Below are 112,853 nucleotides of genomic sequence, written 5' to 3'. Positions count from 1 at the left end.
CTGGCGTCGGGGGCGGCGGGTTCGTCGTAGTCGCGCCGCAGCGCGTCCTTGGAGGCGGGGAGCGGGGCCCGGTCCTTGAGGGCCAGGGGCTCCTTGCGTACGTGGTCGTCGATCGTGGCCGCGGCAGTGGTCGCGGCGGGCGGCGGCTCGGCCGCGGCGGGTGGCGGCTCGGCCACGGCCGGAGCCGCGACCGCGAAGGGCACGAGCAGGGCGGTTAACAGGAGCAACTTGCGCACACGAACCTCCGGGGGGTATCCGCATGGATGCGAGGTCGGTCCGAGTGTGAAAGTCATCGGTCAAAGTGGGTCATACACCCGGGCATAAGTGTTGCGTATGCCCTAATTTCTGGTCATGGACCTCGACCTCAGGCACCTCCGGATGGTCTGTGCGATCGCCGAGACGGGCAGCGTGACCCGAGCCGCCGCCCGCCTCGGCCTGTCGCAGCCCGCCATGACCAATCAGCTCAGGAAGGTCGAGGAGAGCGTCGGAGGAGAGCTCTTCGTCCGCAGCCACGCCGGTGTCGAGCCGACGCCGCTGGGCCGCCAGGTCATCGCGCGGGCCAGAATCGTCCTGTCCGAAATCGACGCGCTCTTCGGCGACCTGCGCGACACCGGCGCCGCCACCGCCGGGCTCCAGCTCGGCTGCGTCCACCTGGCCTGCGTGGGCAGCGTCGTGGACCGGGTCACCGAGGCCCTGCCCGGCCGGCCCATCTCGCTGCGGATCGAGCCGTCCGCCGTCCTGCTCGCCGACGCCCTGGCCCACGGCAAGCTCGACGCCGCGCTCATGGGCATGATCGAGGGCTTCGACGTGCCGCTGACCGCGCCCGTCGTCACCCGGACGCTCGTCCCACGCTACCCGATCTTCGTCGCGCTGTCGGCGGAGCACCCGCTGGCCTCGCAGCCCGAGATCGACCTCGCCGACCTCAGGAACGAGCGCTGGATCAGCCCGCCCGGCGCCGACGACGGCTCGCTGGCCGCGCTGCGCGCCTCCTGCCGCGCCGCCGGGTTCGAGCCCGACGTCCGCTACGACGCCCCCAGCGGCGCGGGCCGCCCCCTGGTCGCGGCCGGGCACGGCATCCGTCTGGTCGACCCCACCTGGCCCGAGCCCGAAGGTACGGTCGTCCGCCCGCTGGCCGGTGAGCCCCAGGTCGCCCGCCTCATCCTGGCCTGGCGCCGCGACCGGCTCAGCGCCACCGCCGCGGCCGCCGTCTACCGGGGCCTGGCCCGCGCCTTCGAGGATCACGTGGAGGACAATCCGGCCTTCACCCGCTGGTGGCGGTCCCACCCGGAAGTTCATCCTCTTCTTTGACCGATCTAGTCAAGACGAGACGTTTCGTCTCACCTAGGTGGTAGCCTGACCCCATGCCCGAGTCCAAGAAGCCGAACCCCGCCCGCCGCAGCGAGCGCTCCCGGCAGGCGATCCTCCAGGCCGCCCGCGAGCTGATCTCCGAGCTGGGCTACGCCAAGGTCTCGATCGAGGCCATCGCGGCGCGGGCGGGCGTCGGCAAGCAGACCATCTACCGCTGGTGGCCGTCGAAGGGCGCCGTGGTCTTCGACTCCTTCCTGGCCCTCAGCCAGGACCCGGCAGGCGAGAGCATGGCGCTGCCCGACACCGGGGACCTGGCGGCCGACCTCAAACTCGTCATGCGGGCCACGGTCGCCGAGCTGGCCGATCCCGCCTTCGACGCGCCGATCCGGGCGCTCAACCAGGAGATCATCGGCGACCCCGGCCTCGCCGCCCAGTATCGGGAGAAACTCGCCCACCCCGTGGACGAGATCAAGAAGGAACGGCTCCGCAGTGCCCAGCGGGCCGGCCAGCTCGATGCCGACGCCGACCTCGACCTGGTGCTGGAGATCCTCTACGCCCCCCTGTATCACCGCTGGCTGCACCGCTCCGGCCCGCTGACGGACGACTACGCCGACGCCCTCGTCGAGGCCACGCTGCGCGCCTTCGCCCCGGGTCAGGACGGGTAGCTGGCGCCCGGCTCCGGCTTCTTGCCGCGCAGCAGCGCCGGCACCGTGACCAGGTGGTAGCCGCGCTTCTTCAGCTCCTTGACGATCCCCGGCATGGCCTTGACCGTCGCCGGGACCGTGTCGTGCATGAGGATCACGCCGTCGCGCTTGGCCAGCCGGAGCACCGCGGCCTTGATCTTCCTGGCGTCTCGCAGGTCCCAGTCGAGGGTGGTGCCGGTCCACATCACCTGCGCCAGGTCGTGCTGGGAGGCCAGGTGGAGCACCCGGTCGTCGGTGTGCCCGTAGGGCGGCCGGAACATCGACGGGGCCCGGCCGGTGGCCTTCTCGATGGCCTCCTGGGTGGCGCCGAGCTCGTCGAGGACGTCGTCGTCGAACAGCGTCGGCAGCGACGGGTGCGAGTAGGTGTGGTTGCCGATCGCGTGACCCTCGCGGGCGGCGCGCCTGGCGATGGCCGGACGCTCCTCCACCTTGTTGCCGACCAGGAAGAACGTGGCCTTGACCCGTTCCCTCTTGAGCAGGTCGAGCAGGGCCGGCGTGGTCTTGCCCGGCCCGTCGTCGAACGTGAGCGCCAGGCACTTGACCCTGGCACAGTCGATCTTCGCCTGTGAGGCGCCGGCGGGGGCGCCGGAGACCAGCAAGGAGACGGAGAGCAAGCCCTGGATCAGCACATGCTCCACTGTATCGCCGGGATCATCCGCCCAGCCGGGCCCGTAGGAACAGTGTTACGCCTTTGCATGATTTGACCGGAAGGTACCGTTCTGCGATCACGACCGCCGACAGCCCCGCGTTCACCAGGAACGGCAGCTTGCGCAGGTCGCTGCCCGTCGAGCCGCGCCGGTGCCGGGCGACCAGCGGGCGCAGCAGCACGTTCCAGCTCCACACCCGCTCCACCCGCAGCCCCGCCTTCTCCACGACGGTGGTCAGCGAGGCGCGGTCGTAGCGGCGCAGGTGCCCGACGGCGTCGTCGTGCTCCGACCACAGCGACATGTCGCACGGCACCGCGATCAGCGCGTGCCCGCCCGGCCGCAGCACCCGCGCCATCTGCTCGGTGACCAGGTAGTCCTCCTCGACGTGTTCGAGCACGTCGAACGCCGTCACCAGGTCGACGCTGGCCGACTCCACCGGAGGCCACCGGGCGTCGGCGACCATCGCCCGCAGCCCGCGCTGCCTGGCGACCTCCACGGCCTCCTCCGAGCAGTCGGTCGCGGTCGCGTCCCAGCCCTCCTCCACGAGCACGCGCGTGTTGCCGCCGCCCGCCGCGCCCAGGTCGAGCGCCCGCCCGGGACGGCCGTGGCGGGCCAGCCGCCGCAGCTCGGCGCGCAGGATCGCCCGCCGCTCCCGATACCACCAGTGGGTCTGCTCCAGCGCGACGAGCTGCCGGATCTCGGTGACGTCCACAATGCATCAACTCCGTGTGCGGGCGAAAACCCAGCGGTCGAGGGCGATGAAACGCAACAGGGTGAGCACGCCGTAGGTGGCGACGACCGCGGCGACCTCGAACAGCCGCCCCGCCGCCGGGGCCAGCCCCACCACCACCGCGGTGGTGACGGCGTAGTTCGACAGGAACACCGCCGCCGCCCGCAGATGCATCCCGGTACGCTTGCCGCCCCGCCTGCCGAACGTCCAGCGGCGATTGGCCTCGGTGTTGACCACCCCGGTGAGCACGAGCGCCGCCAGGTTGCACAGCGCGGGCTCCAGCACCTCCCTGAGCGGCAGGTAGAGCAGCGCGTACAGGACCGAGGTGAACGCCCCGACGGCGGCGAACTTGACCAGCTTGGCCACCTTCGGCTCGGCCACCACGGCGTCCGGATGGACGGGTGCCAGCTCGGCGGGCCCGGCCACGTCGACGGTGGCCCGCCCGGTGGACATCGACCAGGTCAGCCGGGCCAGCCCCTTCAGGTCGGCCACGGCCGTGCGGACCACCCGGACCCGCGAGTCCAGGTCCTCCACCCAGTCGACCGGCACCTCGTGCACGCGCAGCCCGTTGTGCTCGGCGAGCAGGAGCAGCTCGGTGTCGAAGAACCAGGCGTCGTCCTCGACCCGGTCCATCAGCGGCCTGATCACGTCGGCCCGCGCCGCCTTGAACCCGCACTGCGCGTCGCTGAACCGGGCCCCGAAGCCGACCCGCAGCAGCGTGTTGTAGCCGCGCGAGATCACCTCCCGCTTGACCGAGCGGCGGGTGCGGGCGGTGTGCGCGAGCCGGGTGCCGATGGCGATCTCGGAGTGGCCGCTGGCCAGCGACGCCACCATCGGGAACAGCGCGCCGAGCCCGGTGGACAGGTCCACGTCCATGTACGCGACGATGTCGGCCGGGCTGTCACGCCAGGCCGCCTTCAGCGCCGCGCCCCGCCCGGCGATCTCCAGCCGCCTGGCGTGCACCCGGCTGTGCCCCGAGGCGAGCGCCTGGGCGATCTGCCAGGTGGCGTCGGTGCTGCCGTTGTCCACGATCGTGATGCGCCACGGCATCGGGAAGGAGTCGTCCAGGAACGCGGTGAGCGTGCGCACGCAGCCGGGCAGCGCGCGTTCCTCGTTGTAGACGGGAATGACGATGTCGACGGTCGCGAGCCGGGCGGGCGCGTCGACGACGGTGCCTGCGCGCAAGCGCGTGTCCATGGGTTCCCCTCGTCGCTGGTCCTGGGGAAAATGGTGGGCGGGCGGAACGGGCCGGGCCGGTTGATTTCCGCGCACCGGGCACGGACCAGGCCAGGTCTTTACCCGCCGATCACCTCATAGACCGCGCAGTCCCCCTTGTGGAAGCGCAACCGGGCGAACCTCCCGACATCCGGCGACTCCCGGACCCCCTCCACGAACAGCCACCTGACCCCGTATTTCTGGGCCAGCCGCCCGATGGTGCGTTCCGACGGCGTCTGGAAGGCCGCGTCGTTCACCGCCAGCCGCAACGGATCGGCGAACCCGATCCGCAGATAGGACTCCCTCGTCTCGGGCGCCCGCCGGAGCGTGCTCATCGCGTACGCCCACCCCTCGACCAGCACCCGCCGCTCGCTGTAGCCCGACACCCAGTAGTGCCGGGCGTCGCAGTGCCGCCGCACGGTCGGCCGGCAGTGCAGGTTGGTGGCCACCACGTCGCCCGGCCCGGAGTGGTCGCGCAGCCACCGCGCCGCCTCCATGCCCCCTTCGGGCATCATCTGCCGGAACTGCCCGCCCGGCCCGACCTGCCGCACCGCTTTGACCGCCGCCGCCGGCACCGTGTAGCCGCACGCCAGCGCCGCCACCACCACCGCCGCGACCGGCCTGCGCCACACCGCCACCGCCGCCCCGGCGACGACCAGCACACCCCCCAGCACCACGTACGGCAGCGCGACGTCGGCGAGCCGCAGCTCCCGCGCCGGAATCTCGACGCCGAGCGTCTCCGCCACCAGCACCGCCAGCCCCGCCCCGGCGGCCAGCGCGCCCGCCGCGACCCGCCACGCGCCGGGGAAGGCCCGCAGCAGCGCCCCGGCCCCCGCCACCGCCAGGATCGCCAGGTAGGGCTTCGCGCTGGTCAGGAAGTAGAGCTGGGAGGCGGCCGGATGCCCGAACACCAGCACGGCCCCCACCCCGGCGGCCCCGATGCCGCCGAGCAGCAACACCCCCGGGTCCCATCCCCGCCACAGCGCGAGCCCCGCGATGCCCGACCACACGCACGCCAGCGCGCCCACGTGGAGTCCCGCGAGCGCCAGCGCCAGCCCTACGGGGAGCTGCGCCATCTCCGGGTCGCTCAGCTCGGCCGCCGCCCGCCACAGCCGCAGCATCGTGTCGAACGGCGTCACCGTCATGCCCTGGGTCCCGTGCGCGAACAGCACGAACTGCGCCACCAGCAGCCCGCCCACGGCCAGCCCCGCGGCGGCCAGCGCGGGCCGGTGCACCCGCCGGTCCACCAGCAGCCGCACCCCCAGCACCACCACCAGCCCGGCCACCAGCAGCGGCAGGTAGGTCGCCTTGGCCCCGGTGAGCGCGAGCAGCAGCACCCCCACGACCAGCCACCGCCCGCGCCCGTCGCGCAGGTAGGCGATCAGCGCGAGCACCACCGGCGCGAACAGCAACGCCCCGAACGTCTGCGTGGGGCTCAGCCAGGCGCTGAACGGCGACATCGCCGGGAACAGCTCCACGCTCCCGGCCGGCAGCGCCGGCGAGCAGGCCAGGCAGGCGGCCACCACGGACGCCACCCCCGCCCAGGCCCGCCCGGCCAGCCGCCACCCGGTCACCCCGAGCAGCACCATCGTCGCCGCCAGCATCGGCAGCACGCTCAGCCGGTAGAGCAGCGTCTGCGGCTCGATCCCGGTCAGCCAGCTCGTCGCGGCCATCTCCGCGTAGACGAACCAGTGGTAGGACAGCGGCTCACCCAGCACCGACGGGAACTGCGGCGGCACGTGATGCCGGACCTCGCCGAGAAGCGCCAGATGGTAGTGCATGTCGACGTAGGGGCCGGCGTTGCCCGGCCAGGTCAGCCCGTGCACCGCGTAGAACTGCCGGGCACTCCAGGCGAGCAGGTAGCCGACGACGCCCGACATGGCCCACGCCCACCACAGCGGCACCCGTACGCCCGAGCCGCGCCAGTGGCGCCGCAGCTTCGGCACGGCCAGGAACGCCACGACGGTCAGCACCGGCCAGGCCACCACCGCGAGCGGCGCCCCGAGCGCCCGCGCCGGCAGGTAGACCAGCACCTCGATCGCGTAGCCGATAGCCAGCCCGGCGGCCAGGTCGGCGGGCAGCGACCCGCCCCCGGGACCCAGCGCCCGCCAGAGCAGCATCCCGGGCAGCATCACCCCGAGCCCGACGTAGCCGCCGAACGCGCCGAGGTCCTGCAGTGGCACGCCGTGGCGCCACAGCACCACCACGGCGGCCACGGCCACCAGCACCGCCGGCACCCACCCGTAGCCACGCCGCGCCCGCGCGGCAGGCAGCACCGGCACCCTGGACAGCGCGACCGTCATGGCGCCCTCAGTCCCCTCAGCCTCCTCAGCCCCTGAACCCGCTGGTCAGGCCGACACCATGACCAGCCGGGTGAACTCGGCGGCCAGATCGACGCCGTCCCACACCCGGTGGAAGCTCAGCGCGTCACCGAACGGCACCATCCGGTCGACCCCGCGCCCGGCGAGCACCTGGGCCAGGTCCATCAGCTCGTCCCTGGCGAACCCGAAGTGCGTCATCGTCTGGTCGCGCCGCCCCACCAGCGGCACCAGCTCGGTCAGCGTGCCGAGCCTGGCGTGGGCGAACGTGCCGGTGCCGAGCCAGCGGCGGGGGGCGGCCACGGCGGTCGACAGCGTGACGTTGGCCAGCGCGTTGCCGTGGAAGTCGATCGTCCCGGCCGACCCGTCGGCGGCCATGCCGTAGGTGGCGACCCGCTTCTCCACGGCCATCGCCGCGTCGACCGCCCAGCCCCGCTGGGAGACGGCCTGCGACAGGTGGGCGGTGAAGTCGGCGCGGGCTGCGTCGGACTCGTCGCGCGGCCCCACCCAGAAGACGGTCCGCGGCGAGGAGCAGGCGGCCTGGTCGAACCAGTAGGAGTCGTTGACGAACCCCTCGGCCATCGCCACCCGGGTGGCGGGCGGCGCGGCCAGCCAGGCCGACGAGCGCACGGCCGCGAACGACGAGCGGTCGGGGAAGGTCAGGTCGCGCGCGTGCGGGGCCAGCGGATGCTTGCGGATCTCGTCGACGGTCCGGTCGCCGCCCCAGATGACGCGCAGGTCGCAGCCCGAGGAGAGCGCGGCGGTGATGGAGTCGGAGCGGTCGTAGCAGACGATCCGCTGGGTCGCGGCCACCACCGGGTCGGCCCCGTCGAGCGACTCCAGCAGCGTTTCGACGATGGTCGAGGCGACCGTGCCGGCCCGGGGCGACAGGCGCACCACGTTGCGGTTGCCCATCAGCGCCGACAGCGCCCACGAGTAGACGAACACGGTGTCGACGTTGGCGGGCGGGATGTGGAACACCAGGCCGCGCGGCACTCGTACGTGATCGCCGCGCAGGCCCTCGACCGTGCGCAGCAGCTCGCTGCGGCGCAGGAAGAACCCGAGCGAGCCCAGCTCGGGATGGCGGCGCGACAGCGTGGGCCGCAGCAGGCGGCGGCCGAACCCGGTGAGGAAGTCGCGCACCCGCTCGTCGCCCACGGCCAGGCCGCCGCCCGCGGTGATCTGGTCGAGCAGGGTGCCGACCGGGACCGGCGGGCCGTCGGGGAACCTCACGTCGAGCATTACGCGGCCGCCTGCCCGTAGGTGTCGCTGCACCCGCGCGCCTCGGCCCGGGGCAGCCGGCCCAGCACCGAGAAGCGCTTGCCGGGCCACACGCCGTCGTCGACGCCGTGGACCACGCCCAGGTCCTCGGTCAGCAGCACGTGGCCGGGATAGGAGGTCGGCAGCGTGCTCACCACCTCGATCAGCCCCGGCACCCCCGGCGGCGCCTCCTGCCAGGTGTCGGGGTCGCGGATCACCACGTCGGCGAAGTCGGGGCAGTAGAGGCCGCCGCCGTCGGGGCCTTCGAGGAAGACCGTGCCGATCTGCTCGACCATGCCGTAGAAGTTGTGGACACGGCGCAGCCCGCACTCCTCGGCCAGGCGCCTGCGGAACTCCTGGTTGTCGACCGACTGCTCGGCCAGCTTCTTCCAGCCGCCGGAGTGGACGAGCACGCCCTGCGACAGGTCCATGCCGAGCTCGCGCAGGTGGAGCCAGGCCAGGTAGGTGAAGCCGAAGATCAGGTAGGGCTCGGCGCCGTGCCTGGCCAGGAAGCCCTTGACCGCCTCGGCGTCGAGCTCGCCCCGCTCGTCGAGGGCGAAGGTGTGGTCCCGGCCGAAGTTCATCATGCCGAGGACGCCCGCGCCCCGGGCGCTCAACGCCGGGTCGCGCACCACCGCGCGGCTGTCGACGATCAGCATGGGCAGCCGCCGCTCGCCCAGCACCGCCCGCAGCGTCGCCGCGAGCATGCGCGGCTGGGCCGCGGCGGCCTCCCGGTCGAGGTAGACGCGGCTGGGCCGCTGCCCGGTCGTGCCGCTGGAGGTGAGCACCCGGAACACCTGGTCCTCGGGAACGCTGCGCAGCTCATGGGTCTTGAACAGCCGCACCGGCAGCCACGGCAGCGCCGCCACCCGGTCGTAGGGCGGCCTGGCGCCGATCGCGTCGAGGATGCGCCGGTAAGGAGGGCAGGCCAGGCGGTGCCGCTCGGTGAGCGCGGTCAGCTCGGGCAGCAGCGCGGCCTCACGCTCGGCTGCCGACAGGGTGAAGACGGTCACGTCCGGGCCTCCAGGGCGCGGTAGTCGATCTTGCCGGTGGTGAGCAGCGGCAGCCGGTCGACGCCGCGCACGTCGAAGCCGCTCCAGTGCAGCCGCAGCTCGGTGCCGAGCCGCCGGGCCAGCGTCGAGCAGCCCTTGGCGTCGACGCCCTCGGCCCACACCGTGACCCGGTCGTCGCCGCCGGTGGCCGCGATCGGGCCGCAGTCGCGCAGCAGCCGCTCCACGTCGTCGAGGTTGACCCGCACGCCGAAGATCTTGGCGATGCGCTTGACCCGGCCGGTGAGGTGCAGGAACCCCTCCTCGTCGAGGTGGCCCAGGTCGCCGGTGCGCAGCACGCCGCCCAGCTCGTCGCCCTTGGCCAGGTCGGCGGCCTCGTCGGCGTAGCCCATCATCACGTTGGGGCCGTGGTAGACGACCTCGCCGTCGACGATCTCCAGCCGGCCGCCGGGCACCGCGACCCCCGCCGAGCCCGGCTTGCCGGCCAGCCGGTCGGGGGGCAGCACCGCGATCCGGGCCGTCGCCTCGGTCTGGCCGTACATGACGTAGAGGGTCGTGGGCAGGGCGGCGAACTCGGTGACCAGGTCGGGCCTGAGCCGGCCGCCCGCCTGGGTGAGCGTGGTGAGCGACGGGTGGTCGGCGGGGTCGAAGCGGAGTCTGCGCAGCATCTCGTACTGGTAGGGCACCGCGGCGAGCGAGGTGCAGCGGTGCTCGTCGAGCGAGGCCCAGAAGGAGCGTTCGAGCAGCCCGGCGTCGGTCAGCAGGACGCTCGCGCCGGCCACCAGGTGGCTGTTGAGCACCGACAGGCCGTAGCTGTAGTGCAGCGGCAGGCTGGTGGGCGCGATCTCGGCGGGCCCGATGGCCAGCGCCTCGGCGATGGCCCGCGCGTTGGCGAGCACGGCGGCGCGCGAGAGCCGCACCAGCTTGGGGCTGCCGGTCGAGCCGGAGGTCGCCAGCAGCACAGCCAGGTCGGGATGGGTCGGGCTGCCCGCGCTGCGTGCCGTCGCGCCGTGCGGCGCGTGGGCGAAGCCGAGCAGGGCGGCGGGCTTGAACCGGCCCGCGAGCTCGGCCAGCGCGGCGGCGGGCAGGTCGGGGTCGAGCAGCGCCACCGCCCGCCGGGCCCGCCAGGCGGCCAGGTAGCGCACCACCGAGGGCAGGTCGTTGCGCATGCCGCAGAAGATCGGACCGGCCGGCAGCCCGTCCAGGGTGGCGGCGGCGCGCTCGACGCGGGTGGCGAGGGCGTCGCCGCCGAGACCGCCCGGCTCCTCGTCGGAGACGAGCCGCGCGCCCGGGTGCGGGAGATCAACCATGACTCACGGCACCAGCCCGCCGTCGACGCCGATGACCTGCCCGGTGATGAAGCAGGCGTCACTGGAGAGCAGGAAGGCGGCCAGCGCGGCCACGTCGTCGGCGGTGCCCAGGCGGCCGAGCGGCGTGGCGGCCACGGTGGCGGCGCTCGCCTCGGCGTCGAGCGTGGACAGCATCGCGGTCTGGATGTAGCCGGGAGTGACGGCGTTGACCCGGATGCCCGCCGGGCCGAGCTCCTTGGCCGCGGCCTTGGCCAGGCCCAGCAGGGACGCCTTGGTGGCGGAGTAGACCGCCTGGCCGGGGCCGCCGTCTCGGCCCATGACCGAGGAGACCAGCACGACCGACGGGCTGATGCCCCGGCGCAGCAGCCGGACCGCGCCCTGCAGGGTGTGGACCGCGCCCACCGCGTTGACCGCGAACAGGTCGCGGACCCCGGCGCTGGGCAGCATGCCGAGCAGGGCCGCGGCGTGGACGCCCGCGTTGATCACCAGGCCGTCGAGGCGGCCGTGACGCTGGTGGATCTCGCGCATCATCGCGGAGATCGCGGTGGGGTCGGACACGTCGCCGTGGACGCCGCCGACCCGGCCGCCGGTGAGCGCGGCCAGCTCGCCCGCCGCCTTGGCGGTGCGGGCCTGGTCGCGGCCGTGGACGACGACCTCGCGGTGGGTGGTGGCCAGCCGCGTGGCGATGGCCCGGCCGATGCCCGAGGTGGAGCCGGTGACCAGGACGACGCGGGGGTCAGCGGGCCGCTGCGCCGATGCCATGCTTCTCCAGGAGCGCCGCCGCCTTGGCGAACGAGCTCATGTCGATCATCTCGTCGGTGTCGATCGTGATGGCGAACTCGTCCTCCATCGCCGCGATCAGCGACATGTGGGCCAGGGAGTCCCACTGGGGGATGGCGCGGTATTCGAGGCCGTCGACGTCGGCGGCGGCCGGGAGGTTAAGCGAGCTGCGGAAGACTTCACGCAGCCGGTCGAGATGACTCATGCTTCACTCACTCTCTGTCTTCAAGCCAGAACTGAGTGTAGCGGTGATCCCCGTTCTACAGAAACCAAGCACCCGTCGCGAGTAATGGAAGCGTATAACTCCGAGTGGCCCGCGCCTGGGGCTGGGAATGTCGGATGGGGCCTGCCAACCGCGCGAGGGGAAACAATGGACGAATCCAACCACTGGTACGGTCATTCCCGCATACTCGGACGATATTGCGGAATGGCGGACGAAGCGCCCAGGCGTATCCAGGGGTTCCTCCAGCACGGATGGAATTATCTGCACGGATTTCCACCTAATGATCACTGGTGCAGCCCCGGTTACCCCCGTTTCGTATGGTCTGACGTGCTGCGTCGCCGGGGCTGGTCGATGGGGCGGCGCGGCCACTACCTCATCGGCGCGCCTTGGATCTACCTGCTCGACCTCGAACCGGACCTCGGCGTCAAGCCCAAACGCACGGGCACGATCTGGTACCCCTTTCACGGCTGGGAGAAAGCCTCCGTAACGGGCGACCACGCCCGGCTGGCCGACGAGATCCGGGATACGGAAACCGAATCGGTCACCATATGCCTTTATTGGCTGGAATTTGCGAATCCCGGCATCCGGCAGGCGTACGAATCACGCGGTTTCCGGGTGATATGCCACGGCGAGCGCGGATCGCGCTGGGACCCGAGCGGGCGTGACTTCCTGCGCAAGCAGCTCGTCGAGCTCCGGCGGCACCGCCGCGTGGCCTCCAACCGGCTCGGCAGCGCCCTGTTCTACGGCGCGTCCGTCGGCTGCGAGATCGGCGTGTACGGCGACCCGATGCAGTTCGACGACGAGCGGCCCGAGTACGGCGGCACCGCGCGCCGGATGCGGCTGTGGCCGGAGCTGCACGGCGTCCGCGTCGACCCGGAGGTGGCCGGCGAGGCCGCGCGGAGCGAGCTGGGATTCGAGTATCAGGCGACACCTGAGGAGCTACGGCGAATGTTCGGCTGGAAGCGGGTGCGATGCGCATGACCGAGGCGCCCGAGAACGTCCGGTTGATCGGCGGCGAGATGCTGCTGTGGTCAGACATGTCCGACGGGTCGAGCATCACGGACTGGCGCGGCGTGGCACGGGAGCTGATCGGCCGGCTGCTCCCGGCCGCCGGCTCCGTCCTGCTGGTCGGGCCGCACCCCAGAGAGCTGATCGACGAGGTGGCCGGGCGCGCCTCCTCGGTGGCGGTGCTGGTGCGGTCCTACCCCGACGCGTGCGCGCTCGGCGACCGCCACCCCGGCCTCGACGTGCACTGCGGGCGGCTGGCCGCGTTCTGCTGCGACAGGCCGTACGACCTGGTCCTGGCGCTGGACGGGCTCCAGCGCACCCACTCGGCCGAGGCCCCGGCGGCGGCCTGGCGCGAGTCGATGGCCGCGCTGGCCGCGCTCGTCGCGCCCGGCGGCCGGCTCGTCCTCGGCGTGCGCAACGACCTCGGCGTGGACCGGTTCCTCGAAGCGCGCCCGGCCGACCGCGACGGGGGCGACGGGCAGTGGGAGCCGCACGGCTTCGACCCCACCTACCCCAACGGCCCGGCCGCGCTCGACTTCGACCTGGAGGCCACCGGCCTGGCCGTGGAGCGCTGCTACGCCGCCTACCCCGACAGCCGGGCGCCGCGCGCGATCCTGTCGCGCGAGGCGCTGGCGCGCGAGCTGCCGGAGGCGCTCACGTTCCCGCTGAGCGCGCGCGCCGACGACCGCATGCTGGTCGCCGACCCGCTGCGGCTGACCCGGCTGGCCCTCCGCCACGGCCTCGGCGAGCACCTGGCGCCGATCTGGCTCGCGGTCGCCTCCCGCGACAGGCCCGAACCCGTCGGGCTGCCGCTCGGGCTGGTCGAGGACGGCCCGGCCGTCGACGAGCTGCGCGAGGAGGGCGGCGAGGTCACGCTGCGGCGGCTGCCCGACGGCGAGTCGCGCGAGGTCCCGCCGGGCCGCGTGGTCGAGGAGATCCTCGTCGAGGCGTGCGCCCGCGAGGACGTGCGCGCCGTGCGCGAGCTGCTGGCCGCACTCGCCCGATGGGTGGAGACCAGCGGCGACGCCACGGCGGCCACCGACAGCCTGGTGTGGGACGGGGAGCGCTTCTCCGCCATCAGCCCCGGCCCGTCGCCGGAGCCCGAGCCCGCCCCCGTGATCGTGCTGTGCCGGATGCTGTGGCGGTTCGCGGTGCGGCTGCTGGCCGCCGGGCACCACCACCCGTGGCCGTGGCCGCTGGAGGCCGACCAGCTCACGCTGACGCTCTGCGGCATGGCCGGCCGGCCCTGCGACCAGCAGGAGCTGGACCTGGCCCGCAAGCTCGACGCCGAGCTGGGCCAGCCCGCCGAACGCGCCGGCTCCGCCCCCGCCTACCGCGACCTGCTGCGCTCGCGCGACCGGCTGGCCGGCCAGCTCACGGCGGCGATGGCCAGGATCGCCAGGCTGGAGACCAAGCTCAGCTACCGCGAGCGCGAGCTGGTCCGGGCCCGCTCCAAACTGCGCAGGACGCAGCGCAAGGCGACGGCCTACCGCAGGACGCTCGGCTACCGGCTGTCGCGCCGCCTGTCCCGCCCCCGCCGGATGGCCCGCCGGGTCATGCGGCTGCTGTCCGGCTGAGGAAGGGAGCATCCGTGCCGGTCCTATCCGTGATCGTGCCGTTCTACGACGTCGAGAAATACCTCACGCCGTGCCTCGACTCGCTGGAGGCGCAGACCCTGCGGGACATCGAGGTGATCTGCGTGGACGACGGCAGCCGCGACGGCGGCCCGGACCTCGTGGCCGCCCGCGCCGAGCGGGACGGCCGCTTCCGCCTGATCCGGCAGGACAACCTGGGCGTCGGCCGGGCCCGCAACATCGGGGTGAGCCAGGCGAGCGGCCGCTACCTGGCGTTCGTCGACGGCGACGACACCGTGCCGCGCGCGGCCTTCCAGCGCCTGGTCTCGTCGCTGGAGTCCACCGGCTCCGACCTGGCGTGCGGCAACGTCATGCGGCTGCACCGCAACCTGCTCGTGCCGTCGTGGGCGCACAAGGAGCCGTTCGCCGAACCGGCCGAACGCACCCACATCACCCGCCGCCCGCTGCTGGTGCGCGACCGCATGCTGTGGAACAAGGTCTACCGCCGCGCCGCCTGGGACCGCCTGGACCTGCGCTTCCCCGAGCGGATGTACGAGGACCAGCCGGTCGCCATGGCCGCCCACGTGGGCGCGCGCTCGGTCGACGTGCTGCACAAGGTCGTCTACCACTGGCGGCAGCGCGACGAGCCCGGCTCCTCCATCACCCAGCGCCGCCTGGAGCCGGACAACCTGCGCGACCGCCTGCTGTCGGTGCTGGAGACCGCCGCGCTGCTCGACGCGGAGGCGCCCCGGCTGCGGCCCGAGTTCGACCGCGACACGCTGGCCATCGACATGACCGTCGCGGTCGAGGCCATCGCCCGGCTGGGCCCCGCCGCCGACCCGGCCCTCGTGGACCTGGCCGTACGGTATCTCGACGGGGTGTCGCGGGCCGCGCTGCGCGAGCTGCCGTTCGCCCACCGCCTCCAGGTGCACCTGCTGCACCGGCGCCGCCTGGACGAGCTGGCGGGCGTGGCCGCGCAGGCGCGCGACGGCCGCCTGCAGCCGCGCGTCAGCTCCGCCGGGCTGTTGCGCAAGCGCTGGTACGGTCGGCATCCGGCGCTGCCCGGGCACCTGTCGGAGGTCTCCGGCGAGCTGGAGGCGACCGCCAGGCTGGTGGAGCTGGAGTGGCGCGACGGCGTGCTGCACGGCTCCGGCCGGGCCGGCATCGGCAGGTTCGACGCGGGCGAGCTGGGCCGGATGCGCGTGACGGTGTGGCTGGAGGAGCGCCGCACCGGCGACCGGGTGCCGCTGGCCGAGCAGAGCGCCGCGCCCGTCTGGGAGAGCGCGCCCCAGCCGGACGGCGGGTCGGTGCCGGAGCACGTCTTCCCGTTCCGGTTCGCCTTCGACCCGGCGGCGCTCAGCGCCGCGCAACTGCGCAGGCACGGGCACTGGGACCTGTACGTGCGGCTCAAGGGCGCGGGGTTGCGCCTGGAGGGCAAGGTGCGCGGCGACCGCAGGCTCGCCCCGTCGGCCCCGCCGCCCCGGCGCAGGTCAGGCGTGTGGCTGGTGCCGGTGCTCAGCTTCCGCGGCGCGTGGGGGCTGCGGTTGCGCGAGGCCGAGGCGGTGATCGGGGAGTGCCGCGTCGACGGCGGCGACCTGGTGTTCGCCGGGGAGCTGGCCGACGTCGGCGACGGCGAGCCGGTGATCAGGCTGGTGCGCAGGAGCGACGGCGAGGAGATGTACTTCCCGGTGACGCTGGCCGGACGTGACTTCCGCGCCCGGGTGCCGCTCGCGGGCATCGACGAGGTCGTCGGTGACGTGACGTGGTGGGAGGTCGTCGTCGACCAGGGCCGGGCGATCCGCACGCTGGTGCGGACCCGGAGCCGCCCGCCGGCGGACGTGCCCGGCAGGCGCTTCCTGGTGGACCGGGGCGACGACGGCTGCCTGCTCCTGCTGGAGCACTAGGACAGGATGCCCGCCAGGCACTCCGCGACCCGGTCCTGGTCGGCGTCGCCCAGGCCCGGGAAGAGCGGCAGCGACAGCTCCTCGGCGTAGTAGGTCTCGGCGTTCGGGCACAGCCCGCGCCGGTAGCCGAGGTCGGCGAACACCGGGTGCCAGTAGGCCGGCAGGTAGTTGACCTGCACCCCGATCCCGGCCGCGCGCATCCGCTCGTACACCTCGCGCCTGCGCCCGTCTCCGACGCGCACCGGGTAGAGGTGCCAGCTCGGCGACACGTACGGGCGCTCGGCGGGCAGGGTGAGCCCCGGCACGCCGGCCAGCAGCCGGTTGTAGCGGGCGACCAGCTCGGCCCGCCGGGCGCGGAAGGTGCCCAGCCGGCCGAGCTGGCTGGTGCCGAGCGCGCACAGCACGTCGGGCAGCCGGTAGTTGAGCCCGAACGCGTGCACCTCCTGGTGCCAGCCGCCCTCGCCCGGGTCGCGCTGCTCGGCCGGGTCGCGGACGAGGCCGTGGTTGCGGAAGCGGGCGGCGGCGGCGAACAGCTCGGGGTCTGCCGCCGCGACGGCCCCGCCCTCGGCCGTCGTCACGGTCTTCGTCGGGAAGAACGAGAACGTCGTCAGGTCGGCGAGCGAGCCCACCGGCCGGTCCTTGTAGGTGGAGCCGATGGAGTGGGCCGCGTCGCCGATGAGCACCGCCCCGGCCGCCGACGCCACCCCGCGCAGCTCGTCGTAGTCGGCCGGATGGCCCGCGTAGTCGACCGCGGTGATCGCCCGGGTGCGGCCCGTCACCAGGCTCGCGGCGGCGTCGGGGTCGAGGTTGCCGGTGTCGGGCTGCACGTCGGCGAAGCGCACCCGGGCGCCGCGCAGCGCGGCGGTGGCGGCCGTGGCCACGAACGTCAGCGGCGAGGTGACGACCTCGTCGCCCGGCCCGACGCCGGCGGCCGCGTAGGCCACGTGCAGGGCGGCGGTGCCCGACGTGACCGCCAGGCACGGCACCCCGCCCGTCCACCGGGCCAGCGCCGACTCGAAGCGCGCCACGGCCGGGCCGGTGGTCAGCCAGTCGCCGCGCAGCACCTCGGTCACCGCCAGGATGTCGGACTCGTCGACCGACTGCCGTCCGTAGGGGAGCATCAGGCCGACACCATCGCCCGCAGGTCGTCGACCGACAGCCAGCGGTCGTTGGCGTCGGAGCGGTAGGCGAACCCCTCCGGCAGCACCTCGCCGCCGACCGGCGGGACGTAGCCCCAGGTCGCGATCGTCGGCTGCACCACGTAGCGGTCGGCCAGGCGCAGCGCGCGGCGGCCGTCGTCGGGGCCGATCATCTCCTCGTGCAGCTTCTCGCCGGGCCTGATGCCGATCTCGTAGATCGGGCTGCCGGGCGCGAGCGCGTCGGCCAGGTCGACGATCCGCATGCTGGGGATGCGCGGCACGTAGAGCTCGCCGCCCTGCATCAGGTCGAAGGAGTCGACGACGAACTCCACGGCCTGGTCGAGCGTGATCCAGAACCGGGTCATGCGCTTGTCGGTGATCGGCAGGCTGGCGCCCTGGCGGGCCAGCTTCAGGAAGAACGGCACCACGGACCCGCGGCTGCCGACGACGTTGCCGTAGCGGACCACGGCGAAGCGGGTCTCGTGCCCGGCGGCGTAGTGGTTGGCCGACACGAACAGCTTGTCGGCGACCAGCTTCGTGGCGCCGTAGAGGTTGATGGGGCTGGACGCCTTGTCGGTGGACAGCGCCACGACCTTGCGCACGCCGCAGTCGATGGCCGCCTCCACGACGTTCTGCGAGCCGGCGACGTTGGTGCGGACGTATTCGAACGGGTTGTACTCGGCGGTGTCGACCTGTTTGAGCGCGGCCGCGTGGACCACGTACTCCACGCCGTGCATGGCGCGGGCCAGGCGCTCGCGGTCGCGCACGTCGCCGATGAAGTAGCGCAGCCGCTCGTCCTCGCCGAGCGCCTGGCGGAGCTCGTACTGCTTGAGCTCGTCGCGCGAGAACACCACCAGTCTGCGCACGCCGACGTGGCCGAGCGCGTGGCGGATGAAGGCCTTCCCGAACGAGCCCGTGCCTCCGGTGATCAACATTGACGATCCACTGAGAATGCTCAAGCGGTCCCCCTTACGTCGGCCGGTAGCATAGCGCGACCAGTAAGTCACCGACGGTAACAGGGGGAATCGTTGAGGATTGTCGGAATCATTCAGGCGCGGATGGGGTCGACCCGGTTGCCGGGGAAGGTGCTGCGGGATCTCGGCGGGCGCACGGTGCTGGGCTGGGTGGTCCGGGCGGCGCGCGAGTCAGGCGCGGTCGACGACCTCGTGGTGGCGACCACGACGCTGGCCGAGGACGACGCCGTGGCGGCCGAGTGCGCGGCCCTCGGCGTGGCGTGCCACCGGGGGCCGGTGGACGACGTGCTCACCCGGTTCGCGCAGGCGCTGGAGGGGCGGCGGGGGGAGGCGGTCATGCGGTTCACCGCCGACTGCCCGCTGCTCGACCCGGCGGTGATCAGGGAGGCGGCGCTGGTCTACCGGGCGCTCGGCGGCGCGCTCGACTATCTCAGCACCGGGCTGTCCGGCACGCTGCCGCGCGGCCTCGACGTGGAGATCGCCGGGCTGGCGGCGCTGCGCCGCGCCGACCGGGAGGCGACCGCCTACCACCGCACGCACGTGACGTCCTACATCTACGCGGAGCCGGGCGACTTCCGGCTGCTCGGCCTGGCCTACCCGCCGGGGGCGGGCGACCTGCGGGTCACGCTCGACACCGAGGACGACTGGCGGCTCATCGCGCGCGTCGTGGCCGCGCTGGGCGACCGGTGCGTGCCGTTCCGCGAGCTGGTCGGCTGGCTGCGCGAGCGGCCCGAGGTGTGCCGGCTCAACGCGCACGTGGAGCAGAAGGAGCTGCAGGACGCATGACGGCCGTCGGCGTTCGCTGTGATGCCGGCGCCGCGATCGGCGTCGGCCACCTGGTGCGGTGCGTGGCGCTGGCCGAGGAGCTGCGCTCGCGCGGCGTGCCGGTGACGTTCCTGGGCGAGGTGACCGGGTCGGAGTGGGCCGCGGCGCAACTGCGCGAGCGCGGGCTGCCGTCGGTGCCCGCGCTCCGCGAGCCGCACCGGCTGGCGGCCCAGGCGCGGGAGCTGGGGATCGACGTGATGGTCCTCGACTCGTACACGCTGCCGCCCGGCACCGGGGCGGCGCTGCGCGAGGCGGGGACGGCGGTGCTGGCGATCGTCGACGGCGACCCGCGCGGGCAGGAGGCGGACCTCTACCTGGACCAGAACCTGGGGGCTGAGCGCCACCCGTTCGACGGGGAGCGGCTGGCCGGGAGCGCGTACGTGCTGCTGCGCGACAGCGTGCGCCGCTGCCGCCGGACGCCCCGCGAGGGCGGGCCGCCCCGGGTGCTGTGCTTCTTCGGCGGGACCGACAGCGCGGGCGTCGCGCCGAGGTGGACGAAGGCGCTGCTGTCGACCGGGGCGCCGTTCGAGGCGACCGTGATCAGCCCGGAGCCGTTCGAGGCCGGCGAGTCGGTGGCCGTCGTGCCGCCCACCGACCGGCTGCCCGAGCTGATGGCCCGGGCCGACCTCGTGGTGACCGCCGCCGGGTCGGCCGCCTGGGAGCTGCTGCACCTGGGCGTGCCCACGGCGCTGACCTGGGTGGCGGCCAACCAGCTCACCGGCTACGAGGAGCTGGTGGCGGGCGGGCTGGCCGCCGGGCTGGGGCCAGAGCCCGGCGCCGCCGCCGTCGACACGCTGGCCCGCCTGCTCACCGACCCCGAGCTGCGCGAGGAGTACGGGAGCCGGGGGCGCGACCTGGTCGACGGGCGGGGCCGCGAGAGGGTCGCCGACGCGCTGCTGCGGCTCAGACCAGATCCCACGTGAGCGGCGTGCCGAGCGGCGCGTCGCGGGTGAAGCGGCGGCCCATCACCTGCGGCGCGAGCTCCGGGGGCAGCCCGCCGGCGGGCCGAATCGAGCGCACGTTCTGCTCGGTCACCGGCTCGCCCGCCCGCACGTCCCGCACCACGTACAGCGACCTGCGGAAGCGCAGCCCCTCGCGCTCGGAGGGGCGCGGGCCGATGACGGCGGCGCCGAGCGACTGCCAGGCCCGCTCGCTCTCCACCACCAGGGCCGCCAGCTCGTGCGGCTCCAGCGAGAACGCGGCGTCGACGCCGCCGCCCACCCGGCTCAGCGTGACGTGCTTCTCGATCAGGCACGCGCCGAGCGCGACCCCGGCCAGCGCGGCACCCAGCCCCGGCGTGTGGTCGGAGACGCCGACGACCGCCCCGGTGATCGCGGCCAGCAGCGGCAGCGCCCGCAGGTTGCTGTCGGCGGGCGAGGCCGGGTAGGAGGCCGTGCACGACAGCACCGCGAGCTGGTCGCATCCGGCGTCGCGGGCCGCCTCGACGGCGTCGTGGATCTCGCCGATCGACGCCATCCCGGTCGAGATGATCAGCGGCTTGCCCGTCGAGGCGGCCAGCCTGATCAGCGGCAGGTCCACGATCTCGGACGAGGCGATCTTGTACGCGGGCGCGTCGAGCTTCTCCAGCAGCTCGATCGCCGTGCGGTCGAACGGCGAGGAGAACGGGATCAGCCCCCGCTCGCGCGCCCTGGTGAAGATCGGCTCGTGCCACTCCCAGGGTGTGTGGGCGCGCTCGTAGAGCCGGTAGAGCCGCTCGCCGCCCCACAGCTCGTGGCCGGAGCCGATGCGGAAGGCCGGGCCGTCGGCGTCGACGGTGATCGTGTCGGGCCGGTAGGTCTGCAGCTTGAGCGCGTGGGCGCCGGCCCGCGCCACCGCGTCGACGATCGACAGCGCGCGCTCCAGGCTGCCGTCGTGGTTGCCGGACATCTCGGCGATGACGAACGGCGGCCGGCCCGGCCCGACGGCCCGCTCGGCGATCTTGATCATGCGTGGTCCTCCCTGGTCAGCTCGATGGCGATGACGTCGCGGCGCAGCCCCTCGACCTCCAGCCCGAAGACGCCCACCTCGGCGAAGCCGAACCGCCGGTGCAGCCGCCTGACCGGCTCGTTGGAGGCCAGCACCTCGCCGCGCAGCCGGGTCAGGCCGAGCGGCCCGAAGGCGTGCGCGATGGCGGCCCGCTCCAGCCCGATCCAGGCGGCCAGCAGCGTGCCCGACCGCTCCAGCCCGTCGAGGTCGAGGTAGAAGGCCCAGCTCGCGGTGCGCGACCCGTCGCCGAGCCCCGAATAGGTCACCACTCCGGCGGGCTCGCCGTCGTGGTCGTAGACGAGCACCCGCCGCGCCGGGTCGTCCTTGACCCGGGCCCACCAGCGGGCGTGCTCGGCCGGGCTGATCTCGTGGGTGGTGAAGCTGGACGCCCGGACCTTCGGATGGTTGCGCCAGCGGCGCAGCACGGGCAGCTCGTGCTCGTGGACGCTCCTCAGCATCCTTCCCCCTACACAACGTGCCGGATCACTTGCACAACGTAGCGTAAAGACCCGATCAGGGCAGCGACAGTCCGGGCATGCTGCCCTCAGCCACCGAAAGGAGTGCTCGACAATGATCCCCCTGCTCAGCGTCGTCGTCCCGATCCACAACGTGGAGCCGTACCTGGCGGAGTGCCTGGAGTCGCTGGCCGCCCAGACGCTGACGGACTTCGAGGTCCTCTGCGTCGACGACGGCTCGCTCGACGGCAGCCGCCGGGTCGCCGAGGAGTTCGCCGCCCGCGATCCCCGGTTCGTGCTGCTGCGCCAGCCCAACCAGGGGCCGGGACCGGCTCGCAACCTCGGCGTGCGGCACGCCCGCGGCCCCTATCTGGCCTTCGCCGACGGTGACGACGTCGTGCCGCCGCGCGCGTACGAGCTGCTGGTCTCCTCGCTGCGGGAGACCGGCTCCGACCTGGCGTGCGGGGCGGTGCTGCGGCTGGCCGACGGCGAGCTGGCGCCGTCGACGATGCACGAGAAGGTGTTCAGGCGGCGGGTGCTGTGCACGCACGTCATGGACCGGCGCTCGCTGGCCCGCGACCGCACGGTCTGGAACAAGGTCTACCGGACGGCGTTCTGGCGCGAGCGCGGGCTGGAGTTCCCCGCCGGGATCTACGAGGACGTGCCCGTGGCCATCCGCGCGCACGTGCTGGCCACCAGCGTCGACGTGCTCGACGACGTCGTCTACCACTGGCGCAGGCGTGACGGCGGCGAGGACTCGATCACCCAGCGGCGCACCGAGCTGCCCAACCTGACCGAGCGGCTGGGCGCCATCCGCTCGGTGCGGGCCTTCCTGGACGAGACCGCGCCGGAGCTGAAGGCCACCTTCGACGACCTGGTGCTGGAGAAGGACATCGTCTTCCTGTTCCAGGCGCTGGAGGACGCCGCCGACGGCGACAGCGGGCCGGCGCTGGAGGTGGCCAGGCAGTGGCTGGCCGAGCTGGGCCCCGACGTGATCGCGGCGGCGCCCTCGCTGCGGCGGCTCGAACTCCACCTGGTCGAGCGCGGGCTGGTCAAGGAGCTGCGGCAGGTACGCGAGTTCAGGCGGGCCTCTGCCGAGGGCACCCGGGTGGTGCCGCGCGGCTGGCGCAACACCGGCTGGTACGGCGACTACCCGTACTTCCGCGACCGCAGGCTGGCGATCCCCGACGAGGTGTACGACGCGCGGCAGGAGCTCAAGCTGGTGGCGCGGGTCGACGAGTGCGGCTGGACCGGCCGGGAGTATCTGCTGCGCGGCCAGGTGGCCATCCACCGCGTCGAGCGCAAGCCTGGCCGCGTCAGCCTGGTGCTGAGCGACGGCCGCCGCAAGGTGCCGCTGACCGCCAAGCGCGTCGGCGGGCAGGGCCTGGTGGCCACGATCGACCCGCGCGCGCTGGAGGGCGGCGGGCCCACCTGGCGGCTCCAGGCGCGCACCGAGACGCGCGGGCTGGTGCTGAAGGGGTGGTTCCGCGAGGGGGAGAGCGGCCCCACCTGGCGCCTTTCGGTGGCGGAAGGGTCAAGAAGAGGCATGGACATTCCCCAGTAGTTCCAGAGAGTAATTGCTCAAACACGGCTCGTCGTCATGCTGTAGTCCATGAGGACCTATTCGCTCGATGACGTCCACGCGACACGCAAGCGGAGAGACTCCTGGTGGACCGTGTACTTCGTGGACCCGGTCGCCTGCCGGGTCGCGCTCGCGGTCGCCAACCGCACGCGGATCACGCCCAACGAACTCACCGTGACGTCGCTGGTCCTCGGCATGATCTCTGCCGCGTGCCTGGCGACGGACCGGCTGGTCGCCGGGGCGGTTCTGTTCTATCTGAGTTTCATGATCGACTGCGTCGACGGGAAGATCGCCAGGCTCAAGGGCACGGGGACGCCCTTCGGGCTCTGGCTCGACTACGTCGGCGACCGCGTCAGGGTGGTCTGCTGCGCCGCCGGACTCGCCTACGGGCAGTTCGCGCTCACGGGGGATGTGAGCTGGGTGGTGCTGGGCGCGGTGGTGGCCGTGCTCGACCTCTTCCGGTACGTCAACGCGCCGCAGATGAAGCGGGTCCGCGAGGTCATCAGGGAGGGTCGGGCCGATCTCCAGGCGGATCTCCAGGCTGAAGTGCAGCCTGGGCTGGTGCCGGCGCCCAGGGGAGGGCGGACCGGCGGCAGGATGCCGTACTCGCTGCGGCGGCTCAACAGGTTCCTGGCCCGGCGCCGGGTGCGGTCGCACCTCATCAGCGGCATCGAGTTTCACGCCGCGGTGTTCGTGATCGCGCCTCTCGCCGGGGCCGGGGCGCTGATCCCGGTGGCGGTGGTCGCCAGCGTCCTGCTTCTCGCCAACGAGATCTTCCTTGTCTACCGGATGTGGCTCTTCGCGCGCAGGCACCCCGTGCCCCAGGAGAGCCGAGAGCACGTTCTCGTCTAAATTTCGGGGGTTAGTACGAAATGTCAGACCGGCCAGTATTCGTGATCGGCTGCCCGCGCTCCGGCACCACGATGCTCCAGCTCATGCTCCACTCGCACCCGCGCCTCGCGGTGCCGCCGGAGACGCGCTTCGTCATGCCCGTCTACTACAAGCGGCGCGCGTTCGGCGACCTCCGGGACGCCGAGCGGCGGCGCGCGCTGGCCGAGTGGATCGCGAGCGACCGCAGCACCAAGTTCCGCGAGCTCAAGATCGACCGCGACGCCTTCGTCCGCCAGGTCGTGGACGGCCCCGGCTCGCTCGGCTCCGTGCTCGGCACCGCCTTCCGCATGTACGCCGAGCGGTTCGGCAAGGCCCGCTGGGGCGACAAGCGGCCCAGCTACGTCAAGCACACCGACCTGCTGCTCAGGCTCTTCCCCGACGCCCAGTTCATCCACCTGATCAGGGACGGCCGCGACTGCGTGGCCTCGCTGAAGGAGATGCCCTGGTACACGCTCGACTCCTTCCACGCGGTCTCCACCTGGGCCGAGGCCATCGACCACGGTGACAAGCTGCGCCGGACGCTGCCCGACGACAGCTACTTCGAGCTGCGTTACGAGGACCTCACCGACGACCCGGTGACCGAGCTGAAGAAGCTCTGCGCGTTCCTGGAGGAGGACTTCTCGCCCGCCATGGTGTCGCCGCGCGAGGCGGCCAGCGTGGCGGTGCCGGTGCACAAGGTGTGGCACAGCAACACGCACGGCGAGGTCACCAGGAGCCGGGTCGGGAGCTGGGCCAAGCGCCTGGACGGCTGGGAGATCTCGCTCTGCGAGCAGGTGCTCGGCGAGCGGCTGGAGGCCCAGGGCTACGAGCTGACCGGCGCCGCACCGGCGGCCAAGGAGCACGTGTCGGCCTGCAACAAGACGATGCAGCGCCGCCGCAACAGCCGGATGCGCAAGTCCATGCGCGACCGCTTCAACCGGCTGCGCGAGCCCAGCCCGGTGGCCGCCCTGCTGACCACCGGCCAGCGCGCCCTGGCCGGCGTCCCGCAGCAGCGCAGCGAGTCGCCGGAGCTGGCCGAGCGCACCGGCTGACCGCCCGCGCCGCTGCTCACCGGCTGGATCTTCACCGGTCGATGTGGGTAAAGAGCGCTTCCCAGCGGTCGAGCACCGGGTCGAGGCGGAAGTCCTCGGCCCGCTGCCGGGCGGCGGCGCCCAGCCGCCGCCGCTCCGGCGCCGAGCCGATGAGCCGGCCCAGCTCGGCCGCGAAGGCGTCCACGTCCGCCGGCGGGACCAGCGCCGACGCGACCGAGCGCACCCCGCCCGACACGTCGAACGCCACCGCCGGCACCCCGTGCGCGGCCGACTCCAGCAGCACGATCGGCAGCCCCTCGTGCTCGCTCGTGAGGGCGACCAGCGAGGCGTCCCGGTACTCGGCCGGCATCCGCGCGGCCGGCACCCGCCCGCGGAACACCACCCGGTCCGCCACCCCTTCCCGCGCCGCGTGCGCCCGCAGCCGCTCCAGCTCGCTCCCGTCGCCGATCAGGTGCAGCTCCCACGACGGCGGCGCCCCCGACCTGGCGAACGCGGTGATCAGCCGGTCGAACCGCTTGACCCCCTCCAGCCGCCCCACCCCCAGCACCCGGGGCGACGACAGCGGCGACACGGCGTCCGGCCAGGCGGCCAGCGGGTTCGGCAGCGTCCAGGTGTTGGGCAGCAGCGCGTTCTCCGCGAACAGCCACGCGTCGTCGTCGCTCAGGAACACCGCCTGGTCCAGCCGCGGGTAGTGCTTCCTGATCGAGCTCAGGTGCCAGCAGCCGCGGGCGTGCTCGTACGAGCCGTGATACTGGCCGATCGGACGCAGCGAGCCGGGCAGCAGTCGTGACAGCCGGGTCACCACGCCGGGCGAGGTGAGCACGGCGAAGCCGGGCCGCATCGGGCCGAGCAGCTCGCGCAGCCGGCGGTCGGCGCGCAGCCGGGCCAGGCGTCCCTGCGGCCCGACCGGGCTGCGGCTGATCAGGTGCTGCCGGTAGCGGGGGCGCTCGACGTAGCGGAACGGCGCGTCGGCCCGGTGCAGCCCGACGACGTGCACCTCGTGCCCGCGCCCGGCCAGGCCCTGGGCCAGCGTGTGCGTCACCTGCTGGATGCCGCCCAGCGTGTCGGCGTCCAGGCAGGCGAAGACGACGTTCACCGGGCACCCGCCGCGAAGAAGTCCGCGACGATCCGGGCGGAGGCGTCGCCGCGCTCGTCGGCGCACCACAGCTCGCGGAAGGCGGCGTAGCGGCCGGCGTGGGCGGCGTGCACGGCGGGCAGGTCGCGCAGCGCCGCGACGAGGTCCGCGGTCGTCGTCACGCACGGGCCGGGGGCGATCGACGGCAGGTCGTGGTAGACGCCGCGCTCCGACAGCCGGTAGTCGTCCCAGTCGTCGATGAAGAACAGCATCGGCTTGCCGGTCAGCGCGTAGTCGCACATCACCGACGAGTAGTCCGTCAGCAGGGCGTCGGAGGCCAGCATCAGGTCGTTGATCTCCGGGTACGAGCCGGCCGGGCGGACGAAGTGCCGCAGCCGCTCCGGCGGTTTGTAACGTTCCACCGGATGCGTCCGCAGGATCAGCACCCACTCGTCCGCCAGCTCCCTGGCCATCAGCTCCAGGTCCACCCGGACCGACCGGCCGCTGCCCTTGGCCCGGTCGCGGTAGGTGGGCGCGTACAGCAGCACCTTCTTGCCGGGCGGGATCTCCAGCCGCTCGCGCACCTCGTCGGCGCACGCCCCGCGCACCAGCGCGTCGCAGCGCGGCGTGCCGCAGCGGTAGACGCGGCCGGTGTAGCCGTTGGAGGGCAGGAAGCAGCGCGAGAACTCGGCGCTCGGCGACACCAGCGCGTCCCACCGGGCGACCGCCCGCCGCCACTGGGCGCGCGGCCCGTCGAAGTCGCCGCGCAGGTCCGGCGCGTCGAAGCCGATCGACTTGATGCCCTGCCCGTGCCACGTCTGCAGGTAGCGGGTGCGGCGCGGCTTGGGATAGTCGAGCGGGAAGCCGTGGCTGTCGACCCAGTAGCCGGCCCTGGCCATCGTCCAGACGTAGGCCCAGCTTCCGCGCCTGACCAGCCGCACGTCGGGCGGGAAGTTGCCGCGCCCTCGGGCCACCGACCACACCGCCTCGATCGGCAGGCCGCTGCGGCGCAGCTCCTCGTAGATGGCGCGCGGGCTGCCCGTGTAGCCCTTGCCGACGTCGGCCTCGAACAGCGCCAGGTCCCTGCGCTGCGGCACCACCTTGATCAGCGCCTTGTAGACGCGCAGCTTCAGCTTCGGCGTGCTCAGCCGCTTGAGCAGCCTGCGCCTGATCCGGCGCAGCAGCGACCGGGCGGAGACGGCCCGCACGCACAGGTACGCCGCGTAGCCCTCGGCCTTGACCGTGCCGCCGGGCAGCTCGATCGGCTTCATCGCCGGGTCGACCAGCAGCCGGTCGGTGGTGGTGTGGCCGTCGGCGACCCGGGTGAACCCGATGCGCGGCTCGCACCGGCCCCTGGGCGTGAAGACGATCTCGCTCACGTACGCGCACTCGCCCGACGGCTGCGGGCTGATCGGTACCTTCTCGCCGCCCGCCCGCAGGAACGCCTTCCACTCCACCGGCAGCACGCCGAACGGGTCGTAGGTGTGCACGGTCATCCGGATCCGGTCGCCGTCCTGGCCGATCTCGGTCACCTCGTGCCGCAGCCGGGTGGCCGAGTACGGCAGCTCGGCCAGCCGCAGGTCCGTGATGTCCATGCCCGGCGTGGCCGTCGTGCCCCAGTACGTCCGGCCGCCGACCTGCACGGCGGCCCGCGGCGGCGCCCCCGCCCCGGTGAGCGACCCGGCGGCGATGCGCAGGTCGTCCACCCGGTCGTCGAGGATGAGCCGGCAGCAGACCCGGTCCATCGGCCCGACCCGGTCGAACACCTCGGGCGCGATCTCCTCCAGGTACGGCCGGACGACCGCGGCGAACTCCTTGACCCACACCCGGTCCATCGTGGGCAGCGGGTTCAGGTAGACGCGCAGGTCCTGGCGCAGGAACCGGTACTGGCGGGCGGGCACCAGGTCGGCGGCGCCGTGCTCGCGCAGGATGTCGTCGCTCAGCCGGGCGGCGACGACCCGGTGGCGCACGTTGTCCATGTCCTTGATGCTCAGCGAGATCGACGTGCCGCCGCGCGCCCGGTGCCAGTGGTAGACCACCCACGGCACGACGGCGAAGCGCCGCGCCAGCGCGTACAGCTCGGTGGCGAACACGTGGTCCTCGTAGTGGATGTCCTCCGGGAAGCGCAGCAGGTTGTCACGCAGGAAGCGCACGTCGTAGAGCTTGTTGGTGCTGAAGGAGTCCAGGAACAGCTCGGGCTCCTCGCGGATGCCCTCGACGACCCGCCGCCTGGCGAACAGCGTCGGATAGTACGGCTTGAGCCGGCCGCTGGACTCGTACAGCCGGGAGATCTGGCCGGACACGAAGTCGGCCCCGGTCCGCTCGATCTCGGTCAGCAGGCTCTTGCAGGCGTGCCGGGGCAGCTCGTCGTCGCTGTCGAGGAACATCACGTACGGCGCGGCGGCGGCGTCGAGGCCGTCGTTCCTGGGGGCGCCGCAGCCGCCGCTGTTGACCTCGCGGCGCAGGTAGCGGACGCGGGGATCGGCTCTCATCAGCTCGGCGGCCACCCGGGGCGTGCCGTCGGTGCTGGCGTCGTCGGAGATGATCACTTCCAGGTCGCGCAGCGACTGCCGCAGCACGGAACGCACCGCCCTGGGCAGGCGGGCCGCGTCGTTGTAGGTGATCACGACAACGGTGCAAGCCGGCATGCCATCCCCCCGAGTGTCACGACGTGGGGGTAGGCATGCCCGCAGGATTCTGGATGTGTCCGGACTTGATGGGGTTTTTGCCGAAAATCACCGCATAAGGCGACGAATCGCCCAGACGATCAGCGCCAGCACGGCCAGCGCGCCCAGGACCGGCGCCACCCGCTTGATCAGCGGCGCCCCGGCGACCTCCAGCAGGTCGAGCGCCTCCTCGTCCGCGCTCAGCGCCGTCCGCGCCGTCCCCGCGGGCCTGGCCGGGCTCTCCGCCGCCTCCTCCGGGACGGCGGCCAGATGCCGCTCACCCGGCCCGGGAGCCTGAGGTTCCGGGGACTCGGCGATCTCCGGGGCCGCCGGTTCGGTGAGCAGGTCGGCCAGGTTGGCGGCGAACCGGTCGATGAGCTTGCCGCCGACTTCCGCCATCACGCCGCGCCCGAACTGCGCCGGCCGGCCCGTGACGTTGAACGACGTCTCCACCGCGACCGACGTCGAGCCGTCGCCCGGCGTCAGCCGCGCCTTGACCGTCGCCGACGCCGTGCCCGAGCCGCGCGCCTCCTTGCCCGACGCCCGCAGGGTCAGCGTGTGCGCGTCCTTGTCCACGTCCTCGAACCGCGCGGTGCCCCGGTAGGTGACGGTGATCGGCCCGACCTTGACCTTCATCCTGCCGGTGAACTCTTCGCCCTCGAAGATGTCCAGCGTCGCCCCCGGCAGGCACGGCGCGACCCGCTCGACGTCGAGCAGCACCGCCCACGCCTGCTCGACGGGGACCGGGACCGTGAACTCGTGCTCGAACCGCATCGCCATCGATCCGCTCCTTCCCGACTGGTTGCGAGCGTACGTCCCGTGGGGGCGACCCGGAAGGGCGGCGCCCCCACGGGACGCGGGCTCAGGGAGCCCCGGCGGCCGTGCGCACCGCGCGATGCGTCAGCACCCTGGCCAGGTGCCGCCGGTAGTCCGGCTGGGCGTGCAGGTCGGCCGGCGGCGCCGTGCCCTCCGCCGCCTCCCCGCACGCCTGCCGTACCTGGTCGCCCAGCTCGGCGCCCTGGAGCGCCGACTCGGCGGCGCGGGCCCGCAGCGGCGTCGGCGCCATGTTGGCCAGCCCGATCCTGGCCTCCTGGATCGCGCCGTTCGTGCGCCGGACCGCGACGGCCACGCCGACGATCGGCCACGCCTGCGCCGTGCGGTGGAACTTCTCGTAGTGGTAGCCCCACCCGTCACCCAGCTTGGGGATCTTCACGCCGGTCAGGATCTCGCCCGGCAGCAGCGCCGACTCCAGGTAGTCGACGAAGAACCGGGCCGCCGGGATCTCCCGCTCGCCGCCGGCCGAGCGCGCGACGAACACGCCGTCCAGCGCCAGCACCACGGCCGGCAGGTCGCCCGCCGGGTCCGCGTGCGCCAGCGAGCCGCCGAACGTGCCGCGGTGCCGCACCGCCGGATCGGCCACCGTGGCCGTCGCGAGCGCCACCAGCGGGCAGCCCTCGCGCACCACCGGCGAGCGCATGACCTCGTCGTGCGTGGTCATCGCGCCGACGAACACGTGGTCGCCCCGGTCGTGCGCGCCCGCCAGCTCCGGCAGCCGCGCCACGTCGACCAGCTTGGACGGGTACGCCAGCCGCAGCCGCAGCAACGGCAGCAGCGACTGCCCGCCGGCCAGGACCTTCGTGTCCTCGTCCGAGGCCAGCTCCCGGAACGCCTGGTCGAGCGAGTCCGGGCGGACGTAGTCGAACTGGGCCGGGATCATGACCGCGCTCCTTCCAGCGCCCGCCAGACGCGCTCGGGCGTGCACGGCATCGCCACGTCATGGATGCCGTGCGGGCGCAGCGCGTCCACGACGGCGTTGACCACGGCCGGGGTCGAGGCGATGCAGCCCGCCTCGCCCACGCCCTTGGCGCCCAGCGGGTTGCCGGTCGCCGGGGTCTCGGTCCGGTCGGTGACGAAGTCCGGCAGGTCGGCCGCCGACGGCAGCAGGTAGTCGGCCAGCGTGCTGGTCAGCAGGTTGCCGTCCGCGTCGTACACCGCCTCCTCGAACAGCGCCTGCCCGATCCCCTGGGCGATGCCGCCGTGCACCTGGCCCTCGACGATGAGCGGGTTCACCACCTTGCCGACGTCGTCCACGGCCACGTACGAGCGGATTCTCGTCAGGCCCGTCTCGGTGTCGACCTCGACCGCGCACAGATGGGTGCCGTGCGGGAAGGAGTAGTTGTCCGGGTCGTAGGTCGCCTCGGAGTCCAGCCGCGCCTCCACCCCGTCGGGCAGGTCGTGCGCGGTGAACGCGGCGAAGGCCAGCTCCTGGATCGTCGCGCGCGCGTCGGTGCCGCGCACCGTGAACGCGCCCCCGGCGAACTCCAGGTCGTCCGGCGCGCACTCCAGCACGTGCGCGGCCAGCTTGCGGGCCTTCTCCCTGACCTTCTCGCACGCCTGGAGCACCGCCACGCCGCCGATCACCAGCGACCGCGAGCCGTAGGTGTCCATGCCCTTGTGCGCGATGGCCGTGTCGCCGTGGATGACCGTGATGTCGTCGAACGGCACGCCCAGCGCGTCGGCCGCGATCTGGCTCCACGCCGTCACGTGTCCCTGGCCGTGCGGCGACGTGCCCGTGATCACCTCCACCTTGCCGGTCGGCAGCATGCGCACCGCGCCGTGCTCCCAGCCGCCCGCCGCGTACCGCGCCTCCTTCAGCAGCCGCGACGGGGCCAGCCCGCACATCTCCGTGTACGTGCTGACGCCGATGCCGAGCTGCACCGGGTCCCCCCGGTCCCGCCGGTCGGCCTGTTCGGCGCGCAGCTTGTCGTAGCCGAACAGCGCCATCGCCTTGTCCGTGGCCGCCTCGTAGTTGCCGGAGTCGTAGGTCAGGCCGGAGATCGTCGTGTACGGGAACTCCTCGTGCCTGATCCAGTTGCGCCGCCGCACCTCCAGCGGGTCGGCCTTGAGCTCGGCGGCCAGCTCGTCCATGATCCGCTCGATGCCGAACGTCGCCTCGGGCCGGCCCGCGCCCCGGTAGGCGTCCGTGGGCATCTTCGTGGTGAACACGCCCGTGCAGCCGAACTCGTAGGCGTCCATCTTGTAGATCGCGTTGAACATCGACGCGCCCAGCAGCGGGACGCCGGGCGTGAGCAGCATCAGGTACGCGCCCATGTCGGCCAGCAGCTCCACGCGCAGGCCGCGGATCCGGCCGTCGGCGTCGGCCGCGAGCTTGACGCGCTGCACCTGGCCGCGGCCGTGATGCACGGTCAGGTTGCCCTCGGAGCGGGACTCGTTCCACTTGACCGGCCTGCCGAGCCGGCGGGTGAGCAGCAGGCAGAGCACCTCCTCGGCGGTGACCTGCAGCTTCGAGCCGAACCCGCCGCCCACGTCCGGGGCGATCACGCGGATCTTGTGTTCTGGGATGCCGGTGGTCAGCGCCAGCATCACCCGCAGCACGTGCGGGATCTGCGTCGCCGTCCAGACCGTGTACGAGTCGCCGTCCGTGCTGGCCAGCACCGCCCGCGGCTCCATCGCCGCCGGGATGAGCCGCTGCTGGTGGTAGGTGCGCTCGATGACGATCGGGGCGTCGCGGAAGGCCGCGTCGACGTCGCCCGAGGTGACCTTCATCGTGTACGCCTGGTTGCCCGACTCGTGCACCTTCGGGCTGTCCGGCGCCAGCGCCTCCTCCAGGTCGACCACGGCCGGCAGCGGCTCGTAGTCGACCTCGATCGCCTCCAGCGCGTCGGCCGCCAGGTAGCGGTCGGTGGCGACCACGCACGCCACCGCCTCGCCCACGTAGCGGACCTCCGACACGGCCATCGGCGGATGGTCCGGGATCACGATGTCCTCGGTCACCGGCCACGCGCACGGCAGGCTGCCCTGCTCGGCCGCCAGGTCCTGGCCGCAGAACGCCGCCACCACCCCGGTCATCCCGCGCGCCCCCGACACGTCGACCCGGGTGATCCGCGCGTGCGCCATCGGGCTGCGCAGGAACGCCACGTGCAGCGTCCCCGGCGGGCGCAGGTTGTCGGTCCACTGGGTGCGGCCCGTCAGCAGCCGCGCGTCCTCCTTGCGCCTCCTGGCCCTGCCGACCTCGGTCATGACGTCCTCACCGCCCGCCCCATCTCCTGGGCGCCCCGCCTGACCGCGCGGACGATGTTGCAGTAGCCGGTGCACCGGCACAGGTTGCCCTCCAGGCCCTCCCGGATGGCCTCCTCCGACGGCTCGGGCGTCTCCCTGAGCAGGTCGATCGCCGCCATGACCATGCCGGGCGTGCAGTAGCCGCACTGCAGCGCGTGTTCCTCGTGGAAGGCCCGCTGCATCGGGTGCATCGACCCGTTCGCGCCCAGACCCTCGATCGTGACGACCTCACAGCCGTCGGCCTGCACGGCGAGCACCGAGCAGCTCTTGGCGCTCTTGCCGTCGAGCATCACGGTGCAGGCGCCGCAGTTGCTGGTGTCGCAGCCGACCGGCGTGCCGGTCCTGCCCAGCCGTTCTCGGAGCAGATGGACGAGGAGGAGCCGCGGCTCGACCTCCTCCTCGTACGTGATCCCGTCGACGGTGACGGTGATACGGGGCATACGTCCTCCCTCGGAGCAGGGGGAAAGGCGGACAACGCCAACGTACGCCCGGGTATGTCCCGGTCAAGGGTTACTTACCGCGAACCGCCCTCGCCACGATCGCCACCAGCCCCGCGAACGCCAGCCCCACCACCATCACCGGCAGCAGGACCAGCGAATCCGTGATCGAACCCGTCAGCACCAGGATGCCGAGCACCACGAACAACGACCCGCTCAGCAGCGCCATCCAGTCGGTCCGGTGCAGCCTGCGCGGCCTGTCGAGATCACGCGCCACGGCGCACCTCCAGGTCTCCCACGCCGCCCTTCAGGTTCAGCACGATCGTCGGCGCCTTGCCCTCCGGCTCCACCTCGGGCTCCAGCACCTTGTCGAACTGGACGTCCACGCCGCCACGCAGCGACTGGTCCACCTTGATGTCACCGATCCGGTTGAACGCGTGCACCTCGACCCGCGCCGTCGGCGGCACGACCACCGCCAGCTCGCCCACCGCGATCGACGCGTCGAACGTCACCTTCGCTCCCGGCTCCAGCCGCAGCTCCGACAGGTCCAGCTTGCCGTCGCCCACTCCCGCGTCGTACACCCGGTTCGACTCCGCCGGGTTCGTCACATGCCATACGGACTCGCCGACCTTGGCCGGCAGGCCGCCGAACATCATGCCCACCCCGATCAGCAGCGTCACCAGGGTGCCCGCCGCCACCAGGCCCGCGCCCCGGCCCCACCAGGCCGCGATCAGCAGGCCGGCGCCGATGGTCACCAGCACCGCGCCCGCGACCAGCGTGGGCTGCACGCCCGAGGGTGATGCGGCCTGCACCGCCACGAGGATCCCTCCAATGATCGTTGCCAGCGCCATGGTGATGGCGCCGATGTACGACTTCGGCCGCCGCTCCCGCGGCACCGGCCGGCGGTACAGCGCCGGGTCGTAGGGCGAGTAGCCGCCGCCGCGCCGCGCCGGGTCGAGCGGCTGGTAGGTGCCGTAGCGCGACTCGTACGGGCCGTGCGGGGCGAACGGCTCCCCGTACGCGGGGTGCGCCGCCGTCCGCCGCCCCGGGTCGGTCGTGGGGTGCTCGGCTCTGGGGTGCTCGGCTCTGGGGCGCGCCGCCGTCGGCACCGCGTACGCCGCCGTCTTGGCGAACGGCGCCTCGTCCTCCAGCAGCCGCCGCGCCTCCGGATCCCGCCGGGCCCGCCGCTCCTCGGTGTTCGCCGCGCGCTCCTCCCGAGCCTCCTCGGCGGGTGCGCTCTCCGGAGTGGGGGCGACCGGCGCCTCGGGGAGGTCGGCCCGTACCGTCTCGGCGGCGGGCGCCTCCTGCTCGGACGGGACGTCCTCCTCGGCCCGAGCCGCCTCGGCGGCGGGCGCGCTCTTCACGGAGGGGGCGTCCGCCGGGGGAGCGGCGGCGGCCGGGCGGGGCGAGTCGTCCGACGTGGCGAGGCCGTCCGGGCGGGGACGGCGGTTGAGGCGCTCGGGCATGGAGCGGGCCAGCGCCAGCAGGTCGACGCCGCTGGTGTGCGCCGCCAGCAGGGCGATGGCCAGGAACAGCCCGACGACGAGCGTCCCGGCGCCGAGCCAGACGGTGGAGAGGTTGAGCACGAGCCCGAGCGCGAGCACGGCCGTCAGCAGCGCCAGCACCGTGTCGGCGTCGAAGTCGCGGCGGGTCCACTGCTCGATGATCGCCGGCTTCCCGTTGGGCTCCTTCATCAGCATGAACGCCGCGATGTACAGGATGAACCCGATCCCGGAACCGAACATCAGCACCGCGAAGCCGACCCGGAACACGACCGGGTCGACGCCGGTGTGCCGGCCCAGGCCGGCGCACACTCCCATGAGGAATCGTCCCTCGTTGCTGCGGCGCAGCGTGGCAGGGGGAGCGGCCGGTTCCCTGGACGGTGCTTCTGTCATGCCACCATCGTCGCTCACCTGCGAAGGCGGTCGCATCGGGGAGACCCCTGACCCGACCCGGGGGTTGTTCCCTGATGCCCGCGATGCCCGCGACGTGTGACTATGGCGATGTTATGGCTGACCAGAAGACTCTCGCCGAGCCGGGCCCGGGCGCCGACGCGCCGTATCGCAGGATGACACGTCCCTTGGAGGGCCGTCTCGTCAGCGGTGTCGCCCATGGGCTCGCCACGCAGCTCAAGCTCGATCCCGTGGTGATCAGGCTGATGTTCGTGCTGCTCAGCGTCGTGGAGGGGGTCGGGGTGGTCGCGTACGCGGTGCTCTGGATGCTCACGCCGCAGCAGCCGAACGAGGGCCGCCCGGTGCCGGCCCGTGACTGGAGCCAGCTTGCCGCGTTCGCCGCGATCGGGGTGGCGTTGCTGGCGTTCGGCTGGCTGACGGGCGCGTCGCAGGGCGGGATCGGCATGCTGCCGTTCGCGGTGGGCGGCATCGGCACGATCATCCTGTGGCAGCAGGCCGATCCGGAGCGCCGCAAGCACTGGGTGAGCGGGGCGACCCAGAGCATCAGGAAGAACCGGGTGCGTACGCTGCTGGGCGTGCTGCTGGTGATCGTCGGCGCGATCGGGTTCCTGCTGGTGGAGGGGCAGTTCCAGCAGGCGCGGCCGGGGCTGATGTTCACGGCGGTGGTGGTCGGCGGGCTCGCGGTGATCGCGGCCCCGTGGCTGGCCGGGCTGTGGAAGGAGCTGCAGCTCGAACGGCGCGAGCGCATCCGGCAGGAGGAGCGCGCCGAGGTGGCGGCGATGGTGCACGACTCGGTGCTGCACACGCTGACGCTCATCCAGCGGGTCGCGCACGATCCGCGCGAGGTGGCCAGGCTGGCCCGTTCGCAGGAGCGCGAGCTGCGCAACTGGCTGTACCAGCCGGCCCAGGACGCGGACGCGACGCTGGCGGCGGCGGTGCGCCGGATCGCGGCCGAGGAGGAGGACGCGCACGGCGTGCCGATCGAGGTGGTGTGCGTGGGTGACATCGACCTCGACACGCAGGGCAGGCTGGGCGCGATGCTCAAGGCGGCCAGGCAGGCGATGGTCAACGCGGCCAAATACTCTGAGAGTCCGTCCATTTCCGTCTATGCGGAGGTGGAGGGTGAAGAGACGACGATTTTCGTGAAGGATCGCGGTAAGGGGTTCGAGCTCGATGCGGTGCCGCTGGACCGGATGGGCATCAGGGAGTCCATCATCGGCAGAATGGAACGCCACGGCGGCACGGCGCGCGTTCGGACCGAGCCGGGTGAGGGCACGGAAGTGATGTTGACCATGAAGGTGGAAAAGCCATGACGCGCGTGCTGATCGTCGACGACCATCGGCTGTTCCGCTCGGGGGTGCGGGCCGAGCTGGGCGACTCGATCGAGGTCGTGGGCGAGGCCGAGGACGTCGACACGGCGGTCAAGGCGATCGCCGACCTGCAGCCGGACGTGGTGCTTCTGGACGTGCACATGCCCGGCGGGGGCGGCCAGGAGGTGCTGCGCCGGGTGCTGGGCGCGGGCTCCCAGGTGCGTTTCCTCGCCCTCTCGGTCTCCGACGCGGCCGAGGACGTGATCGGCGTGATCCGGGGCGGCGCCCGGGGCTACGTCACCAAGAACATCAGCGGCAAGGAGCTCACCGACGCGATCCGGCGGGTGGCCGACGGCGACGCGGTGTTCTCGCCTAGGCTGGCGGGCTTCGTGCTGGACGCCTTCGCCTCGTCGGAGGCGCCGTCCATCGACCCGGAGCTCGACTCGCTCACCCAGCGGGAGCGGGAGGTGCTGCGGCTCATCGCGCGCGGCTACGCGTACAAGGAGATCGCCAAGGAGCTGTTCATCTCGGTGAAGACGGTCGAGACGCACGTGTCGTCGGTGCTGCGCAAGCTGCAGCTGTCCAACCGTCACGAGCTCTCCCGCTGGGCGACGGCGCGCCGCCTGGTGTGACAGCCCGCCGCGACGCTGGTGTCGCGGCCCGCCGCGTGCGACATTGCCAAGTATGGGCAGGGACGTGCCGGTGGTGGTGTTCAGCCGGGAGGACCGGCGGGCGTACCGGGAGAAGGTGCGCCGATGCCTCGACGTGTTCGCGCAGCTGCTGCGCGAGTCGCGCTTCGAGGACGACCGGCCGCTGGCCGGGCTGGAGATCGAGCTCAACATCGTGGACGCCGACGGCGAGGCGGCCATGCGCAACGCCGAGGTGCTGGCGGCGATCGCGCGGCCCGACTGGGCCACGGAGCTGGGCCAGTTCAACGTCGAGATCAACGTCGAGCCGCAGGACCTGGGCGGCGACGGGGCGCGGCGGCTGGAGGACGACGTGCGCGCCCGGCTCAACCACGCCGAGGAGCGCGCCAGGTCGCGGGGCGGGCACCTGGTGCTGATCGGCATCCTGCCGACGCTGCGCGAGCAGGACATCGGCGAGGGCACGCTGTCGGCCAACCCGCGCTACCGGCTGCTGAACGAGCAGATCTTCGCCGCCCGGGGTGAGGATCTGCACCTGTGCATCGAGGGCGTCGAGCGGCTCGACACCCACGCCGACAGCCTGGCGCCCGAGGCGGCCTGCACGAGCGTGCAACTGCACCTCCAGGTGAGCCCGGCGGAGTTCGCGGCGCACTGGAACGCGGCCCAGGCGATCGCGGGCCCCCAGGTGGCGGTGGCGGCGAACGCGCCCTACCTGTTCGGCAGGGAGCTGCACCGCGAGACCAGGATCGCGCTGTTCGAGCAGGCCACCGACACCCGGCCGGACGAGCTGAAGACGCAGGGGGTGCGGCCGCGCGTGTGGTTCGGCGAGCGGTGGATCACGAGCGTGTTCGACCTGTTCGAGGAGAACGTCCGCTACTACCCGGCGCTGCTGCCGCTGTGCGAGGAGGAGGACCCGCGCGCGGAGCTGGCGGCGGGCCGCGTCCCGGCGCTGCACGAGCTGACCCTGCACAACGGCACCGTCTACCGGTGGAACCGGCCGGTGTACGCGGTGGTGGACGGCACGCCGCACCTGCGGGTGGAGAACCGGGTGCTGCCCGCCGGGCCGACGGTGCTCGACATCGCGGCCAACGCCGCCTTCTACTACGGCCTGATGCGCGTCCTGCCGCACGCCGAGCGGCCGATCTGGAGCCGGATGTCGTTCGCCGCCGCCGAGGACAACCTGACCGCCGCCGCTCGCCACGGCCTGGACGCCCGCCTCTACTGGCCCGGCGTGGGCGAGGTCCCGGCGGCCGAGCTGATCCTGCGCAGGCTGCTGCCGATGGCCCGCGAGGGGCTGGCCCGGCGCGGCGTGGACGAGGCGGTGGCCGGCCGGCTGCTGGACGTCATCGAGGGCCGCTGCCTCACCGGCCGCACGGGCGCGACCTGGCAGGTGGACAAGGTGCGGGCGCTCGGCGGCGACCGGCACGAGGCGCTGCGCAGGATGACGCTGGAGTACATCGAGCGCATGCACACGAATGATCCCGTGCACACCTGGGCAGTCTGAGCGTCGTGACCTCCTCCCGCCGGCTGCTGCCCCTGGCGCTGATCGCCGTCCTGCTCACCGCCTGCGGCGTCCTCGACGTGCCCTCCCGTGACACGCGCGGCGCCGACTCCTTCGCCGACGACGTGCTCGGGGCCAGGACGCTGACCGAGGAGTTCTGGAAGCAGCAGTTCGCCGCGGCCGGGCGCACCTACAGGCCGGTGACCGGCTTCGTCCCCTATTCGGCGGGCGGCGGCCCGAGCTGCGGCGGCGAGCCCGCCGTGCCCGCCAACGCCTTCTACTGCCCGATCGGCCACTTCATCGCCTTCGACCAGGACTGGATGGCGGGCCTGTGGAGCGAGATGGGCGACGGCTCGGTCTACCTGATCATCCCGCACGAGTTCGGCCACGCCGTGCAGGCGCAGCTCCGCACCGAGTTCCAGCTCAACATCCAGGCCGAGCTGCAGGCCGACTGCTACGCGGGCGGCACGCTGAAGGCGCTGATCGACTCCGGCGCGCTGACGGCCGAGCCGGGTGACGAGGACGAGCTGCTGCTCAACCTGGCCGCCGCCGGCGACCCCACCGACGACTGGCTCGACCCGGCCGCCCACGGCACCGCCGAACAGCGCCAGCGCTCCTTCGCCACGGGTTACACGCGCGGCGTGGGGGCCTGCTGAGGTTGTACGCGCGTGTCAACCCAGAGGATGATGCGACCGATCATGCGCGCGGCATAGCGTTGGCCCATGCCATTGGAGGAGATCGGCTGGCTGCGCAGGGGCGCCTGCAAGTCCAGCGACCCCGAGCTGTTCTTCCCGCTCGCGCCCTCACCCGTCCAGGAGGCGCGGGCCAAGGCCGTCTGCGCGTCCTGCAAGGTCCTGGCCGAGTGCCGCTCCTATGCGCTGAAGGCCGGCGAGGCCGACGGCATCTGGGGCGGCATGACCCCGGAGGAGCGCCGCCGCACCCGCTTCCCGGCGGGCTGGCGCAACTCCGCGGCCTCCTGACGCCACGTAGCCTCTAAGGGTGCTGCTTCGCTCGATCGCCGTGCTCGCTGCGGCCAACGTCCTCAACAACAAGGTCGCGCCACGGCTGGGGCCGCTCACCTCGGCCGCCGCGACGGCCGCGTTAGTCGCGATGGCCCGCAGCTCCGGCGTGTCGTGGCGGGAGCTCGGCTTCGAGCGCGGCCGTCGCGGCGCGCTCGTCGGCGGCGCGCTCGCGGCCTCCGTCGTGGCGGTCTACTCGGCCGGCATCAGCATGCGCCGCACCCGCCCGTTCTTCCACGACGAGCGGGCGCTCTCGCTCTCCCGCGCCCGCGTCCTGGAGGAGGCGCTGGTCCAGGTGCCGTTCGGCACGGTCCTGCTGGAGGAGGTCGGCTTCCGCGGCGCCCTCTACGGGATGCTGCGCCGCTCCCACGGCACCGCCACGGCCACCGCGGTGTCGTCGGCGCTGTTCGGGCTCTGGCACATCCTGCCCGCGATCGACATGGCCCGCGCCAACCCGGCGCTCGGCGCGCTGGCCGCGGGGGAGTCGCCCGCCCACCTCGACACGGCCCGGGTGGTGGCGGGCAGCGTGCTGTCGACGGCCGTGGCCGGGGTGCTGTTCAGCGAGCTGCGGCGGCACAACGGCCTGCTCGCCCCCGCCATGCTGCACCTGGCGACCAACTCGCTGGGCTACCTGTTCGCCCGCCTCGCGGCCCACCGCACAGGCCACGGTGATCAGGGATCGCTACCCTTCGCTCATGGTGACGCATGAGCGGGAGATCACGGCTCCCATCGACCTGTGCCTGCCGGACGGACGGCTCGACCCGGCGGCGGTCGGCTGGACCCGGCGGCCGCTCCACCGGGCCAACCTGCGCGGCTGGGGGCGCACCAAACGCTGGGAATACTGGGGGATCGTCACTCCCACTCACGTGATCGGCGTGGTCGCCTCCTCGCTCGACTACGCGGGCGTGCACGGCCTGTACGTGCTCGACCGGGCCACCGGCCAGGAGACGGCCAAGGACGTGGTGGTGCCGCTGGCCCGCAACACCGCCATGCCGGAGCGCAGCGGCGAGGGCGTCGCGTCGGCGCGGGCGGCGGCGCTGCGCATCGACATCCGCCAGCGGCCCGACGGCACCTCGCTGCGCGGCGTGGCCCCGGGCATCGAGGTCGACCTGGAGATCCCGCTGCCCGACGGGCACGAGGCGCTCGGCGTGGTGGTGCCGTGGAGCCCCACGCGGTTCCAGTACACGCTCAAGGACGTGGGCAGGCCGGTGCGGGGGCGGCTGCGGCTGGTCTCCGGCGAGTACGAGGTGCGCGAGCAGGACTCGTTCGCGGTGCTCGACCACGGCCGGGGGCGCTGGCCGTACTCGGTGGTGTGGAACTGGGCGGCGGGCAGCGCGCCCGGGCGGGCGATCCAGCTCGGCGGCAAGTGGACCGACGGCACCGGCATGACGGAGAACGCGCTGTTCGTCGACGGCCGGCTGCACAAGATCGGCGAGGAGCTGGCCTGGCGCTACGACCGCGACGACTGGATGCGGCCGTGGCGGATCACCGGGGCGCGGGTGGAGGCGGAGTTCACGCCGTTCCACGAGAAGGTCGCGCGTACCGAGCTGGGCGTCGTCGGGTCGGAGACGCACCAGTGCTTCGGCCACTTCAGCGGCCGGGCGCAGGCCGACGACGGCGCGTGGATCGAGCTCGACGGCCTGACCGGGTGGGCCGAGGAGGCCCGGCAGCGCTGGTGAGGCTCAGCGCGGCAGGCGCAGCGCCGCGTCGACCGACTCGCAGTAAGCCCCGATTTCCGGGGCTGACCTGCGGCTACGGCGTCACGCCGTCGGCACCACCTGGAAGCCCTCCGCGTAGTGCCCCTCGGGGAACCCCGCCTCCTTCCCCCAGGCGGCGAAGCGGCTCTTCACGAAGTCGGCGAACCCCTCGACGTGCGCCACCTGGCTCACGTGCGACTGCAGCGCCGCCAGCTTGCGCTCGACGGTGGCCGTGATGTCCACGTAGTGGTTGGGCGTGGAGCCGCCCGTCAGCCACACCTCGCGCACCGTCCACGCCTCCAGGCCCTCCTCGGTGAACAGCTCGGGGAAGGCGTACGGGTTGCGCGCGTCGGGATAGACGGCGTCCAGCGTGGCGCCGCCGACCGCGCGATGGTCGGGGTGGCTCGGCGCGACGAACTGGTAGTTGCGGTCGGGGTGATGCGTGATGACCAGGTCGGGCCGCACCTGCCTGATGACGCGGGCGATGTCGCGGCGCAGCTCCAGCGACGGCACCACGGTGCCGTCGGCATAACCGAGAAAGCGCAGGTCCGTGACGCCGACGCACTTGGCCGCCGCCGTCTGCTCCGTGCGGCGGAGCTCGGCCATGCCCGAGTTGTCCAGCGTGCGCTCGTTGCCGCCCGCGTCACCGTCGGTGACCAGCAGGTACGTGACCTCCACCCCGGCGTCGGCGAACAGCGCCACGGTCCCGGCGGCCCCGAAGTCGGCGTCGTCCGGATGCGCGGACACGACGAGGATCCGGTCGATCTCGTTCTCGGCCAGCATGCGGTCCCCTTTCTGATCGTCGTACGGGACAACCGACGCCCGGCTACCCGCATTCCGTGCGCCGATTGTCGGTGGCGCGTCTTAACCTAGGTGGGTGCCGACCCACGTCTCTGTTGACCACCCCTTGCTCGATGGCCTCAACCCGCAGCAGCGCGAGGCCGTGATCCACCATGGCAGCCCCCTGCTGATCGTGGCGGGGGCGGGATCGGGAAAGACGCGGGTGCTCACCCACCGCATCGCCTACCTGCTGGCCGAACGCGACGTCCATCCGGGCGAGATCCTGGCGATCACCTTCACCAACAAGGCCGCCAAGGAGATGAAGGAGCGCATCGACAAGCTCGTCGGGCCGCGCTCGCGGGCGATGTGGGTGATGACGTTCCACAGCGCGTGCATGCGCATCCTGCGGCGCGAGGCCAAGCGGCTCGGCTTCCCCTCCAGCTTCTCCATCTACGACCAGGCCGACTCCCAGCGCCTCATGGCCATGGTCTGCCGCGAGATGGAGCTCGACCCCAAGCGCTATCCGCCCCGCTCGTTCTCCGCCCAGGTCAGCAACTTCAAGAACGAGCTGATCGACTACGAGACCGCGATCGAGCGCGCCGGCTCCCACCTGGAGAAGACGCTCGCCCAGGCCTACAAGAGCTACCAGCTCAAGCTCACCGAGGCCGGCGCGATGGACTTCGACGACATCATCATGAACACGGTGACGCTCTTCCAGCTCTTCCCCGAGGTGGCCGAGCACTACCGGATGCGCTTCCGCCACGTGCTCGTCGACGAGTACCAGGACACCAACCACGCCCAGTACATCCTGATCAGGGAGCTGGTCGGCCATCCCGAGGTGCGCACCGCCGACGGCGACGTGGTGCGGGCCGGGGCCGACATGTCCGAGCTGTGCGTGGTCGGCGACGCCGACCAGTCGATCTACGCCTTCCGCGGCGCGACGATCCGCAACATCCTGGAGTTCGAGCGCGACTATCCGAACGCGCGCACCATCCTGCTGGAGCAGAACTACCGCTCCACCCAGAACATCCTGGCCGCCGCCAACGCGGTCATCTCGCGCAACGAGTCGCGCAAGCCCAAGAACCTCTGGTCCGACCAGGGCGACGGCCCCAAGATCGTCGGTTACGTGGCCGACAACGAGCACGACGAGGCCGTCTTCGTCGCCCAGGAGGTCGACCGGCTCAGCGACGAGGAGGGCGTCAAGGCCGGCGACGTCGCGGTCTTCTACCGCACCAACGCCGCCTCCCGCGTGTTCGAGGAGATCTTCATCCGCACCGGCCTGCCCTACAAGGTCGTCGGCGGCGTGCGCTTCTACGAGCGCAAGGAGGTCAAGGACCTGCTGGCCTACCTGCGGCTGCTGGCCAACCCGCTCGACGTGGTGTCGCTGCGGCGCATCCTCAACGTGCCCAAGCGCGGCATCGGCGATCGGGCCGAGGCCATGGTCGAGGCGTTCGCGGCCCGCGAGCGGATCCCGTTCTGGGACGCGCTGCGGCGGGCCGACGAGGCGCCGGGCATGGCGACCCGCTCACTCAACGCGATCAGGGAGTTCGTCGCGCTCGTCGAGGAGCTGATCGTCAAGGGCGAGGGCATGCCGCCGTCGGCGCTGGCCGAGGAGGTGCTGGTGGCCACCGGCTACCGCGCCGAGCTGGAGGCGTCCGAAGACCCGCAGGACGAGTCGCGGCTGGAGAACCTCAACGAGCTCATCTCCGTGGCCTCCGAGTTCGAGGAGGCCAACCCGGAGGGCACGCTGGTGGAGTTCCTGGAGCAGGTGTCGCTGGTGGCCGACGCCGACCAGATCCCGGACGCCGACGGCGGGCAGGGCGTCGTGACGCTCATGACCCTGCACACGGCCAAGGGCCTGGAGTTCCCCGTGGTGTTCCTGACGGCGATGGAGGACGGCGTCTTCCCGCACATCCGCTCACTCGGCGAGCCGAAGGAGCTGGAGGAGGAGCGCCGCCTGGCCTACGTCGGCATCACCCGGGCCCAGCAGCGCCTCTACATCACCCGCGCCGCCGTGCGCAGCTCGTGGGGGGCGCCGTCGTTCAACCCGGCCTCCCGCTTCGTCAGCGAGGTGCCGGGCACGCTCATCGAGTGGCGTACGGATCCGAGCAAGTCGGCGTGGAGCGCGGCGACGCGCCGTGAGCCCACGCCCGCCGCCGCGCCGAAGAAGAGCGGCGGACGCGCGGTCCCGACGCTCAACCCCGGCGACCGGGTCACGCACGACGCCTTCGGGCTCGGCACGGTGGTGACGGTCGACGGGGTGGGCGACAGGACCAAGGTCAAGATCGACTTCGGCTCCGGCGGCGAGAAGACGCTGCTGCTGGCCTACGCGCCGCTGGAGAAGCTCTAGCCGAGACGGTCAGAGGGCGCTGCCCTGCTTCCACTGGGTCCAGTTGAGCTGCCAGTAGCTCCAGCCGTTGCGCCAGTCGAGCTTGCGCTTGGTGCCGGTGATCTTCACGACGTCACCGCGCTGGGCGATGTCGTAGAACCACTTGGCCCCGGCCGGGGTGGCGCGCACGCAGCCGTGGCTCTGGTTGGAGCGGCCGAGGAACTGGTAGTCGCCGTAGCTCTGGTGGACGTACTCGCCGCTGTCGGAGATGCGGACCGCCCACGGGATCTGCTCCTTGTAGTAGCGCGGGTCCTTGGGGTCGGTCACGCCCATCCACGACGAGGTCATGGTCTCCACGGCCTTCTTGCCCATGGTCAGGTGGACGCCGCTGGTGGTCAGGTAGACGTCGACGCCGTTCCTGATCAGCCCGCCCCGGCCGGCGCTGATCGGGATCTTCTTGGCCAGCCTGCCGTTGCGGTAGACCTTCATCACGTGCTTGCGGGTGTCGACGACGGAGATGTTCTGCGCGCCGACGGCGAAGCGGCGGCTGACGTTCCTGGCCGCCTGGTTGCCCGGGATCTCGCTGAGCAGGGCCTTGAAGAGCACCTTCTGGTTGGGCTTCCAGTAGGTCTTGGTGCGGTAGACGACCTTGTTGTCGGCGATCCACCGCCAGGCGCCCTCGACGGGCTTGTCGGCCTCGACCCGCAGCACCGACTCGGCCGCCGCGCGGTCGCGCACCTTGCGGTCGAAGGTCACGATGATGGGGAAGCCGACGCCCACCTTCTCCGACTTCTCGCCGAGCGGGGTGATGTCGGCGATGCCGAGCTTGACCTTCGGCGCGGCGGCCTGGGCGGGCACCGCCGGCGCCACGCAGAGGGCCGCGGCGACCAGGGCGGTCACGGCCGGCATCCGGGGGAAGAGCTTCACAGGTCGTACTCCTGGACTATGTGCTTGACGCGTTCCGTAGGTGTGACAGCTGAGGCTCGTGTTTCGCCGTCCAGGAGGGCGTCACGATGTCATAACGGTTCAATTTTGTACATTCCGGTGGCCGGCCGTGGGGTGCCACGGCCGGCCTCAGGACTTACTTGGTGGCGATGCCGTTGAGCTTGCCGAACTCCTCGACGGTCTCCTCGCCGCCCTCCTCCAGGTCGGTGGTGACCTGGTCGGCCGTCGGCGCCTTGATCGTCAGCTTGCCGCCCCAGCCGGTGAAGCGGGTGTCGACGCTCAGGCTCCCGCTGTCCATGGCCAGCGCGACCGCCGAGAACGTCGTCACCAGGCGCGTGGGCAGGCCCTTGGCGTCCACGGTGAGCCGCCAGGTGATCGGCGTCTTCAGCGTCTTGGCCGTGTCCTTCGCCCCCATCCTGGAAGCGCGGAACCACGCCGACGCCTTGCGCAGCTCACCGACGGTGATCTTGCCGGTGTAGCCGCCCGAGGTCGCCTTGGCGTTCTTGAACAGCGCCTTGAGCGTGGCCGGCTCCGCGATGTTCACGGGCTGGCCCAGCACGCCGAGAATGCCCGCGGGCGGGCCGTTCGGGGCCTTGTACCAGGTCTCGCCCTCCGGCAGCACGGTCGACCAGATGCCGCCCGACAGGTAGGACGTGGTGCCGATCCTGATCGTGCGCTCCGACTTGGTCATCGCCGCGAGCAGCGAGTCCTCCTCGGCGTCCAGGTCACTGGCGTTGATGGCCAGCTTGCCGGTGATGTCGGACGCGGCGATGCCCGACCGGCCGAACGCGAAGCTGCCGTGACGCCTGAGGAAGACGCCGCGCTGGCCGTCCTCGATCACGGTGGTGCGCTCGGTGAACTTCACGCCCTTGCCCGGGGCGACGTGCTTCTTGACCGCCGTCACCGGGTTCTTGGGCGCAGCGGCCTGGGCGGGCGTCGCCGTCACGAGGGCGGCGGCCGACGCCAATGCCAGGCCGGTGATGATGCGCTTCATGCGGATTCCTCTCGATTCCTGTAATCGTTCGTGCAGGGGCCCGGCGGGTCTCAGTCCTCGGACTTGGGAGCGACCTTGCCGGCGGGCGGCGCCTTGATCGTCACCTTCGCGCCCCAGCCCCTGTAGGTGGTGTCGTTCTTGACCGTGACCCCCTGCCAGCCGATGAGCCCCTCGGCGTCGTAGGAGGAGACCAGCCGCTGCGGAACGCCGCTACGGCTGACCGTGAGCCGCCAGTCGACCTCGGTCTTGGGCTCCATGTAGAGCGGGACGCTCATGCGGAACCACGGCGACACCTTCTTCAGCTGGTCGAACGTGATCGTGCCCTGGTAGCCGTTCGACGTGCGCTTGGCCTTGGCCAGCAGCTTCTTCAGCGTGGCGGGCTCGACCGGGTTGATCGGCTGGGAGAACCAGCTGCTCGACCCGGTGTGGTCGGACTTGCGCCAGGTCTTGCCCTTCGGCAGATTCTCGCGGTAGATCCCGCCCGACACGTACGCCGTCTTGCCGACGATGATCGTGCGGTCGTTCTTGAAGACGGACTCGCCTTCCTTGACCTGGTACGTCGCCGCCAGGTCGGCTGCCGCGATCTTGCCCTTGCCGAACATGATCCGGCCCGTGCGCTTCATGAACGGCTCCGGGCCGGTGGACTCGCGCACGAGCGTGGTGGTGTCGGTGAAGCTGACGCCCTTGCCCGCGACGAGCTGCTTCTTGACCGCCGCGAGGGGGTCCTTGGGCGCCGCCTGCGCGGGGGCGGCCACGGCGAGCGCGGCGGCCGAGGCCAGCGCGACGCCGGTGATGAGGCCCTTCACGCGGTTTACCGCTGGTCCAGCGAGTGGAGGCCCTTGCCGGGCAGCTCCGACGGCAGCTCGGTGTCCTTGCCCAGGTCGTGGAGGTCGACCCACTGCGACTCCGGCGGCGCGACGACCTTGACCTTGCCGCCCCAGCCCGTGTAGCGGCTCTCGGTGACGGCCCTGGTCTTGCCGAGCAGGCCGAAGTCCAGCGTGTAGTCGCTGACGACGCGCTTGATCAGGCCCTTGGAGTCGACGTCCAGCAGGTAGGAGATCTTGATCTTGCCGACGTTGCCGGTGATCTTGGCGCCGGTGAGCTTGCCCAGCTCCTTGGCCGTCAGTGCGCCGGCGTAGTCGCCCTTGACGACCTTGGCCTTGGCGACCAGGGCCTTGAGCAGCTTGGCGTCGAAGACGTCGATGACCTGCTCGGTGCCCGCGGCCTGGACGCCCTCGTAGCGCACCCACTTCTTGCCCTCGGGCAGCTCCTCGCTGAAGAGCCCGCCCTGCATGTAGGTGTCGCCGCCGACGCTGATGGCGCGCGCGTTGGAGATGCCGCGCAGCATCTCGGCCATCTCCGCCGATGCGCCCTTCGGGATCTTGACGCGGGTCGTGAGGTCGGAGGCGACCACTCCGGACTTGCCGAATTCGAGCACGCCGGTGGTCTTGCCGCTTCTGGTCTCTTTACCGTCGGTGAACGTCCGGTTCGTTTCTGAAACCCGAACGCCGTGGCCCGGCTTGAGCTGCTTCTGCAGCGCCTTGACCGGGTTGACGGGCGCGGCCTGCGCTGGTGCCGCCGTGACCAGCGTCGACATGGCGGCCACGGCCAGCCCGGCAATGATTCGCTTCATTGCGATCCTTTGACGTCGAGTTATTGAGGGGTATGGATCATGTCAATTGAAGATCACAGGTATATCTCGGCGAAACTGGTTATTAACGTCGAATCGGTGCACTTTCCGTGCAGCGTGCGCATCGGGGAAGTGAGATCACCGTCACATCGCGGGATATCTGCTACCCGATGACCTGGTCAGGTCAAGGTTGGGGCTAGGCTTCACTGGCGGAAAACGCCCGGCACGCACGGGGTGGACCGGGCCGTCGAACATCAGTCGGAAATGAGCAAGGACGGACCCTCGTGGACCTGTTCGAACATCAGGCGAAGGAGCTCTTCGCGGACTACGGCATCCCGGTGCCTCGCGGCATCGTCGCCCACACCGTGGAGGAAGTGCGGGCGGCAGCAGAGCAGCTGACCGGCCGTGTCGTCGTCAAGGCCCAGGTAAAGACCGGCGGACGCGGTAAGGCCGGCGGCGTGAAGGTGGCCGACGACGCCGCCGACGCCGTCGAGAAGGCCGGCGCGATCCTCGGCATGGACATCAAGGGCCACACGGTCCACAAGGTGCTCGTGGAGGAGGCCAGCGCGATCGCGGAGGAGTACTACTTCTCGTTCCTGCTCGACCGCGCCAACCGCACCTTCCTCGCGATCTGCTCCGCTGCGGGCGGCATGGACATCGAGGAGGTCGCCCACAGCACGCCCGAGAAGGTCGCCAAGGTGCCCGTCTCGGCGCTGACCGGCGTCGACCGGGCCAAGGCCCGCGACATCGCGATCGCCGGCGGCCTGCCGGAGAAGGCCCTCGACGGCGCCGCCGAGCTCATCGAGAAGCTCTGGTGCGCGTTCGTCGACGAGGACGCCACGCTGGTCGAGGTCAACCCGATGATCCTCGCGGCCGACGGGCAGGTGAAGGCGCTCGACGGCAAGGTCACGCTCGACGACAACGCCACCTTCCGCCAGGCCGACCACGAGGCCTTCGCCGACAAGGCGGCCGAGGACCCCCTGGAGGCCAAGGCCAAGGAGAAGGACCTCAACTACGTCAAGCTCGACGGCGACGTCGGCATCATCGGCAACGGCGCCGGCCTGGTCATGTCCACGCTCGACGTGGTCGCCTACGCCGGTGAGGCGTTCCCGGGCAAGCCGTCCCCGGCCAACTTCCTCGACATCGGCGGCGGCGCGTCCGCCGAGGTCATGGCGGCCGGCCTGGAGATCATCATGTCCGACCCGTCGGTCAAGTCGATCTTCGTGAACGTCTTCGGCGGCATCACCGCCTGCGACGCCGTCGCCAACGGCATCGTGTCGGCGTTCAAGCTCCTCGAAAGCCGCGGCGAGGCCGTCACGCACCCGCTGGTGGTCCGCCTCGACGGCAACAACGCCCAGCTCGGGCGGCAGATCCTGGCCGACGCCGCACTCCCGCGCGTCGAGCTGGTAGACACGATGGACGACGCGGCCAAGCGGGCCGCCGAGCTCGCTGCGGCAGGTGTGTGACACATGGCTATCTGGCTGACCGAGAACAGCAAGATCATCGTTCAGGGCATGACCGGCGGCGAGGGCACCAAGCACACCCGTCGCATGCTCGCCTCCGGCGCCCGCGTCGTGGGCGGCGTCAACGCCCGCAAGGCCGGCACCACGCACGAGGGCCTGCCCGTGTTCGGCACGGTCAAGGAGGCCATCGAGAAGACCCGCGCCGACGTGTCGGTCGTCTTCGTGCCCCCGGCGTTCACCAAGGACGCCGTCAAGGAGGCCATCGACGCCGAGATCCCGCTCTGCGTCGTCATCACCGAGGGCGTGCCGGTCCACGACTCCACCGAGTTCTGGGCGTACGCGGTCGCCAAGGGCAACAAGACCCGCATCATCGGCCCCAACTGCCCCGGCATCGCCTCGCCCGGCGCCTCCAACGCCGGCATCATCCCGGCCGACATCACCACCTCGGGCCGCATCGGCCTGGTGTCCAAGTCCGGCACGCTGACCTACCAGCTCATGTACGAGCTGCGTGACTTCGGCTTCTCCACGGCCGTGGGCATCGGCGGCGACCCGGTCATCGGGACCACCCACATCGACGCCCTCCAGGCGTTCCAGGAGGACCCGGGCACCGACGCGATCGTCATGATCGGCGAGATCGGCGGCGACGCCGAGGAGCGCGCGGCGGCCTACATCGGGGAGCACGTCACCAAGCCGGTCGTCGCCTACGTCGCGGGCTTCACCGCCCCCGAGGGCAAGACCATGGGCCACGCGGGCGCCATCGTGTCCGGCTCCGCGGGCACCGCCCAGGCCAAGAAGGAGGCCCTGGAGAAGGTCGGCGTCCGCGTCGGCAAGACCCCCTCCGAGACCGCTCGGCTGATGCGGGAGATCATGCAGTCCCGCTGAACTGCTTTCACGGCCGAAGCCCCGCGCGGTTGAGCGCGGGGCTTCCGCTTTTCCTGGGCGCCGCCCGGGGGCGCTCACGGCCGGTCGGTGACACGCCGGCCGGGTGGGCGAGGGCGCCCCGGCCGCCCTGTCCGGGGCTTTGGGGTCTCTTGATCTTGCCCTCGACGACTATTGATCTTGAAACGGCGCACAAACTGGGCGGGGGCGGCGCGTCAACCAAGCGCTGGTCGGGAAAGATTGAGAAAATCGCTTGTTGTGACGGCGATACTCGACCAGCTGCGGACCGCCCCCCGGTCGGTTCTCGGCAAGCTCCCCGGGGTCTCGAGTGACGATGACGAGACGCGCCGGCCACTGCCTGTGTCCGGGATGCTGGCCGCCGCGTGCACGCTGGGCGTCGGGCTGGCCGTGCTCACGACGCTCACGCTGGTCGGCTGGATCGCCGCGCCACGCGGCACGCTGGGCGACGGGCTGCCCGGGGTCTTCCGCACGGCGGCGCAGATCTGGCTGGCGGCCCACCACGCCGGGTTCGCCATCCCGGGCGGCCGGGTGGGGCTGCTGCCGATCGGCCTGATGGTGCTGCCCGCCGTGCTGCTGTACAAGGCGGGCCGGTGGATGGCCCGCGACGCCGACCTGCGGCTGCGGCTGCCGGCGCGGCTGCCGAAGAACAGCCCGCGCGAGAAGGCCGCTGCCCGGCGCCGCGCCCAGCTGCTGCTGGTGGCGCAGGCCGGTGTGTCGCTGGCGGCCCCGTACGCGCTGCTGGCGGGTCTGATCGCGCTCGTCACCAGCAACGAGATCACCCAGCCGTTCATCGGCGAGGCGCTGCTGAGCCACTTCCTGCTGGCGTTCGTGGTGGGCGCGGTGGCGACGGCGCGGACGATAGGACCGTGGCGGGCGATGCTGCGGCTGCTGCCGGAGCGGGTGCGGGCGCTGACGGTCGGCACGGCGGTGGCCACGGCGCTGCTCGTGCTGTCCGGGCTGGGCCTGGTGCTGGTCGCCGTGGCGCTCAACTTCGACCAGGTGCGCGAGCTGTCGAACGTGCTGTCGCCGGGGGTCGTGGGCGGGCTGCTGCTCCTGCTGGTGCAGGCGCTCTACCTGTTCAACGTGGTCATCTGGGCGTCGTCGTACATTGCCGGGCCGGGCTTCGCGATCGGCGCCGACACGCTGGTGGCGCCCACGGGCGTGCAGCTCGGCACGGTGCCGAGCCTGCCGCTGCTGGGCGCGCTGCCGGAGAGCGGGCCGGTGCCCGCGTGGATGATGGCGGTGATCGCGCTGCCGTTCGCGGCGGGCGCGGTGGCGGGCGTGGTCGTGGCCAGGATGTCGCCTTCTCCCGCGTACGAGGCCGCGCCGCTGTGGGGTTTCCTGACGGGCGTCACGTCAGGGCTGGTGGCGGGGCTGCTGGCGGCGCTGTCCGGGGGCCCGATCGGCGGCGGCCGGCTGACGGCCGTCGGGCCGTCGCCGTGGGAGGTGGCGCTGTCGGTCGCGCTGGAGGTCGGCGTGGCGGCGGGCATCTCCGCCGGGGTGACGAACCTGCTGCTGCTCAACCGCAAGGCCCGCGCGCCGCTGGACAAGGCGGCGGCGCCGGTGCGCAAGGCGGGAGCGGCGATCGCCCGGGCGGCGAGCAAGGTGGGGCTGGCCGAGGCCGACGCCCGCCCGCTGCCCGGTCACTGGATGGACGCCACGGAGGCCGACACCCAGCCGATCCCGGTCATCCGTGACGACTGGCAGGACGAGCACGCCTCGGCCGCGGCCGAGACGCTCTCGCAGGCGCGCCCGCGCCCGCCGATGGACCAGGCGGCGCCGGCGCGTCAGGACATCGTGGACGAGTCGGACGACCGGGGCGGCCACGTCATCTACGTCGACCCCTACGCCTGGGACCGCGACTAGGGCGTCGTGCCCAGGATCTCCAGCACGTCGGAGGGCAGCTTCTTCTCCGCCGCCTCCCTGAACTGCACGTAGCACTCACCCTGGGAGGACACGGTGCCCGCGCCCTTCAGACATTCCTGGTAGGCGGAGTGCTCGTCCATCAGATAGAGCTGCATGGCCGTGGCTCCGGCCGACAGCAGCAGTGCGACGGTCGAGACGGCGATGCCGCCCGCCGCCGCGCCTGTGGGCTTGCCCGCGTTTCGCAGCAGCGGGAGTGCGCGAATCCCCGCCACGAGCGCGAACACCGCCAGAACCAGGCCCGCCGCGGGCAGCATGATCGTCATCGCCAGCGCGGCGATGGACAACCAGATCGCCCGGCGGCCCGCGGACTCCGCGGGCTGCTGACCGGCTGGTGCTTGCACCGGTGTCGACACCTGACCTCCTCTGCGTCACCGTGACCGGGAACAGATACGCTGGCAGCCCCAACCCGGAATCCTCATGGGAGTGTGCGTGTCCAAGGCTGCGCGGCTCGTCGTCCTCGTCTCCGGCTCTGGAACAAACCTACAGGCCCTCCTGGACGCTTCCGCCGATCCGTCTTACGGAGCCCGGGTCGTGGCCGTCGGTGCGGACCGGGATGGCATCGAAGGACTGGCTAGAGCATCTCGCGCAGGTATACCCACTTTTGTCCGAAAGTTGGGCGATTACCCGTCCCGGGCCGCGTGGGATGCCGCGCTCGCGGCGGAGATCGCCGCCCACAAGCCGGACCTGGTCGTCTCGGCCGGCTTCATGAAGATCGTCGGAGCTCCGACCCTGGAGGAGTTCCCGCTGCTCAACACCCACCCCGCGCTGCTGCCGGCCTTCCCCGGCGCCCACGGGGTGCGTGACGCGCTGGCCCACGGGGTCAAGGTGACGGGATGCACGGTGATGCTGGCCGACGCCGGCGTCGACACCGGGCCGATCGTCGCGCAGGAGGCCGTGCCCGTGCTGCCCGCCGACGACGAGGCGACCCTGCACGAGCGCATCAAGACCGTCGAGCGCCGCCTGCTCGTCGACGTCGTCGGCCGGATGGCCCGCGAGGGCTGGACGGTCAGCGGACGCAGCGTCCGCATCGGTAACCCATCAGGAGGGGAAAGCACGTGACTCGCATCGCCATCCGGCGCGCTCTCATCGCCGTCTACGACAAGTCGGGGCTGGAGGAGCTGGCCAGAGCCCTGGACGGGGCGGGGGTGGAGATCGTCTCGACGGGCGGCACGGCGGCGGCCATCGCCTCCTACGGGATTCCGGTCACCAAGGTCGAGCAGCTCACCGGCTTCCCCGAGTGCCTCGACGGGCGGGTCAAGACCCTGCACCCGCGCGTGCACGCCGGCATGCTGGCCGACCTCAACAAGCCGCACCACGTGGCGCAGCTCGACGAGCTGGAGATCGACCCGTTCCAGCTCGTGGTGGTCAACCTCTACCCGTTCCAGCAGACGGTCGCCTCGGGCGCGTCCGACGCGGAGTGTGTGGAGCAGATCGACATCGGCGGGCCCGCGATGATCCGCGGCGCGGCCAAGAACCACAGCACCTGCGCGGTCGTGGTCGACCCCGCCGCCTACGGCGACGTGCTGGCCGCGCTCGACCACGGCGGCTTCACGCTCACCGAGCGCCGCCGGCTGGCGGGCGCCGCCTACGCCCACACCGCCGCCTACGACGTGGCCGTGGCGTCCTGGTTCGCCAACGGCTACGCCGAGCAGGAGACGTGGCCGCAGTTCATGGGCGCCACCTGGGAGCGCAAGAGCGCGCTGCGCTACGGCGAGAACCCGCACCAGGCCGCGGCCCTCTACAGCGCGGGCGGCGACGGCCTGGCCAACGCCGAGCAGCTGCACGGCAAGGAGATGTCCTACAACAACTACCTCGACGCCGACGCCGCCTGGCGCGCGGCCTGGGACTTCACCGGCCCGTGCGTCGCCATCATCAAGCACCAGAACCCGTGCGGCATCGCCGTCGGCGCCGACGTGGCCGAGGCCCACCGCAAGGCGCACGCCTGCGACCCCGTCTCCGCCTACGGCGGCGTGATCGCGGTCAACGGCGCGGTCACCGCCGAGCTGGCCAGGCAGATCGCCGAGGTGTTCACCGAGGTAGTGGTGGCGCCCTCCTACGAGCCCGAGGCGCTGGCCGTGCTCACGCAGAAGAAGAACATCCGCCTGCTGGTCTGCCCGAGCGGCCCGGTCAACCCGGCCGAGTTCCGCCGCATCGACGGCGGGCTGCTGGTGCAGCAGGTCGACCGGATCGACGCGGCCGGCGACGACCCGGCGACCTGGCAGCTCAAGGCGGGCGAGCCGGTGTCGCCGGCGGTGATGGCCGACCTGGTGTTCGCCTGGCGGGCGGCGCGTTCGGTCAAGTCCAACGCGATCCTGCTGGCCAGTGACCTGGCCACGGTGGGCGTCGGCATGGGCCAGGTCAACCGGGTCGACTCGTGCCGGCTGGCGGTGTCGCGCGCGGGGGAGCGGGCGGCGGGCTCGGTGGCCGCGTCCGACGCGTTCTTCCCGTTCGCCGACGGGCCGCAGGTGCTCATCGAGGCGGGCGTCAGGGCCATCGTCGAGCCGGGCGGCTCGGTGCGTGACCAGGAGGTCATCGAGGCCGTGGAGAAAGCGGGCGTGGCACTCTACTTCACCGGCACGCGGCACTTCTTCCACTGATGCCGAAAGGGTGGCCCGCCGGGGCGGGTCACCCAAAAGCGGGTCAAGCATCCGCATGGTGCGGTTAATCTGAGGGCTTCCGCCGCGTGATTGCTCCCCGGAGTCCCTTATGACACTGCTCGACGCATCCCTGCAGGCCCTCATCGCCGTGAACGGGTTCGCGACCAGCCCCTTCGTGCTCATCCTGCTCGCGTTCATCGGCGCCTACCTGGGCGGGCGGGTCGTCGAGCTCATCCCGTTCACCCGCCGGATCATCGAGCGGCGTGAGGCTCAGCTCGCCGAGCGCGAGTAGTCCCAGGCCAGTTTGGCGGCGCCGGCCAGCCCGGCCCGTACTCCCAGGGTGGTCGGCCGGACCCGCACCGCCCTGACGAACGCCAGCCCGCCGACGTCGTCGAGGGCCCGCGCCAGCGGCTCGAACAGCACCGGCCCGGCGCCCGACACCCCGCCGCCGACGACCACGGTGCTCACCTCGGCGGCGGCGGCCGTGGAGGCGATCATCCCGGCCAGCGCCGTGGCCCCCCGCTCGAAGGCGGCCACGGCGACCGGATCGCCGTCCGCCGCGTCGCGGGCGAGCATCCGCGCGTCCGGGCGTGCTGTCTCGGGGTGCTCCGCGCCGGGGCGCCAGCCGTTCTCCAGGGCCCAGCGGGTCATGTTGGGGCCGCTGGCGTAGCGCTCGACGCAGCCGCGCCCGCCGCACTCGCAGCGCTCGCCGTACGGGTCGACCGTCATGTGGCCGACGTGCCCGGCGTTGCCGGTGGGGCCGAGCAGCGGCCGCCCGCCGATGACGAGGCCGCCGCCGATTCCGGTGGAGACGACCACGCCCAGCAGCGCCGAGCTGCCGCGCCCGGCGCCGAGCCAGTGCTCGCCGAGCGCCATGCACTGGGCGTCGCCGGCGAGCACGGTGGGCAGCCCGGTCAGCGCCCGCACCTCGTCGCGCAGCGGGAAGCGCCGCCAGCTCGGCATGTTCACCGGGCTGACGGTGCCGCGGTCGAGCGGCCCGGCGCAGCCGATCCCCACGGCGACCGGCGCGGGCCCGTCGCCGGTCACCTCGTCGACGAGCCCGCCGAGCGCGGCCATGACCTGCTCGCCGGGCGTGGGCCGGGTGGCGGAACGCAGCACGGCGCCCTCCTCGTCCACCAGCGCGGCGGCGAGCTTGGTGCCTCCGATGTCGATGGCGAGTACGTACGTCATCGGCGTGCGGGCGGGCGGGGGTGAGCGGACATGACCACCTCTCGGGGGAGCGCGCAATTCCGGCGAAGGTCACCATATGCCGTCCAAAGTCCGATGACAACGATGTCATTCGGGTCGTGGACGCCCGGCAGCCGGAGCGTGGAAGGATTGACCGCATGAGCGCAGTGAGACTCGACGGCAAGGCGACGGCAGCGAAGATCAAGGCGGACCTGGCGGCCCGGGTGACCGCGCTCAAGGAGCGTGGCATCACGCCCGGCCTCGGCACCGTGCTGGTCGGCGACGACCCCGGCAGCCAGATCTACGTGGCGGGCAAGCACCGCGACTGCGCCGAGGTCGGCATCTCCTCCATCCGCGTCGACCTGCCCGCGACCGCCACCCAGGCCGACGTCGAGGCCGCCATCGATGAGCTCAACGCCTCGCCCTCCTGCACCGGCTACATCGTCCAGCTCCCGCTGCCCAAGCACCTCGACACGATGGCGCTGCTGGAGCGGATGGACCCGGCCAAGGACGCCGACGGCCTCCACCCGGTCAACCTCGGCCGCCTGGTCCACATGGTCGACGCGCCGCTCCCGTGCACGCCCCACGGCATCGTCCTGCTCCTGCAGCAGTACGGGGTGCCGATCAAGGGCGCCGAGGTCGCCGTGGTCGGCCGCGGCATCACCGTGGGCCGCTCGCTCGGCCTGCTGCTGACCCGCCGCAGCGAGAACGCGACCGTGACCCTCTGCCACACCGGCACCCAGGACCTGGCCGCGCACGTGCGCCGCGCCGACATCGTGGTGGCCGCGGCCGGCGTGCCCGACCTCATCACCGCCGACATGGTCAAGCCGGGCGCCGCCGTGCTCGACGTCGGCGTCTCCCGCGTCAACGGCAAGATCGCCGGCGACGTGGCGGCCGACGTGGACGACGTCGCCGGCTTCCTCACGCCCAACCCGGGCGGCGTCGGCCCGATGACCCGCGCCCTCCTGCTGTCCAACGTGGTGGAGGCCGCCGAGCGCACATCCGTCATCTGACGGACGCCACGGGCCGCCCACCGGCCCAGGATGGTCCTCAAAGCTCCTACCAGGGCATACGCCGGTAGGGAGGGAGGACCATGGAGCTCGAAGGACTGGTCGCCGCCGTCACCGGCGGCGCCGCCGGTCTCGGCGCCGCCATCGTCGACGGCCTGCGCGCACGCGGCGCCCAGGTCGTCTACGGCGACCTTCGCGACGACCGCCCGCCGTCGGCCGGCGCCCTCTACCACCCCCTGGACGTACGCGACCGCGACTCCTGGGACGACTTCGCCGAGACCGTCCGCGCCACCCACGGCCGGCTCGACATCCTCGTCAACAACGCCGGCGTCAGCGCCCGCAGCGGCCTGCTCGACACCGCCGACGACGACTGGGACCGGGTCCTGCGCACCAACCTGTGGGCGCCGTGGACCGGCATCCGCGCCTTCGCCGCCGAGCTGACCGCCAGCCCGTACGCCAGCGTCGTCAACATCGGCTCCGTCTACGGCCAGGTGCCGCCGCCCGGCCCGCCCTCGCCGCCCTCCTCCGTGGCCTACCAGGTCAGCAAGGCCGGGCTGCACATGCTCACCAGGACCGCGGCCGTCGAGCTGGCCGGCCGCGGCATCCGCGTCAACGCCGTGCTGCCCGGCGTGTTCGTCACGCCGCTGCTGCGGCAGCTCTCCGACGACCAGCTCAGGCCCCGGATCGAACGCGCCCCGATGGCCCGTCCGGGCGACCCCGCCGACGTGGCCGAGGCGGTCGCCTACCTGGCCTCGCCCCGCGCGTCGTTCGTCACCGGCGTCCTGCTGCCGGTCGACGGCGGCTACACCGCCTCATGACCCCCCCGAGAAGTGAGAGGTCGCGATGAGCGACAACAGCACCCTGAACCGGACCGGCGGCTCCATGCGCGCCGTCGTCGCCGGCTCCTTCGGCAACATCATGGAGAACTACGACAACCTGGTGTACGGCTACACCGCCGCCACACTGGGCAAGCTGTTCTTCCCCGAATCGGACGGTCTCGTCGGCACCCTCTACACGTTCGCGGTGTTCGCCGTCGGTTTCCTCATGCGCCCACTCGGCGCGATCACGTTCGGGCACGTCGGCGACAAGTTCGGCCGCCGGATCGCGCTGGTGGTCAGCGTGCTCCTGATGGGCGCGGCCACCACGCTGATCGGCCTGCTGCCCACGTACGAGAGCATCGGTGTGCTCGCGCCGCTGCTGCTGGTGGTCCTGCGGATGGTGCAGGGCTTCTCGGTGGCGGGCGAGTGGGCGGGCTCGGCGGCCTTCCTCGTCGAGTACGCCCCGGCGCGGCGGCGCGGCTTCTTCGGCAGCTTCAACCAGGTGTCCACGGCGGCCGGCTTCCTGCTCGCCTCCGGCGTGGTGGCGCTCAACTCCACGATCTTCACCGAGGAGCAGGTGCTCGCCTGGGCGTGGCGGATCCCGTTCCTGCTGTCGGCGCTGACGGCCGTGGCCGCGCTCTGGCTCCGGTACGGCCTGGACGAGACGCCGGCGTTCGCCGAGGAGCAGGAGAAGGGCGCGACGGCCAAGAGCCCGCTCAAGGAGGGGCTGCGCACCGAGTTCCCGAGCATCCTGCGCGGGTTCGGCTTCACCATGCTGTGGACGGTCGCGTACTTCTTCTTCCTCACCTACCTGCCGACCTGGCTGGCGGACGTGGCCGGGGTGGACCCGGGCGTGGCGCGGGCCTCCAACATCGTCGGGCTGGTCGTGCTGACCGTGTGCATCGCCTCGTTCGGCGCGCTGTCGGACCGGGTCGGGCGCAAGCCGCTGCTCATCGCGGCCGCCGCCGGGTTCCTGGTGCTGAGCTGGCCGGTCATGCTGCTGCTGCAGCACGGCGGCACGTTCGGCGTGTTCGCCGGGCAGATCGTCATCGCGGTCGTCCTGGCCATGTTCTCGGGACCCGGCCCGGCGGCGCTGTCGGAGATGTTCCCGACGAAGCTGCGGTATTCGACGATGTCCATCGGCTACAACTTCGCGGTCATGGCGTTCGGCGGCACGGCGCCGTTCGTGGCCACGGGCGCGATCCAGCTCACCGGGTCCGACATGTCGCCCGTGGTGCTGCCGATCGTCTCCGCGTTCGTCACGCTCCTCGTCGTGATCGGCATGCGGGAGACCGCCCACCGGCGCCTGCACTAGGAGGGAACCGACCATGAACCCACCCGTTGTCGCGGTCCAGGGCACCTACGAGGAGATGGGCGCCGAGCTCGGCCGCCGCACCGCCGCCCTGGTCGAGCAGAGCCTCGGCACCTACCTGCGCCGCTTCCGCGACCAGGCCGGGCTCGGCGACGCCGACGTGCGCCGCTGGGGCGCCACCTACCTGGAGGTCGCCAGGGACTACGACCCCCGCATCGCGCGGATGCTCGAAGGGCTCGCCGCCGGCGCGGGCCGGCCCGTCGAGCACATCACCGCGCTCAACGCGCGCACCGAGATGCTGTACGGGACCGGCTACCGGGACGAGGGATGCACCTCGGTCGCGGCCATCGGCAAGCACACCCGCGACGGCCACACGCTGCTCGCGCAGAACTGGGACTGGCACCCGGAGCAGGGCCCGGTCACGTTCCTGCTGGCCACCCGCGACACCGACGGGTTCGCGGTGCTGACGCTGGCCGAGGCCGGGATGCTGGCCAAGTCGGGACTCAACTCGGCGGGGCTCGGCGTGTGCGCGAACCTGCTGGTCTCCGACCGCGACACCGGGGGCGCCGGGGTGCCGTACCACTATCTGCTGCGCGGCGTGCTGCAGTCGCGCACGATGAGCGAGGCGCACCGCAAGGCGCTGGACGTGACGCGGATCTCCTCCGGCAACCTGCTCATCGCCGACGCCGGAGGCGAGGCGATCGACCTGGAGGTGGCGCCGGGCGTGTTCGGCGCGCTGCTGCCGGAGGGCGGGCTGATCACGCACTCCAACCACTTCCAGTGCCCGCTGCCGCTGACCGACAGGAAGGCGGCCACCTCGGCGCTCACGCTGCTGCGGCCGGCGCGGGCCCGCCACCTGCTGGAGGACGCCGCCGCCGCGCGCACGCTGGAACCGCGCGACCTCGTGGCCGCGCTGCGCGACCACTACTCCCACCCCGACAGCATCTGCCGGCACGCCGACCCGGAGGTCCCGGCCGCCGAGGTGGTGACGACCGTCTACTCGGTGCTGATGGACCTGAACCGGCGGGAGCTCAGCATCGCGCCGGAGCCGCCCTGTGCGCACCCGTACGAGCGGTGGCGGCTGGACGACGTGTTCGAGCCCGGCGCCGTACCCGAGGTCTGCTTCCCTGAGGAGGGCCATGTCTGAGAGCACGATCTGCCTGACGTTCGACTTCGACGCCATCTCGCTCTGGCTGGCGCGCGGGATGACGTCGCCGGGGCCGGTCTCGCGCGGCGAGTTCGGCGTGCACGCGATGCCGCGCATCCTAAAAGCGCTGGCCAGGCGCGGGATCACCGCGACGTTCTTCGTTCCCGGCCACACCGTCGACACCTATCCGGCCGAGTGCGCCGCCATCGCCGAGGCCGGGCACGAGATCGCCCTGCACGGCTACGCGCACGAGCCGGTGTCGAAGCTCGACCGGGCCGGTGAGCTCGCGGCGGCCGTGCGGGCCCGCGACTCCATCAGGAGGGTCACCGGCTACGAGCCCACCGGCAACCGGACGCCGAGCTGGGACTTCACCGCCTCGACCGTGGACGTGCTGCTGGAGCTCGGCTGCGAGTACGACTCCAGCCTGATGGGCACCGACTACACGCCCTACTACGCCAGGCGCGGCGACGTGGCCGACGCCGACGGGCCGTACCGGTTCGGGGAGCTGACGCCGCTGGTCGAGCTGCCGGTCTCCTGGTCGCTGGACGACTACCCGCAGTTCGAGTATCTGCGGACGGACACGGCGATCATGCCGGGGCTGCGCGATCCGGGCACGGTGTTCGGCAACTTCCTGGACGATGTGGACTACATGATCCGGGAGGAGCCGGGCGGCGTGTGCGTGCTGACGTTCCACCCGCAGGTGATCGGCCGGGGGCACCGGATGATCGGGCTGGAGCGCTTCCTCGACGCCTGCCTGGAACGGCCGCTGGCCTTCCGCACCTGCCAGGAGGTCGCCCGCGCCTTCCGCGCCGGGGACGGCTCGTGAGGTTCGCCGGCCGTACGGTGCTCGTGCTGGGCGCGGCGGGCGGGATCGGCGCGGCGGCCTGCGCGGCGCTGTCGCGCGAGGGCGCGCGGGTGGTCACCGCCGACGCGCCCGGGGCCGGCGCCGAACTGGCCGCCGACCTGGCCGAGCCGGGCGCCGCCGCGGCCGTGGTGCGGGAGGCCTGGCGGTCCCACGGCCCGCTGGACGCGCTGCTGCACGTGGCGGGGCTGTTCCCGGCGCGGCGGGCGCTGGAGTCGACCGAGGAGCTGTTCGACCGGGTCATGGCCGTCAACACCCGCTCGGCGCTGATGGCCGCCACCACGCTGGCCGGCCTGTGCGCGGGCCGCCCGGCCGCCGTCGTGTTCACCAGCTCGGGCGGCGCGGGCCGCCCGCGCCCCGGCACCACCGTCTACGCCGCATCCAAGGCCGCGCTGGAGGCCGTGACCCGCGGCCTCGCGCTGGAGCTGGGCCCGCTGGGCGTCCGGGTCAACGCCGTCGCCCCGGGCTTCGTCGACGTGGGCTCCGCGCTGAACCCGGTCCCGGCCGCCTACGTCGAGGCCGTCGCCGCCGGCAGCCCGGCCGGCCGCGTCGCCGGGCCCGGCGACATCGTGCCCAGCCTGCTGTGGCTCTGCTCCGGCGAGTCGGCCTGGGTCAACGGGCACGTGCTGGCCGCCGACGGCGGCGCCGGGCTCGGCTCACCGGCCGCGCCGTCATGGCTGAGCTGACCCGGCGCCGTGAACCGGTGCTGTCACGGCCGGGCTGAGCCGGTGCTGTCATGGCCGGGCTGGGCCGGCGCGGAAGGCGTGCTGCGCCAGCTCCACCGGCGCGATCACCCGGCTGCGGCCGTCCTGCACCTGGTGGACGAGGTGCGCGTGGGCCAGCGAGGCGTCCCACGTGTCGTCCGGGTAGGCCAGCGCCCGCTGGCCGCGCCCGCCGAAGTAGTACGGGCCCGCCGCGCCCCGGTGCACGCCCTCGCGCAGCGAGCGCACCACCGCCCCGAAGTCCCACGGCCTGCCGACCTCCGACCAGGCCCCGGCCAGCATGTGGATCATGTCGTAGTGGATGGCCGCGCTGCCGCTGCCCGGCTCGTCCCCGTAGGCGTGCCGGTAGCGGCGCATGAACCTGGCGCTCACCGGGTCCCCGTACGTGCCGATGACCGTGGACCACAGCAGACCCTCGGCCAGCCCCTCCATCCGCTCCTCGAACCGGGGGATCGTCGGCGTCCACACCGTGTAGACCAGCGACCGGCTGCCCGACCCGCGCAGCTCCTCCAGGAACCGGCGCAGCTCGTCCTCCACGTACGTGCACACCAGCACGGCCGCAGGCTCGATCGCCTGGATGCCGGCCACCACCTCGGGCCACGGCACCCGCGTGTCGGCGATCGGCACCATCGCGGCCAGGTCCCAGCCGCGCGCCCCGGCCAGCTCGTCCAGCTCGGCGGCCCGGCGCGGGTCGTGGTCGTCCTCGCGCACCAGCGCCACCAGCCGCCGGTTGTCCGGCCGCCACTGCCCGGAGGTGTCGAGCAGATCCAACGTCCGGACGAACCCGGACAGGTACGCCGTCTCGGTGGCACACACCTGGAACGTCTGCCCGAGCATGCCGGGATTGTCGTGCACGTGCTCGGTGATCGACGGCGACACCATCGCGTGCATCAGCGGCGCCCGGTACTCGGCCGCCAGGGTGATCGCGCCCAGGTGGTAGCGCGGGCTCACGTTGCCCAGCGTGATGGCGTCCACGTCGTGCGAGCGCAGGTACTCCACCGCGCGCAGCAGGTCGCCGTCCGTGTCGCCGGACACCTCGATCGCCAGGTGGTCGATCCGCCGCCCGCCCACGCCGCCGCGCGCGTTGACCTCCTCCACCGCGATCGCCGCGCCCCGCCGCATCGCCAGCGCGTCGAACCGCCTCGGCCCGTCGAGCGGGTAGATCGCGCCCAGCCGGATCGGCCGCCTGACGGACCCGCCGCCCGGCCCCGGCCTCGGCGCTGGTTCGGCCCGGGTGCAGCCGCCGGTCACCCGGCCCACCGCCGTGACCGCGAACCCCTCCGGCCCGGAGAACGGCGCCAGCAGCGCCTCCTCGTCCACGGCCAGCGCCGCCGCCGCCGTCCGCGTCGGCGCGCCCAGCTTGACCAGGATCCGCTCGACATGCGTGGCCACGGTACGGGCCCCGCACCCGACGCGCTCGGCCGCCTCCGGGTTCGTCATGCCGACGGCCACGCAGGTCAGCACCTCGTGCTCGCGCTCCGTCAGCCCCCACGGCGCCTCGCACCGCCGCGCCTCCAGCCCGGTCACGGTGCCGCGCCCCGTGACGGACACCTCGACGCTCACCCGGTACAGCCGCCGGTCCGCGCCCCGCCAGTAGTAGCGCAGCACGCCCGGCCCCTCGCCGGCGGCCCGCATCGCATGCTGGACCAGAGGACGATTACGCGCGAAGAACCCGGCGGCGCCGGTCACGACCCGCTTCCCGGGTTCGACCACGAGCCTGGCCCGGAACTCCGGCTCCGCCTCCAGACGTCTCTCCATTTCGTGACGATACCGGCCAAATCCCACAAACCGCCACCGCCTGGGGCGCTACGGCGACGCTGTGACAGTGCCATGATGTCGAATCACACTTGCCCGACCACACTGTGTAAGGCACACTGGACAGTGCCGCATCCCCTGGGGTGCGGAAGTGAGGCCGGGCCTCCCGATGGAATCGGGCGTCCGGCCTTTGCGTTTCCCGCTCAGCCCACGCGGCTCACTGACCGAAGCCTGCCAGGTGACCGCAAGCTCCTTGGGAACGACCCGAGCAAGACGCAACCCCGTCAACAGACCTCGGTCGAGATGATCCTGTTCGGGCGAACGGGCCTCGATGACCACCGCAGCACAGCCGGCTCTGTCGATCTCGGTGAGAAGGCGTGAGCATCACGTGATCATAGAGTCACAGTTTGTGAAAGTTAGGTTTTCGTGCGACCGCCTCCTCAGGGTTGGAAGTCGGGGTCGACGCTCACCTGGATGTCCAGCAGCAGGGGGTCGGGGCGGGTGGGCAGGGCCGGGATCACCTCGTCCAGTGTCGCCGTCAGCGCGGCGTGGTCGTCGATCCGCCTGGCCTCGCAGCCGAGCGCCCTGGCCAGGCCGCTCACGTTCACCTCGTCGAAGGCCGGCCAGGGGGCCTTGCCGCCCTGCTTGTCGGCCAGCCGGTCCATGATCGCGTACCGGCCGTTGGCGAGCACCACGAACAGCGCGCCCACCCGGTAGTGGGCGGCGCTCCACAGGGCCTGCACGCCGTAGAGGGCCGACCCGTCGCCGGCGACCGCCACGACCGGCCGGTCCGGCAGCGCCATCCGCAGCCCGACGGCGGCGGGCAGCGCGAACCCGAGCCCGCCCATCGCCGCCGACACGAACCCGAGCGGGTTGCGCGCCGGCATCAGCCGGTGCAGGTCGGGCCGCGACGACGGGGTCTCCTCGACGAGCACCACGTCCCGGGGCAGCCGGGCGGCGAGCTCCGCCAGCACGTGGGCGGGCCGCAACGGCCGCCCGCCCGGGGGCGGCCCGGGCGCCTCGGCGCGCGGGCGGCGGACGGCCGTCACGGGCCGGGCGGGCACCAGGTCGAGCAGGGCGGCGCAGGCGGCGGCCGGTGCGGCTAGGCAGGCCAGGTCGGCCGGGCTGCGGTGCGCCTCCTCGGGGTCGTCGGTGACGAGCGCGACCAGGGTGCCCGGCTCCACCAGGGGCCCGGGCGCGTACGGGTACTGCCGGAACACCGGCGCCCCCACGGCGAGCACCACGTCGTGCCCGGCGAGCGCGGCCCGCAGGCGCGGCCGGTCGGCCGGCAGGACGCCCGCGTACTGCGGATGGTCCTGCGGGAACCCGGCCCGCGCGCCGAACGACTCCTGCCACACCGGGCACCCGAGCCGCTCCGCCAGCGCGACCAGCGGCTCCCAGGCGCGCACCCCCGCCCCTGCCACGATCGCGGGGGAGCGCGCCCCGGCCAGCAGCGCGGCCAGCGGCCCCACGTCCCCGGCCGCCTCCGCCCGCACCAGCCGCGCGGGCGCCGCGGGGGTCTCGCCCTCGTACGGCGCCGCCCAGTCGTCCATCGGCACCACGACCAGCGCCGGCCCCCGGTACGTGACGGCCCGGTGGCAGGCGGCGGCCACGGCCCCGGGCACGTCCTGCGCCCGGACCGGCTGGTCGACGTGCACCGGGTAGTCGCCGGCCAGTCCCGCCAGCCGCCCGGCCAGGAACGGCTCCAGCGCCAGGTGCCGCCGGTCCTGCTGCCCGACGAGGATGACGAGCGGCACCCGGTTGACCCGGGCGGTGGCGATGGCGCCGACGGCGTTGCCCAGCCCGGCCGTGGTGTGCAGCACGGCCAGCGCGGGCGCGTCGTGCCCGATGGCCCAGCCGGTGGCCATCCCGACCACCGACCCCTCGTGCAGCGCGAGCGTGAAGGTGAGGTCGTCGGGCAGCCCGGTCAGCAGCGACACCTCGGTCGAGCCCGGATTGCAGAAGATCGTCGTCAGCCCGGTGCGGCGCAGCACCTCGAACGTGGCGTCCCTGACCGTCGTCATCCCCGGGCCGCCTGGATCCGCGCGTAGACGTGCCCGCGCAGCTCGCCGAACCTGGGCAGCGACCGGGTGCTGAGCTGGTCCCGGTCGGGCGGCAGGTCGATCTTCAGGTCCTCGGTGACGACCGTCGGCGACGACGACAGCACGATCACCCGCTGTCCCAGGTAGACGGCCTCGTCGATGTCGTGCGTGACGAACAGCGTGGTCACCTCCAGGTCCCGCCACAGGCGCAGGATCAGGTCCTCCAGGTCCGCCCGGGTCTGCGCGTCGACGGCCGCGAACGGCTCGTCCATCAGCATCACCTGAGGCTCGTACGCCACCGCGCGGGCGATCGCCACCCGCTGCTGCATGCCGCCGGACAGCTGCCACGGGTGCGCCTGGGCGGCGTCGGCCAGCCCCACCGACTCCAGCGACCGCGTGACCAGCTCCCGGCGCCTCGGCGCGGGCACCTTCTTCTCCTTCAACGGCAACTCCACGTTCTGCCACACGGTCATCCACGGGAACAGGCTGCGGCCGTACTCCTGGAAGACCACCGCCATGCGCGGCGGCGGCCCGGTGACGGACACCCCGTCCAGCCGCACCTCGCCGGTGCTCGCCGGAAGCAGCCCGGCGACCATGCGCAGCAGCGTCGTCTTGCCGCACCCGGACGGCCCCACCACGCACACCAGCTCCCCGGCCGCCACCTCGAACGTCAGCGACCGGATCGCCTCGACGCTGCGTCCCGGGCTCTCGTACGTCTTTCCCAGCCGGTCGATCTCAAGCACGCGCGGCTCCGCTGCCGTAGTACCAGGACAGGACCCGCCGCTCCAGGCGGCGGAAGAGCAGCGAGAGGCCCAGCCCGAGCAGCCCGAGCAGCAGGATGCCGCTCCACATCTCGGCGATCTGGAACTGCCGCTGGAACAGCACGATCGTGAACCCGAGCCCGCTGGAGCTGGCGAACATCTCGCTGATGACCATGAGGATGATGCCGATCGACAGGGCCTGCCGCAGCCCGGCCATGATCTGCGGGCCGGCCCCGGGCAGCACGAACCTGCGCAGCCTCGACCCGCCGCGCACCCCGTACATCCGGCAGGTGTCGGCGAGCACCCCGTCCAGCGCGCGCACGCCCTCGACGGTGTTGAGCAGGACGGGCCACACGCAGCCGGAGACGATGACGAGCACCTTCATCGGCGTGTCGATGCCCGCCAGCAGCATGATCAACGGGACCAGCACCGGTGGCGGGATCGCCCGGAAGAACTCCAGCACCGGCTCCAGCGTGGCCCGCAGCCTGGGCGACAGCCCGATCGGCACGCCCAGCCCGATCCCCAGCAGCGCCGCCAGCGCGTAGCCCGCCAGCAGCCGTCCCACGCTGGGCAGCACGTCGCCGGTCAGCCGCTCGGAGAGCCACGTCTCGGCGAACGCCACCGCGACCCGGTCCGGGCTCGGCAGGTAGAACGACCCGCCGCTGACCGCCCACCAGAGCAGCACCAGCAGCGCGGGCACCCCGAGCAGCCTGACGACCCTCACCCGGCCACCTCCCCGCGCACGGCCGGATGCCAGGCGAGCACCCGGCGTTCCAGCAGCCGTACGGCGGTGTTGACGCCGATGCCGATCAGCCCGGCGACGACCACGAGCGCGTACACGGTGGAGACCGCGCCGCTGCTCTGCGCCACCTGGATCTGCGCGCCCAGCCCGGGGCTGCCGATCACCAGCTCCGCGGTGACCGCCAGGATGAACGCCACCGCCGCCGCCAGCCTGAGCCCCGTCATCACGTACGGCAGCGCGGTCGGCCACACCAGGTGCCGCACCCGCGACCAGGCCGACAGCCCGTAGGCGCGAGCGGTGTCGGCGGCGACCGCATCGACCGCCGCGACCCCGTACAGCACCTGGATGAGCACCTGCCAGAACGACGCGTACACCACCAGCAGCAACGTCGACCCGAGCGACGGCCCGAACAGCAGCGTCGCCAGCGGCACCAGCGCCACCGACGGGATCGGCCGCAGGAACTCCACGGTCGAGCTCGTCGCCGTCCGCAGCCCCGGCACCACGCCGATCACCACCCCGGCCGCCACCGCCAGCGCGAACGCCAGCGCCAGCCCCGCCGCCCAGCCGCGCATCGTCTCGCCCAGCGCCACCCACAGCCCGGCCGTGGCCAGCTCGCCGGCGAGCGTGCGCAGGATCTCCGAGGCCGGCGGCAGGAACCGCTCGTCGACCAGCCCGAGCCGGGGCGCCGCCTCCAGCACGGCCAGCAGCCCGGCCGGCCCGAGCAGCCCGAGCAGCCCGTGGTGCGGCCGGCTCACGGCACCAGCTCCGAGACGTCGATCTCGGCGTTCAGCACGCCGTCGGCCAGCGCCAGGTCCGCGATCGTCTGCACCGACGCGCGGTTCACCTCGGCGGGCCACTTCGGCAGGTAGATCTTCTCGATCACCTCGGGCGCGATCTTCGTGTACGTCGACAGCACCTGGCGCACCTCGTCCGGATGCGTGTCGGCGTACTCCAGCGACTTGCGCATCGCCGCGGTGAACCGCTTGGTCAGGTCAGGGTCGGTCCGGCTCGTGGTGAAGTACATGGCCACGGTCAGCGCGTCGGCGGCGTCGGCGAAGTTCCACGCCACCGGGCGGGCGCCCTGGCTGATCGCCTGGCTCACGAACGGCTCCACCACCCAGATGGCGTCCACCCTGTCGTTCTCCAGCGCGGCCGGGGCGTCGGGGAAGGGCAGCTCGACGAACTCGATGCCGTCCGGGTCGCCGCCGTCCTTGCGCACCGAGGCGCGGATCGTGGTGTCGCCGATGTTCTTCAACTGGTTGACCGAGACCTTCTTGCCCGCCAGGTCCTTGGCCGACCTGATCGGGCTGCCCGGCTTGACCAGCACCGCGCTGAAGTCCTTGCCCGGCTCGCCGGTAGAGGAGACGCCGTTGGCCACCACCCTGATGTCGAGCCCCTGCTGCTTGGCCGTCAGCAGCGAGGTGGTGTTGGCGAAGGCGAACTGGAACTGCCCGCTCACCGCGCCCGTGATGCTCGCCGCCCCGCCCTGGACCGGGGTGATCGTCAGGTCGATGTCCTGCTCGTCGAAGAACCCCTTGGCCTTGCCCAGGTGGATCGGCGCGGTGTCGACGATCGCGATGACACCGGCGTTGACCTTGTCCTTGCCCGTGCCCTCGCCCGTGCCCTCGCCCGGCGGGGCCTGGGGTCCGCCGCACGCGGCGGCCAGTAACAGGACGAGGGGGACCGCGAGAGCGAGACGCACGATGTTCTCCCGATTGTCTGTTCGCTATGCGCACATTTATTCTCTGGTCGAACACCCCCCGCTACGCGGGAACATACGCGCTCACCGCCCCCTGTCAAGGGATCTCCGATGGCTGATCACGTCCAGTCGCTGGCCCGTGGGCTCGCCGTCATCCGCGCCTTCAGCGCCGTCTCGCCCGCGCTGACCTTGAGCGACGTGGCGCGGGCCACCGGGCTCACGCGGGCGGCGGCCCGGCGCTTTTTGCTGACATTGACGGATTTGGGATACGTGCGGAACGACGGCCGGCTGTTCTCCCTCACCCCCCGCGTCCTGGAGCTCGGGTACGCGTACCTCTCCAGCCTGTCGCTCCCCGAAGTCGCCGCGCCCCATCTGGAACGCCTCGCCGCCGACGTCCACGAATCGGCGTCCGTGGCCGTGCTCGACGGCGAGGACGTCGTGTACGTGGCCCGCGTCGCCACCGCCCGCATCATGCGCGTCACCATCAGCATCGGGACCCGCTTCCCCGCCTACTGCACCTCCATGGGCCGCGTCCTCCTCGCCGCCCTGCCCCCGGCCGCCCTCGACGCCTACCTCACCCGCGCCCGCCTGCGCCCCCTCACCGCCCGTACCATCACCCAGCCACCGGCCCTCCGCGCCGAACTCGACCTCGTACGCGCCCAGGGCTGGGCCATGGTCGACCAGGAACTGGAGGAAGGGCTCCGCTCCCTGGCCGTCCCCATCCGCGTCCGATCGGGCACGACGGTGGCGGCGGTGAACGTGTCCACCCACGCCAGCCGGATGACCCTGGCCCAGGCCCGCCGCGACCTCCTGCCCCGCCTCCAGGCCACCGCCACCCACATCGAAGCCGACCTCACCCCGTCCTGACCCCCTGACCACAAGGTCCTCGCCCGGGAGCGCGCTTCGCGCGGGGCGGCTCGGGCTGTGTCGCCGGGGGAGCCGAGCTCCCCCCGCGCCCCCCTTGCCGGTGGCCTCCGGCCCCCGGACCCCCGAGCGTGGCGCGGCGACCGAGCACGAGGGAGGCCAAGCCGGTCGTTCGTCGAACACACCCCCAACTACCTCGCGTGGACGCCACCGTCACCTGGACGTGAGCGCCGAGCACCTGGATCGGCTCCTGCACGGTCGGGCCCCGCTCACCACCGAGATCGCCCAGCGCCTTGAGCCGGTGACCGGCATGCCCGCCCGGCCGTGGATCCGGCCGGAGGCCGACTACCGGCGGATTCTCGGCTGACGGCGGGGGCGTCAGCTCCAGGTGGCCGTGTCGGGGTCGATGCCGCAGGCTCGCGCGTTGGCGTCGATGATGTCGCGCAGCCAGCAGGCCAGGCCCGGCTCGAGGTCGTCGTAGTAGTCCGCGAACCCCGGCTCCTCGGCCTGCTTCCTGCCCAGGCAGACCTGCATCGCGTGCGTGCAGTCGAAGTACGCGCCGATGGACGCCCGGTGCCGTTCGGCCAGGGCGTTGGCCTCGGCGCTTCCCGGTGTGACGCCGGCGCGTTTGGCGGCGGCCAGGTCGTGCTCCAGCGCCGCCTTGGAGTCGGCGACCTGTTGCCAGTCCTCGGGGGTCCTGCCGGCGGCGCGTTCGGCGTACTGGACCCATTGGGGTGTGTCGCCCCAGCGGTCGCGGGCGCCGGCGATCCAGGACGGCTCCCAGCGCCGGCCGAAGATCGCGACCTGCTCCTCCGCGGAGAGCAGGATGCCGGCGTTCGCGGCTTCGATCATGCGGTCGACCGCGTCGACCATCGTCCGGAGGCGGGAGATGCGGTCCAGGAGCTGGGCGCGCTGCTGTTTCAGCGGCACGGTCATGTCGGCCGAGGGGGCGTCGAGGAGTTCGCCGATGTCTTCGAGGGGCAGGCCGAGCTCGCGGTAGATGAGCACGCGGTGGATGCGGGCGATGTCGGCCGCCGAGTAGAGCCGGTAGCCGCCGGAGGTGCGCCCGGACGGGCTGACGAGCCCGATCGCGTCCCAGTGGTGCAGGGTGCGGACGGTGACTCCCGCGTGGGAGGCCGTGGCCCCGACGGTCAGCCCGTCGGCTCCCGCGGCTTCGTCCGTCGCGCTGCTGGTCACGCCGTCGAGTCTGCCATGCGTGCCCGGCCGGCGTGCCTCCCGGGGGCACGCTCAGCGTGGCTCGGCGTTGCGGGCGCGCCACTGGTCCATGGCCTGCCGGTGGGCGTCGGTGACGAGGTGGAGGAAGTCGGCGGAGGCCTCGAACCGGGCGCCCGCCGGGGTGGTGGTCCCGAGGATCGCGCCCCCGCGCCGTGACGCGGCGATCAGGATCTCGTTCATCTCCAGGGCCGCCTGGATGGACCGCAGCCACATGTCCTCGTCCATGACGTAGCGCTCGCGCCGCCCGCCGGGGTCGCGTTCGCGCCTGAGCATGCCCTGCTGTTCGAGGAAGGTGACGGCGTGCGAGATCGACGCGGGGCTGACGCGCAGCCGCTGGACCAGGTCGGCGGCGGTGAGGCTGCCCGAGTCGGTGACGTACAGGCTGGCCAGCACCCTGGCCGCCATCTTCGGCAGCCCCTGCTGGGCGAGCAGGTCGGTGAAGGAGCGGGTGAAGTCCTCGACCGCCTGCGGGTCGCGTCCGTGGCCGCTTTGGGGGACGGGCGGCGGGGGAGGCGGGGTCCGCTTGCGCCGGCGGGCGCGCACCTGGGCGGCCTCCTGCGCCCGGTCGGCCCCGTAGCCGTCGGGGCCGCCGTTGCGGGTGACCTCGCGCATGATCGTCGAGGCGGGCCGCCCCAGCCGCCGGCCGATCTCCGCGTATCCGAGCCCTTCGGCCAGCCATGCGGCGATGTTCTCCCGGTCCTGGCCGGTCAGTCTGCCTCCGGGCATCGGTGTTCGGCTCCCCTCGGTCGGCGTGCGCGTGACTCTGCTGCACAGTATGCGTTCACCCGCACATCATTGCAATAGCAGCGTACCTTCCTCCTTTGCGTTCAGCGTCATACTCATTGCAAAGAAGACTCGCTAGCTCCAGGCTACCAGCGAGAAAGGCGCGATTTTGCATGTTGACGAAACTCTGAACGCAATGTACTGTCGCAGTCGTTCAGAGATTCCCGAACACAAACTGAGAGCGAGAACCATCATGGAGAACGGCACCCGAGGCTTCACCAAGACGGGGCTGAGCAGGCTGCACGACGTGCTGGCGCGGCATGTCGAGTCCGGGCGGATCCCCGGCCTCGTCGCCCTCGTCAGCCGTGGTGACGAGACGCATGTCGAGACGATCGGGACGATGCGTCACGACGGCGGCGCGCCGATGCGCCGCGACACGATCTTCCGGATGGCGTCCACGTCCAAGCCGGTCTCGATGGCGGCGGCGATGATCCTGATCGACGAGTGCAGGCTGCGTTTCGACGACCCGGTGCAGGAGTGGCTGCCCGAGCTGGCCGACCGTCAGGTGCTGAGGCGCTACGACAGCCCGCTGGACGACACCGTGCCGGCGCGGCGGCCGATCACCGTACGGGACGTGCTGACGTCCACGTTCGGGCTCGGCATGGACATGACGTCGCTGGGCACGCCGATCATGAACGAGATCTTCAGCCGGGGCCTCACGCCCAACCTGCCGGAGCCGATGCCCGAGCCCGACGAGTTCATGCGCCGCCTGGGCGAGCTGCCGCTGATGCACCAGCCCGGCGAGCGCTGGCAGTACCACATCAGCAACGACCTGATCGGCGTGCTCGTGGCCAGGGTCACCGGTCAGCCGTTCGAGACGTTCCTGCGCGAGCGCCTCTTCGGGCCGCTGGGCATGACCGACACCGGGTTCCACGTCCCCGCCGACCAGATCGACCGCCTGCCCACCCTGTACGCGCCCGATCCCCAGTCGGGCGAGTTCCTGGTGTGGGACGAGGCCGAAGGCGGGCGCTGGAGCCAGCCGCCGGCGTTCCCGAGCGGCGGCGGCGGGCTCGTCTCGACCGTCGACGACTACCACGCCTACTTCCGCATGCTGCTCAACGGCGGCACCCACCGCGGCGAGCGGATCCTGTCGCGGCCCGCCGTGGAGCTGATGACCACCAACCGCCTCACGCCCGAGCAGCAGGCCGCCCGCCACGCCATGGCGACCGACAACGTCCACATCTCCCACGGCCAGGGCCAGCACGGCGGCTGGGGCCTCGGGATGGCGGTGCGCACCTTCCGCGGCGACTACGCGCCCGTCGGCCAGTTCGGCTGGGACGGCGGCAGCGGCACCTCCAGCTACGCCGACCCCGCCAACCAGCTCACCGGCCTGCTCCTCACGCAGGTCGGCGCGTCGGTCCCGGACCCGATGCGGCTCATGCACGACTTCTGGACCACGCTCTACCAGGCCCTCGACAACTGACCAGCGGATCGGAGACGACCACCATGTCCATCACCCTCGCCGAACAGGACCAGCTCACCCTGCGCACCGCCGCCTACGGCGCCGTCTCGCTGATGGCCGCCGCCTCCGGCAAGCCGCACAAGGCCGCCACCCAGGGCTCCGTCGCCCTGTCCTCGGCCACCGGCCTGGTCGGCCACGTGCTCGCCGACACCTCCACGGCCGTCAACCTGTACGGCAAGTCCGTGGCCGCGCTCGCCGACCACGTGCTGCCCGCCCTGACGGAGGCCATGGCCCTGCTCAAGCGGCAGGCCCCGGCCGAGGCCGGCAACTTCCGCACCACCGTCCTCCTCGCCGTCGACACGGCCGCCCGCGCCCACAACGGCGACCCCAGCCCCATCAGCGCCGACATGGCCCGCAAGATCACCGAAGCCCTCGACGCCGCGTGACCTCGCGCCGGTCCGCGCGGCATCGGCGAAAGTACTGTGGAGATCGTGGTGTCCTTTACTACCTAACCGGATATGGGGGTAAGGATGAACGATCGTCACGATTGGCTGGGCAGCACCGCGCGCTACGTGGCGCCGCGCACGCCGGGGGAGCCTGACGCCTGGACTGAAGAGCTGGCCGAGCACGGCCGGCGCGGCTCCCAGAGGCTCCGCGAAGCGGGCGAGACCGAGCCTCCCGGCTTCGTGGCCGCCGCACTCGGCCTCGCCGACGGTGAGCGGGCGGTGGTACGGCGGCGCGTCATGCTGGAGGAGGACCGGCCGGTCGAGCTCACCGACTCCTACTACCCCCGGTCCGTCGCGGCGGGCACGGGGCTCGCGGAGCCCCGGAAGATCCGGGGCGGCGCCCCGACGCTGCTGGCCGAGCTCGGTTACGTGGCCGACGAGGTGGTCGAGGACCTTTCCGTGAGGCGGGCGGAGCAGGACGAGGCGCACGAGCTGGCGCTGCCGGCCGGCGCCCTGGTCATCCAGCTCGTCCGGGTCAGCTCGACCGCGGACGGCGTGCCGTACGAGGTCTCCGTGATGACGATGCGGCCCGAGGGGCGTCACTTCCGCTACCGGCTGAAGGCGGGCTGAGCGGTGGCGACCAAGGAGGACGGGCGTCCGAGGCATCAGCAGATCGCGGCGGAGATCCGGGCGCGGGTCATGTCAGGGGACCTGGCGCCCGGCACCCGTCTGCCGACGACGCAACAGCTCATGTCCACCTACGACGTCACGAACCAGACGGTTCAGCGGGCGTTGAGCGTGCTCAAGGACGAGGGGTTCCTGATAGGTCGTGCCGGAGTCGGGGTGTACGTGCGGGACGATTCGGTCCTCGCCCTCGAACCCGCCGCCTACCACCGGCCGCCCGCCGACGGCATGCCGTACCCCTGGACGAGCGAGGCCGAGGCGCGAGGCCGGCGCGGCGCGATCCGGATCCTGGAGGTGGCGACCGTGCGGCCGCCGGTCGAGGTGGCCCGGCTGTGGGGCGAGCGGGTGTCGATGCGGCGCCTGCTGTTGCTGCTCGATCAGCAGCCGACCGAGCTGGCCTGGATCTACCATCCGCTGGAGATCGCCGACGGGACTCCCCTCGTCGGGCGGCGCAAGATCCCCGGGGGCACCGCACGGGTCCTCGCCGACCTGGGGCTGCCGCCGGTCGAGTGGGCGGACCGGGTCTCGGCGCGGCTGCCCACGACCGAGGAGCTGGAACTGCTGCACCTGCCCGACGACGTGCCCGTGCTGCGGACGTTCCGGACGGTGTACGCGGACGGCGGGCGGCCGGTCGAGGTGCAGGTGCTCGTCAAGGGCGGCCACCGGTACGAGCTGGCTTACCGAAATGCTTACCCCCTTAGGGAGTAAAGAAGTATGGTGGGGCTCCCCCGCGGATGATCGGAGAAGCGCCATGCGCCGTTCGTACGTCCCCTGGGGAGTGAGCCGGATGGCTCCCTTCCCAGTGATCGAGGCCGCCAAGCACGGGTCCAACGTCGAGCGGCCGACGGCCACCGCGCCGCCCATGCCCGACGGCGACGGCAGCGGCGGTGGCCACGGCAAGCAGGACTCCACGACCGACTGGGTGTCCGACTGATGCCGGTGCTGGTGGTGTCCTGCGTGGACGACCCCACGGCCGACCTGGTGCTGGCCGAGCTGCGCGACCGGGAGGTCCCGGTGGTGCGGTTCGACCCCGGCGCCGACTTCCCCCACGAGCTGACCCTCTCGGCCTCGGTCGGCGACACCGGCCTGGCCGGCTCGATCGAGACCGCGACGCGCAGGCTCGACCTGCTCGGCGTGCAGGCGGTCTACTGGCGTCACCCCACGCCCTACCGGCCGCCGCGACATCTGGACGAGCACACCGGCCGATGGGTGGCCGACCAGTCACGCTTCGGGCTGGGCGGCGTCCTCGCCGCGCTGCCGGGGGCCCGCTACCTCAACCACCCCTGGCGCAACCGGGACGCCGAGCACAAGCCGGTCCAGCTCGCCACCGCCGTGACCGCCGGGCTCAGGGTGCCGCGGACGCTGGTGACCAACAGTCTCGACAGCGTCCGGTCGTTCGCGTCCGCCGTGGGCGACGTGGTCTACAAGCCGCTGTGGTCGACCCCGTACCGGAATGCGGATGGTGAGGCGCGGACCATCTGGGCGGACGTGATCGACCCCGGGACGCTCGACGAGCGGGTGGGCGGCGCCGCGCACCTGTTCCAGGAGCGGGTGCGCAAGGTCGCCGACGTCCGGGTGACGATGGTGGGCGAGAGGGCGTTCGCCGTTCGCATCGACGGTGCGCCCCGGCTCGACTGGCGCCAGGACTACCCGTCCCTGACCTACACGCCGGTGGACGCGCCGCCCACGATCGTGCGGGGGATGCGCGCCTACCTCGACGCGTTCCGGCTGGACTTCGGCGCGTTCGACTTCTCCCTGACGCCTGACGGCGACTGGGTGTTCCTGGAGTGCAATCCGAACGGCCAATGGGGCTGGTTCGGCCCGGACATCTCGCGGCCGATAGCTCACGCGATAGCCGATCACCTCACGACAGCGGAAGCGCGACGATGAGCTCATCCGCGGCGCGGCACAGGCAGGAGCTGGCCGGACTCCTGGCCTCGGAGAAGGGCGTCACGGATCGGCGCTGGATCGAGGCGGTCGCCGCCGTGCCGCGTGAGCTGTTCCTCGGCGACGCCGTCTTCCACCCGGACGACGGCGCGCAGGGCACGCTCTGGCGTCCGGTCCGGCGCGACCGGACGGATCCCGAGACCTGGTCGCGCATGGCCTATGCGGATCGGAGCTGGGTGACGCAGGTCGACGGCGTCCTGGCCGAGGACGCCACGCGGGCGCTGCCCGGGGCGCCGACCTCCTCTTCGACGCTGCCCAGCCTGGTGGTGAAGATGCTGGAACGGGCCGAGATCGCCGAGGGGGACCGGGTGCTGGAGATCGGCACCGGCACGGGCTACTCCACCGGCCTGCTGTGTGAGCGCCTCGGCGCAGGTCAGGTGACGTCGGTCGAGTTCGACCCGGCGGTGGCGGCCCGTGCCAGGGCGGCCCTCGAATCCGCCGGGCACGCGCCGGCTCTGATCGTCGGTGACGGGCTGACGGCCTACGACAGGGACGCCGAGTACGACCGCCTGATCGCCACCTGCTCGGTGCGCTACATCCCCGCGCCCTGGATCTGGCAGGTACGGGACGGCGGCACCATTACGACCCCGTTGTCCGGATGGCTGGGAGGCACGGTCCTGGCGCATCTCACGGTGGAGCCCGGCGGGGCCGGCGGGCGGTTCCTGCCTGATGAGCTGTCGTTCATGTTCGCCAGGCCGCACGACCGGCCCTCACGCGCCCACTACCTGCTCCGCCTCGGCGAGCAGCGCGAGACGCGGATCGCCCCGGCCGTGCTGGACGACCCGGCCGCCCGGTTCGTGGCCCAGCTGGGAGTTCCGTCCGCGGAGCTGCTGGGCGCCGGGGACCACGTCGTGCTCCTGGACGTGGCGACCGGCTCCCAGGCCACGACCGAGCCCGCGCCCGGAGGCGGCTGGAGGGTGCGCCAGCACGGCCCCCTGCGCCTGTGGGACGCCGCCGAGGACGCGATCGAGACCTGGCGGGAGGCGGGGAGCCCGCCCGTCTCGGCGTTCGGGCTCACCGTCGCCCCGCAGGGCCAGCGGGTGTGGCTCGGTGATCCGGGCGGGCCGTCGTGGAGCCTGCCGGCGTGAGCCGCCGGAAAAGGCCGAAGCCGCTGTCCTTTACTCAGGGAGTCAGGTGAATATCAGGCGTCCGAATGGTGGGAGAGAAAGGTGCGGGCCGCCTGGCGGATGGCGGCGACGACCGGGCGGTCGCGTTCGGTCTGCAACCAGGCCAGCGCGGACGTACTCGGAGAAAGATCCACCACGTCGAGATAACGCACCCCGGGCCGTGGATAGAAATCGCGTGCGGCGGCGGGCAGAAAGCCGGCGGCCTCGCCGCGGGCGACGGAGAGAAGCAGCGCCTCCATGTCGGGGACGACGGGCCCGAAGCGCACCGGGCGGCCGTCGGGGCGCGGGTTCACCGCCCAGAAGTCGCGCCAGACGCGCGGCACCTCGGCCGGCATGTCGACGAAGGTGTGCTCGCCGAGCTGGGCGAGGGTGAGCCAGGGCTCGGCGGCCAGCGGGTCGTCGGCGGGCAGGCAGACCACGCGGGGTTCGGTGGCCAGGACCTGGAGGCCGATGCCGGGCGGCGCGGGCGGCCGGGAGAAGACGACGTCGACGTCGCCGCGGATGAGCGCGCCGAGGTGGTCGGCGAAGTTGAGGGTGGAAAGCCGCACGTCGATGCCCGGGTAGTGGTCATGGAGGCGGTCGAGGATGGCGCGGGTGTGGGGCATCGCGGCCTCCGCGCCGACGGTGCCGATGGCCAGCCGCCCGGTGACGGTCGCGGCGTGCTCGCCGGCCTCCCGGCGCAGCGCGTCCAGGGCGGTGACGGCGGCCCGGATCGCCGGCAGCAGGCTCCTCCCGGTGGTGGTGAGCTCGACGCTGCGGCTGGTGCGCTCGATCAGCCGGACTCGCAGCCGGTGTTCGAGGGCCTTGATCTGCTTGCTGAACGCGGGCTGTGTCATGAACAGCCGTGCCGCCGCCCTGCCGAAGTGCAGCTCTTCGGCGAGGACGAGCAGTAATCGCAGCTGGTGCGGGCTCGGGTCGCCGCCACTCGTTCCGGTGGACGGCTCCTTGTGCGCCTCTCTGGAACGGGCAATCCCCCGGGGCTTCCCCCGGCACGGCGAAACCGCGCTCGGTGAAGAATCCATATACCGGATGCTATCAATGAAAATTCGATGGGAATCGAATTTTCCTTTGCCGTCAGGGCCTGCCGGACGAGCATGGAACCCGGCTCGTCCGGAGCCAGTTGTCAAACGATCGGCAAGGAGCGCAATGAGGATCTGGAACAGGCTCGCCGTCGTGATCACCCTGCTGGCGGCGGGGCTCGTCGGCGCGCAGGGCGCGGCCCTGGCCACACCCACGCCGGCCGACACGGGGAAGGCGGGGAAGACGCAGTACTGCAACATCGTCGTGGGCAAGGCGCCCAAGGGGGAGCTGTCGCCGATCCTGTCGAGGTCGTGCGGCACCGACCCGGAGGCGGCCCGGACCGACGTCAGCATCCAGGCGCGCACGCTGCTGATGGAGTGGAACGAGCACGCCTTCAACGACCCGCCCACGACGGTCGGCCGCATCTACGGCGACTACGGCCCGTGTGACTCCGACGGTTACCGGGTGCGGGCGGAGGGCTTCTGGGCCAACCGCATCTCCGGGTTCGTCACCTGGAACCGGTGCAGCGTCGCCACGGGCTACGACCTGGTGAACGTCTCGGGTGACCAGCAGACCTGGAACGGCACCGCCAACGCCTGCGAGTGCGTGGACGTCGGCTTCGTCGGCTACTACATGAACGACCGCATCGAGTCGTTCTGGATCCGCCGGGGCTGACCCGACGGGCCCCGGGGCGTCCGCCTGCCAGGCGGGCGCCCTAGGAGCGGTGGCGGTAGCGGTCCGTGGCTTCGCGGGTGGCGCGGATGGCCGCGTCTGCCCGGTCGTAGGTCCGCTGGGCCAGTCCCACGAAGATGCAGTCCACGATCAGGAGCTGGCTGATGCGGCTGGCCAGGGCGCCGGGCCGGAACGCCGTCTCGCGTCCGGCCGACACCAGCGTGTGGTCGGCCACCCCGGCCAGCGAGGAGCGCGGGTTGTTGGTGATCGCGACCACCAGCGCCCCCGCGTCGGCCGCCGTGCGGGCCGGCACGAGGACGTCGGGCGTCTCCCCGCTGCAACTGATGGCCACCACCACGTCCCCGCCGCGCAGCAGCGCGGCGCTGGTCAGCGCCAGGTGCGCGTCGCTGAACGGGTGGCTGGACAGCCCGATCCGCAGCAGCTTCTGCGACATGTCGGCGGCCACCAGCCCGGAGGCGGCGACGCCGTACACGTCGACGCGGCGCGCGCCGGCGATGGCCGTGACGACCTCGCCGAGGCCGTCCGGGTCGAGCTGGGCGGCGGTGTCGGCGAGCGCCTCCGACTCGGCGCGGGCGACCTTGGCGATCACGTCGGTCAGCGGGTCGTCGGGGCCGAGGTCGCCGGGGACGAGCCGTTCGGGCTCCTTGGCGACGGCGGCGGCCAGGGCGAAGCGCATCTGGGAGTAGCCGCTGAAGCCCAGGGCGCGGGCGGTCCGGACGATGGTGGCCTCGCTCGTCCCCGACACCACGCTGAACTCGGTGATCGTGCTCCTGACGACCAGGCCGGGGTCGTCGAGGATGATGCGGGCGATCGACTGGGCGGCGGGGGTGAGTGAGGGCAGCACGGCCCGTACGGCCGCGACCGGGCTGGCCGGCTCGCCGTCGACGGTGCCGGTCACGAGGTGAGCCATTCGGCCGCCGCCTGGGCCGAGACGCGGGAGATGCCGTGGGTGGCCAGGTGGACGGCGCCGGCGGGGGCGTCGGGGATGCCGGTGTCGACCACGATCACGTCGGGGCGCTCCTGGACGGCCTGGGCGATGCGGTCGCGGACCCACGGGTGGCGGGCGGCGTCGTGCACGACGAGGACGACGGGGCGCCGGTCGGCGCTGGAGCCGAGGCCGACCTTGGCGGCGAGCCCGGCGCCGAGGCGGGGGAGCGGGCCGTCGGGCTCCATCTGGACCCGGGTGGTGCCGGGGAGCAGGGCGGTCAGGGCGGCGGTGATGCCGGTGGGGGTGGCCGGGTCGACGGCCTGGTTGAAGCGCGTGTTGACCTCCACGACCAGGGGCGGGCTGGTGAGGGTGACGGTTCCGGTCGGGGTCAGCGCCGCCCGGGCGGCCTCCAGTCCGGCGTCGGTGGCCGGTTCGGCGAGCGCGGCCTGGCGGGCGGGGGCCTGGGCGGCGTACCAGCCGGACAGGGCGGCGACCCGGCCGGCGGCCTCGGCGAGCCGTTCCTCGGCCAGTTGCCCGGTCTTGACGGCCTCGACGATGGCGTCGCGGAGCTCGTACAGGCTGTCCTCGGTGACGTGGCCGGCGCAGATGGCGTCGACGCCGGCGGCGAGGGAGCGGACGGCGATCTCGCCGGGGGTGAAGCGCGCGGCCACGGCCTTCATCTCGATGGCGTCGGTGACGAGCAGGCCGTCGAAGCCGAGCTCGCCCCGCAGCAGGTCGGTGAGGACGGCGCGGCTGAGCGTGGCGGGCAGGTCGGGGTCGAGCGCGGGGATCAGCAGGTGGCCGCACATGATCGAGCGCACCCCGGCGGCCACGGCGGCGCGGAACGGCGGCAGGTCGCGTTCGGCGAGCTCGTCGCGCGTGGCGTGCACGGTGGGCAGGGCCAGGTGGGAGTCGGTGGTGGTGTCGCCGTGGCCGGGGAAGTGCTTGGCGCAGGCGGCGACGCCGGCGCCCTGCACGCCGTTGACGTAGGCGACGGTGTGGCGGGCGACCAGGTCGGGGTCGGGGCCGAAGGATCGGATGCCGATGACCGGATTGGCCGGGTTGGCGTTCACGTCGGCGGCGGGGGCGTAGTCGAGCGTGACGTCGGACCGGGCCAGCAGGCGGCCGATCTCGCGGCCGACCCGCTCGGTGAGCGCCACGTCGTCGGCGACGCCGAGCGCGCGGTTGCCGGGGAAGGAGCTGCCGGTGGCGACCTCGAACCGGGTCACGGCGCCGCCTTCCTCGTCGACGGCGACGACGGCGGCCGGATTCGCGGCGCGGATCTCGGCGACGACCTGCGGTCGCGGGTCGTTGCGCGCGAACAGCACGACGCCGCCGAGGCCCTGGCCCAGCGCTCGGCGCATCCAGTCGGGAACGGTGGTTCCCTCGTAGCCGGGCTGAAGCACTGCCATGGCCAGTCGGTACAGGTCAGCGGTCATGCGGCATTTTCCTTCACAGTTGTTGATCTGAAGGTAATTTTCTGTCATCGTCGCCCCAGACACAACCACTTCCGAGAGGCCACCCCCCATGCCCAGCAGACGGACTCTCCTGAAGGGCCTCGCCCTCGCCGCCGCCGCTTCCGCCGTGCCGCTGCCCGCGTTCGCGGCCACGGACTACGTGCCACCGCTGCGCCAGATGCGCGGCATGTGGATCGCCTCCGTGGTCAACATCAACTGGCCCTCCAAGCAGGGCCTGAGCGTCGAGGAGCAGAAGGCCGAATACCTCGCCTGGCTCGACCTGGCCGTCGAGCGCAAGCTCAACTCGGTGTTCGTGCAGATCAGGCCGACCGCCGACGCGTTCTGGCCGTCGCCGTTCGAGCCGTGGTCGCACTGGCTGACCGGCACCCAGGGACAGGACCCCGGCTACGACCCGCTCGGCTTCGCCGTCGAGGAGACGCACAAGCGCGGCCTGGCCTTCCACGCCTGGTTCAACCCGTACCGGGTGTCGATGCAGGCCGACCCGGCCAAACTGCACCCCGACCACCCCGGCCGCAAGCACCCCGACTGGATCCTGCCGTTCGGCGGCAAGCTCTACTACAACCCGGGCATGCCCGAGGTGCGCAAGTTCTGCCAGGACGCGATGCTCGACGCGCTGGCCCGCTACGACATCGACGGCCTGCACTTCGACGACTACTTCTACCCCACCAACAGCACGGCCTTCGACGACAGCGCCGCGTTCGCCCAGTACGGCGGCGGCTTCCCCGACCTGGCGAGCTGGCGGCGGCACAACGTCGACCTCATGGTCTCGGAGATGCAGCAGCGGGTCCGCGAGGTCAAGCCGGAGGTCGCCTGGGGCATCAGCCCGTCGGGCATCTGGCGCAACAAGGGCACCGACCCGCTCGGCTCGGAGACCAGCGGCGGCCAGTCGTACGACAACCTGCACGCCGACACCCGCGGCTGGGTGAAGAAGGGCTGGCTCGACTACATCGCGCCGCAGCTCTACTGGTACATCGGCCAGCCCCCGGCCGACTACTCCAAGCTGGTGCCGTGGTGGTCCGACGTGGCGAGCGGGACCGGCACGCTGCTGTGGATCGGCCAGGCCGCCTACAAGGCCGGCGACCCCGCGCAGGCGCCCGAGTGGCAGGACCCGAAGGAGCTGTCCGACCACCTCACGCTCAACCGGAACCACCCGGAGATCAGCGGCGACATCTGGTACAACGCCAACGACCTGCGCGCCGACCGGGTCACCTCGATCAGCACCGCCGTGACCGACCACTACACGCGCCCCGCGCTCGCCCCGGTCCTGCCGAGGCTGGCCGACGGCGCCGCGCCGCGCCGCCCGGTGGTGGCCTACGCGCTGCGCCGCCACGGCGGGGTCGAGGTGCGGGCGGTGGCGACGGGCCGGGACGAGCCGTTCCAGTTCGCCATCTTCCGGTTCCCGGAGCGGGCCTCCGCCTCGGCGTTCGGCGACGCCCGCCACCTGGTGGCCGTCGTGCCGGGCGACCGGCAGGTGCGCTGGGTCGACCCCGAGGGCAAGCGCGGCGACCACTACTACGCGGTGGCGGTCGACCGGGCCAACCGGACCAGCGAGCCCAGCCGCGGCTTCCGGGTGGTCTGACGCCATGCGGGTTCTCGGCCTCATCTCGGGCACGTCCCACGACGGCATCGACAGCGCCCTCGTGGACTGGTCGCTCGACGGCGGCGTGCTCACCGGCGCCCTCGTCGAGCTCGGGGAGAGGCCGTACCCGCCCGAACTGAGAGCGCGCATCACGGCCGCGCTGCCGCCCGGCCGCGTCGACTTCGGCGAGGTCTGCGCGCTCGACACGCTCATCGGCCAGGCGTTCGCCGAGGTGGCCGCCGGCGCGCCGGCGGCCGACCTGGTCTGCTCGCACGGCCAGACGCTCTTCCACTGGGTGGAGGACGGCCGCGTGCGCGGCACGCTCCAGCTCGGCCAGCCCGCCTGGATCGCCGAGCGCACCGGCGTGCCGGTGGTCTCGGACGTACGGGCGCGCGACGTGGCGGCAGGCGGCCAGGGCGCGCCCCTGGTGTCGTACCTGGACCTGCTGCTCATGGCCGGGCTGCCGGGCCGCACCGGGGCGCTGAACCTGGGCGGCATCGCCAACCTGACCGTGCGCGACCCGGCCATCGCCTACGACACCGGCCCCGCCTGCGCGCTCATCGACGCCGCCGCGCCCCCGTACGACAGGGACGGGAAGCTGGGGGCGACGGGCACGGTGGACGAGAACCTGCTGCGCGAGCTGCTCGCCGAGCCGTACTACCGGCTGGAACCGCCCAAGTCCACCGGCAAGGAGCTGTTCACCCCCGGCTACGTCAAGGCCGCGCTGCCGCAGGCGGACCTGGTGGCGACGCTGACCGCGCTGACCGCCGAGACGGTGGCGGCCGAGGTGCGCCGGCACCGGCTCGACACCGTGATCGTCTCCGGCGGCGGAGCACGCAACCCCACGCTCATGGGCATGCTCCGCGCCCGCGCGTCGCAGGCCGAGTTCGTCACCAGCGACGAGCTCGGCGTGCCGGCCGACGGCAAGGAGGCGATCGCCTTCTCGCTGTTCGGCTGGCTCACCGCGCACGGCCTGCCCGCCACCGTGCCCAGCTGCACCGGCGCCACTGGCGCGCGGGTGCTGGGCACGATCACGCCGGGTTCCGATCCGCTGACGCTGCCGGAACCCCTCGCCGAAGCCCCGGTCGCGATCCGGTTCTCAGGAAGCCCTGCGCCCCGCCGCTGACGGCTCGGTGGCGGCGCCCGACCGCTGTGGTGGCACCACAGGGGTCGGCCGCACCAGACCCAGCGCCACGACCTCGTTGGCGAGGCGGGTGCGCCGGTTGGTGCCTTCGGGGATCCTGAACTTCTGATACAGCCGCAGCAGGTGCTGCTTGACCGCGGCTTCGGTCACGACCAGGTCGTCGGCGATCTCCCGTGCGGTGGCCGGGGCGACGAACGCCTCGTCCGACAGCGCCGGCCGGCAGAGCGAGGTCAGCACGTCGACCTCGCGCCTGGTCAGCTCGGGCGCCGCGGCCCTGCGCAGCTCGACCTCGGGGGCGAAGTCCTCACGGGGGACTCCGCCGATGCGCCCGCGCGCCGCGCCGAAGGAGACGACGTCGCCGTCGTCGAGCACCCTCCGGGCGATCGGCCTGCCGTTCACCCGCGTGCCGTTGCGGGACAGGCCCAGGTCAACGACATACAGGTAGGGTCCTCGCCTGACGAACTCGGCATGGAGCCGAGACACGCTGGGGTCGCTGAGCCGGATGTCCACACCCCGGCCCCTCCCCACGGTCGTGATCTCGGGGCGCAACGGGACCACCTCGCCGGTGTCCTCGATGCGTATGAACGGCCCCTCCACGGCAGTTCCTCCCCAGGTAGCCCGCCGTAACTATTACTACAGCTCCGGCTTACCCATACGTGGCGATGCGGAATCTCCTTTGCCGAAAGGAGAATCGCGCGTGAAATTGGTCTGGACCTCTGCGGACGGTTTTGCCTGCTCACGGGTAGACTTCGAGCGGAGATAAGCGGAGGAAACACTCATGGCGGACAAGCCCACCAAAGGTCTTGCCGATGTCGTCGCCGCGTCCACAGCGCTCAGCGACATCGACGGGAAGGCCGGTCGCCTCTTCTATCGCGGATACGACATCCACGACCTGGCCGGCCGCGCGATGTTCGAAGAGACCGCACATCTGCTGCAACGCGGCAAGCTGCCCACCCGGGCCGAGCTCGACGCGTACACGGCGGAGCTGGTGCGGGGCCGCGAGCTGGGCGGCCTGGTCTCGGCGAACATCTCCGAGATCGCCGAGAAGCAGAAACCGATGGAGGCGCTGCGCACCCTCGTCTCGCTCGCCGGGGCCGACGACCCCGACAAGGACTCCAGCAGCCCCGAGGCGAACCTGCGCAAGGCCGCCCGCCTCACCGCGCAGCAGGGCCTGCTCATCGCCCGCTACCACGCGGCGCGCACCGGCGCCCAGGCGATCGAGGCCGATCCTTCGCTCAGCATCGCCGCGAACTTCCTGCTCCAGGTCACCGGCCGCACCCCCGACCAGCGCGCGGTCGAGATCTTCGACGAGTGCCTGGTGCTGCACGCCGACCACACCATGAACGCCTCGACGTTCGCCGCCCGGGTGTGCGCCGCGACACTGTCGGACATGCACTCCGCCATCGTCGCCGCCATCGGCACGCTCAAGGGCCCGCTGCACGGCGGCGCCAACGAGCAGGTCATGAAGACGCTGGAGTCCATCGAGCCGTCCGGCGTCGCCCAGGCCGTCCGCGACAAGCTCGCCGCCGGCGAGAAGATCATGGGCTTCGGGCACCGCGTCTACAAGACGGAGGACCCGCGGGCGACCCACCTGCGGCGGATGTCGGAAGAACTGGCCGCCTCGACCGGCGACGACACTTACTATCGGATGTCCAAGGAGATGGAAGAGGTCGTCTTCGAGTCGAAGGGGCTCTACCCCAACGTCGACTTCTACGCCGCCTCGGTCTACCACTACCTTGGGATCCCGACCGACCTGTTCACCCCCGTCTTCTCGATCAGCCGCATGTCCGGCTGGACGGCGCACGTCATCGAGCAGCATGCCGACAACCGCCTGATCCGCCCGGACAGCGAATACATCGGCGAGACGGACCAGAAATGGAAGCCGATCGACGAGCGATGAGCGACGTCAGTTGAGCGACACGAGGCGCGAGAACTGGGGGCCGTACCCGCTGATCCTGGCGGGTGCGGCCGTCGGCGTGGGGCTGGTCTTCCTCGTGGACCCGCGGTGGGGCGGGTTCGCGCTGGGCGCCGTCGTCATGGTCGGCGCCGCGCTGCGGTTCGCCGGCTACGGCGGGCCGCTGGCCGTGCGCAGCAAGAAGACCGACGTGATCACACTGGGGCTGTTCGGGTTCGTCCTCGTGCTGACCTCGCTGTTGCTCTACAACAACGAGCTCAAGGCGTTGATCCTGTCCCTTTTCGCACGTTGACGAGGCCGTCCGATAGCCTCAACGCATCCATTCATTGAAGGGGAACCATTCGCATGCCCAAGATCAAGGTGGAGGGCCCCGTCGTCGAGCTTGACGGCGACGAGATGACCCGGATCATCTGGCAGTTCATCAAGGACCAGCTGATCCTTCCCTATCTCGATGTCGACCTGAAGTACTACGACCTCGGCATCGAGCACCGCGACGCCACGGACGACCAGGTCACGATCGACGCGGCCAACGCCATCAACAAGTACGGCGTCGGCGTGAAGTGCGCCACCATCACCCCCGACGAGGCTCGGGTGGAGGAGTTCGGGCTCAAGAAGATGTGGAAGTCCCCGAACGGGACCATCCGCAACATCCTCGGCGGCGTCATCTTCCGCGAGCCGATCATCATGTCCAACGTGCCGCGGCTCGTCCCCGGCTGGACCAAGCCGATCGTCGTCGGCCGTCACGCCTTCGGCGACCAGTATCGCGCCACCGACCTCAAGATCCCCGGCGAGGGCACGCTGACCCTCACCTACACGCCGAAGGACGGCTCCGAGCCGATCGAGCTCGACGTGTACGACTTCCCGGGCGGCGGCGTCGCCATGGCCATGTACAACCTGGACGAGTCGATCCGCGACTTCGCCCGCGCCTCCATGCGCTACGGCCTGGCCCGCAACTACCCGGTCTACCTGTCGACCAAGAACACCATCCTCAAGGCGTACGACGGCCGCTTCAAGGACATCTTCGCCGAGGTCTACGAGAGCGAGTTCAAGGCCGACTTCGAGAAGGCCGGGCTCACCTACGAGCACCGCCTCATCGACGACATGGTCGCCGCCTCGCTCAAGTGGGAGGGCGGCTACGTCTGGGCGTGCAAGAACTACGACGGCGACGTCCAGTCCGACACGGTCGCGCAGGGCTTCGGCTCGCTCGGCCTGATGACCTCGGTCCTGATGTCCCCCGACGGCCGCACCGTCGAGGCCGAGGCCGCGCACGGCACCGTCACCCGGCACTACCGCCAGCACCAGCAGGGCAAGCCCACCTCCACGAACCCGATCGCCTCGATCTTCGCGTGGACCCGTGGCCTGGCCCACCGCGGCAAGCTGGACAACACCCCGGCGGTGACGGAGTTCGCGAACAAGCTGGAGCAGGTCTGCATCGAGACCGTCGAGGGCGGCCAGATGACCAAGGACCTCGCGCTCCTCGTCGGCGGCGACGCCAAGTGGCTGACCACCCAGGACTTCCTGGCGGCGCTGGACGAGAACCTGAAGAAGAAGATGGCCTGACCATCGCACGTGAAGGGGCCGCCTCCGGGCGGCCCTTTTCGCATGTCGAGACCATCTCTTGGCGCAGTGCAGGGTACGAGCCTCCCGTAACAGTCGTGCACGCATCGGGGGGTTCGAATGCGACTGCGTTTCATCAGTGGCGTGGGTGTGGTCGCAGTCGCTGCGATCGTGGCCGGATGCGGCTCGGAGCCCGTCGCCCAGGTCAAGGACACCAAGGCGGAGGCCGCCGCCAAGCTGCAGAAGACCAAGGCGGCCAAGGTCGCCGCCGCCGCGAAGGCCAAGGCCAACGAGCTCGGCCAGATCCCGGTCCTCATGTGGCACCGCATCGTCGACAAGCCCGCCACCACCGACGACCGCACCCCGGCGCAGTTCCGCGCCGACCTCGAACGGCTGGTCAAGGACGGGTACGTGCCCATCACCGCGGCCGAGATGGTCACCGGGAAGATCGACATCCCGGCGGGCAAGCACCCGGTGGTGCTCACGTTCGACGACTCCTCGCCCTCCCAGCTCACGCTGGACGGCACCGGCGCGCCCAAGCCCGGCACCGCGGTCGCGATCCTCCAGGAGGTCGCCGCCAAGCACCCCGGCTTCCGCCCCGTCGCCACCTTCTACGTCACCCGCGACATGTTCGGCAAGACCGGCCGCGAGGAGCAGGCCCAGATGCTCCTGTGGCTGAAGAACAACGGCTTCGACATCGGCAACCACACCCGCGACCACCACAACCTGCGCGGGCGCACGCACAAGCAGGTCGAGGAGCAGATCGGCTCCATCGGCAAGGAGATCACCGCGCTGGCGCAGGTCAAGCCGGTCACGATCGCCCTGCCGTACGGCAACCAGCCGAACAAGAAGGAGTGGGCCGCGCGCGGCGACGGCTACAAGCACGCGGGCGTCTTCCTGGCCGGCTACACGCCTTCCGCCTCGCCGTTCAGCCGCTCGTTCGAGCCGCTGGGCATCCCGCGCATCAGGGCCATGGACAAGAAGGGCGACTGCGCCCAGTTCTGCTCGACGGCCTGGCTCGACTGGCTCAAGGCCAACCCGGACATGCGTTACACCTCGGACGGCGACGTGTCGACCGTGGCGTACCCCAAGTTCAAGGCGCCGTTCCTGCGCCAGCTGTTCAAGACGTACGCCCTGCCGTACTGACGTCGCCGATCTCGACGATCAGGTTCGCCGGGTTCAGGAGCTCGTCGGTGACGCCCGGCACGGTGATGCCGAGGCGGCGGGCGTCACCGGTGGCCAGGTCGAGCACGTGGTAGGCGTCCTCCTGCCAGGGGCCGGTCGCCCGGATGACGAGGGTGTCCTCGTCCTCCCAGCGCACGATCTCCTCGGCCCGCCATCCGGCGGGCAGGCGCGGCGTCACGGTCCGGGTGGCCGCGCGCGTCGCCGGGTCGATCAGCACCACGGCGCGGGCGGCCCTGCCGTGCCGCGTCACCTCGTCCGGGACCACCGCCAGCGCGCGCCCGGACGGGGACGGCGCGGCGCCGTCCAGGTTGCCGGGCAGCTCGGCCCGCCGCACCGCCTCGCCTTCCGGCGAGTGGACGGTGTACGTGACGGCCGTGAGATGACCGGGCGCGCGGCTGCTCCTCGACGTGGCCAGCACGACGCCCTCGGCGGTCCGGCCGGCCACCCGGCCTGAGCCCTTCAGCCGACGCGTGCTGCCGCGCTCGACGTCGACGATCAGTGAGGCGTCCCGGACGAGCAGGTGGCGGCTGTCGCGGAAGAAGGCCGGGTAGCCCTCCTTCCCGACGCGGATCCGCTTGACGGTCCCGGCGGTCAGATCCCTGAGGGTCAGGTGACGGTCCCGCAGGTACGCCAGCCGCCTGCCGTCCCGGCTGAGCGTGATCCCGTCGTCGCCGGCGCCGGCGCCGGGCACCCACCAGCGCTCGCCGGTCGTGGTCACCAGGGTCCAGTGCCGGCAGGCCGCCGTGGGCTCGTCGCAGACGGGCCGGTACGCGTACCGCACGGGCGCGGGCAGCGGGCCGCGCAGCTCCTGCACCGGGCGGACGTCCCGCCCGGACTCCGGCCGGAGGAACGTGACGGGGGCCTCGGGGCCACAGCGGCGTGAGCAGCCAGGCCACGGCCAGGACGGCGGCGGCGACCACCGCGGCGAGCCTCATGCGATCCTGCCCGGGACCGAGCCGGCGGGCAGGTCCTCGACGGGTTCGCTCCTGCCGGTGTCCAGGGCCACCAGGAAGTGGCCGGCGTCGGCGAGCTCGATCAGCAGGCGCCCGTCCTCGGCCCAGCCCAGCGGGACCGGCGGCTCCTCGTGCTCGGGGAGGCGCAGCGGGGCCCGGTCGCGGACCAGGCCGGTGCGCGGGTTCATGGTCAGCACCTCGTCGTCGGTCACGAGCGCCAGCCTCCGCCCGTCGGGGGAGGCCAGCGGCCGCAGCGTGGGGTCGAAAGGCGCCCGGGTGCGGACCTCGCCCCGCGGGCCGAGCGTCAGCAGCTCGGTGTCGGGGGCGACGGTGAACGCGCGGCGGCCGGTGGTGGCGATCATCCCGTAGGGGCCGAGCCCCAGCACGCGGCGGACCTCCGGCAGGTGGACCCGCTCTCCGGTGGCCGAGTCGACGACCTCCGTCCCGCCGCCGTCGGTCGTCAGGCTCACGTAGCGGCCGTCGCGGGACAGCATCGGCTCGGGGAGGTCCCTCGGCGACACCGGCTCCGTGAGCGGGTCCAGCAGGTCGCCCCGCAGCCCGGCGAGCATCATCCGGCCGGTGTCGCGGTCCAGGTAGACGGCGCGGCTCCCGTCACCGCTGAGCGCGAACGGCGCCCCCTCGTCGTCGCGCGCCTCGGGCAGCAGGATGCCGTCGCCGTTCGCGTCGTACAGGTGCCAGCCGGGGGCGCCCTGCGCGGAGGTCGCGAAGACGGCGTGTGCGAGTACGTCCCGGGACCCTCCACCGGTGAACGGAACCGGCGGGCCCGGGATCCCGTACGGCAGGAGGGCGAGGCCGCCGGCGAGCAGCAGCGCCGTCACCGCCGGCCAGGGGCGGGCGCGCGGGCGCGGCGCCGCCGCCGAGGTGTCCACCGCGGCCAGGACCACCGTCAGGAGCGGCAGGCCGTACATGATCGCGAGCCGCACCACCTCCGCCGAGGCGAACAGGCGGGGCAGGCCGCTGCCCGGCGCGGTCCACAGCGCCACGGCGACGCCGGACGCGGCCAGGTGACGCGCGGCGCCGGCGCGCAGCGCCGCCCCGGTCCGGTCGCCGGGCCGCGCCCGCAGCCGCGTGAGGAGCACGTGGACGGCGAGCACGACGGCGAGCGTGACGACCGCCCAGAGCCGCTGCTCGATCGGCACCTCGTGCCGGAACGAGCGCAGCACGGCCGCCACGGCGACCGCCGAGGCGATCACGGCGGCGGCCCGCCACATGAGCGTGAGCGACTCCGGCAGGACCTCCAGCACGCCGCCGCCGTCGCGCGCCAGGAACGCGGCGGCGGCGAGCATGCCGACGAACCAGCCGGCTGCCAGCGAAGGGAGAACGCTGAGAAAGGAGTTTTCGCCGGCGAAAGCGAAGATTATGCACGCGCCGATCCCCGCCACCGTGTAACGGTCGCGTACGGCGAGGTAATGGCCGATCCGACTGAGGTCGGCCGGATTCGCCTCGATCGCGGCGTGACGTGCGAAGAATTCGGCCCGCTCCCCGGAAACGCGGGGATTCCGCATGGCCAGCGCGCCCCCGACCGCCGTCGCCAGAAGAAATGTCGTCAGCAACTGCCGTTCACCACCCGGGAAAAGTAGCAGAATGCACATTCGGCTGACAGGGGGATCAATAATGAGCAAACGGGTCAGGTGGGCGGGAATCTGGGTGCCGCTCGCGGCGGTGGCGGTTGGCGCGATCTGGTTCAGCGGGCTGGTGACGCCGCTCCTGGTCCAGAAGGCGAGCAGCGTGAGCGGAGTGGGCAGCGCCTTGTCGACCCTCGACGACCACGGCCGGCGGTTCCGCTCCGGCATCGACGCGTCGCCGACCATCGTCAACGAGGGCTGGCTGCCCGTCACGATCACCGGCGTCGGGCTGCGGGGCCCTGGACTGGACCTCCTCGCGATCAAGGAAGGGGAGGGCCGCCCGTTCCCGTACACCGTCCCGGGGCGCGGCAGCGTGCGGCTGGATCTCAAGCTGGAGGTGACCGACTGCGCGGCCGCCGTCGCCGCCGAGGAGCCGGCCGCGATCGTGTTCCGGGTCGAGCACTGGTGGGGAAGCGTGACCACCGACGTGGTGCCGCAGGGGAACTCGCTCGGCGAGCCCTGGCAACTCAGCGCTTTGCATCTGGCCTGCTGATAACCATATGTAGCAGTATGGATACTATGGGCGACATGGAGTTGTTTCCGGCTATGCCGCTTGAGGAGTGGGCCGACACCAAGGAGACCATCCACCGCTTCGCCCAGATCGTGGGCAAGGTGCGGCTGGTCTCGGCGACCCGGCGTAACCACTGGTGGTCGATCCCGTTCCACCTGACCGGGCGGGGGCTCACCACCCGGCCGATGGGCGGGATGGGGGAGCTGCCGCTGTTCTGCATCGACTTCGACTTCGTCAGGCACCGGCTCGTTGTGGACGTGCTCGACGGGCGCAGCGCCGAGTTCAGCCTGGTCGGGCAGTCCGTGGCGTCGTTCTACGAGGAGCTGTTCGCGACGCTGGACCGGTTCGGCGTCCGGCCCGACATCCTGGCGGTGCCGTTCGACCTGGGCGACAGCACGCCGTTCGCCGAGGACACCGCGCACGCCGCCTACGACCCCGCGCTCGCCAACCGCTACTGGCGCGTCCTGTCACAGGTCGCCCAGGTGCTCGACCGCTTCGCCGCCGGGTTCTGCGGCAAGACCAGCCCGGTGCACCACTTCTGGCACACCTTCGACATCGCGGTCACCCGGTTCACCGGCAAGATCGTGGGCGCCTCGCCCGACGTCGACCCCGTCACCCGGGAGGCGTACAGCTGGGAGGTCATCAGCTCCGGCTTCTGGTTCGGCGACGACGAGCGGCCCTGGCCGGCGTTCTACTCCTACACCGCGCCCGAGCCCGACGGGCTGGAACGGGAGCCGCTGCGGCCGGAGCGGGCCGAATGGCTCCCGGCGCGGGGCAGCCACCTGGCGGTGCTGCGCTACGACGACGTCCGGGCCGCCGACGACCCGGTGTCGACCGTGCTGGACTTCCTCGAAAGCGCCTACCAGGCAGGGGCGAAGCTGACCCGCCTGCCCGAGGACGAGCTGGCCAGCCCCGGCGGCGTCACCGACCCGTGCCTCGACACGCCGTGAGGATCTCCCGGCCCCGCTCCGGCGTGATCAGCGGCGCGATGCGCGGATCGGCCAGCAGGCTCACCGGGGCGACGTGGTCGTCCGTCAGCGGCCGCCACAGCGCCGGCGCCTCCTTCAGCCGGGGCCAGGCGTCGGCCGCCGACCAGTCGACGGCCCGCACCGCCGCGTCGAACTCCGGCACGCCGTAGCGGAGCGGGGCCTGGCCCGCCGCCCCGATCAGCTCCTTGACCGGGCCGGCGCCCCGCTGGCGGAGGCCGTCGAGCGTGGAGCTCCGCCACTGCGGCGTCCGCGCGTGCTCGGCACGCAACAGCGGCAGGATCTCGCCGCTCAGCAGGACGGGGTCGGGCTCCCAGCCGGCCGAGCTCGACAGCGGCCGCTCCACATGGTGGCTCACGTCGTCATGAGGGTCGCCCAGCATGATCCGGAGCTGGTAGAGCAGCAGATCGGCCCGGTCACGGCCGAAGCGCACGGCCTCCTCCAGCACCGCCAGGGGCTCGTCCAGCTCCCCGGCCAGGATCGCCAGCCGGGCCCGCTCGACGCTGGCGTCCCACTCGCGCCGGGTCTCGCAGTCGGGCCGGTCCAGGCTGTGGAAGCCCGCGTAGAAGTCGTACATCTTCGCGTGGAAGGACGCGTGCCGCACCGGGCCCATCGCCGTCCACGAGAACTCGTCGTAGGCCGCCCACTCGCCGTGCTCGTCGACGTCGTCCGGATCGAGGAAGACGACGCCGGCGTCGGCCTCCAGCGACACCAGCAGCGACCGCGCGAGCAGGTCGTCCTCGTCCTCGTTCTCGTCCTCGCCGATCAGGTGCGGCTCCAGGTCGCGCAGCCAGCCGATCTCCCTGGTGCCGCGCAGCCGCCAGACGAACGGGCCGGCGTGCGTCCAGCCGTCGGTGACCAGAAGGAACTCCCGGTACGACGGCGGCAGCGTGCGCCCCAGCCGGGCCTCCAGGGCGGCGACCTCGGCCTCGGAGGCCGGGCCGAACCCCAGCCAGGAGGGCGTGGCGGGGTCGGCGGGAGGGTTGGCGATCCGCCATTCGTCGCTCCACCGCTCCAGGAAGGGCTTCCAGGCGTGACGGTCCATGAGCGGCATCCCAGCAGATGGCGCCGACATTCCTGACGTCACGAAGCCTTAACAGTTCTCTGGAAACTTCCTGGGCGTCGTAAAGTTTGCGTCGTCGGGCTTTGTGCACACGTGGGGAAGACGAATGCCGCAGATGTCGCCGCTGGTCGCCGGTGATCCCACCCAGCTGGGATCGTTCCGGCTGTCCGGGCGCATCGGCGAAGGCGGCCAGGGCATCGTCTACCTGGGCGTCAACGACGCGGGGGAGCAGGCGGCGGTCAAGCTGCTGCACGTGAAGTTCAGCGGCGACACGGTCGCCAGGTCGCGCTTCGCGCGGGAGCTGAAGGCGGCGCAGCGCGTGGCGTCGTTCTGCACGGCGCGGGTGATGGAGGCCGACCTCGACGGCGACACCCCCTACATCGCCAGCGAGTACATCGACGGGCGGCCGCTGCGCGAGCTCGTCGAGAGCGACGGGCCGCTGCGCGGGACCGTGCTGGACCGGCTGGCCATCGGCACCGCGACCGCGCTGGTCGCGATCCACCACGCCTCGATCGTGCACCGCGACCTCAAGCCCGACAACGTGCTGATCGCCTCCGACGGGCCGCGCGTGGTCGACTTCGGCATCGCGCGGATCATCGACTCGACGGGGACCATCACCAGCCGGGCCATCGGGACCCCCGCCTACATGGCGCCCGAGCAGATCGCCGGCGACGACGTCGGGCCTTACACGGACGTGTTCGCCTGGGGGGCGACGATCGCGTTCGCGGCCACCGGGCAGTCGGTGTTCGACGGCAACTCCATCGCGACGGTGCTCAACAAGATCCTCAACCACGAGGTGGACGTGGGGATGCTGCCCGAGCCGCTGCGCGGGGTGGTGCGGTCGGCGCTGGCCAAGTCGCCGGGTGAGCGGCCGTCGGCGGACCAGATCCTGCTGCGGCTGCTCGGGCAGCCGGAGCACGTGGGGGCGTCCACGGACGTGCTCAACCGGGGTGTGCAGGTGGCCAGCGACGACACGACGCCGTTCATGCGCGTGTCACGCACCACGGGCGCCACGGCCGCGCCCGCGAGCGCGGTGCGGACATCCGGTACGAGCCACGCCGGCGCCTCCGCGGCGCCGTCGGGGGAGGTCGCCTACCACGGGGCCGAGAGTGCCGGGGTGGCCGAGAGCCCGCCGCGCCCGGAGGGCGGGGGGACGGGCAGTGGCGCGTTCCAGCTCCCCGTGGACGGCGGGGCGCCGGCGCGGGGCGGGCGCGGGGCCCGGTGGGCGGTGCTGGCCGGTGCGCTGGTGCTGGTGGCGGCGGCCGTCGCGGCGATGGTGTGGAAGGGCTGGCCGGTGGCGCTGGGCGAGCTGGGCCCCGACCCGGCCGAGGGCAGCGGCAAGCCGCCGGAGGCGTACGCGTCGGTGATGGACAAGGTCGGCAGGACCGGCAAGATCGTGATCGGGGTGAAGGCCGACCTGCCGGGGATCGGGCTGCTGCGTGACGGCGGGTTCGAGGGGTTCGACGTGGACCTGGCCAAGGAGATCGCGGCCAAGCTCGGCGCGAAGCAGACGGAGTTCGTGGCGGTCTCGCGGGGGAGCAGGGCGCGGGAGCTGGCCGAGGGCGGGGTGGACCTGGTGGTGGCGACCTATTCGATCTCCGATGCCGACGACGTGACGTTCGCCGGGCCGTACTACCTGGCCTACCAGGACGTGCTGGTGCGCAAGGGGCGGATCGCCGCCCTGTCCGACCTGAAGGGCAAGAGGGTCTGCGGGATCAACAGCCCGACGGTCGGCCTGGTGCAGGACAGGGTGGAGGTCGAGTCGGTGCCGGCGGGCAACTACGCCGAGTGCATGGACCTGCTGCGCAGCGGCGCGATCGACGCGGTGCCCGGCGAGGACCTGATCCTGGCCGGGTTCGCCGCGCGCGAGAGCCAGCGCTACAAGGTGCTGGGCGCGCGGCTCGACGACCCGGAGCGCTACGCGGTCGGCCTCAGGAAGGGCGACGTCAGGACGTGCAAGGCGATCAACGGAGTGATCGCCGACATGTACCGGACCAAGGCGATCCACCAGCTGCTGGGCCGCCATTTCGGCACTGTGGACTTCGCCACGCAGTCGAAGGTGCCCGCGATGAATGACTGCGGATGACGACCGGGTAGAGTCCGAAAGTCAACGAATCGACCCGGGAGTTAGGGGAAGGCCATGGCCACGCCCGTCAAGGTGACCGTCACCGGAGCAGCCGGTCAGATCGGCTACGCGCTGCTGTTCCGCATCGCGTCGGGCCAGCTGCTGGGCCCTGACGTCCCGGTGAAGCTGAGCCTGCTGGAGATCCCGCAGGCGGTCAAGGCGGCCGAGGGCACCGCCATGGAGCTCGACGACTGCGCGTTCCCGCTGCTGTCGGGCATCGAGATCAGCGACGACCCCAACGTGGCGTTCGCCGGCGCCAACGTCGCGCTGCTGGTCGGCGCCATGCCGCGTAAGGCGGGCATGGAGCGCGGCGACCTGCTCGGCGCCAACGGCGGCATCTTCGGCCCGCAGGGCAAGGCGATCAACGACCACGCCGCCGACGACATCAAGGTGCTGGTGGTCGGCAACCCGGCCAACACCAACGCGCTCATCGCCCAGCAGAACGCTCCCGACGTGCCGGCCGAGCGCTTCACGGCGATGACCCGCCTCGACCACAACCGCGCGCTGTCGCAGCTCGCGGCCAAGCTGCAGGTGCCGGTCTCCGACATCCGCAACATGACGATCTGGGGCAACCACTCCGCGACGCAGTACCCCGACCTCTTCCACGCCGAGGTGGGCGGCAAGGTCGCGGCGGAGCAGGTCGACGGCGAGTGGCTGCGCGAGACGTTCATCCCGACGGTGGCCAAGCGCGGTGCGGCGATCATCGAGGCGCGCGGCGCCTCGTCGGCGGCGTCGGCCGCCAACGCCGCGATCGACCACGTGCACGACTGGGTCAACGGCACCGAGTGGACGTCGGCGGCCGTGGTGTCCGACGGCTCCTACGGGGTGCCGGAGGGGCTCATCTCGTCGTTCCCGGTGCGTTCGGCGGGCGGGCGTTACGAGATCATCCAGGGGCTGGAGATCGACGCGTTCTCGCGTGAGCGGATCGACGCCTCGGTGCGCGAGCTGGCCGAGGAGCGCGACGCGGTGCGCGAGCTGGGCCTGATCTGAGCAGCCCGGCCTGACCTGATCTGTCGCGAAGGCGCGCGCCCCGGATGACGGGGTGCGCGCCTTTGCCGTGCTCGTGCTGCTCGTGCTCGTGCCGGTCGTGCTCGTGCGGTCAGGGTGGCGCGTGACAGGGGGACGGCGAACCGGCCTTGACGGGCTCGGGCGTGGCGAAGACCACGCCCGCGGCGGCGGCCAGGCTGCCCAGCATGACGAGGACGACCGCGAGCGCCTTCGTCACCCTTGGTGAAATGCTCCTCACATTTCGGTATCACAGCACATATTGCGCCGCGACAGGAGTCATTTGCCGGAAAGCGCCGCCCAGGCGTCGGCGACCATCTCGCGCAGCGTCGTGTGCTCGGGCTTCCAGCCCAGCTCGCCCTGGATCTTGTCCGACGAGGCGACCAGCACCGCCGGGTCGCCGGCCCGCCGCGGCCCGACGACGGCCGGGATCTCGTGGCCGGTGACCTCGCGGCAGACCTCGATCACCTCGTTCACCGTGAACCCGGTGCCGCTGCCCAGGTTGTAGATCTTGTGCTCGCCCTCCGCGCAGGCGTCGAGCGCCAGCAGGTGGGCCCGCGCCAGGTCGCGGACGTGCACGTAGTCGCGCACGCCGGTGCCGTCGGCCGTCGGGTAGTCGTCGCCGAACACGGTGATCGACTCGCGCTCGCCCGTCGCCACCTTGAGCACGTTGGGGATGAGGTGCGTCTCGATCGCGTGGCGCTCGCGGAAGCGGCCGTAGGCGCCGGCGACGTTGAAGTAGCGCAGGCTCACCGCGCCCAGCCCGCGCAGCGCGGCGAACGCGGTCAGCGTCGTGTCGACGGCCAGCTTGGAGGCCCCGTACGGGTTGGTGGGCCGCGTCGGCGCGCTCTCCACGATCGGCGAGCGCTCCGGCTCCCCGTAGGTCGCCGCCGTCGAGGAGAACACGATCTTGCGCACGTCGCGCTCGCGCATGGCCTCCAGCAGCGCCAGCGTGCCGCCCAGGTTGTGCGCCCAGTAGAGCCCCGGCTTCTCCACCGACTCGCCGACCAGCGACTTGGCGGCGAAGTGGAGCACCGCGTCCGCCCCGTCGAGCGCGTCGCCGGCCTCGGTGATCGACGCGCGGACGAACCGCGCCCCGTCGGGCACCGCGTCCTCGTGCCCGGTGGACAGGTCGTCGAGCACGGTCACCTCGTGTCCCGCCTCGACGAGCTGGGCCGCGACGACGCTGCCGACGTATCCGGCGCCTCCGGTGACCAGCAGCCTCATGTTCACTCCCGTTGAAATATGTTTGATTTTGTACGGCTTGCCGTTCAGCATACGCGGGAAAGCCGCCGAGTACGCTGCCAAACACCATGTTTGACACCGTCGCGGCGAACATCGCCCTGGTCCTGCTCTTCATCCTGGTGGGCGGGTTCTTCGCCGCAGCCGAGATGGCCATGGTCTCCCTGCGCGAGAGCCAGGTCCGCAAGCTGTCGCACAAGGGCCGCCGCGGCGAGCGCGTCGCCAAGCTCGCCCGCGACCCCAACCGCTTCCTGTCCGCCGTGCAGATCGGCGTGACCGTCGCCACCATGCTGTCGGCCGCGTTCGGCGCCGACCGGCTCGGCATGCAGCTCACCCCCGTGCTCAAGGGCTGGGGCGTGCCCGCCGCCATCGCCCCCGTGCTCGCGCTGGTGCTGGTGACGCTGGCCATCTCGTACGTGTCCCTAGTGCTCGGAGAGCTGGCTCCCAAACGCCTGGCCCTGCAACGCGCCGAGGGCCTGTCGCTCGTCGTCGCGCCGTTCCTGGACCGCATCGCGGCGCTGTCGAGGCCCGTCATCTGGATGCTGTCGAAGTCCACCGACGGCGTCGTCCGGCTGCTCGGCGGCAACCCGAAGGCCGACCGGGAGGAGGTCACCACCGAGGAGCTGCGCGACATGGTGGTCGGGCACGCCGAGCTGACCCCCGACGAGCGCAAGCTGATCGCCGAGGTGTTCGCCGCGGGCAAGAGGCAGCTGCGCGAGGTCATGCTGCCGCGCACCGAGGTGGAGTTCATGGAGGCCGACACCCCGCTGGCCGAGGCCGCGGTGCTGGCCGCCGGGCTGCCGCACTCCCGCTTCCCGGTCTACCGCGAGTCCTACGACGAGGTGATCGGGTTCGTGCACGTCAGGGACCTGCTGGACCCGGTGCTCACCGGCCGCACCGAGCCTCTGAGCGAGCTGGTGCCGATCCGGCCGGCCAAGTTCGTGCCCGCCTCCAAGCGGCTGCTCACCACGCTGGGCGAGATGCGCGACGAGGGGCAGCACATGGTCATCGTCATCGACGAGTACGGCGGCACGGCGGGCATCGTCACGATGGAGGACCTGGTCGAGGAGCTGATCGGCGACATCAGGGACGAGTACGACGTCGAGGACGACACGGTCGTGCTGCCCGCCGGGGAGATCGAGATCGACGGCCTGACCAACCTGAACGACTTCGGCACCGAGACGGGCATCAGGCTGCCCGACGGCCCGTACGAGACGCTGGGCGGGTTCGTCATGGCGATGCTGGGCCACGTGCCGGAGCTGGGCGAGCTGGTCGAGGTGCACGGTTTCGAACTGACGGTCACGGAACTCGACGGCAGGCGTATCGCGCGGGTAAGGGTGAAGCGCCGCTCGCTGGTCGAGTCGCCGCCCGAACCTGATTCCTGACACAATTGCCTGCTATGGCCAGACCTCGTGTACTCTCCGGCATCCAGCCCACCGCGGACTCCTTCCACCTGGGCAACTACCTGGGTGCGGTCCGGCAGTGGGTCACCTTGCAGGAGACCCACGACGCCTTCTACTGCGTGGTTGACCTCCACGCCATCACCGTGCAGACCGAGCCCGCCGCGCTGCGCCGCCGCACCCGCGTCGCGGCCGCCCAGCTCCTCGCCGCCGGGCTCGACCCCGAGCGCGCCACGGTCTTCGTGCAGTCGCACGTCCGCGAGCACAGTGAGCTCGCCTGGATCCTCAACTGCCAGACGGGCATGGGCGAGGCCGCCCGCATGACGCAGTTCAAGGACAAGTCGGCCAAGTACGGCGAGAGCGCGGCCAGCGTCGGGCTGTTCACCTACCCGATCCTCCAGGCGGCCGACATCCTGCTCTACCAGGCCAACAGCGTGCCGGTGGGCGCCGACCAGAAGCAGCACCTGGAGCTCACCCGCGACCTGGGCCAGCGCTTCAACCACCGCTTCGGCGACACGTTCACGATCCCGGAGCCGTACATCCTCAAGGAGGTCGAGAAGATCACCGACCTCCAGGACCCGTCGGCGAAGATGTCGAAGTCCTCCTCCAGCCCGGCCGGCATCCTGGACGTGCTGGAGCAGCCGGGGCCGCTGCGCAAGAAGGTCATGCGCGCGGTCACCGACACCGGGTCGGAGGTGCTGTTCGACGAGGAGAACAAGCCGGGCATCTCCAACCTGCTGCGGATCCAGTCGGCGCTGACCGGCGTGCCGATCCCCGACCTGGTGGCCCGCTACGAGGGGCAGGGCTACGGGACGTTCAAGAAGGACGTCGCCGAGGCCGTGGTCGAGGCGTTCACCCCGATCCGCGAGCGCACCGAGAAGCTGCTGGGCGACGAGGCCGAGCTGGACAAGCTGCTGGCGGCCGGCGCCGAGCGGGCCCGCGCGGTGGCCCGCCGGACGATGGCCGAGGTCCGCGACCGGGTGGGCTTCCTGCCGACGCTCTGAGCCGACGGCCGCGCCGAGGCCGACCGCTCACCACGCTCACCACGCTCACCGGCTGAGCCGGGTCGCCGCGTAAGCGGGGGCCGCCTGGGCAGGAGTGCAGGGTGATCGTGAGTGAGCGGGTGGCGGCCGCCAAGGCGCGCGGGCGGCGCACGGTGGAGAGCTGGCGGGTGCGGCGGCCGTCGGTCGACCACCTGATCAGGACCGTCCAGCGCTACCAGGCCACGTTCGGCGACCGGCTGGCCGGGGCGGTGACGTACTTCGCGTTCCTGTCGTTCTTCCCGCTGATCGCGCTGGCGTTCGCGCTGCTCGGGTACGTGATGTCCGTCGACGAGGCGGTGACCCAGGCGCTGGAGGCGGCGATCGCCGAGCGGCTGCCCGGCGTGTCGGAGGAGCTCGACCTGTCGGGCATCGGGGAGGCCAGGGCGACCGCCGGGATCATCGGCCTGCTGGGCCTGCTCTATGCCGGGCTGGGGGCGGTGGACGCGCTGCGGGGGGCGCTGCGCGAGGTGACGATGGCGACCTCGCCGCCGCTGAACTTCTTCCTCGGCAAGCTGCGCGACCTGGTCTCGCTGCTCATGCTCGGGGTGACGCTGATCGTGTCGGTGCTGGCGGGCGGGCTGGCCACGCAGGCGACGCGGAACGTGGCCAACTTCCTGTTCGGCGACAGCTCCCCGGTGGTGACGGCGGCGACCGGCGTGGTGGGCGTGCTGGGCAGCGTGGCCGCCGACTGGGTGCTGTTCGTGATCGTGCTCGGCTGGGTGGCGCGGCCCGTCCAGCCGTTCCGGGTGATCGCCCGGGGCGCGCTGCTCGGCGCGATCGGGTTCGGCCTGCTCAAGCAGCTCGCCTCGCTGCTGCTCGCGCAGACGCTGAGCAACCCGCTGTACGGCGCGTTCGCGGTCATGGTCGGGCTGCTGATCTGGATCAACTTCTCGGCCCGGCTCGTCCTGTACGTGGCCGCGTGGACGGCCACGGCGGGAGGCGCCCCGCCGCCCGAGCCGACGCCGATGCCGTTCAGGACGGGCCGGACGTCACAGGCGTGAGCGCCGCCTGCGCCGGATGCCGTAGCCGAGCCAGAGCAGCCCGAACAGCAGCCCGCCGCCGATCACCAGCGAGCCGACCGTGCGCGTGGTGCCGGTCTGCTTGGCGGCGGCGTTGTCCAGCAGCGGCGGCGGTGGCGCGGCGCTGGGCGTGGCGCTCGGGGTGGTCACCGGGGCGGCCTGGGCCGGCGGCTGGTCGGGCAGCGGGTCGACGAGCTGCCCCACCGGGCTGACCTTGCCCCGGGCGGCGAACCCCCAGTCGAGCAGGCCGGCCACCTCGTCCCAGAAGTAGCCCTTGTGCCGCATGACGACCACGATGATCGTGTGGCCGTCGCGGGTGGCCGCGCCGACGAAGCTGCCGTGGGCCTTGGAGGTCCAGCCGTTCTTGACGCCGATCATGCCCTTGTAGCGCCAGAGCAGCTTGTTGTGGTTGCTGATCTGGTAGGGCTTCTTCGGCGCGGGGAACGTGGCGGTCTTTGTGCTGATATATCGCCGGAAGTCAGCGTTCGCCAGCCCGGCCCGCGCGATGAGCGCCAGATCGTACGCCGAGCTGCTCTGCCCCGGCTTGTCCAGCCCGCTGGGCGTCATGGCGACCGTGTCGTTCGCCTGGAGGCGCTTGGCCTCGGCGTTCATGTCGGCCATGGTCTTGGCCAGGCCGCCGTTGGTCTCGGCCAGCGCCATCGCCGCGTCGTTGCCCGAGGACATCATCAGCGCCCTGAACAGGTCCTCGACCTCGTAGATCGGCTTGGGTTGCAGGCCGACCGCGCTGCCCTCCTGGTTGACGGCGTTGCGGCTGGGCTTGACCTTGAGGTCCTTGTCCAGCTTGGGGATGAGCGTGACCGCGGTGAGGATCTTGAGCGTGCTGGCCGGCAGGAAGCGGCCGTGGGCGTTCCTGGCCGCGAGCACCTGGCCGGTCTCCTGGTCGGCGATGAGGAACGAGGTCGCCTTGGTCTTGGGCGGCGCCCGGAAATCGCCCGGCCTGACCAGCCCCTTGGCGCCCAGCGCGTCACCGCCCACCGGTGAGGTGGTCGGGTCGGCCTGGGCGGGACCTGCGAGGATGACCCCGAGACCGACCGCTGCGATGAGTGCCGTGACAGGCATCCGTTTCGTCCACATGGCGGTCTCAGCGTAGCTTCGAGTTGTATCCCATGTGCCGACACATCCCCCGAAGATCGGCCCACGACGCTAGAGAGATGGTCATGTCACGAAAGATCGCCGGATTCCTCGTCGCGCTCGCCGCGTTCATGGTCTTCGAGTGGATCAACCTGGGATTCAACCTTCAGGACGGCCACGACACCGGCTTCTACGTGGTGCACGGCATCCTGATCGCGGTCAACATCATCCTGGCGGTCGTGCTGGGGATCATCGGCCTGCGGGGGCTCGGCAAAGTGCCGTCCTGGTGGCGGCGTGCAGCTCGTCGGCCTCACGACGGGAGCCGGCGATCGTCGTGAAGCCCATCTTGCCGTGCTCGGGGATGGCGCCGAGCAGGTGGAAGACGTTCCCGGTGCCGGTCGCGGCGTCGAAGCCGAGGCCGAGCCGTTCGGCGGTGCGCAGCACCTCGCCGGGGGAGCGGCCGCGCAGGCAGTCGGCCGAGCAGTTGTCGGTGGCCGTGTAGTACGTGGGCCGGTCGCCGGCCATCAGCAGGCCGGTGCCCGGGTCGTACCGGGCTCCGGTGACGAGCTGGGCCGCCCCGTACGGATGGGTGGTGCCGCCGATCCGCAGGTTGATCTCGCACAGCAGGGCCGCGTAGCCGGCGTCGGTCTTCATGGCGAAGAAGTCCATGCCGAACAGCCCGACCGCGCCCTTGCTCGCCAGGATGGCGGCGATCCGGTCGGCCGAGGCGCCCACCTCGGCGCGGTACTCCGGCGCGGCCGGGAACGTGCAGCCCTGGTAGACGTCGTTGTTGGCGCCGCCGAGCACCTGGTCGTGGGTGGCCAGCACCTCGTGGTGCCCGCCGGGCGAGATGCGGGCCAGCGCGCTGGGGAAGTACAGCGGCCGGTGCTCGATGAACTCCTCGACCACGGCGCCGCGCTCGGCGACCTTGGCGGTGAACGTCTCCCAGGTCTCGCCCGCGGCGGAGAAGCTGGTCGCGGCGCGGTCGCCTTTGGGCAGGATGGCGTTGCCGAGCCCCGAGTAGCCGTCGTTCAGCTTGAGGATGACGCGCTCGCCGGGCAGCGACTCGATGGCGTCCTCCAGCTCGGCGAGCGTGTGCAGGTCGCCGAAGCCGCGCGCCATGGGCACGCCCGCCATCGAGCCGAGCTCGCGCGAGCCGCTCTTGGAGCCGTAGTAGGCCAGCGCCGTGGCCGGGCCGTAGAGGGGCACGTTGAGTGACGAGGCGAGCTCCTCCTCCAGCTCGCTCAGCACGAACGGCACGATGAAGGCGTCGCCGTCGATCGCGGACCGCAGCTGGTCCATGACGTCGGGACGCGACAGTAGCGTCCTGGTGAGCGGTTGCGCGTGCGGCTCGTCGAGGGTGATGAGCTCCAGCCGCTTGGCGGCCTCCTCCGGGTCGGGCAGGAAGCCGAGGTAGTAGGCGACGATCTCCGGGTCGATCGGCGCGGACGACAGGTAGACCACCTTGACCCCGGGCTCGCGCAGGGTCAGCAGCAGGAAGAGCAGGCGCTCCTCGTAGCACCGCGCTCCCGTGATGCGGCGGAGCTCGTCCTGCGGCAGGGAGAGCGAGGGTACGACCACCAGGGTCCCCTCGCCCGGCTCGAAGATGCTCAACCTGGCATACTTCTCCCCGAACGGGATATTAGTGATCATATTGCGAGTGAAACACGCATTCTTCTCAAATGCAGCAATCGCCGGAGTGTCATGACCATGACAGAAGGTGACAGCATTCGTCATGGCGGAGCACGTTTGGGATGCCCGGCTCGGGGTCAGGATTTAATGATCCCTTGTGACTATTTTCGGGCCACGCCGGATGGTCACAGTCCGTGACGACCCGTGGTTACGGGCATGCAGGCGGCTAACTTTTGGTGTAGTTGTCGGCGCGAACGCTCACGAGAGCGATAAAGTCGAAGCATCGCCGGGCCCGTGGCTGACCGCCGTGTTCCCGGCTGAAGCCGCCCTCTTCGGGAGACGGCGGAGAGTCGCGCCCCCGTGTCGATGAGCTGCTCGGAACGGACAGCCGCCACTGAGGGACAAATGACGAAAGACGGCGCTATTAGGCCGTGCGGCGTTGGGCAGTGGTGATCGCACGGCATGGGACGGGATGGTGACTGATGCAGGGACGTGAGCTTCGAGGGGAACTCGACGCGTTCCTGGCGGGGATCGAGCAGGACCTGGTGGCCTTCCGCCGTGATCTGCACATGCACCCCGAGCTGGCCTTCGCCGAATACCGCACGACGCAGCGGATCGCCGAGCGGCTCAGCGCCGCCGGGCTGGTCCCCTCGGTGCTGCCCCGCGGCACCGGGCTGATCTGCGACGTGGGCCGGGGCGACGGCCCGACAGTGGCACTGCGCGCCGACATCGACGCGCTCCCGCTCCAGGACGAGAAGGAGCTGCCCTACCGCTCCACCGTGCCCGGCTCCTGCCACGCGTGCGGGCACGACGTGCACACCACGGTTCTGCTCGGCACCTCGCTCTTCCTGGCCCAGCAGGCCGCCGCCGGGCTGCTGCCCGGCCGGGTGCGCCTGATCTTCCAGCCCGCCGAGGAGCTGCCCGGCGGCGCCCTGGAGGTCATGGCGCAGGGCGGCATCAGCGGCGTCGACCGCATCTTCGGCCTGCACTGCGACCCGCGCGTGGACGTCGGCCAGATCGGCCTCAAGTCGGGCCCGATCACCTCGGCCTGCGACAAGCTGACGATCCGGGTCTCCGGCCCCGGCGGCCACACCGCCAGGCCGCACCTCACCGCCGACCTGGTCTTCGCGCTCGCCAAGATCCTCACCGAGCTGCCCGCCGCGCTGTCGCGCCGGGTCGACCCGCGCTCCTCGCTCAGCCTCGTGTGGGGCCGCGTGTCGGCGGGCTCGGCCGCCAACGCCATCCCCGACGACGGCGTGGCCGAGGGCACCGTGCGCTGCCTCGACGAGAACGCCTGGCACGCCGCCCCCGACCTGATCAAGTCCCTGCTGGAGTCGGTCGCCGGCGCCTACGGCGTCGAGGCGACGATGGACTACACGCGCGGCGTGCCGCCCGTGGTCAACGACGACGGCTGCGTGGAGATGCTGACCGAGGCGGCCCAGCGGGCGCTCGGCCCGGGCGCGGTGGTGCCCACCCAGCAGTCGCTCGGCGGCGAGGACTTCGCCTGGTACCTGGAGTCGATCCCCGGCGCGTTCGCCAGGCTCGGCACCCGCTCCCCGGAGTCCGGCATCACCTACGACATCCACCAGGGCACGTTCGACGTGGACGAGCGGGCCATCGCCATGGGCGTGCGCCTCATGGCGACGACCGCGCTCACCGCCCTGTTCGAGGGCACCCGCCTCCCGGCCGCGGACGAGATCACCTCCGCCCTGGCCTGAGGCGGGCCGTCACGGCAGCCGGCCGAAGACCACCGGCAGCTTCACCGACGAGCGGCCCGGCGACACCGTGACTTCGGTGCCCGCCGGGTAACGCAGCGTGTAGTCGTGGTCCGTCGAGATGATCACCACGCCGATCCGGTGCCCCTTCTTGAACAGGTGATCCTGCGGCTGGAGATCCCACGTGAAGCCGTACTCGCGGCCCGGCCTGACGGGCTCGCTGCGGTCCTCCCGGTGCCGGTTGCGCACGTCCAGCCAGCCCCGCGTGACGATCTTGTACGGGGTCACCGCCGTGCCCAGCGTGCGCAGGGCGGTGCAGCCGGTGTCACCCGGGACGCCCTGGCCGTAGCAGAGCGTCTCGCCGGTCGGCACCAGCCTGCCGTCGGGCCGCGTGTCCGTCCCGTAGTCGACCAGCAGGGCGGTCAGGTACGGCGTGGCGCCGTCGCGCATCGAGGCCCGCACCGAGATCGTCGGCGTGCCCGAGATCCGCACGTCGGCGGGCAGCGGGGCCGTCAGGTAGGCCAGCCGGTTCGGGTCCGCCGCGGGCGCGGTCCCGGCCAGGTCCTCGGCCGTGCGGGTCTTCTGGTCGGTGTACGACTCGCGCGCCGACCAGGGGCGGGGCAGCAGGCCGAGCTTGCCGCCCGAGCCCATCCACAGCCGCACCGGATGGGCGCCCGGCAGCGGCCAGGAGGCGTGCCGCCCCCACTGCCCGGCGGCGATCTCCACGTCGGCCTGCGGCTCACGCATGACGCCGCTGTCGAGCCCGTACAGCCAGTGGTCGAACCAGCCGTGGAGCTGGCGCAGCCACTCGGCGGTGCGCAGGCTGAACGGGTTCATGTGGGTGCCCTGGTGCAGCCAGATCTTGCGCGGCACGTTCCGCTCGGCCAGGGCCTGCCACCACTGGGCGGCCTGCTTGGTCTTGACGTTCCAGTCGTTGAGCCCGTGCACCAGGAAGACGCTGGCCCGGACCTTGTCCACGTCGTTGAGGTAGTTGCGGGCGTCCCAGAACGGGCTGTAGTCGCCGCTGACGCGGTCCTGGGCCGCCGCCAGGCCGTCGATCACCGGGCCGCACACCGCCTGGCCGTCCTGCCTGGTCAGCACGAACTTGGCGAGCACGTCGGCGTCCTCGCCCTGGAAGCCGCCGGGGGCGAGCACGCCGCCGTTGGCCCGGTAGTAGTCGTACCAGGAGGAGATCGCGGCGATGGGCACGATCGTCTCCAGGCCCTCGACGCCGGTCGCGGCGACGGCGTTGGGCAGGGTGCCGTTGTAGGAGACGCCGATCATGCCGACCTTGCCGGTGGACCAGGTGGCCTCGACCGGGGCGCCGTTCGCGTCGAAGCCCTTGGCGCGGCCGTTGAGCCAGTCGATGGCGGCCTTCGGCCCGGCGGTCTCGTTGCGGTCGCCGGTGGTCGGGCAGCCGGTGGCCCGGCCGCTGCCGACGTTCTCGACCAGGGCTATGGCGTAGCCGCGGGGCAGGAAGTAGTTGTCGTAGTAGCCGGCGAACGGCTCACTGGCGAGCTTGTCCGCGTGCGAGCGCAGCGTGGGCAGCGGGTTGCCGTCCTCGTCCACGTCGACGGGGTGGTTGGGGACGTCGTTGACGCCGGAGAAGTACGGGCTGGCCTCCATGATCACGGGGACTTTGAGCCCCTGGTCGGTCTCCTTGGGGCGCAGGATGTCGACGGCGACCCGGTCGGGCCGGCCGTCGTGGTCACTGTCGGTGCCTTCGACCTCGACGAAGACGGTCTGTTTGACGGCGTCCGCGCGGGAGAAGACCGGTTGGGTGGCGTTCCCCTCCACGCTGATGGCGGGGGTGTCCGCCGCGACGGGCCCGCTGGTCAGTCCCAGGACGAGGACCGCGGCCAGCGGCACGGCGATGGCCTTCCAAGGGTGCATGGCAGAGCTCCAGACGACTTTTCCGCCGGTTGGCGGGAATCCCTGCCATGATCGATCGGCGGTCACCGGCTGGCGAGGCCCAAAATTCGGCAAAGCTTGCCGGCCGCCACCTGAGCGGACGGGCCCGGAAATCAGGTCACGGACGCGCTTGATGTCGATAACGGAGCGGTTGCGACCCTGTGTGCTGGTTTGGTATGCCCTGGTCAACCAACTATCTTCCGTGCAGGGTTGCCGTACGTTTCTTCGCGCCTGCGATGAAGTTCGACGGCGGGGAAATGGAAGGGAGTCGCCTTGCTCAGCAAGCGATTCGGCAGGTTGGCGACCGGCACGCTGGCCGGTGCCATGCTCATGGCGGCCGCGGCTTGTGGTGGTGGCAGCACGGGCGGGGAGACCACGGCGAGCACGTCGCCCGGCACGGAGACCAACGCTCCGGCGGCGAGCGGCCTGAAGGTCGGCCTCGCGTTCGACATCGGCGGTCGCGGTGACAAGTCGTTCAACGACGCCGCCTACGCCGGCCTGGAGAAGGCCAAGGCCGAGCTCGGCGCCGACATCAAGGAACTGAGCCCCGCCGCCGACGGCTCCAACCGCGCCGAGCTGCTGACCCAGCTCGTCGACGCGGGCTACAACCCGATCATCGGCGTGGGCTTCGCCTACGGCGAGGACATCAAGAAGGCCGCCGAGGAGAACCCGGACGTGCAGTTCGCGGTCGTCGACTCGGCCTCGAACGCGGCCAACGTCACCGGCCTGCTGTTCGCCGAGGAGCAGGGCTCCTACCTGGCGGGCGTCGCCGCGGCGACCAAGGCCAAGAGCGGCCACGTCGGCTTCGTCGGCGGCGTCGAGAACGACCTGATCAAGAAGTTCGAGGCGGGCTTCGTGGCCGGCGTCAAGTCGGTCAAGGCCGACGCCAAGATCGACGTCAAGTACCTGACGCCCGACGGCGACTTCACCGGCTTCCGCGCCCCCGACAAGGGCAAGGTCGCGGCCGAGAAGATGTTCCAGGACGGCGCCGAGGTCGTCTACCACGCCGCCGGTGACTCCGGCCTGGGCGTGTTCCAGGCGGCTGCCGCGGCCAAGAAGAAGGCCATCGGCGTCGACTCCGACCAGCGCCAGACCGTCACCGAGCCCGAGCTGCAGGAGGTCATCATGACCTCGATGCTCAAGCGCGTGGACGTCGGCGTCTTCGAGTACATCAAGGCGTTCCAGGGCGGCGCCAAGGGCGGCAGCGACATCGTCTACGACCTCAAGGTCGACGGCGTGGGCCTGTCCACCACCGGCGGCGAGATCGACGACATCCAGGACAAGATCGACGCTGCCAAGAAGGACATCGTCGACGGCAAGATCACGGTTCCGGCCAAGCCGTAACCTGGGTAGGAACCATCGACCGAGGGCCCGAGTCCCGAGACCCGGGCCCTCGGGCATATCTGCCAGGCTCTAGGAGAAACCGAATGAGCGGCCGATGAACGCCGAGACGCCCGCCGTACAACTGGAGGGCATCACCAAGCGCTTCCCCGGCGTGGTGGCCAACCACGACATCTGCATCACCGTCCAACCCGGCACGGTGCACGCGATCGTCGGGGAGAACGGCGCCGGCAAGTCGACCCTGATGAAGATCCTGTACGGGATGCAGAAGCCGGACGAGGGCACCATCAAGGTCAACGGCCGGGAGGTGGCCTTCCGCACCCCGAGCGACGCCATCGACGCCGGCATCGGCATGGTGCACCAGCACTTCATGCTGGCCGACAACTTCACCGTGCTGGAGAACATCGTCCTGGGCGCCGAGCCGCGCAAGGGCGGCGTCATGCTCGACACGGGCCGGGCGCGGGCGCGGATCAACCAGCTCGCCGAGAGCCACGGGCTGCGCGTCGACCCCGACCGGCTGGTCGAGGACCTCGGCGTCGGCGACCGCCAGCGGGTGGAGATCCTCAAGGTCCTCTACCGGGGCGCGCGCATCCTCATCCTCGACGAGCCGACCGCGGTGCTCGTGCCGCAGGAGGTCGAGGAGCTCTTCGAGAACCTGCGCGAGCTCACGGCCGGCGGCCTCACCGTCATCTTCATCTCCCACAAGCTCGACGAGGTGCTCAGCATCGCCGACGCGATCACCGTGATCCGGCGCGGCACCACCGTCGCCAGCGTCGACCCGGCCGACGTGACCGCCCGGCAGCTCGCCGAGCTCATGGTCGGCAGCGAGCTGCCCACGCCCGAGACGCGCGAGTCCACCGTGACCGACACGGTCGCCCTGCGCGTGTCCCACCTGACCCTGGAGGCCGACGGGCGGGCGCTCCTGGACGACGTGTCGTTCGACATCCGCAAGGGCGAGATCCTCGGCATCGCCGGGGTCGAGGGCAACGGCCAGTCCGAGCTCATCGAGGCCATCATGGGCATGCGCCCGGTGAGCGGCGCCGTCGAGCTCGCCGAGCAGGACATCTCCGCCTGGTCCACGCTCAGGCGGCGCGAGGCCGGCATCGGCTACATCCCGGAGGACCGCCACCGGCAGGGCCTGCTGCTGGAGGCGTCACTCTGGGAGAACCGGGTGCTCGGCCACCAGACCAGGCGGCCGTCCCGCTCCGGCATCTGGATCAACCGGCGGGCCGCCAGGTCCGACACCCAGCGCATCGTCGACACGTACGACGTCCGCACGCCCGGCGTCGACACGCTGGCGCTCGCGCTGTCGGGCGGCAACCAGCAGAAGCTCATCGTCGGCCGCGAGATGAGCGGCGAGCCGAAGTTCCTCATCGCCGCCCACCCCACCCGCGGCGTCGACGTGGGCGCGCAGGCCGCCATCTGGGACCACCTGCGCGAGGCCCGCGCGGCCGGGCTGGCCGTGCTGCTCATCTCGGCGGACCTCGACGAGCTGATCGGGCTGTCCGACACGCTGCAGGTCATCTACCGGGGACGGCTCGTGGCCCGCCTCGACCCGTCCGACGTGACCCCGGAACGGCTGGGCGGATACATGACCGGCGCCATCACCGGCACGAAGGAGACGTGATGCCCGCAGGGCTCTATCGGGCATTGCTCACCGTGGCGGGCGCGATCATCGCCATCCTGGTGGCCATCGGCATCAGCAGCGTGGCGATCGTCGCGGCCGGGGCGAACCCCGGCGACGCGCTCGCCGCGTTCTTCGACTTCGGCGCGCGGGAAAGCTCGGTGTCCAACAGCATCGCCCGGATGCTGAACCGGGCCGTGCCGCTGTTCCTGGCCGGTCTGGCGGTGGCCGTCGGCTTCCGCATGAACCTCTTCAACATCGGCGTCGAGGGCCAGTACCGGATCGCGGCCGTCTGCGCCGCCTACGTCGGCTCGACGTTCGTGGCTCCCGCCCCGATCCAGATCACGGTGATCATCGTGGTGGCGGCGGCCGTCGGCGGCTTCTACGCGCTGATCCCGGCCGTGATGAAGGTGACCCGGGGGGTGAACGAGGTCATCTCCACGATCATGCTGAACTACATCGCGATCAACCTGGCGGCCTTTCTCGTCCGCGGCCCCTTCGCCGGCGAGCGCGCCAAGGGGCAGCTCACCACGACCACCCCGGTCCTGCCCGAGTCGGCCTGGTTCCCGAACATGAACTGGCTGCTGGAGGCGATCGGCCTGCCCGCGCCACGCGGTGGCGGCGTGTGGGGCTTCCTGCTCGTGGCCGTCGTCGTCGGCGTGGCCCTCTGGGTGGTGCTGGAGCGGACCAAGTTCGGCTTCGACGTCAAGGCCAGCGGCCTGAACCCGACGGCCGCGTTCGCCTCCGGCATCGGCCCGAAGCGCATGGTCATCTCCGCCATGGTGCTCTCCGGCGGCATCGCCGGACTGATCGGCCTGCCCGAGATCCTCGGCGACCAGCACGCCTTCGGCACCAACTTCACCCCCGGCCTCGGCTACCTCGGCATCGCGGTCGCGCTGCTGGGCCGTAACAGCCCCTGGGGCATCGCGGTGGCCGCGCTCCTGTTCGCCTTCCTGGACCGGGCCCAGGGGCCGCTGCAGTTCGCCGAGGTGCCGCCCTCCGTGATCACGATCATGCAGGGCACCATCGTGCTCCTCGTGGTCATCGCCAACGAGATCACCAGCAGGATCGCGCTGCGGCGCGAGGAACGGCGCGCGGCGCGAGAGCTCGGAAAGGTGAGCGCATGACCACCCTCGCCGGATCGAGCAGGATCCGCAAATACCACCTGGCGCTGATCGGCGTCGCGCTGCTGCTCATGCTGATGTCGCTGGTCCGGATCATCGCCGGGACCGACGACATCACCTCCTCCGGCGTGATCGGGGCGGCGCTGCTGTTCTCGGTGCCGATCGGGCTGGCCGGGCTCGGCGGCCTCTGGGCCGAGCGGGCGGGCGTGGTCAACATCGGCCTCGAAGGCATGATGGTGCTCGGCACCTGGTTCGCCGGCTGGGCCGGCTACCAGTGGGGTCCGGTGGCCGCGCTGCTGGCCGGGCTGATCGCGGGCGCGCTCGGCGGCCTGCTGCACGCCATCGCGACCGTCACGTTCGGCGTCGACCACATCATCAGCGGCGTCGCCATCAACCTGCTCGGGCCGGGCGTCACCCGCTTCCTGTCGGAGGTCCTCTACAAGGAGGGCTCCCCGGCCAACCAGGCGGGCGCCGGCATCACCACCTCGCCGCCGGTCTCGGGGGAGGCGTGGGAGTTCAGCCTGCCCCTGCTGTCCGACGGGCCCGACTGGCTGGGCTCGCTGGAGAAGACGCACTGGTTCCTGCTCTCCGACGT

108 protein-coding genes (2 of these 108 only partly in view) are annotated in these 112,853 nt (G+C 72.0%); 59 read left to right on the top strand and 49 right to left on the bottom strand.

Features of this window, described 5'->3' with window-relative positions; translation table 11 throughout:
* Positions 1-236 carry the beginning of a collagenase gene (locus AB0J53_RS18800; RefSeq protein ID WP_364173642.1) on the bottom strand. The gene continues 2,197 nt to the left of window position 1, outside the view, so only the first 236 of its 2,433 coding nucleotides appear in the window; it begins with the start codon at positions 234-236; the stop codon falls past the left edge of the window.
* A 115-nt stretch (positions 237-351) separates the two neighbouring features.
* Between AB0J53_RS18800 and AB0J53_RS18795 the strand changes: the two genes are divergently transcribed.
* Positions 352-1,308, top strand: coding sequence for a LysR family transcriptional regulator (locus tag AB0J53_RS18795; RefSeq protein WP_364173639.1), 957 nt, complete (start codon positions 352-354; stop codon positions 1,306-1,308).
* A gap of 53 nt (positions 1,309-1,361) precedes the next feature.
* Positions 1,362-1,973, top strand: coding sequence for a TetR/AcrR family transcriptional regulator (locus AB0J53_RS18790; protein ID WP_364173637.1), 612 nt, complete (start codon positions 1,362-1,364; stop codon positions 1,971-1,973).
* Here the strand turns inward: AB0J53_RS18790 and AB0J53_RS18785 are convergent.
* From AB0J53_RS18785 to AB0J53_RS18745, 9 genes are all read right to left on the bottom strand, one after another.
* Positions 1,961-2,641, bottom strand: a complete 681-nt coding sequence (locus AB0J53_RS18785) for a polysaccharide deacetylase family protein (protein WP_364173634.1) — start codon at positions 2,639-2,641, stop codon at positions 1,961-1,963. The genes AB0J53_RS18790 and AB0J53_RS18785 overlap by 13 nt on opposite strands.
* A 22-nt stretch (positions 2,642-2,663) precedes the next feature.
* A complete protein-coding gene (locus AB0J53_RS18780) occupies positions 2,664-3,371 on the bottom strand; it encodes a class I SAM-dependent methyltransferase (protein ID WP_364173632.1) in 708 nt (235 codons plus the stop codon).
* Positions 3,372-3,377: 6 nt separating this feature from the next.
* Entirely contained in the window at positions 3,378-4,586 is a 1,209-nt protein-coding gene (locus AB0J53_RS18775; RefSeq protein ID WP_364173629.1) for a glycosyltransferase, read from the bottom strand.
* 98 nt (positions 4,587-4,684) lie between these two features.
* Positions 4,685-6,907 (bottom strand): hypothetical protein, encoded by a 2,223-nt coding sequence (locus AB0J53_RS18770; RefSeq protein WP_364173626.1) that lies wholly within the window; start codon positions 6,905-6,907, stop codon positions 4,685-4,687.
* A gap of 45 nt (positions 6,908-6,952) precedes the next feature.
* Positions 6,953-8,164, bottom strand: coding sequence for an acyl-CoA reductase (locus AB0J53_RS18765; RefSeq protein ID WP_364173624.1), 1,212 nt, complete (start codon positions 8,162-8,164; stop codon positions 6,953-6,955).
* The gene (locus AB0J53_RS18760) at positions 8,164-9,195 is read right to left on the bottom strand and encodes an acyl-protein synthetase (protein ID WP_364173621.1); all 1,032 of its coding nucleotides are present in this window, start codon (positions 9,193-9,195) and stop codon (positions 8,164-8,166) included. The genes AB0J53_RS18765 and AB0J53_RS18760 overlap by 1 nt, the downstream gene beginning before the upstream one ends.
* The gene (locus AB0J53_RS18755; RefSeq protein ID WP_219500574.1) at positions 9,192-10,502 is read right to left on the bottom strand and encodes an AMP-binding protein; all 1,311 of its coding nucleotides are present in this window, start codon (positions 10,500-10,502) and stop codon (positions 9,192-9,194) included. The genes AB0J53_RS18760 and AB0J53_RS18755 overlap by 4 nt, the downstream gene beginning before the upstream one ends.
* 3 nt (positions 10,503-10,505) lie before the next feature.
* The gene (locus AB0J53_RS18750; protein WP_364173618.1) at positions 10,506-11,264 is read right to left on the bottom strand and encodes an SDR family NAD(P)-dependent oxidoreductase; all 759 of its coding nucleotides are present in this window, start codon (positions 11,262-11,264) and stop codon (positions 10,506-10,508) included.
* Entirely contained in the window at positions 11,239-11,487 is a 249-nt protein-coding gene (locus AB0J53_RS18745; protein ID WP_364173615.1) for an acyl carrier protein, read from the bottom strand. Before AB0J53_RS18745 ends, AB0J53_RS18750 begins: the two co-directional genes overlap by 26 nt.
* Before the next feature lie 165 nt (positions 11,488-11,652).
* Here AB0J53_RS18745 and AB0J53_RS18740 point away from each other — a divergent pair, with 165 nt between their 5' ends.
* The 3 genes from AB0J53_RS18740 to AB0J53_RS18730 are packed head-to-tail and all read left to right on the top strand — an operon-like array spanning position 11,653 to position 15,991.
* Positions 11,653-12,486 (top strand): hypothetical protein, encoded by an 834-nt coding sequence (locus AB0J53_RS18740; protein WP_364173612.1) that lies wholly within the window; start codon positions 11,653-11,655, stop codon positions 12,484-12,486.
* Positions 12,477-14,090, top strand: a complete 1,614-nt coding sequence (locus AB0J53_RS18735) for a hypothetical protein (protein WP_364173610.1) — start codon at positions 12,477-12,479, stop codon at positions 14,088-14,090. Before AB0J53_RS18740 ends, AB0J53_RS18735 begins: the two co-directional genes overlap by 10 nt.
* Before the next feature lie 14 nt (positions 14,091-14,104).
* Positions 14,105-15,991 (top strand): glycosyltransferase family 2 protein, encoded by a 1,887-nt coding sequence (locus AB0J53_RS18730; RefSeq protein ID WP_364173607.1) that lies wholly within the window; start codon positions 14,105-14,107, stop codon positions 15,989-15,991.
* Here the strand turns inward: AB0J53_RS18730 and AB0J53_RS18725 are convergent.
* The gene (locus AB0J53_RS18725) at positions 15,988-17,112 is read right to left on the bottom strand and encodes an aminotransferase class I/II-fold pyridoxal phosphate-dependent enzyme (protein WP_219500586.1); all 1,125 of its coding nucleotides are present in this window, start codon (positions 17,110-17,112) and stop codon (positions 15,988-15,990) included. The two genes, AB0J53_RS18730 and AB0J53_RS18725, sit on opposite strands and share 4 nt — an antisense overlap.
* Positions 17,112-18,137, bottom strand: a complete 1,026-nt coding sequence (gene pseB / locus AB0J53_RS18720) for a UDP-N-acetylglucosamine 4,6-dehydratase (inverting) (protein ID WP_364173604.1) — start codon at positions 18,135-18,137, stop codon at positions 17,112-17,114. Before pseB ends, AB0J53_RS18725 begins: the two co-directional genes overlap by 1 nt.
* Positions 18,138-18,158: 21 nt before the next feature.
* Here pseB and AB0J53_RS18715 point away from each other — a divergent pair, with 21 nt between their 5' ends.
* Positions 18,159-18,890, top strand: a complete 732-nt coding sequence (locus AB0J53_RS18715) for a glycosyltransferase family protein (protein WP_364173601.1) — start codon at positions 18,159-18,161, stop codon at positions 18,888-18,890.
* On the top strand, positions 18,887-19,852 hold the full coding sequence (locus AB0J53_RS18710; protein WP_364173598.1) for a hypothetical protein: 966 nt from the start codon (positions 18,887-18,889) through the stop codon (positions 19,850-19,852). Before AB0J53_RS18715 ends, AB0J53_RS18710 begins: the two co-directional genes overlap by 4 nt.
* Here the strand turns inward: AB0J53_RS18710 and pseI are convergent.
* Both pseI and AB0J53_RS18700 read right to left on the bottom strand, forming a co-directional pair.
* Complete coding sequence (pseI, locus tag AB0J53_RS18705; protein ID WP_219500589.1) at positions 19,833-20,876, bottom strand: pseudaminic acid synthase; 1,044 nt, start codon at positions 20,874-20,876, stop codon at positions 19,833-19,835. The two genes, AB0J53_RS18710 and pseI, sit on opposite strands and share 20 nt — an antisense overlap.
* On the bottom strand, positions 20,873-21,373 hold the full coding sequence (locus AB0J53_RS18700) for a GNAT family N-acetyltransferase (protein WP_219500591.1): 501 nt from the start codon (positions 21,371-21,373) through the stop codon (positions 20,873-20,875). Before AB0J53_RS18700 ends, pseI begins: the two co-directional genes overlap by 4 nt.
* A gap of 112 nt (positions 21,374-21,485) precedes the next feature.
* Between AB0J53_RS18700 and AB0J53_RS18695 the strand changes: the two genes are divergently transcribed.
* The 3 genes from AB0J53_RS18695 to AB0J53_RS18685 are packed head-to-tail and all read left to right on the top strand — an operon-like array spanning position 21,486 to position 24,874.
* Positions 21,486-22,934, top strand: a complete 1,449-nt coding sequence (locus tag AB0J53_RS18695; protein ID WP_357591313.1) for a glycosyltransferase family 2 protein — start codon at positions 21,486-21,488, stop codon at positions 22,932-22,934.
* Between the two features lie 48 nt (positions 22,935-22,982).
* The gene (locus AB0J53_RS18690) at positions 22,983-23,804 is read left to right on the top strand and encodes a CDP-alcohol phosphatidyltransferase family protein (protein WP_246644003.1); all 822 of its coding nucleotides are present in this window, start codon (positions 22,983-22,985) and stop codon (positions 23,802-23,804) included.
* Positions 23,805-23,824: 20 nt separating this feature from the next.
* A complete protein-coding gene (locus AB0J53_RS18685) occupies positions 23,825-24,874 on the top strand; it encodes a sulfotransferase (protein ID WP_219500595.1) in 1,050 nt (349 codons plus the stop codon).
* 31 nt (positions 24,875-24,905) lie between these two features.
* Here the strand turns inward: AB0J53_RS18685 and AB0J53_RS18680 are convergent, their stop codons facing one another.
* The 8 genes from AB0J53_RS18680 to AB0J53_RS18645 form a co-directional block, all read right to left on the bottom strand.
* The gene (locus tag AB0J53_RS18680) at positions 24,906-25,970 is read right to left on the bottom strand and encodes a glycosyltransferase (protein ID WP_364173594.1); all 1,065 of its coding nucleotides are present in this window, start codon (positions 25,968-25,970) and stop codon (positions 24,906-24,908) included.
* The gene (locus tag AB0J53_RS18675; RefSeq protein ID WP_364173592.1) at positions 25,967-28,597 is read right to left on the bottom strand and encodes a CDP-glycerol glycerophosphotransferase family protein; all 2,631 of its coding nucleotides are present in this window, start codon (positions 28,595-28,597) and stop codon (positions 25,967-25,969) included. Before AB0J53_RS18675 ends, AB0J53_RS18680 begins: the two co-directional genes overlap by 4 nt.
* Before the next feature lie 87 nt (positions 28,598-28,684).
* Complete coding sequence (locus AB0J53_RS18670; protein ID WP_364173590.1) at positions 28,685-29,395, bottom strand: SRPBCC family protein; 711 nt, start codon at positions 29,393-29,395, stop codon at positions 28,685-28,687.
* An 82-nt stretch (positions 29,396-29,477) separates the two neighbouring features.
* Positions 29,478-30,332 (bottom strand): xanthine dehydrogenase family protein subunit M, encoded by an 855-nt coding sequence (locus tag AB0J53_RS18665; RefSeq protein ID WP_364173587.1) that lies wholly within the window; start codon positions 30,330-30,332, stop codon positions 29,478-29,480.
* Complete coding sequence (locus tag AB0J53_RS18660) at positions 30,329-32,656, bottom strand: xanthine dehydrogenase family protein molybdopterin-binding subunit (RefSeq protein ID WP_364173584.1); 2,328 nt, start codon at positions 32,654-32,656, stop codon at positions 30,329-30,331. The genes AB0J53_RS18665 and AB0J53_RS18660 overlap by 4 nt, the downstream gene beginning before the upstream one ends.
* A complete protein-coding gene (locus tag AB0J53_RS18655; RefSeq protein WP_219500606.1) occupies positions 32,653-33,135 on the bottom strand; it encodes a (2Fe-2S)-binding protein in 483 nt (160 codons plus the stop codon). Before AB0J53_RS18655 ends, AB0J53_RS18660 begins: the two co-directional genes overlap by 4 nt.
* Before the next feature lie 70 nt (positions 33,136-33,205).
* The gene (locus AB0J53_RS18650) at positions 33,206-33,409 is read right to left on the bottom strand and encodes a hypothetical protein (protein WP_219500607.1); all 204 of its coding nucleotides are present in this window, start codon (positions 33,407-33,409) and stop codon (positions 33,206-33,208) included.
* The gene (locus AB0J53_RS18645; RefSeq protein ID WP_364173578.1) at positions 33,399-35,027 is read right to left on the bottom strand and encodes a PspC domain-containing protein; all 1,629 of its coding nucleotides are present in this window, start codon (positions 35,025-35,027) and stop codon (positions 33,399-33,401) included. The genes AB0J53_RS18650 and AB0J53_RS18645 overlap by 11 nt, the downstream gene beginning before the upstream one ends.
* A 113-nt stretch (positions 35,028-35,140) precedes the next feature.
* Between AB0J53_RS18645 and AB0J53_RS18640 the strand changes: the two genes are divergently transcribed.
* From AB0J53_RS18640 to AB0J53_RS18610, 7 genes are all read left to right on the top strand, one after another.
* Positions 35,141-36,358 carry an ATP-binding protein gene (locus AB0J53_RS18640; protein WP_219500787.1) on the top strand — a complete coding sequence of 406 codons (1,218 nt, stop codon included), beginning with the start codon at positions 35,141-35,143 and terminating at the stop codon, positions 36,356-36,358.
* Positions 36,355-36,987: a response regulator transcription factor gene (locus AB0J53_RS18635; RefSeq protein ID WP_219500609.1), complete on the top strand. Its 633-nt coding sequence runs from the start codon at positions 36,355-36,357 to the stop codon at positions 36,985-36,987. Before AB0J53_RS18640 ends, AB0J53_RS18635 begins: the two co-directional genes overlap by 4 nt.
* Before the next feature lie 52 nt (positions 36,988-37,039).
* The gene (locus AB0J53_RS18630; protein ID WP_364173575.1) at positions 37,040-38,503 is read left to right on the top strand and encodes a glutamate--cysteine ligase; all 1,464 of its coding nucleotides are present in this window, start codon (positions 37,040-37,042) and stop codon (positions 38,501-38,503) included.
* Positions 38,504-38,508: 5 nt separating this feature from the next.
* Positions 38,509-39,156 (top strand): neutral zinc metallopeptidase, encoded by a 648-nt coding sequence (locus AB0J53_RS18625; protein ID WP_219500611.1) that lies wholly within the window; start codon positions 38,509-38,511, stop codon positions 39,154-39,156.
* Between the two features lie 66 nt (positions 39,157-39,222).
* A complete protein-coding gene (locus tag AB0J53_RS18620) occupies positions 39,223-39,480 on the top strand; it encodes a WhiB family transcriptional regulator (RefSeq protein ID WP_219500612.1) in 258 nt (85 codons plus the stop codon).
* Positions 39,481-39,499: 19 nt separating this feature from the next.
* Positions 39,500-40,228 carry a CPBP family intramembrane glutamic endopeptidase gene (locus AB0J53_RS18615; RefSeq protein ID WP_219500613.1) on the top strand — a complete coding sequence of 243 codons (729 nt, stop codon included), beginning with the start codon at positions 39,500-39,502 and terminating at the stop codon, positions 40,226-40,228.
* Positions 40,215-41,198, top strand: a complete 984-nt coding sequence (locus tag AB0J53_RS18610; RefSeq protein WP_364173570.1) for a DUF2804 domain-containing protein — start codon at positions 40,215-40,217, stop codon at positions 41,196-41,198. The genes AB0J53_RS18615 and AB0J53_RS18610 overlap by 14 nt, the downstream gene beginning before the upstream one ends.
* Before the next feature lie 81 nt (positions 41,199-41,279).
* Here the strand turns inward: AB0J53_RS18610 and AB0J53_RS18605 are convergent, their stop codons facing one another.
* Positions 41,280-41,999: a PIG-L deacetylase family protein gene (locus AB0J53_RS18605; protein WP_219500616.1), complete on the bottom strand. Its 720-nt coding sequence runs from the start codon at positions 41,997-41,999 to the stop codon at positions 41,280-41,282.
* Between the two features lie 124 nt (positions 42,000-42,123).
* Between AB0J53_RS18605 and pcrA the strand changes: the two genes are divergently transcribed.
* A complete protein-coding gene (gene pcrA / locus AB0J53_RS18600; RefSeq protein ID WP_364173810.1) occupies positions 42,124-44,346 on the top strand; it encodes a DNA helicase PcrA in 2,223 nt (740 codons plus the stop codon).
* A 9-nt stretch (positions 44,347-44,355) separates the two neighbouring features.
* Here the strand turns inward: pcrA and AB0J53_RS18595 are convergent, their stop codons facing one another.
* The 4 genes from AB0J53_RS18595 to AB0J53_RS18580 form a co-directional block, all read right to left on the bottom strand.
* Positions 44,356-45,252 carry a L,D-transpeptidase gene (locus AB0J53_RS18595; protein ID WP_364173567.1) on the bottom strand — a complete coding sequence of 299 codons (897 nt, stop codon included), beginning with the start codon at positions 45,250-45,252 and terminating at the stop codon, positions 44,356-44,358.
* Between the two features lie 154 nt (positions 45,253-45,406).
* The gene (locus AB0J53_RS18590) at positions 45,407-46,264 is read right to left on the bottom strand and encodes a hypothetical protein (RefSeq protein ID WP_364173564.1); all 858 of its coding nucleotides are present in this window, start codon (positions 46,262-46,264) and stop codon (positions 45,407-45,409) included.
* Between the two features lie 50 nt (positions 46,265-46,314).
* Positions 46,315-47,070: a hypothetical protein gene (locus tag AB0J53_RS18585; protein WP_364173561.1), complete on the bottom strand. Its 756-nt coding sequence runs from the start codon at positions 47,068-47,070 to the stop codon at positions 46,315-46,317.
* A 5-nt stretch (positions 47,071-47,075) separates the two neighbouring features.
* Positions 47,076-47,897, bottom strand: coding sequence for a hypothetical protein (locus tag AB0J53_RS18580; RefSeq protein ID WP_364173558.1), 822 nt, complete (start codon positions 47,895-47,897; stop codon positions 47,076-47,078).
* A gap of 281 nt (positions 47,898-48,178) precedes the next feature.
* On the opposite strand from AB0J53_RS18580, the gene sucC reads away from it, so the two are divergent.
* The 3 genes from sucC to AB0J53_RS18565 all read left to right on the top strand — a co-directional run bounded on the left by sucC (position 48,179) and on the right by AB0J53_RS18565 (position 52,123).
* A complete protein-coding gene (gene sucC, locus AB0J53_RS18575) occupies positions 48,179-49,360 on the top strand; it encodes an ADP-forming succinate--CoA ligase subunit beta (RefSeq protein ID WP_219500628.1) in 1,182 nt (393 codons plus the stop codon).
* Positions 49,361-49,363: 3 nt separating this feature from the next.
* A complete protein-coding gene (gene sucD, locus AB0J53_RS18570) occupies positions 49,364-50,239 on the top strand; it encodes a succinate--CoA ligase subunit alpha (protein ID WP_364173554.1) in 876 nt (291 codons plus the stop codon).
* A gap of 366 nt (positions 50,240-50,605) precedes the next feature.
* Positions 50,606-52,123, top strand: coding sequence for a DUF6350 family protein (locus AB0J53_RS18565; RefSeq protein ID WP_364173807.1), 1,518 nt, complete (start codon positions 50,606-50,608; stop codon positions 52,121-52,123).
* Here AB0J53_RS18565 and AB0J53_RS18560 read toward each other — a convergent pair.
* Positions 52,120-52,536, bottom strand: coding sequence for a hypothetical protein (locus tag AB0J53_RS18560; protein ID WP_308125616.1), 417 nt, complete (start codon positions 52,534-52,536; stop codon positions 52,120-52,122). The genes AB0J53_RS18565 and AB0J53_RS18560 overlap by 4 nt on opposite strands.
* Positions 52,537-52,600: 64 nt before the next feature.
* Between AB0J53_RS18560 and purN the strand changes: the two genes are divergently transcribed.
* The 3 genes from purN (at position 52,601) to AB0J53_RS18545 (ending at position 55,072) form a co-directional block, all read left to right on the top strand.
* Positions 52,601-53,242 (top strand): phosphoribosylglycinamide formyltransferase, encoded by a 642-nt coding sequence (purN, locus tag AB0J53_RS18555; protein WP_219500630.1) that lies wholly within the window; start codon positions 52,601-52,603, stop codon positions 53,240-53,242.
* Positions 53,239-54,780 carry a bifunctional phosphoribosylaminoimidazolecarboxamide formyltransferase/IMP cyclohydrolase gene (purH, locus tag AB0J53_RS18550; RefSeq protein ID WP_364173549.1) on the top strand — a complete coding sequence of 514 codons (1,542 nt, stop codon included), beginning with the start codon at positions 53,239-53,241 and terminating at the stop codon, positions 54,778-54,780. The genes purN and purH overlap by 4 nt, the downstream gene beginning before the upstream one ends.
* A 109-nt stretch (positions 54,781-54,889) precedes the next feature.
* A complete protein-coding gene (locus AB0J53_RS18545; RefSeq protein ID WP_364173547.1) occupies positions 54,890-55,072 on the top strand; it encodes a hypothetical protein in 183 nt (60 codons plus the stop codon).
* On the opposite strand, the gene AB0J53_RS18540 is transcribed toward AB0J53_RS18545, so the two are convergent.
* The gene (locus AB0J53_RS18540) at positions 55,051-55,971 is read right to left on the bottom strand and encodes an ROK family protein (protein ID WP_364173544.1); all 921 of its coding nucleotides are present in this window, start codon (positions 55,969-55,971) and stop codon (positions 55,051-55,053) included. The genes AB0J53_RS18545 and AB0J53_RS18540 overlap by 22 nt on opposite strands.
* A 155-nt stretch (positions 55,972-56,126) precedes the next feature.
* On the opposite strand from AB0J53_RS18540, the gene AB0J53_RS18535 reads away from it, so the two are divergent.
* From AB0J53_RS18535 to AB0J53_RS18510, 6 genes are all read left to right on the top strand, one after another.
* On the top strand, positions 56,127-56,981 hold the full coding sequence (locus tag AB0J53_RS18535; RefSeq protein ID WP_357584293.1) for a bifunctional methylenetetrahydrofolate dehydrogenase/methenyltetrahydrofolate cyclohydrolase: 855 nt from the start codon (positions 56,127-56,129) through the stop codon (positions 56,979-56,981).
* Between the two features lie 80 nt (positions 56,982-57,061).
* Positions 57,062-57,796, top strand: a complete 735-nt coding sequence (locus AB0J53_RS18530; protein WP_364173541.1) for an SDR family oxidoreductase — start codon at positions 57,062-57,064, stop codon at positions 57,794-57,796.
* Positions 57,797-57,821: 25 nt separating this feature from the next.
* Positions 57,822-59,111, top strand: a complete 1,290-nt coding sequence (locus tag AB0J53_RS18525; protein WP_219500636.1) for an MFS transporter — start codon at positions 57,822-57,824, stop codon at positions 59,109-59,111.
* Positions 59,112-59,124: 13 nt separating this feature from the next.
* Positions 59,125-60,255, top strand: coding sequence for a C45 family peptidase (locus AB0J53_RS18520; RefSeq protein WP_364173537.1), 1,131 nt, complete (start codon positions 59,125-59,127; stop codon positions 60,253-60,255).
* A complete protein-coding gene (locus AB0J53_RS18515; protein WP_364173534.1) occupies positions 60,248-61,081 on the top strand; it encodes a polysaccharide deacetylase in 834 nt (277 codons plus the stop codon). The genes AB0J53_RS18520 and AB0J53_RS18515 overlap by 8 nt, the downstream gene beginning before the upstream one ends.
* Positions 61,078-61,803: an SDR family oxidoreductase gene (locus AB0J53_RS18510; RefSeq protein ID WP_364173531.1), complete on the top strand. Its 726-nt coding sequence runs from the start codon at positions 61,078-61,080 to the stop codon at positions 61,801-61,803. Before AB0J53_RS18515 ends, AB0J53_RS18510 begins: the two co-directional genes overlap by 4 nt.
* Positions 61,804-61,851: 48 nt before the next feature.
* Here AB0J53_RS18510 and AB0J53_RS18505 read toward each other — a convergent pair whose 3' ends face one another.
* From AB0J53_RS18505 to AB0J53_RS18480, 6 genes are all read right to left on the bottom strand, one after another.
* Positions 61,852-63,597 (bottom strand): ABC transporter substrate-binding protein, encoded by a 1,746-nt coding sequence (locus tag AB0J53_RS18505; protein WP_364173528.1) that lies wholly within the window; start codon positions 63,595-63,597, stop codon positions 61,852-61,854.
* Positions 63,598-64,034: 437 nt separating this feature from the next.
* Positions 64,035-65,618, bottom strand: a complete 1,584-nt coding sequence (locus tag AB0J53_RS18500) for a thiamine pyrophosphate-dependent enzyme (RefSeq protein WP_364173525.1) — start codon at positions 65,616-65,618, stop codon at positions 64,035-64,037.
* A complete protein-coding gene (locus AB0J53_RS18495) occupies positions 65,615-66,379 on the bottom strand; it encodes an ABC transporter ATP-binding protein (protein ID WP_364173522.1) in 765 nt (254 codons plus the stop codon). Before AB0J53_RS18495 ends, AB0J53_RS18500 begins: the two co-directional genes overlap by 4 nt.
* Positions 66,372-67,121, bottom strand: coding sequence for an ABC transporter permease (locus AB0J53_RS18490; RefSeq protein WP_364173520.1), 750 nt, complete (start codon positions 67,119-67,121; stop codon positions 66,372-66,374). The genes AB0J53_RS18495 and AB0J53_RS18490 overlap by 8 nt, the downstream gene beginning before the upstream one ends.
* A complete protein-coding gene (locus tag AB0J53_RS18485) occupies positions 67,118-67,894 on the bottom strand; it encodes an ABC transporter permease subunit (RefSeq protein WP_364173518.1) in 777 nt (258 codons plus the stop codon). Before AB0J53_RS18485 ends, AB0J53_RS18490 begins: the two co-directional genes overlap by 4 nt.
* Positions 67,891-68,841, bottom strand: a complete 951-nt coding sequence (locus tag AB0J53_RS18480) for an ABC transporter substrate-binding protein (RefSeq protein ID WP_364173515.1) — start codon at positions 68,839-68,841, stop codon at positions 67,891-67,893. The genes AB0J53_RS18485 and AB0J53_RS18480 overlap by 4 nt, the downstream gene beginning before the upstream one ends.
* A gap of 108 nt (positions 68,842-68,949) precedes the next feature.
* Here AB0J53_RS18480 and AB0J53_RS18475 point away from each other — a divergent pair, with 108 nt between their 5' ends.
* Both AB0J53_RS18475 and AB0J53_RS18470 read left to right on the top strand, forming a co-directional pair.
* Positions 68,950-69,705 carry an IclR family transcriptional regulator C-terminal domain-containing protein gene (locus AB0J53_RS18475; protein WP_364173512.1) on the top strand — a complete coding sequence of 252 codons (756 nt, stop codon included), beginning with the start codon at positions 68,950-68,952 and terminating at the stop codon, positions 69,703-69,705.
* A 220-nt stretch (positions 69,706-69,925) separates the two neighbouring features.
* Positions 69,926-70,069, top strand: a complete 144-nt coding sequence (locus AB0J53_RS18470) for a hypothetical protein (RefSeq protein ID WP_219500654.1) — start codon at positions 69,926-69,928, stop codon at positions 70,067-70,069.
* An 11-nt stretch (positions 70,070-70,080) separates the two neighbouring features.
* On the opposite strand, the gene AB0J53_RS18465 is transcribed toward AB0J53_RS18470, so the two are convergent.
* Together AB0J53_RS18465 and AB0J53_RS18460 are read right to left on the bottom strand one after the other, a co-directional pair.
* Positions 70,081-70,899 (bottom strand): MerR family transcriptional regulator, encoded by an 819-nt coding sequence (locus AB0J53_RS18465; protein ID WP_364173509.1) that lies wholly within the window; start codon positions 70,897-70,899, stop codon positions 70,081-70,083.
* Between the two features lie 51 nt (positions 70,900-70,950).
* Positions 70,951-71,664 carry a helix-turn-helix domain-containing protein gene (locus AB0J53_RS18460; RefSeq protein WP_364173506.1) on the bottom strand — a complete coding sequence of 238 codons (714 nt, stop codon included), beginning with the start codon at positions 71,662-71,664 and terminating at the stop codon, positions 70,951-70,953.
* A gap of 250 nt (positions 71,665-71,914) precedes the next feature.
* Between AB0J53_RS18460 and AB0J53_RS18455 the strand changes: the two genes are divergently transcribed.
* The 7 genes from AB0J53_RS18455 to tgmC all read left to right on the top strand — a co-directional run bounded on the left by AB0J53_RS18455 (position 71,915) and on the right by tgmC (position 77,288).
* The gene (locus AB0J53_RS18455; protein ID WP_364173503.1) at positions 71,915-73,144 is read left to right on the top strand and encodes a serine hydrolase domain-containing protein; all 1,230 of its coding nucleotides are present in this window, start codon (positions 71,915-71,917) and stop codon (positions 73,142-73,144) included.
* Positions 73,145-73,167: 23 nt separating this feature from the next.
* Positions 73,168-73,569: a hypothetical protein gene (locus AB0J53_RS18450; protein ID WP_357584267.1), complete on the top strand. Its 402-nt coding sequence runs from the start codon at positions 73,168-73,170 to the stop codon at positions 73,567-73,569.
* Between the two features lie 84 nt (positions 73,570-73,653).
* Entirely contained in the window at positions 73,654-74,199 is a 546-nt protein-coding gene (locus AB0J53_RS18445; protein WP_364173500.1) for a UTRA domain-containing protein, read from the top strand.
* Between the two features lie 3 nt (positions 74,200-74,202).
* On the top strand, positions 74,203-74,961 hold the full coding sequence (locus AB0J53_RS18440) for a GntR family transcriptional regulator (protein ID WP_364173497.1): 759 nt from the start codon (positions 74,203-74,205) through the stop codon (positions 74,959-74,961).
* 79 nt (positions 74,962-75,040) lie between these two features.
* Positions 75,041-75,187, top strand: coding sequence for a hypothetical protein (locus tag AB0J53_RS18435; protein ID WP_364173494.1), 147 nt, complete (start codon positions 75,041-75,043; stop codon positions 75,185-75,187).
* Positions 75,187-76,143 carry an ATP-grasp ribosomal peptide maturase gene (gene tgmB, locus AB0J53_RS18430; RefSeq protein WP_364173491.1) on the top strand — a complete coding sequence of 319 codons (957 nt, stop codon included), beginning with the start codon at positions 75,187-75,189 and terminating at the stop codon, positions 76,141-76,143. The genes AB0J53_RS18435 and tgmB overlap by 1 nt, the downstream gene beginning before the upstream one ends.
* A complete protein-coding gene (gene tgmC / locus AB0J53_RS18425; RefSeq protein WP_364173488.1) occupies positions 76,140-77,288 on the top strand; it encodes an ATP-grasp peptide maturase system methyltransferase in 1,149 nt (382 codons plus the stop codon). Before tgmB ends, tgmC begins: the two co-directional genes overlap by 4 nt.
* A gap of 53 nt (positions 77,289-77,341) precedes the next feature.
* Here tgmC and AB0J53_RS18420 read toward each other — a convergent pair whose 3' ends face one another.
* A complete protein-coding gene (locus tag AB0J53_RS18420) occupies positions 77,342-78,349 on the bottom strand; it encodes a LysR family transcriptional regulator (RefSeq protein ID WP_364173485.1) in 1,008 nt (335 codons plus the stop codon).
* A 124-nt stretch (positions 78,350-78,473) separates the two neighbouring features.
* On the opposite strand from AB0J53_RS18420, the gene AB0J53_RS18415 reads away from it, so the two are divergent.
* Positions 78,474-79,022: a hypothetical protein gene (locus AB0J53_RS18415; protein ID WP_364173482.1), complete on the top strand. Its 549-nt coding sequence runs from the start codon at positions 78,474-78,476 to the stop codon at positions 79,020-79,022.
* Positions 79,023-79,062: 40 nt separating this feature from the next.
* Here the strand turns inward: AB0J53_RS18415 and AB0J53_RS18410 are convergent, their stop codons facing one another.
* Positions 79,063-79,950 (bottom strand): MurR/RpiR family transcriptional regulator, encoded by an 888-nt coding sequence (locus AB0J53_RS18410; RefSeq protein WP_357584251.1) that lies wholly within the window; start codon positions 79,948-79,950, stop codon positions 79,063-79,065.
* Entirely contained in the window at positions 79,935-81,407 is a 1,473-nt protein-coding gene (locus AB0J53_RS18405; RefSeq protein ID WP_364173479.1) for a glycoside hydrolase family 3 N-terminal domain-containing protein, read from the bottom strand. Before AB0J53_RS18405 ends, AB0J53_RS18410 begins: the two co-directional genes overlap by 16 nt.
* Positions 81,408-81,495: 88 nt before the next feature.
* Between AB0J53_RS18405 and AB0J53_RS18400 the strand changes: the two genes are divergently transcribed.
* Together AB0J53_RS18400 and AB0J53_RS18395 are read left to right on the top strand one after the other, a co-directional pair.
* A complete protein-coding gene (locus tag AB0J53_RS18400) occupies positions 81,496-83,025 on the top strand; it encodes a family 10 glycosylhydrolase (protein ID WP_364173476.1) in 1,530 nt (509 codons plus the stop codon).
* Between the two features lie 4 nt (positions 83,026-83,029).
* Positions 83,030-84,151: an anhydro-N-acetylmuramic acid kinase gene (locus AB0J53_RS18395; protein WP_364173474.1), complete on the top strand. Its 1,122-nt coding sequence runs from the start codon at positions 83,030-83,032 to the stop codon at positions 84,149-84,151.
* On the opposite strand, the gene AB0J53_RS18390 is transcribed toward AB0J53_RS18395, so the two are convergent.
* Positions 84,125-84,766, bottom strand: a complete 642-nt coding sequence (locus tag AB0J53_RS18390) for an FHA domain-containing protein (protein WP_219500688.1) — start codon at positions 84,764-84,766, stop codon at positions 84,125-84,127. The genes AB0J53_RS18395 and AB0J53_RS18390 overlap by 27 nt on opposite strands.
* 181 nt (positions 84,767-84,947) lie before the next feature.
* Here AB0J53_RS18390 and AB0J53_RS18385 point away from each other — a divergent pair, with 181 nt between their 5' ends.
* The 4 genes from AB0J53_RS18385 to AB0J53_RS18370 all read left to right on the top strand — a co-directional run bounded on the left by AB0J53_RS18385 (position 84,948) and on the right by AB0J53_RS18370 (position 88,787).
* Complete coding sequence (locus AB0J53_RS18385) at positions 84,948-86,069, top strand: citrate/2-methylcitrate synthase (RefSeq protein ID WP_364173470.1); 1,122 nt, start codon at positions 84,948-84,950, stop codon at positions 86,067-86,069.
* A 10-nt stretch (positions 86,070-86,079) separates the two neighbouring features.
* Entirely contained in the window at positions 86,080-86,376 is a 297-nt protein-coding gene (locus AB0J53_RS18380; protein ID WP_219500691.1) for a DUF3017 domain-containing protein, read from the top strand.
* Positions 86,377-86,429: 53 nt separating this feature from the next.
* A complete protein-coding gene (locus tag AB0J53_RS18375; RefSeq protein ID WP_364173467.1) occupies positions 86,430-87,644 on the top strand; it encodes an NADP-dependent isocitrate dehydrogenase in 1,215 nt (404 codons plus the stop codon).
* Positions 87,645-87,785: 141 nt separating this feature from the next.
* The gene (locus tag AB0J53_RS18370; RefSeq protein ID WP_357584243.1) at positions 87,786-88,787 is read left to right on the top strand and encodes a polysaccharide deacetylase family protein; all 1,002 of its coding nucleotides are present in this window, start codon (positions 87,786-87,788) and stop codon (positions 88,785-88,787) included.
* Here the strand turns inward: AB0J53_RS18370 and AB0J53_RS18365 are convergent.
* Positions 88,762-89,640, bottom strand: coding sequence for a hypothetical protein (locus AB0J53_RS18365; RefSeq protein ID WP_364173463.1), 879 nt, complete (start codon positions 89,638-89,640; stop codon positions 88,762-88,764). The genes AB0J53_RS18370 and AB0J53_RS18365 overlap by 26 nt on opposite strands.
* A 117-nt stretch (positions 89,641-89,757) precedes the next feature.
* A complete protein-coding gene (locus AB0J53_RS18360; protein ID WP_364173460.1) occupies positions 89,758-91,086 on the bottom strand; it encodes a hypothetical protein in 1,329 nt (442 codons plus the stop codon).
* Positions 91,087-91,414: 328 nt separating this feature from the next.
* Between AB0J53_RS18360 and AB0J53_RS18355 the strand changes: the two genes are divergently transcribed.
* The gene (locus AB0J53_RS18355; protein WP_364173457.1) at positions 91,415-91,918 is read left to right on the top strand and encodes a hypothetical protein; all 504 of its coding nucleotides are present in this window, start codon (positions 91,415-91,417) and stop codon (positions 91,916-91,918) included.
* A 35-nt stretch (positions 91,919-91,953) separates the two neighbouring features.
* Positions 91,954-92,886, top strand: coding sequence for a DUF5996 family protein (locus AB0J53_RS18350; RefSeq protein ID WP_364173454.1), 933 nt, complete (start codon positions 91,954-91,956; stop codon positions 92,884-92,886).
* Here the strand turns inward: AB0J53_RS18350 and AB0J53_RS18345 are convergent.
* On the bottom strand, positions 92,858-93,967 hold the full coding sequence (locus AB0J53_RS18345; RefSeq protein WP_364173451.1) for an SMI1/KNR4 family protein: 1,110 nt from the start codon (positions 93,965-93,967) through the stop codon (positions 92,858-92,860). The genes AB0J53_RS18350 and AB0J53_RS18345 overlap by 29 nt on opposite strands.
* 124 nt (positions 93,968-94,091) lie before the next feature.
* Here AB0J53_RS18345 and AB0J53_RS18340 point away from each other — a divergent pair, with 124 nt between their 5' ends.
* Entirely contained in the window at positions 94,092-96,071 is a 1,980-nt protein-coding gene (locus AB0J53_RS18340; RefSeq protein ID WP_364173448.1) for a serine/threonine-protein kinase, read from the top strand.
* A 54-nt stretch (positions 96,072-96,125) separates the two neighbouring features.
* Complete coding sequence (locus AB0J53_RS18335; protein WP_364173445.1) at positions 96,126-97,100, top strand: malate dehydrogenase; 975 nt, start codon at positions 96,126-96,128, stop codon at positions 97,098-97,100.
* Between the two features lie 109 nt (positions 97,101-97,209).
* Here AB0J53_RS18335 and AB0J53_RS18330 read toward each other — a convergent pair whose 3' ends face one another.
* Together AB0J53_RS18330 and galE are read right to left on the bottom strand one after the other, a co-directional pair.
* Positions 97,210-97,335, bottom strand: coding sequence for a hypothetical protein (locus AB0J53_RS18330; RefSeq protein WP_281426784.1), 126 nt, complete (start codon positions 97,333-97,335; stop codon positions 97,210-97,212).
* Between the two features lie 59 nt (positions 97,336-97,394).
* Positions 97,395-98,342, bottom strand: a complete 948-nt coding sequence (galE, locus tag AB0J53_RS18325) for a UDP-glucose 4-epimerase GalE (protein WP_364173442.1) — start codon at positions 98,340-98,342, stop codon at positions 97,395-97,397.
* 86 nt (positions 98,343-98,428) lie between these two features.
* On the opposite strand from galE, the gene AB0J53_RS18320 reads away from it, so the two are divergent.
* From AB0J53_RS18320 to AB0J53_RS18310, 3 genes are all read left to right on the top strand, one after another.
* The gene (locus tag AB0J53_RS18320; RefSeq protein ID WP_364173439.1) at positions 98,429-99,742 is read left to right on the top strand and encodes a hemolysin family protein; all 1,314 of its coding nucleotides are present in this window, start codon (positions 98,429-98,431) and stop codon (positions 99,740-99,742) included.
* Positions 99,743-99,756: 14 nt separating this feature from the next.
* Entirely contained in the window at positions 99,757-100,761 is a 1,005-nt protein-coding gene (gene trpS, locus AB0J53_RS18315) for a tryptophan--tRNA ligase (RefSeq protein WP_357584224.1), read from the top strand.
* Between the two features lie 101 nt (positions 100,762-100,862).
* The gene (locus tag AB0J53_RS18310) at positions 100,863-101,801 is read left to right on the top strand and encodes a YhjD/YihY/BrkB family envelope integrity protein (RefSeq protein WP_364173437.1); all 939 of its coding nucleotides are present in this window, start codon (positions 100,863-100,865) and stop codon (positions 101,799-101,801) included.
* On the opposite strand, the gene AB0J53_RS18305 is transcribed toward AB0J53_RS18310, so the two are convergent.
* A complete protein-coding gene (locus tag AB0J53_RS18305) occupies positions 101,790-102,899 on the bottom strand; it encodes a D-alanyl-D-alanine carboxypeptidase (RefSeq protein WP_246644005.1) in 1,110 nt (369 codons plus the stop codon). The genes AB0J53_RS18310 and AB0J53_RS18305 overlap by 12 nt on opposite strands.
* Positions 102,900-102,997: 98 nt before the next feature.
* Here AB0J53_RS18305 and AB0J53_RS18300 point away from each other — a divergent pair, with 98 nt between their 5' ends.
* The gene (locus AB0J53_RS18300; RefSeq protein WP_246644007.1) at positions 102,998-103,249 is read left to right on the top strand and encodes an SCO4848 family membrane protein; all 252 of its coding nucleotides are present in this window, start codon (positions 102,998-103,000) and stop codon (positions 103,247-103,249) included.
* Here AB0J53_RS18300 and AB0J53_RS18295 read toward each other — a convergent pair.
* On the bottom strand, positions 103,161-104,525 hold the full coding sequence (locus AB0J53_RS18295) for a peptide ligase PGM1-related protein (protein ID WP_364173432.1): 1,365 nt from the start codon (positions 104,523-104,525) through the stop codon (positions 103,161-103,163). The genes AB0J53_RS18300 and AB0J53_RS18295 overlap by 89 nt on opposite strands.
* A gap of 500 nt (positions 104,526-105,025) precedes the next feature.
* On the opposite strand from AB0J53_RS18295, the gene AB0J53_RS18290 reads away from it, so the two are divergent.
* The gene (locus AB0J53_RS18290) at positions 105,026-106,261 is read left to right on the top strand and encodes a M20 family metallopeptidase (RefSeq protein ID WP_219500713.1); all 1,236 of its coding nucleotides are present in this window, start codon (positions 105,026-105,028) and stop codon (positions 106,259-106,261) included.
* Positions 106,262-106,270: 9 nt separating this feature from the next.
* Here AB0J53_RS18290 and AB0J53_RS18285 read toward each other — a convergent pair whose 3' ends face one another.
* Positions 106,271-108,151, bottom strand: coding sequence for a Xaa-Pro dipeptidyl-peptidase (locus AB0J53_RS18285; protein WP_364173429.1), 1,881 nt, complete (start codon positions 108,149-108,151; stop codon positions 106,271-106,273).
* Between the two features lie 291 nt (positions 108,152-108,442).
* On the opposite strand from AB0J53_RS18285, the gene AB0J53_RS18280 reads away from it, so the two are divergent.
* From AB0J53_RS18280 to AB0J53_RS18265, 4 genes are all read left to right on the top strand, one after another.
* Complete coding sequence (locus AB0J53_RS18280) at positions 108,443-109,513, top strand: BMP family ABC transporter substrate-binding protein (RefSeq protein WP_219500718.1); 1,071 nt, start codon at positions 108,443-108,445, stop codon at positions 109,511-109,513.
* 94 nt (positions 109,514-109,607) lie between these two features.
* Entirely contained in the window at positions 109,608-111,137 is a 1,530-nt protein-coding gene (locus AB0J53_RS18275; protein ID WP_364173425.1) for an ABC transporter ATP-binding protein, read from the top strand.
* Entirely contained in the window at positions 111,137-112,261 is a 1,125-nt protein-coding gene (locus tag AB0J53_RS18270) for an ABC transporter permease (RefSeq protein WP_364173422.1), read from the top strand. Before AB0J53_RS18275 ends, AB0J53_RS18270 begins: the two co-directional genes overlap by 1 nt.
* On the top strand, positions 112,258-112,853 hold the start of the coding sequence (locus AB0J53_RS18265; protein WP_364173420.1) for an ABC transporter permease. The gene runs 682 nt beyond the window's last position; only the first 596 of its 1,278 coding nucleotides appear in the window; the start codon lies at positions 112,258-112,260; its stop codon lies off the right edge, out of view. The genes AB0J53_RS18270 and AB0J53_RS18265 overlap by 4 nt, the downstream gene beginning before the upstream one ends.

The organism is Nonomuraea sp. NPDC049725 (assembly GCF_040674795.1).
GTDB lineage: Bacteria > Actinomycetota > Actinomycetes > Streptosporangiales > Streptosporangiaceae > Nonomuraea > Nonomuraea ceibae.
Note: the sequence above shows the minus strand (reverse complement) of the source record. Positions and strands in the feature narration are given on the sequence as shown.

Coding starts and splice junctions, on each gene's coding strand:
- AB0J53_RS18685 (WP_219500595.1), top strand. CDS start 23,825: ATGTCAGACCGGCCAGTATTCGTGATCGGCTGCCCGCGCTCCGGCACC.
- AB0J53_RS18520 (WP_364173537.1), top strand. CDS start 59,125: ATGAACCCACCCGTTGTCGCGGTCCAGGGCACCTACGAGGAGATGGGC.
- AB0J53_RS18700 (WP_219500591.1), bottom strand. CDS start 21,373: ATGCTGAGGAGCGTCCACGAGCACGAGCTGCCCGTGCTGCGCCGCTGG.
- AB0J53_RS18320 (WP_364173439.1), top strand. CDS start 98,429: ATGTTTGACACCGTCGCGGCGAACATCGCCCTGGTCCTGCTCTTCATC.
- AB0J53_RS18670 (WP_364173590.1), bottom strand. CDS start 29,395: ATGGCGATGCGGTTCGAGCACGAGTTCACGGTCCCGGTCCCCGTCGAG.
- AB0J53_RS18515 (WP_364173534.1), top strand. CDS start 60,248: ATGTCTGAGAGCACGATCTGCCTGACGTTCGACTTCGACGCCATCTCG.
- AB0J53_RS18745 (WP_364173615.1), bottom strand. CDS start 11,487: ATGAGTCATCTCGACCGGCTGCGTGAAGTCTTCCGCAGCTCGCTTAAC.
- AB0J53_RS18435 (WP_364173494.1), top strand. CDS start 75,041: ATGGCTCCCTTCCCAGTGATCGAGGCCGCCAAGCACGGGTCCAACGTC.
- AB0J53_RS18300 (WP_246644007.1), top strand. CDS start 102,998: ATGTCACGAAAGATCGCCGGATTCCTCGTCGCGCTCGCCGCGTTCATG.
- AB0J53_RS18500 (WP_364173525.1), bottom strand. CDS start 65,618: ATGACGACGGTCAGGGACGCCACGTTCGAGGTGCTGCGCCGCACCGGG.
- AB0J53_RS18640 (WP_219500787.1), top strand. CDS start 35,141: ATGGCTGACCAGAAGACTCTCGCCGAGCCGGGCCCGGGCGCCGACGCG.
- AB0J53_RS18580 (WP_364173558.1), bottom strand. CDS start 47,897: ATGAAGCGAATCATTGCCGGGCTGGCCGTGGCCGCCATGTCGACGCTG.
- AB0J53_RS18740 (WP_364173612.1), top strand. CDS start 11,653: ATGGACGAATCCAACCACTGGTACGGTCATTCCCGCATACTCGGACGA.
- AB0J53_RS18590 (WP_364173564.1), bottom strand. CDS start 46,264: ATGAAGCGCATCATCACCGGCCTGGCATTGGCGTCGGCCGCCGCCCTC.
- AB0J53_RS18735 (WP_364173610.1), top strand. CDS start 12,477: ATGCGCATGACCGAGGCGCCCGAGAACGTCCGGTTGATCGGCGGCGAG.
- AB0J53_RS18655 (WP_219500606.1), bottom strand. CDS start 33,135: ATGCCCCGTATCACCGTCACCGTCGACGGGATCACGTACGAGGAGGAG.
- AB0J53_RS18535 (WP_357584293.1), top strand. CDS start 56,127: ATGAGCGCAGTGAGACTCGACGGCAAGGCGACGGCAGCGAAGATCAAG.
- purN (WP_219500630.1), top strand. CDS start 52,601: ATGGGAGTGTGCGTGTCCAAGGCTGCGCGGCTCGTCGTCCTCGTCTCC.
- trpS (WP_357584224.1), top strand. CDS start 99,757: ATGGCCAGACCTCGTGTACTCTCCGGCATCCAGCCCACCGCGGACTCC.
- AB0J53_RS18765 (WP_364173624.1), bottom strand. CDS start 8,164: ATGCTCGACGTGAGGTTCCCCGACGGCCCGCCGGTCCCGGTCGGCACC.
- AB0J53_RS18750 (WP_364173618.1), bottom strand. CDS start 11,264: ATGGCATCGGCGCAGCGGCCCGCTGACCCCCGCGTCGTCCTGGTCACC.
- AB0J53_RS18400 (WP_364173476.1), top strand. CDS start 81,496: ATGCCCAGCAGACGGACTCTCCTGAAGGGCCTCGCCCTCGCCGCCGCC.
- AB0J53_RS18795 (WP_364173639.1), top strand. CDS start 352: ATGGACCTCGACCTCAGGCACCTCCGGATGGTCTGTGCGATCGCCGAG.
- AB0J53_RS18565 (WP_364173807.1), top strand. CDS start 50,606: ATGCTGGCCGCCGCGTGCACGCTGGGCGTCGGGCTGGCCGTGCTCACG.
- AB0J53_RS18755 (WP_219500574.1), bottom strand. CDS start 10,502: ATGGTTGATCTCCCGCACCCGGGCGCGCGGCTCGTCTCCGACGAGGAG.
- AB0J53_RS18620 (WP_219500612.1), top strand. CDS start 39,223: ATGCCATTGGAGGAGATCGGCTGGCTGCGCAGGGGCGCCTGCAAGTCC.
- AB0J53_RS18460 (WP_364173506.1), bottom strand. CDS start 71,664: ATGCCCGGAGGCAGACTGACCGGCCAGGACCGGGAGAACATCGCCGCA.
- AB0J53_RS18690 (WP_246644003.1), top strand. CDS start 22,983: ATGAGGACCTATTCGCTCGATGACGTCCACGCGACACGCAAGCGGAGA.
- AB0J53_RS18610 (WP_364173570.1), top strand. CDS start 40,215: ATGGTGACGCATGAGCGGGAGATCACGGCTCCCATCGACCTGTGCCTG.
- AB0J53_RS18635 (WP_219500609.1), top strand. CDS start 36,355: ATGACGCGCGTGCTGATCGTCGACGACCATCGGCTGTTCCGCTCGGGG.
- AB0J53_RS18645 (WP_364173578.1), bottom strand. CDS start 35,027: ATGACAGAAGCACCGTCCAGGGAACCGGCCGCTCCCCCTGCCACGCTG.
- AB0J53_RS18530 (WP_364173541.1), top strand. CDS start 57,062: ATGGAGCTCGAAGGACTGGTCGCCGCCGTCACCGGCGGCGCCGCCGGT.
- AB0J53_RS18420 (WP_364173485.1), bottom strand. CDS start 78,349: ATGGATTCTTCACCGAGCGCGGTTTCGCCGTGCCGGGGGAAGCCCCGG.
- AB0J53_RS18305 (WP_246644005.1), bottom strand. CDS start 102,899: ATGCCTGTCACGGCACTCATCGCAGCGGTCGGTCTCGGGGTCATCCTC.
- AB0J53_RS18540 (WP_364173544.1), bottom strand. CDS start 55,971: ATGACGTACGTACTCGCCATCGACATCGGAGGCACCAAGCTCGCCGCC.
- AB0J53_RS18630 (WP_364173575.1), top strand. CDS start 37,040: ATGGGCAGGGACGTGCCGGTGGTGGTGTTCAGCCGGGAGGACCGGCGG.
- AB0J53_RS18605 (WP_219500616.1), bottom strand. CDS start 41,999: ATGCTGGCCGAGAACGAGATCGACCGGATCCTCGTCGTGTCCGCGCAT.
- AB0J53_RS18385 (WP_364173470.1), top strand. CDS start 84,948: ATGGCGGACAAGCCCACCAAAGGTCTTGCCGATGTCGTCGCCGCGTCC.
- AB0J53_RS18775 (WP_364173629.1), bottom strand. CDS start 4,586: ATGGACACGCGCTTGCGCGCAGGCACCGTCGTCGACGCGCCCGCCCGG.
- AB0J53_RS18450 (WP_357584267.1), top strand. CDS start 73,168: ATGTCCATCACCCTCGCCGAACAGGACCAGCTCACCCTGCGCACCGCC.
- AB0J53_RS18290 (WP_219500713.1), top strand. CDS start 105,026: ATGCAGGGACGTGAGCTTCGAGGGGAACTCGACGCGTTCCTGGCGGGG.
- AB0J53_RS18710 (WP_364173598.1), top strand. CDS start 18,887: ATGACGGCCGTCGGCGTTCGCTGTGATGCCGGCGCCGCGATCGGCGTC.
- AB0J53_RS18790 (WP_364173637.1), top strand. CDS start 1,362: ATGCCCGAGTCCAAGAAGCCGAACCCCGCCCGCCGCAGCGAGCGCTCC.
- sucD (WP_364173554.1), top strand. CDS start 49,364: ATGGCTATCTGGCTGACCGAGAACAGCAAGATCATCGTTCAGGGCATG.
- AB0J53_RS18415 (WP_364173482.1), top strand. CDS start 78,474: ATGAGGATCTGGAACAGGCTCGCCGTCGTGATCACCCTGCTGGCGGCG.
- AB0J53_RS18345 (WP_364173451.1), bottom strand. CDS start 93,967: ATGGACCGTCACGCCTGGAAGCCCTTCCTGGAGCGGTGGAGCGACGAA.
- AB0J53_RS18545 (WP_364173547.1), top strand. CDS start 54,890: ATGACACTGCTCGACGCATCCCTGCAGGCCCTCATCGCCGTGAACGGG.
- AB0J53_RS18405 (WP_364173479.1), bottom strand. CDS start 81,407: ATGACCGCTGACCTGTACCGACTGGCCATGGCAGTGCTTCAGCCCGGC.
- tgmC (WP_364173488.1), top strand. CDS start 76,140: ATGAGCTCATCCGCGGCGCGGCACAGGCAGGAGCTGGCCGGACTCCTG.
- AB0J53_RS18665 (WP_364173587.1), bottom strand. CDS start 30,332: ATGATCCCGGCCCAGTTCGACTACGTCCGCCCGGACTCGCTCGACCAG.
- AB0J53_RS18275 (WP_364173425.1), top strand. CDS start 109,608: ATGAACGCCGAGACGCCCGCCGTACAACTGGAGGGCATCACCAAGCGC.
- AB0J53_RS18725 (WP_219500586.1), bottom strand. CDS start 17,112: ATGCTCCCCTACGGACGGCAGTCGGTCGACGAGTCCGACATCCTGGCG.
- tgmB (WP_364173491.1), top strand. CDS start 75,187: ATGCCGGTGCTGGTGGTGTCCTGCGTGGACGACCCCACGGCCGACCTG.
- galE (WP_364173442.1), bottom strand. CDS start 98,342: ATGAGGCTGCTGGTCACCGGAGGCGCCGGATACGTCGGCAGCGTCGTC.
- AB0J53_RS18695 (WP_357591313.1), top strand. CDS start 21,486: ATGATCCCCCTGCTCAGCGTCGTCGTCCCGATCCACAACGTGGAGCCG.
- AB0J53_RS18445 (WP_364173500.1), top strand. CDS start 73,654: ATGAACGATCGTCACGATTGGCTGGGCAGCACCGCGCGCTACGTGGCG.
- AB0J53_RS18375 (WP_364173467.1), top strand. CDS start 86,430: ATGCCCAAGATCAAGGTGGAGGGCCCCGTCGTCGAGCTTGACGGCGAC.
- AB0J53_RS18660 (WP_364173584.1), bottom strand. CDS start 32,656: ATGACCGAGGTCGGCAGGGCCAGGAGGCGCAAGGAGGACGCGCGGCTG.
- AB0J53_RS18395 (WP_364173474.1), top strand. CDS start 83,030: ATGCGGGTTCTCGGCCTCATCTCGGGCACGTCCCACGACGGCATCGAC.
- AB0J53_RS18270 (WP_364173422.1), top strand. CDS start 111,137: ATGCCCGCAGGGCTCTATCGGGCATTGCTCACCGTGGCGGGCGCGATC.
- AB0J53_RS18360 (WP_364173460.1), bottom strand. CDS start 91,086: ATGCTCGCCGCCGCCGCGTTCCTGGCGCGCGACGGCGGCGGCGTGCTG.
- AB0J53_RS18340 (WP_364173448.1), top strand. CDS start 94,092: ATGCCGCAGATGTCGCCGCTGGTCGCCGGTGATCCCACCCAGCTGGGA.
- AB0J53_RS18455 (WP_364173503.1), top strand. CDS start 71,915: ATGGAGAACGGCACCCGAGGCTTCACCAAGACGGGGCTGAGCAGGCTG.
- AB0J53_RS18285 (WP_364173429.1), bottom strand. CDS start 108,151: ATGCACCCTTGGAAGGCCATCGCCGTGCCGCTGGCCGCGGTCCTCGTC.
- AB0J53_RS18410 (WP_357584251.1), bottom strand. CDS start 79,950: ATGGCTCACCTCGTGACCGGCACCGTCGACGGCGAGCCGGCCAGCCCG.
- AB0J53_RS18525 (WP_219500636.1), top strand. CDS start 57,822: ATGAGCGACAACAGCACCCTGAACCGGACCGGCGGCTCCATGCGCGCC.
- AB0J53_RS18675 (WP_364173592.1), bottom strand. CDS start 28,597: ATGCCGGCTTGCACCGTTGTCGTGATCACCTACAACGACGCGGCCCGC.
- AB0J53_RS18770 (WP_364173626.1), bottom strand. CDS start 6,907: ATGACGGTCGCGCTGTCCAGGGTGCCGGTGCTGCCTGCCGCGCGGGCG.
- AB0J53_RS18475 (WP_364173512.1), top strand. CDS start 68,950: ATGGCTGATCACGTCCAGTCGCTGGCCCGTGGGCTCGCCGTCATCCGC.
- AB0J53_RS18505 (WP_364173528.1), bottom strand. CDS start 63,597: ATGGAGAGACGTCTGGAGGCGGAGCCGGAGTTCCGGGCCAGGCTCGTG.
- pseI (WP_219500589.1), bottom strand. CDS start 20,876: ATGATCAAGATCGCCGAGCGGGCCGTCGGGCCGGGCCGGCCGCCGTTC.
- AB0J53_RS18350 (WP_364173454.1), top strand. CDS start 91,954: ATGGAGTTGTTTCCGGCTATGCCGCTTGAGGAGTGGGCCGACACCAAG.
- AB0J53_RS18335 (WP_364173445.1), top strand. CDS start 96,126: ATGGCCACGCCCGTCAAGGTGACCGTCACCGGAGCAGCCGGTCAGATC.
- AB0J53_RS18355 (WP_364173457.1), top strand. CDS start 91,415: ATGAGCAAACGGGTCAGGTGGGCGGGAATCTGGGTGCCGCTCGCGGCG.